104 protein-coding genes, 1 tRNA gene and 1 pseudogene (2 of these 106 cut by a window edge) are annotated in these 111,029 nt (G+C 65.7%); 40 read left to right on the top strand and 66 right to left on the bottom strand.

From position 1 onward, the window contains the following. The 6 genes from VAR608DRAFT_RS37270 to VAR608DRAFT_RS28135 all read right to left on the bottom strand — a co-directional run. Positions 1-392 carry the 5' portion of a hypothetical protein gene (locus VAR608DRAFT_RS37270; RefSeq protein ID WP_157731136.1) on the bottom strand. The gene continues 325 nt to the left of window position 1, outside the view, so the window shows 392 of its 717 coding nt (coding positions 1-392); it begins with the start codon at positions 390-392; its stop codon lies beyond the left edge, outside the window. 164 nt (positions 393-556) lie between these two features. Further along, positions 557-769, bottom strand: coding sequence for a hypothetical protein (locus tag VAR608DRAFT_RS28155; protein WP_088957070.1), 213 nt, complete (start codon positions 767-769; stop codon positions 557-559). A gap of 183 nt (positions 770-952) precedes the next feature. Then, on the bottom strand, positions 953-3,751 hold the full coding sequence (locus VAR608DRAFT_RS28150; protein WP_088957069.1) for an ATP-binding protein: 2,799 nt from the start codon (positions 3,749-3,751) through the stop codon (positions 953-955). A 40-nt stretch (positions 3,752-3,791) separates the two neighbouring features. Then, positions 3,792-4,508, bottom strand: coding sequence for an MgtC/SapB family protein (locus VAR608DRAFT_RS28145; protein WP_231972990.1), 717 nt, complete (start codon positions 4,506-4,508; stop codon positions 3,792-3,794). A gap of 140 nt (positions 4,509-4,648) precedes the next feature. Then, entirely contained in the window at positions 4,649-5,230 is a 582-nt protein-coding gene (locus VAR608DRAFT_RS28140; RefSeq protein WP_157731135.1) for a TetR/AcrR family transcriptional regulator, read from the bottom strand. 125 nt (positions 5,231-5,355) lie between these two features. Beyond that, positions 5,356-7,278 (bottom strand): acyl-CoA synthetase, encoded by a 1,923-nt coding sequence (locus VAR608DRAFT_RS28135; protein ID WP_157731134.1) that lies wholly within the window; start codon positions 7,276-7,278, stop codon positions 5,356-5,358. Positions 7,279-7,416: 138 nt separating this feature from the next. Between VAR608DRAFT_RS28135 and VAR608DRAFT_RS28130 the strand changes: the two genes are divergently transcribed. From VAR608DRAFT_RS28130 to mhpA (VAR608DRAFT_RS28120), 3 genes are read left to right on the top strand one after another with little or no spacing between them, the layout of a single operon-like run. After that, positions 7,417-8,556 (top strand): VOC family protein, encoded by a 1,140-nt coding sequence (locus VAR608DRAFT_RS28130; protein ID WP_088957065.1) that lies wholly within the window; start codon positions 7,417-7,419, stop codon positions 8,554-8,556. 20 nt (positions 8,557-8,576) lie between these two features. Next, complete coding sequence (locus VAR608DRAFT_RS28125) at positions 8,577-9,533, top strand: fumarylacetoacetate hydrolase family protein (RefSeq protein WP_088957064.1); 957 nt, start codon at positions 8,577-8,579, stop codon at positions 9,531-9,533. A 14-nt stretch (positions 9,534-9,547) separates the two neighbouring features. Then, positions 9,548-11,215, top strand: coding sequence for a bifunctional 3-(3-hydroxy-phenyl)propionate/3-hydroxycinnamic acid hydroxylase MhpA (gene mhpA, locus VAR608DRAFT_RS28120; RefSeq protein ID WP_231972989.1), 1,668 nt, complete (start codon positions 9,548-9,550; stop codon positions 11,213-11,215). Positions 11,216-11,253: 38 nt separating this feature from the next. Here the strand turns inward: mhpA (VAR608DRAFT_RS28120) and VAR608DRAFT_RS28115 are convergent, their stop codons facing one another. The 7 genes from VAR608DRAFT_RS28115 to VAR608DRAFT_RS28085 all read right to left on the bottom strand — a co-directional run bounded on the left by VAR608DRAFT_RS28115 (position 11,254) and on the right by VAR608DRAFT_RS28085 (position 19,604). After that, positions 11,254-12,990, bottom strand: coding sequence for an IS1634 family transposase (locus VAR608DRAFT_RS28115; RefSeq protein ID WP_088958838.1), 1,737 nt, complete (start codon positions 12,988-12,990; stop codon positions 11,254-11,256). A gap of 150 nt (positions 12,991-13,140) precedes the next feature. Continuing rightward, positions 13,141-14,163: a 4-hydroxy-2-oxovalerate aldolase gene (gene dmpG, locus VAR608DRAFT_RS28110; RefSeq protein WP_088957063.1), complete on the bottom strand. Its 1,023-nt coding sequence runs from the start codon at positions 14,161-14,163 to the stop codon at positions 13,141-13,143. A gap of 12 nt (positions 14,164-14,175) precedes the next feature. Continuing rightward, the gene (locus tag VAR608DRAFT_RS28105) at positions 14,176-15,129 is read right to left on the bottom strand and encodes an acetaldehyde dehydrogenase (acetylating) (RefSeq protein ID WP_088957062.1); all 954 of its coding nucleotides are present in this window, start codon (positions 15,127-15,129) and stop codon (positions 14,176-14,178) included. Between the two features lie 24 nt (positions 15,130-15,153). Further along, positions 15,154-15,966: a 2-keto-4-pentenoate hydratase gene (locus VAR608DRAFT_RS28100; protein ID WP_088957061.1), complete on the bottom strand. Its 813-nt coding sequence runs from the start codon at positions 15,964-15,966 to the stop codon at positions 15,154-15,156. Next, complete coding sequence (gene mhpA / locus VAR608DRAFT_RS28095; RefSeq protein ID WP_088957060.1) at positions 15,963-17,723, bottom strand: bifunctional 3-(3-hydroxy-phenyl)propionate/3-hydroxycinnamic acid hydroxylase MhpA; 1,761 nt, start codon at positions 17,721-17,723, stop codon at positions 15,963-15,965. The genes VAR608DRAFT_RS28100 and mhpA (VAR608DRAFT_RS28095) overlap by 4 nt, the downstream gene beginning before the upstream one ends. After that, positions 17,720-18,730, bottom strand: coding sequence for a VOC family protein (locus tag VAR608DRAFT_RS28090; RefSeq protein ID WP_088957059.1), 1,011 nt, complete (start codon positions 18,728-18,730; stop codon positions 17,720-17,722). The genes mhpA (VAR608DRAFT_RS28095) and VAR608DRAFT_RS28090 overlap by 4 nt, the downstream gene beginning before the upstream one ends. 16 nt (positions 18,731-18,746) lie before the next feature. Then, positions 18,747-19,604, bottom strand: a complete 858-nt coding sequence (locus tag VAR608DRAFT_RS28085; RefSeq protein ID WP_231972988.1) for an alpha/beta fold hydrolase — start codon at positions 19,602-19,604, stop codon at positions 18,747-18,749. Between the two features lie 134 nt (positions 19,605-19,738). Here VAR608DRAFT_RS28085 and VAR608DRAFT_RS28080 point away from each other — a divergent pair, with 134 nt between their 5' ends. Beyond that, positions 19,739-20,401 carry a TetR/AcrR family transcriptional regulator gene (locus VAR608DRAFT_RS28080; RefSeq protein WP_088957058.1) on the top strand — a complete coding sequence of 221 codons (663 nt, stop codon included), beginning with the start codon at positions 19,739-19,741 and terminating at the stop codon, positions 20,399-20,401. Positions 20,402-20,537: 136 nt separating this feature from the next. Here VAR608DRAFT_RS28080 and VAR608DRAFT_RS28075 read toward each other — a convergent pair whose 3' ends face one another. Together VAR608DRAFT_RS28075 and VAR608DRAFT_RS28070 are read right to left on the bottom strand one after the other, a co-directional pair. Then, entirely contained in the window at positions 20,538-22,562 is a 2,025-nt protein-coding gene (locus VAR608DRAFT_RS28075) for a 4-oxalomesaconate tautomerase (RefSeq protein WP_088957057.1), read from the bottom strand. Position 22,563: 1 nt separating this feature from the next. Next, positions 22,564-23,706, bottom strand: a complete 1,143-nt coding sequence (locus VAR608DRAFT_RS28070; RefSeq protein ID WP_231972987.1) for a Bug family tripartite tricarboxylate transporter substrate binding protein — start codon at positions 23,704-23,706, stop codon at positions 22,564-22,566. Between VAR608DRAFT_RS28070 and VAR608DRAFT_RS28065 the strand changes: the two genes are divergently transcribed. After that, the gene (locus VAR608DRAFT_RS28065) at positions 23,705-24,634 is read left to right on the top strand and encodes a LysR family transcriptional regulator (RefSeq protein ID WP_088957056.1); all 930 of its coding nucleotides are present in this window, start codon (positions 23,705-23,707) and stop codon (positions 24,632-24,634) included. The genes VAR608DRAFT_RS28070 and VAR608DRAFT_RS28065 overlap by 2 nt on opposite strands. 39 nt (positions 24,635-24,673) lie before the next feature. On the opposite strand, the gene dctA is transcribed toward VAR608DRAFT_RS28065, so the two are convergent. The 12 genes from dctA to VAR608DRAFT_RS28010 all read right to left on the bottom strand — a co-directional run bounded on the left by dctA (position 24,674) and on the right by VAR608DRAFT_RS28010 (position 36,123). Next, entirely contained in the window at positions 24,674-26,008 is a 1,335-nt protein-coding gene (dctA, locus tag VAR608DRAFT_RS28060) for a C4-dicarboxylate transporter DctA (protein ID WP_088957055.1), read from the bottom strand. A 79-nt stretch (positions 26,009-26,087) separates the two neighbouring features. Beyond that, positions 26,088-27,434 carry a 3-carboxy-cis,cis-muconate cycloisomerase gene (pcaB, locus tag VAR608DRAFT_RS28055; protein WP_088957054.1) on the bottom strand — a complete coding sequence of 449 codons (1,347 nt, stop codon included), beginning with the start codon at positions 27,432-27,434 and terminating at the stop codon, positions 26,088-26,090. Between the two features lie 52 nt (positions 27,435-27,486). Continuing rightward, the gene (locus tag VAR608DRAFT_RS28050) at positions 27,487-28,317 is read right to left on the bottom strand and encodes an HpcH/HpaI aldolase/citrate lyase family protein (RefSeq protein WP_088957053.1); all 831 of its coding nucleotides are present in this window, start codon (positions 28,315-28,317) and stop codon (positions 27,487-27,489) included. Positions 28,318-28,327: 10 nt separating this feature from the next. Further along, complete coding sequence (locus VAR608DRAFT_RS28045) at positions 28,328-29,518, bottom strand: CaiB/BaiF CoA transferase family protein (RefSeq protein WP_088957052.1); 1,191 nt, start codon at positions 29,516-29,518, stop codon at positions 28,328-28,330. A 30-nt stretch (positions 29,519-29,548) separates the two neighbouring features. Further along, positions 29,549-30,409: an FAS1-like dehydratase domain-containing protein gene (locus VAR608DRAFT_RS28040; RefSeq protein ID WP_172843907.1), complete on the bottom strand. Its 861-nt coding sequence runs from the start codon at positions 30,407-30,409 to the stop codon at positions 29,549-29,551. Between the two features lie 268 nt (positions 30,410-30,677). Further along, positions 30,678-31,193, bottom strand: coding sequence for a tripartite tricarboxylate transporter substrate-binding protein (locus tag VAR608DRAFT_RS28035; protein ID WP_157731133.1), 516 nt, complete (start codon positions 31,191-31,193; stop codon positions 30,678-30,680). A gap of 13 nt (positions 31,194-31,206) precedes the next feature. Further along, positions 31,207-31,506 carry a hypothetical protein gene (locus VAR608DRAFT_RS37265; RefSeq protein WP_157731132.1) on the bottom strand — a complete coding sequence of 100 codons (300 nt, stop codon included), beginning with the start codon at positions 31,504-31,506 and terminating at the stop codon, positions 31,207-31,209. Beyond that, positions 31,472-32,602, bottom strand: a complete 1,131-nt coding sequence (locus VAR608DRAFT_RS28030; RefSeq protein WP_088957050.1) for an IS630 family transposase — start codon at positions 32,600-32,602, stop codon at positions 31,472-31,474. The genes VAR608DRAFT_RS37265 and VAR608DRAFT_RS28030 overlap by 35 nt, the downstream gene beginning before the upstream one ends. A 41-nt stretch (positions 32,603-32,643) precedes the next feature. Further along, positions 32,644-33,177 carry a Bug family tripartite tricarboxylate transporter substrate binding protein gene (locus VAR608DRAFT_RS28025; protein WP_088957049.1) on the bottom strand — a complete coding sequence of 178 codons (534 nt, stop codon included), beginning with the start codon at positions 33,175-33,177 and terminating at the stop codon, positions 32,644-32,646. Positions 33,178-33,180: 3 nt separating this feature from the next. Next, positions 33,181-34,029 carry a fumarylacetoacetate hydrolase family protein gene (locus tag VAR608DRAFT_RS28020; protein ID WP_088957048.1) on the bottom strand — a complete coding sequence of 283 codons (849 nt, stop codon included), beginning with the start codon at positions 34,027-34,029 and terminating at the stop codon, positions 33,181-33,183. A gap of 44 nt (positions 34,030-34,073) precedes the next feature. After that, on the bottom strand, positions 34,074-35,573 hold the full coding sequence (gene mhpA / locus VAR608DRAFT_RS28015; RefSeq protein WP_088957047.1) for a bifunctional 3-(3-hydroxy-phenyl)propionate/3-hydroxycinnamic acid hydroxylase MhpA: 1,500 nt from the start codon (positions 35,571-35,573) through the stop codon (positions 34,074-34,076). After that, complete coding sequence (locus VAR608DRAFT_RS28010; RefSeq protein WP_088957046.1) at positions 35,566-36,123, bottom strand: VOC family protein; 558 nt, start codon at positions 36,121-36,123, stop codon at positions 35,566-35,568. Before VAR608DRAFT_RS28010 ends, mhpA (VAR608DRAFT_RS28015) begins: the two co-directional genes overlap by 8 nt. Positions 36,124-36,270: 147 nt before the next feature. On the opposite strand from VAR608DRAFT_RS28010, the gene VAR608DRAFT_RS28005 reads away from it, so the two are divergent. Both VAR608DRAFT_RS28005 and VAR608DRAFT_RS28000 read left to right on the top strand, forming a co-directional pair. Then, on the top strand, positions 36,271-37,260 hold the full coding sequence (locus VAR608DRAFT_RS28005; RefSeq protein WP_088957045.1) for a Bug family tripartite tricarboxylate transporter substrate binding protein: 990 nt from the start codon (positions 36,271-36,273) through the stop codon (positions 37,258-37,260). Then, a complete protein-coding gene (locus VAR608DRAFT_RS28000; RefSeq protein WP_331713006.1) occupies positions 37,218-38,342 on the top strand; it encodes an NAD(P)H-quinone oxidoreductase in 1,125 nt (374 codons plus the stop codon). Before VAR608DRAFT_RS28005 ends, VAR608DRAFT_RS28000 begins: the two co-directional genes overlap by 43 nt. On the opposite strand, the gene VAR608DRAFT_RS27995 is transcribed toward VAR608DRAFT_RS28000, so the two are convergent. Continuing rightward, the gene (locus VAR608DRAFT_RS27995; RefSeq protein WP_088957043.1) at positions 38,302-39,021 is read right to left on the bottom strand and encodes an IclR family transcriptional regulator; all 720 of its coding nucleotides are present in this window, start codon (positions 39,019-39,021) and stop codon (positions 38,302-38,304) included. The two genes, VAR608DRAFT_RS28000 and VAR608DRAFT_RS27995, sit on opposite strands and share 41 nt — an antisense overlap. Positions 39,022-39,382: 361 nt before the next feature. Further along, entirely contained in the window at positions 39,383-40,855 is a 1,473-nt protein-coding gene (locus tag VAR608DRAFT_RS27990; protein WP_172843906.1) for a phospholipase D-like domain-containing protein, read from the bottom strand. Positions 40,856-40,967: 112 nt separating this feature from the next. On the opposite strand from VAR608DRAFT_RS27990, the gene VAR608DRAFT_RS38305 reads away from it, so the two are divergent. Continuing rightward, on the top strand, positions 40,968-41,090 hold the full coding sequence (locus VAR608DRAFT_RS38305) for a hypothetical protein (protein WP_269458500.1): 123 nt from the start codon (positions 40,968-40,970) through the stop codon (positions 41,088-41,090). Here VAR608DRAFT_RS38305 and VAR608DRAFT_RS27985 read toward each other — a convergent pair. Both VAR608DRAFT_RS27985 and VAR608DRAFT_RS27980 read right to left on the bottom strand, forming a co-directional pair. Further along, positions 41,087-43,906: a hypothetical protein gene (locus VAR608DRAFT_RS27985; protein WP_197700424.1), complete on the bottom strand. Its 2,820-nt coding sequence runs from the start codon at positions 43,904-43,906 to the stop codon at positions 41,087-41,089. The genes VAR608DRAFT_RS38305 and VAR608DRAFT_RS27985 overlap by 4 nt on opposite strands. A gap of 254 nt (positions 43,907-44,160) precedes the next feature. After that, positions 44,161-45,360, bottom strand: a complete 1,200-nt coding sequence (locus VAR608DRAFT_RS27980; protein WP_088957040.1) for a hypothetical protein — start codon at positions 45,358-45,360, stop codon at positions 44,161-44,163. Between the two features lie 802 nt (positions 45,361-46,162). On the opposite strand from VAR608DRAFT_RS27980, the gene VAR608DRAFT_RS27975 reads away from it, so the two are divergent. The 7 genes from VAR608DRAFT_RS27975 (at position 46,163) to VAR608DRAFT_RS27945 (ending at position 52,641) form a co-directional block, all read left to right on the top strand. Then, positions 46,163-46,690, top strand: coding sequence for a hypothetical protein (locus VAR608DRAFT_RS27975; protein ID WP_088957039.1), 528 nt, complete (start codon positions 46,163-46,165; stop codon positions 46,688-46,690). 12 nt (positions 46,691-46,702) lie between these two features. After that, positions 46,703-46,948 (top strand): hypothetical protein, encoded by a 246-nt coding sequence (locus tag VAR608DRAFT_RS27970; RefSeq protein WP_088957038.1) that lies wholly within the window; start codon positions 46,703-46,705, stop codon positions 46,946-46,948. A gap of 1 nt (position 46,949) precedes the next feature. Beyond that, the gene (locus VAR608DRAFT_RS27965; RefSeq protein WP_088957037.1) at positions 46,950-48,845 is read left to right on the top strand and encodes a phage integrase family protein; all 1,896 of its coding nucleotides are present in this window, start codon (positions 46,950-46,952) and stop codon (positions 48,843-48,845) included. A gap of 459 nt (positions 48,846-49,304) precedes the next feature. After that, positions 49,305-50,420: a hypothetical protein gene (locus VAR608DRAFT_RS27960; RefSeq protein WP_197700423.1), complete on the top strand. Its 1,116-nt coding sequence runs from the start codon at positions 49,305-49,307 to the stop codon at positions 50,418-50,420. A gap of 203 nt (positions 50,421-50,623) precedes the next feature. Then, positions 50,624-50,830 (top strand): hypothetical protein, encoded by a 207-nt coding sequence (locus VAR608DRAFT_RS37260; protein ID WP_157731130.1) that lies wholly within the window; start codon positions 50,624-50,626, stop codon positions 50,828-50,830. Between the two features lie 6 nt (positions 50,831-50,836). Then, a complete protein-coding gene (locus tag VAR608DRAFT_RS27955) occupies positions 50,837-51,199 on the top strand; it encodes an MgtC/SapB family protein (protein WP_088957036.1) in 363 nt (120 codons plus the stop codon). A 773-nt stretch (positions 51,200-51,972) separates the two neighbouring features. Further along, on the top strand, positions 51,973-52,641 hold the full coding sequence (locus VAR608DRAFT_RS27945) for a YceH family protein (RefSeq protein ID WP_088957034.1): 669 nt from the start codon (positions 51,973-51,975) through the stop codon (positions 52,639-52,641). Here VAR608DRAFT_RS27945 and VAR608DRAFT_RS27940 read toward each other — a convergent pair. Then, the gene (locus VAR608DRAFT_RS27940; RefSeq protein ID WP_088957033.1) at positions 52,638-53,585 is read right to left on the bottom strand and encodes an adenylate/guanylate cyclase domain-containing protein; all 948 of its coding nucleotides are present in this window, start codon (positions 53,583-53,585) and stop codon (positions 52,638-52,640) included. The two genes, VAR608DRAFT_RS27945 and VAR608DRAFT_RS27940, sit on opposite strands and share 4 nt — an antisense overlap. Positions 53,586-53,779: 194 nt before the next feature. Here VAR608DRAFT_RS27940 and VAR608DRAFT_RS27935 point away from each other — a divergent pair, with 194 nt between their 5' ends. Further along, positions 53,780-54,217 carry a hypothetical protein gene (locus VAR608DRAFT_RS27935; protein WP_231972985.1) on the top strand — a complete coding sequence of 146 codons (438 nt, stop codon included), beginning with the start codon at positions 53,780-53,782 and terminating at the stop codon, positions 54,215-54,217. A 57-nt stretch (positions 54,218-54,274) separates the two neighbouring features. Here the strand turns inward: VAR608DRAFT_RS27935 and VAR608DRAFT_RS27930 are convergent, their stop codons facing one another. From VAR608DRAFT_RS27930 to VAR608DRAFT_RS27915, 4 genes are read right to left on the bottom strand one after another with little or no spacing between them, the layout of a single operon-like run. Beyond that, a complete protein-coding gene (locus tag VAR608DRAFT_RS27930) occupies positions 54,275-55,204 on the bottom strand; it encodes an LD-carboxypeptidase (protein WP_088957031.1) in 930 nt (309 codons plus the stop codon). Further along, complete coding sequence (gene tadA / locus VAR608DRAFT_RS27925; RefSeq protein WP_088957030.1) at positions 55,201-56,277, bottom strand: tRNA adenosine(34) deaminase TadA; 1,077 nt, start codon at positions 56,275-56,277, stop codon at positions 55,201-55,203. The genes VAR608DRAFT_RS27930 and tadA overlap by 4 nt, the downstream gene beginning before the upstream one ends. Then, positions 56,267-56,494, bottom strand: coding sequence for a hypothetical protein (locus VAR608DRAFT_RS27920; protein ID WP_088957029.1), 228 nt, complete (start codon positions 56,492-56,494; stop codon positions 56,267-56,269). The genes tadA and VAR608DRAFT_RS27920 overlap by 11 nt, the downstream gene beginning before the upstream one ends. 1 nt (position 56,495) lies before the next feature. Then, complete coding sequence (locus VAR608DRAFT_RS27915; protein ID WP_088957028.1) at positions 56,496-57,143, bottom strand: FMN-binding negative transcriptional regulator; 648 nt, start codon at positions 57,141-57,143, stop codon at positions 56,496-56,498. A gap of 79 nt (positions 57,144-57,222) precedes the next feature. Between VAR608DRAFT_RS27915 and VAR608DRAFT_RS27910 the strand changes: the two genes are divergently transcribed. Together VAR608DRAFT_RS27910 and VAR608DRAFT_RS27905 are read left to right on the top strand one after the other, a co-directional pair. After that, complete coding sequence (locus VAR608DRAFT_RS27910) at positions 57,223-59,478, top strand: glycoside hydrolase family 3 N-terminal domain-containing protein (protein ID WP_088957027.1); 2,256 nt, start codon at positions 57,223-57,225, stop codon at positions 59,476-59,478. An 8-nt stretch (positions 59,479-59,486) separates the two neighbouring features. Next, entirely contained in the window at positions 59,487-60,572 is a 1,086-nt protein-coding gene (locus tag VAR608DRAFT_RS27905; RefSeq protein WP_231972984.1) for a DUF72 domain-containing protein, read from the top strand. On the opposite strand, the gene VAR608DRAFT_RS27900 is transcribed toward VAR608DRAFT_RS27905, so the two are convergent. The 5 genes from VAR608DRAFT_RS27900 to VAR608DRAFT_RS27880 form a co-directional block, all read right to left on the bottom strand. Then, positions 60,541-61,311 (bottom strand): class II aldolase/adducin family protein, encoded by a 771-nt coding sequence (locus tag VAR608DRAFT_RS27900; RefSeq protein ID WP_088957026.1) that lies wholly within the window; start codon positions 61,309-61,311, stop codon positions 60,541-60,543. The two genes, VAR608DRAFT_RS27905 and VAR608DRAFT_RS27900, sit on opposite strands and share 32 nt — an antisense overlap. 143 nt (positions 61,312-61,454) lie before the next feature. Then, the gene (locus tag VAR608DRAFT_RS27895; protein WP_088957025.1) at positions 61,455-63,074 is read right to left on the bottom strand and encodes an acyl-CoA carboxylase subunit beta; all 1,620 of its coding nucleotides are present in this window, start codon (positions 63,072-63,074) and stop codon (positions 61,455-61,457) included. A gap of 117 nt (positions 63,075-63,191) precedes the next feature. Then, positions 63,192-64,529, bottom strand: coding sequence for a M20 metallopeptidase family protein (locus tag VAR608DRAFT_RS27890; protein WP_088957024.1), 1,338 nt, complete (start codon positions 64,527-64,529; stop codon positions 63,192-63,194). Between the two features lie 178 nt (positions 64,530-64,707). Continuing rightward, positions 64,708-65,274, bottom strand: coding sequence for a DUF2889 domain-containing protein (locus VAR608DRAFT_RS27885; protein WP_088957023.1), 567 nt, complete (start codon positions 65,272-65,274; stop codon positions 64,708-64,710). Positions 65,275-65,344: 70 nt separating this feature from the next. Continuing rightward, positions 65,345-65,821, bottom strand: coding sequence for a GNAT family N-acetyltransferase (locus VAR608DRAFT_RS27880; protein ID WP_197700422.1), 477 nt, complete (start codon positions 65,819-65,821; stop codon positions 65,345-65,347). Positions 65,822-66,030: 209 nt separating this feature from the next. On the opposite strand from VAR608DRAFT_RS27880, the gene VAR608DRAFT_RS27875 reads away from it, so the two are divergent. Then, positions 66,031-66,633 carry a cupin domain-containing protein gene (locus VAR608DRAFT_RS27875; RefSeq protein ID WP_157731129.1) on the top strand — a complete coding sequence of 201 codons (603 nt, stop codon included), beginning with the start codon at positions 66,031-66,033 and terminating at the stop codon, positions 66,631-66,633. Positions 66,634-66,665: 32 nt separating this feature from the next. Next, on the top strand, positions 66,666-66,977 hold the full coding sequence (locus VAR608DRAFT_RS38600; protein WP_088957021.1) for a helix-turn-helix domain-containing protein: 312 nt from the start codon (positions 66,666-66,668) through the stop codon (positions 66,975-66,977). A 308-nt stretch (positions 66,978-67,285) separates the two neighbouring features. Here VAR608DRAFT_RS38600 and VAR608DRAFT_RS38130 read toward each other — a convergent pair whose 3' ends face one another. Then, positions 67,286-67,909 (bottom strand): IS630 family transposase, encoded by a 624-nt coding sequence (locus VAR608DRAFT_RS38130; protein WP_231973569.1) that lies wholly within the window; start codon positions 67,907-67,909, stop codon positions 67,286-67,288. Beyond that, entirely contained in the window at positions 67,827-68,351 is a 525-nt protein-coding gene (locus VAR608DRAFT_RS27860; RefSeq protein WP_088953016.1) for a winged helix-turn-helix domain-containing protein, read from the bottom strand. Before VAR608DRAFT_RS27860 ends, VAR608DRAFT_RS38130 begins: the two co-directional genes overlap by 83 nt. 29 nt (positions 68,352-68,380) lie before the next feature. Here VAR608DRAFT_RS27860 and VAR608DRAFT_RS27855 point away from each other — a divergent pair, with 29 nt between their 5' ends. From VAR608DRAFT_RS27855 to VAR608DRAFT_RS27840, 4 genes are read left to right on the top strand one after another with little or no spacing between them, the layout of a single operon-like run. Next, complete coding sequence (locus VAR608DRAFT_RS27855) at positions 68,381-69,316, top strand: monodechloroaminopyrrolnitrin synthase PrnB family protein (RefSeq protein ID WP_088957020.1); 936 nt, start codon at positions 68,381-68,383, stop codon at positions 69,314-69,316. 14 nt (positions 69,317-69,330) lie between these two features. After that, positions 69,331-70,587 (top strand): FAD-dependent monooxygenase, encoded by a 1,257-nt coding sequence (locus VAR608DRAFT_RS27850; protein WP_088957019.1) that lies wholly within the window; start codon positions 69,331-69,333, stop codon positions 70,585-70,587. Then, on the top strand, positions 70,584-72,041 hold the full coding sequence (locus tag VAR608DRAFT_RS27845; RefSeq protein WP_172843905.1) for a 4-hydroxyphenylacetate 3-hydroxylase N-terminal domain-containing protein: 1,458 nt from the start codon (positions 70,584-70,586) through the stop codon (positions 72,039-72,041). Before VAR608DRAFT_RS27850 ends, VAR608DRAFT_RS27845 begins: the two co-directional genes overlap by 4 nt. A gap of 3 nt (positions 72,042-72,044) precedes the next feature. After that, a complete protein-coding gene (locus VAR608DRAFT_RS27840; RefSeq protein WP_088957017.1) occupies positions 72,045-72,932 on the top strand; it encodes an MFS transporter in 888 nt (295 codons plus the stop codon). Here VAR608DRAFT_RS27840 and VAR608DRAFT_RS27835 read toward each other — a convergent pair. Then, the gene (locus VAR608DRAFT_RS27835; RefSeq protein WP_088957016.1) at positions 72,874-74,193 is read right to left on the bottom strand and encodes an IS1182 family transposase; all 1,320 of its coding nucleotides are present in this window, start codon (positions 74,191-74,193) and stop codon (positions 72,874-72,876) included. The two genes, VAR608DRAFT_RS27840 and VAR608DRAFT_RS27835, sit on opposite strands and share 59 nt — an antisense overlap. On the opposite strand from VAR608DRAFT_RS27835, the gene VAR608DRAFT_RS27830 reads away from it, so the two are divergent. Then, the gene (locus tag VAR608DRAFT_RS27830) at positions 74,116-75,030 is read left to right on the top strand and encodes an MFS transporter (RefSeq protein WP_331713005.1); all 915 of its coding nucleotides are present in this window, start codon (positions 74,116-74,118) and stop codon (positions 75,028-75,030) included. The two genes, VAR608DRAFT_RS27835 and VAR608DRAFT_RS27830, sit on opposite strands and share 78 nt — an antisense overlap. Positions 75,031-75,047: 17 nt before the next feature. On the opposite strand, the gene VAR608DRAFT_RS27825 is transcribed toward VAR608DRAFT_RS27830, so the two are convergent. Then, positions 75,048-76,004: a LysR family transcriptional regulator gene (locus VAR608DRAFT_RS27825; protein WP_088957014.1), complete on the bottom strand. Its 957-nt coding sequence runs from the start codon at positions 76,002-76,004 to the stop codon at positions 75,048-75,050. Positions 76,005-76,131: 127 nt separating this feature from the next. Here VAR608DRAFT_RS27825 and VAR608DRAFT_RS27820 point away from each other — a divergent pair, with 127 nt between their 5' ends. From VAR608DRAFT_RS27820 to VAR608DRAFT_RS27810, 3 genes are read left to right on the top strand one after another with little or no spacing between them, the layout of a single operon-like run. Further along, positions 76,132-77,466, top strand: coding sequence for a DUF3100 domain-containing protein (locus VAR608DRAFT_RS27820; RefSeq protein WP_088957013.1), 1,335 nt, complete (start codon positions 76,132-76,134; stop codon positions 77,464-77,466). 30 nt (positions 77,467-77,496) lie between these two features. Further along, positions 77,497-78,666 (top strand): M20 aminoacylase family protein, encoded by a 1,170-nt coding sequence (locus VAR608DRAFT_RS27815; protein ID WP_088957012.1) that lies wholly within the window; start codon positions 77,497-77,499, stop codon positions 78,664-78,666. Between the two features lie 7 nt (positions 78,667-78,673). Then, positions 78,674-80,068 carry an L-serine ammonia-lyase gene (locus VAR608DRAFT_RS27810; protein WP_088957011.1) on the top strand — a complete coding sequence of 465 codons (1,395 nt, stop codon included), beginning with the start codon at positions 78,674-78,676 and terminating at the stop codon, positions 80,066-80,068. Positions 80,069-80,096: 28 nt separating this feature from the next. Here the strand turns inward: VAR608DRAFT_RS27810 and VAR608DRAFT_RS27805 are convergent. The 5 genes and pseudogenes from VAR608DRAFT_RS27805 to guaB all read right to left on the bottom strand — a co-directional run. Further along, positions 80,097-80,882, bottom strand: a pseudogene (locus tag VAR608DRAFT_RS27805) (nucleotidyl transferase AbiEii/AbiGii toxin family protein); the annotation flags it as partial. Between the two features lie 120 nt (positions 80,883-81,002). Continuing rightward, the gene (guaA, locus tag VAR608DRAFT_RS27800; RefSeq protein WP_088957009.1) at positions 81,003-82,616 is read right to left on the bottom strand and encodes a glutamine-hydrolyzing GMP synthase; all 1,614 of its coding nucleotides are present in this window, start codon (positions 82,614-82,616) and stop codon (positions 81,003-81,005) included. A gap of 3 nt (positions 82,617-82,619) precedes the next feature. Beyond that, a complete protein-coding gene (locus VAR608DRAFT_RS27795) occupies positions 82,620-83,054 on the bottom strand; it encodes a type II toxin-antitoxin system VapC family toxin (RefSeq protein WP_088957008.1) in 435 nt (144 codons plus the stop codon). Further along, positions 83,051-83,299: a type II toxin-antitoxin system Phd/YefM family antitoxin gene (locus VAR608DRAFT_RS27790; RefSeq protein WP_088957007.1), complete on the bottom strand. Its 249-nt coding sequence runs from the start codon at positions 83,297-83,299 to the stop codon at positions 83,051-83,053. The genes VAR608DRAFT_RS27795 and VAR608DRAFT_RS27790 overlap by 4 nt, the downstream gene beginning before the upstream one ends. 84 nt (positions 83,300-83,383) lie before the next feature. Continuing rightward, positions 83,384-84,853 carry an IMP dehydrogenase gene (gene guaB, locus VAR608DRAFT_RS27785; RefSeq protein WP_088957006.1) on the bottom strand — a complete coding sequence of 490 codons (1,470 nt, stop codon included), beginning with the start codon at positions 84,851-84,853 and terminating at the stop codon, positions 83,384-83,386. A 172-nt stretch (positions 84,854-85,025) separates the two neighbouring features. Here guaB and VAR608DRAFT_RS27780 point away from each other — a divergent pair, with 172 nt between their 5' ends. Next, on the top strand, positions 85,026-85,541 hold the full coding sequence (locus VAR608DRAFT_RS27780; protein WP_088957005.1) for a DUF4124 domain-containing protein: 516 nt from the start codon (positions 85,026-85,028) through the stop codon (positions 85,539-85,541). 19 nt (positions 85,542-85,560) lie between these two features. On the opposite strand, the gene VAR608DRAFT_RS27775 is transcribed toward VAR608DRAFT_RS27780, so the two are convergent. After that, positions 85,561-85,893: an RnfH family protein gene (locus VAR608DRAFT_RS27775; protein WP_088957004.1), complete on the bottom strand. Its 333-nt coding sequence runs from the start codon at positions 85,891-85,893 to the stop codon at positions 85,561-85,563. Then, entirely contained in the window at positions 85,893-86,339 is a 447-nt protein-coding gene (locus tag VAR608DRAFT_RS27770; RefSeq protein WP_088957003.1) for a type II toxin-antitoxin system RatA family toxin, read from the bottom strand. Before VAR608DRAFT_RS27770 ends, VAR608DRAFT_RS27775 begins: the two co-directional genes overlap by 1 nt. A gap of 62 nt (positions 86,340-86,401) precedes the next feature. Here VAR608DRAFT_RS27770 and smpB point away from each other — a divergent pair, with 62 nt between their 5' ends. The 5 genes from smpB (at position 86,402) to VAR608DRAFT_RS27745 (ending at position 89,219) form a co-directional block, all read left to right on the top strand. Beyond that, positions 86,402-86,881 (top strand): SsrA-binding protein SmpB, encoded by a 480-nt coding sequence (smpB, locus tag VAR608DRAFT_RS27765; protein ID WP_088957002.1) that lies wholly within the window; start codon positions 86,402-86,404, stop codon positions 86,879-86,881. A 10-nt stretch (positions 86,882-86,891) separates the two neighbouring features. Then, complete coding sequence (locus VAR608DRAFT_RS27760) at positions 86,892-87,467, top strand: putative colanic acid biosynthesis acetyltransferase (RefSeq protein WP_088957001.1); 576 nt, start codon at positions 86,892-86,894, stop codon at positions 87,465-87,467. 68 nt (positions 87,468-87,535) lie between these two features. After that, positions 87,536-88,045 carry an RNA polymerase sigma factor gene (locus VAR608DRAFT_RS27755; RefSeq protein ID WP_088957000.1) on the top strand — a complete coding sequence of 170 codons (510 nt, stop codon included), beginning with the start codon at positions 87,536-87,538 and terminating at the stop codon, positions 88,043-88,045. Positions 88,046-88,057: 12 nt separating this feature from the next. Then, on the top strand, positions 88,058-88,792 hold the full coding sequence (locus VAR608DRAFT_RS27750) for an anti-sigma factor family protein (protein WP_088956999.1): 735 nt from the start codon (positions 88,058-88,060) through the stop codon (positions 88,790-88,792). Positions 88,793-88,838: 46 nt separating this feature from the next. Further along, a complete protein-coding gene (locus VAR608DRAFT_RS27745) occupies positions 88,839-89,219 on the top strand; it encodes a COG4315 family predicted lipoprotein (RefSeq protein WP_088956998.1) in 381 nt (126 codons plus the stop codon). 66 nt (positions 89,220-89,285) lie between these two features. On the opposite strand, the gene VAR608DRAFT_RS27740 is transcribed toward VAR608DRAFT_RS27745, so the two are convergent. The 12 genes from VAR608DRAFT_RS27740 to VAR608DRAFT_RS27685 form a co-directional block, all read right to left on the bottom strand. Beyond that, positions 89,286-89,678, bottom strand: a complete 393-nt coding sequence (locus VAR608DRAFT_RS27740) for a YXWGXW repeat-containing protein (RefSeq protein WP_088956997.1) — start codon at positions 89,676-89,678, stop codon at positions 89,286-89,288. A 68-nt stretch (positions 89,679-89,746) separates the two neighbouring features. Then, a complete protein-coding gene (locus VAR608DRAFT_RS27735; protein WP_088956996.1) occupies positions 89,747-90,664 on the bottom strand; it encodes a DMT family transporter in 918 nt (305 codons plus the stop codon). Continuing rightward, on the bottom strand, positions 90,664-92,496 hold the full coding sequence (typA, locus tag VAR608DRAFT_RS27730) for a translational GTPase TypA (RefSeq protein ID WP_088956995.1): 1,833 nt from the start codon (positions 92,494-92,496) through the stop codon (positions 90,664-90,666). The genes VAR608DRAFT_RS27735 and typA overlap by 1 nt, the downstream gene beginning before the upstream one ends. Then, a complete protein-coding gene (truB, locus tag VAR608DRAFT_RS27725) occupies positions 92,493-93,440 on the bottom strand; it encodes a tRNA pseudouridine(55) synthase TruB (RefSeq protein ID WP_088956994.1) in 948 nt (315 codons plus the stop codon). Before truB ends, typA begins: the two co-directional genes overlap by 4 nt. A 2-nt stretch (positions 93,441-93,442) precedes the next feature. After that, the gene (gene rbfA / locus VAR608DRAFT_RS27720; RefSeq protein ID WP_068685509.1) at positions 93,443-93,814 is read right to left on the bottom strand and encodes a 30S ribosome-binding factor RbfA; all 372 of its coding nucleotides are present in this window, start codon (positions 93,812-93,814) and stop codon (positions 93,443-93,445) included. Between the two features lie 24 nt (positions 93,815-93,838). After that, positions 93,839-96,778, bottom strand: coding sequence for a translation initiation factor IF-2 (infB, locus tag VAR608DRAFT_RS27715; protein WP_088956993.1), 2,940 nt, complete (start codon positions 96,776-96,778; stop codon positions 93,839-93,841). A 24-nt stretch (positions 96,779-96,802) separates the two neighbouring features. Further along, complete coding sequence (nusA, locus tag VAR608DRAFT_RS27710; RefSeq protein ID WP_088956992.1) at positions 96,803-98,287, bottom strand: transcription termination factor NusA; 1,485 nt, start codon at positions 98,285-98,287, stop codon at positions 96,803-96,805. Positions 98,288-98,304: 17 nt separating this feature from the next. Continuing rightward, entirely contained in the window at positions 98,305-98,928 is a 624-nt protein-coding gene (gene rimP / locus VAR608DRAFT_RS27705; RefSeq protein ID WP_088956991.1) for a ribosome maturation factor RimP, read from the bottom strand. A gap of 235 nt (positions 98,929-99,163) precedes the next feature. Next, positions 99,164-100,786 carry an ABC transporter ATP-binding protein gene (locus VAR608DRAFT_RS27700; RefSeq protein ID WP_088956990.1) on the bottom strand — a complete coding sequence of 541 codons (1,623 nt, stop codon included), beginning with the start codon at positions 100,784-100,786 and terminating at the stop codon, positions 99,164-99,166. Further along, a complete protein-coding gene (locus tag VAR608DRAFT_RS27695; RefSeq protein ID WP_088956989.1) occupies positions 100,783-101,835 on the bottom strand; it encodes an ABC transporter permease in 1,053 nt (350 codons plus the stop codon). Before VAR608DRAFT_RS27695 ends, VAR608DRAFT_RS27700 begins: the two co-directional genes overlap by 4 nt. Beyond that, positions 101,828-102,859, bottom strand: a complete 1,032-nt coding sequence (locus tag VAR608DRAFT_RS27690; protein ID WP_088956988.1) for a microcin C ABC transporter permease YejB — start codon at positions 102,857-102,859, stop codon at positions 101,828-101,830. The genes VAR608DRAFT_RS27695 and VAR608DRAFT_RS27690 overlap by 8 nt, the downstream gene beginning before the upstream one ends. Positions 102,860-102,865: 6 nt before the next feature. After that, complete coding sequence (locus VAR608DRAFT_RS27685) at positions 102,866-104,680, bottom strand: extracellular solute-binding protein (RefSeq protein ID WP_088956987.1); 1,815 nt, start codon at positions 104,678-104,680, stop codon at positions 102,866-102,868. A gap of 37 nt (positions 104,681-104,717) precedes the next feature. Between VAR608DRAFT_RS27685 and fabI the strand changes: the two genes are divergently transcribed. Next, positions 104,718-105,509 (top strand): enoyl-ACP reductase FabI, encoded by a 792-nt coding sequence (gene fabI, locus VAR608DRAFT_RS27680; protein ID WP_088956986.1) that lies wholly within the window; start codon positions 104,718-104,720, stop codon positions 105,507-105,509. Between the two features lie 148 nt (positions 105,510-105,657). Then, positions 105,658-106,533, top strand: coding sequence for a DNA ligase (locus VAR608DRAFT_RS27675; RefSeq protein WP_088956985.1), 876 nt, complete (start codon positions 105,658-105,660; stop codon positions 106,531-106,533). 15 nt (positions 106,534-106,548) lie between these two features. Here VAR608DRAFT_RS27675 and VAR608DRAFT_RS27670 read toward each other — a convergent pair whose 3' ends face one another. Continuing rightward, complete coding sequence (locus VAR608DRAFT_RS27670) at positions 106,549-108,819, bottom strand: arginine/lysine/ornithine decarboxylase (protein ID WP_088956984.1); 2,271 nt, start codon at positions 108,817-108,819, stop codon at positions 106,549-106,551. A gap of 122 nt (positions 108,820-108,941) precedes the next feature. On the opposite strand from VAR608DRAFT_RS27670, the gene VAR608DRAFT_RS27665 reads away from it, so the two are divergent. The 4 genes from VAR608DRAFT_RS27665 to VAR608DRAFT_RS27650 all read left to right on the top strand — a co-directional run bounded on the left by VAR608DRAFT_RS27665 (position 108,942) and on the right by VAR608DRAFT_RS27650 (position 110,894). Continuing rightward, the gene (locus VAR608DRAFT_RS27665; protein WP_088956983.1) at positions 108,942-109,373 is read left to right on the top strand and encodes an NfeD family protein; all 432 of its coding nucleotides are present in this window, start codon (positions 108,942-108,944) and stop codon (positions 109,371-109,373) included. A 27-nt stretch (positions 109,374-109,400) separates the two neighbouring features. Then, positions 109,401-110,333 carry an SPFH domain-containing protein gene (locus VAR608DRAFT_RS27660; RefSeq protein WP_088956982.1) on the top strand — a complete coding sequence of 311 codons (933 nt, stop codon included), beginning with the start codon at positions 109,401-109,403 and terminating at the stop codon, positions 110,331-110,333. Between the two features lie 41 nt (positions 110,334-110,374). Beyond that, positions 110,375-110,465 (top strand) — tRNA-Ser (locus tag VAR608DRAFT_RS27655). A 78-nt stretch (positions 110,466-110,543) separates the two neighbouring features. Beyond that, positions 110,544-110,894, top strand: a complete 351-nt coding sequence (locus tag VAR608DRAFT_RS27650) for a hypothetical protein (RefSeq protein ID WP_197700421.1) — start codon at positions 110,544-110,546, stop codon at positions 110,892-110,894. Positions 110,895-110,952: 58 nt separating this feature from the next. Here the strand turns inward: VAR608DRAFT_RS27650 and VAR608DRAFT_RS27645 are convergent, their stop codons facing one another. Next, positions 110,953-111,029, bottom strand: the 3' end of a protein-coding gene (locus VAR608DRAFT_RS27645) for a hypothetical protein (RefSeq protein WP_088956980.1). 148 nt of this gene lie beyond the right edge of the window; only the last 77 of its 225 coding nucleotides appear in the window; its start codon lies beyond the right edge, outside the window; the stop codon is at positions 110,953-110,955.

Genomic DNA, 111,029 nt, shown 5'->3' with positions numbered 1-111,029 from the left:
TGCTTCAAGATCGGTACGTTTGAGCGCTGACGCTGCGCAGCCACTGAGCGCACTAACGGCTCCAGCCGTCGCGACCCATGCAGGGTGACCTGCATCACTACTGGAACGGCGAAATTCTCGCTGCGAACGATGGCGGATTCGCGCGCACTGTACTCATCACTACGGGCGCATGAGCGACGCAGCGTGCGCGGGCACGACGTCGCGATCCCGGTAGGGTCGTTCAGCGTTTCAGGGGACCACCCGGTGCTGCGCGGAGCCACGCGCGAGGCGATCAAGGCCATGCCGGCCTTCGAGTACACCCGCCGACTCGCCACTAAGCCCGCGGGCACTTCGCTGGCATCTCGCTCGGGGCTGGCAGAACAGCTTGCGGTGTTGAGGTTGAAGTACGCCATCTGGGCGCCGTAGCCGGCGGCTTGGTGCTGCAACGCCACCTCGCCGCTCTGGGCTACCACTGCGAGGCATTGGGGCCCTCGTCTCCAGGAGAACCTCGCTCGCCGCGCGCAGGGTCGGGGGAGCGCATCGCACGCGTGGAATAGTCGCTGTGCGACGCGCTGGGTCATGGACCTTGCTCCTTGGAGGTGGTTTCGGCAGGTATCAGCTCGCTCGCGAGCAGGCCGACCAGTTCCCGGCCGGACTCGAATTCCGACTGGCGGCCTGTGACGAGGTTTTCGAGCCGCCCCGCGAGGAGGTCGGGTGTTGCATCGGCGCGCAGCTTCAGCACGAATGCCCGGCGGCTGGGGTAGTGGGGGTCGCTCTGGAGATGTCCCATTCACTTCCCCCGAGATGCCCTGGCGGGCCGAGACTGGCTGCGCGCCAGCCGAATTGCGTTTTGCTTCATTGCAAGCTTCCTTTCATGAAAGCCCACGATAGTTCCGCGATGGCGGGAAGTCCTCAGAGAACGGTCACCGTTCGGTCGCCGTTTCATGCGGCGCGGTCACCAGGAGAATGCGCTTCAGGTCGCTGCGCCGTCGAGTTCCCCGAAGGCGGCAAGGGCTGTGCGTTCGAGCCAAGGCGATGCCTGTGAGCGTGCCTCGTTCAGGGCACGGCGCGCGGACTCGCGCGCCTTTCCGGGCGCGTTGCGCGCTCGATCGATCGAAGCCTGCAGCAGATGCAGCTGAGTCAGATACACGCGTTCGCCCGTGCTATCCGCCATGTCGAGCGCCTGTTTCAGTTGCATCTCGGCGCGGTCCCATTCGCCCGCGAGCAACAGGGCCTCTGCGGCATAGCCCAGGACTTCGCTCGCGCCCGCCAGCATGCCGAGACGCACGTTCTCCTCATGGGCCTGGAGGATCTGCTCGCTGGCGGCAAGCGCTTGGCCGCCGTGTGCGTCCGCCCAGGCGCGAAACCAGCGGCTTGCAGCGCGGCCCTGCGCGAGAGCGAATTCCTCGACCAGTGCGCGCATTTCGTCGGCCAGCACGCCGACACGCTCGACGTTGCCCAGTCGCACCTCCAGCAGGCACTCGGTCCAGAGGACCACCTGGCGGGTCATCGGCTGGCGCAGCTCGCGAGCGCGATGGCGTGCCCGGTGCATGCGCTCGCGAGCCTCCTGCGCCCGTCCGAGGTGAAGAAGCTGCATCGCGGAAATACCCAACAGCGTGGCCTGCGGATCGGCGAGGAACGACTCTCCGTGCACATCGGACAGTGGCCCCGCGGCGGCCAGGGCGTCGTCGATCCAGGGTCGATCCGTATGCCACTGACCCTGCAACTGATGCACCTGTCCCTGCAGGATGCGGGCGACCAGCACCATCAAGGGGTCGTCGTCCGCAGCCAATGCCTCGGTGCGCGCAGCCAGCGCCAGCGTCTCCGGGTACTCTGCCCGCAGACACAGCACGTAGCCGAGTCCGTAGAAGAGCTGGACGCGCATGGCATGCCCGGTCTTGGCCGAAAACGCGGCCGCACCCCGGTAGAACGCGTCTTTCGCCGCATCGACGACACCGAGGGCTTGCGCGCACGACATGCCGTGCAGCGTGGCCAGCGTTACCTCGAGGCTGTCGCGCTCCGGATTGGCCGGCGCCTTGCCAATCAGCTCCAGCGCCCGCTCGGTCATGGCCATGCTGGCGACCGGATTCCATTGCTGCTGCTGTGCGCTCCGGGCGGCTTCGGCGTAGTGGCGCAACGCGGAAAGGACCTGCCCACCCCGGTCGAAATGCATCGCCAATTCGGCGGCCGAGACTGGCGCGCCCGTTTCGCGCTCCGCCTCCAGGGCTGCGCCGATCTTCCGGTGGAGCTGTGCCCGAAGCGTTGGCGAAATTCGCTCGTACAACACATGCCTGAACAGGTCGTGACGAAAGCGATAAGGCGCACCCCATTCGGCGTCGGCCTCGTGTGCGGCTGCGATCAGCCAGAGCTGCTGACGCGCGAGTTCGACGCAAATTTCGCCAACTGATTCTGGACTGCGATCAAGGGCACAAGCGACTGTTTCGGTGCGGAACTCGAGTCCGCAGACGGCGGCCGCGGAGAGCAGCGCAAGTCGCTCGGGCGCAAGTCGGACCACATAGCTGTCGATGACAGCGGCCAGGTTTTCCGGCACGGAGACGCTCGCGAGCCGGGTGGCGACGGTCCCGGTCTCGCCGGCGTGCTCGAGCGCGTCGTCCAGGACGGAGGAGACGAATAGCGGCACACCGTCGGTGCGCTTGTGCAGCGAGCGAATGAACGCCTTGTCGTTAACCAGCGCTGGTGAGCGCTGTGCCACGAAATCGGCGACCTCCGACTCCGAAAAAGGATCGAGCACGATCTCTTCGCACTGGCCATGGACGCGCAGTTCGTGTCGCAGGCGGTTCAGCGGATGGTCTTGGGCGACGATCTCAGCGAGCCGGAAGGTTCCCAGCCACATGAAGCGGGCGGGGCCCCGTCGTCGCGCGATGTGGTCAATGAGTTGCACGGTGGACGGATCGCTCCAGTGCAAGTCTTCGGTCACCAGCAAGAGCGGCCGTGCCTGCGCGAACCGCTCGATCGCCTCGCCCATCTCGCGCAGCATGCGCCCGGTGCCGGTACCGGCAAGCTCCCTTCGCAACGCCTCGCGCTCTTCGGGCGTGTGAAGCCAAGGCAGCTGGAGCGCCCACGTCGGCGCCATCGCCCGCAGGGTGGCCGGGAGATCGGGGTCGGCACGGCAGAGGCCGCCCAGGGCTTCGAGGAGGGGAAGGTACGGTTCGGCGGGACCGTGGTGTTCGACGCAATGGCCGCGCGCGCAGGATATGTCGCCGAGCCCATGAACGAACTCTTCGATGAGGGTGGTCTTTCCGATGCCGGGCTCGCCGGTGACCCAGACCAGCGTGCGCTCGCTGCCATTGCATGCCCTCTGCCATGCGCGCTGAAGCCGCAAGAGCGCCCCGGTTCTACCGATGAAAGATCTCGAGGGCTGCACATCGCCGATCGCGGGCGAAACCGGCGGTGCCGCGGACGTGGGAACGATGAGGCCAATGAAGCGGTACCCACGGCGCGGTACGGTTTCGATGAAACGGGGTTCGCGTGCGTCGTCGGCCAGCGCAGTGCGCACCTCGCTCACGGCAGTCTTGAGGACAGACTCGCTCAGGAACTGATGACCCCATACGCTCGCCAGCAACGCGTCCTTGACGACAAGCGATCCAGGTTGGCGTACGAGCGCACAGAGAAGCGAAAAGGGCGTCGGCGCCAGGGGGACAGGTTTACCGCCGCGCAGTAGCCTGGCATTTCCCTCGTCGAGTTCGAAGTCCGCAAAGCGTACCCGCAGCGGTGTCAATTGCTCCACAGCGCCGGTTGCTGGTGTTCGCATGAGAAAAAAGTTCTCGCTGGGTCGAGTGACATTGTGCCATTCAGAAGCGCACCGGCACGATGCTGAAGCTGCTCATCACTTGAGATGCGACGAACTCGTCGGCAAGGGCGGCGGGTGTGATGACGCGTATGCGGTCCTGGGCAACCACGGAAAATCGCCATACCAGGCTGCCTTCCGAGTAGCTGACCGTGAGCGAGTCCCGTTGGACGACGCTGTCCTGCGCTCGGGCGCGGCGCTCCACGTCCTGGAGGCATGGCGCATGCCCCGGAACGAACGTGAGCGTGACGTCGAGCGTGCTGCGCGCGGGCAGCAGAACCTTCACCCGGTTGAGCACCGAGAGAGAAAGGGTGCAGAGCAGCGCCAGCGTCAGCGCTGCGGGGTAGAAACCGACGCCCAGAAGGACGCCCACCACGGCGACAGCCCAGATCGACGCGGCGGTGGTGAGCCCGCGAATGGTGAGCCCGTCGTGAACGATCACACCCGCACCGAGAAAGCCGACGCCGGTGAGCACGCCTTGAACCACACTTCTTGGATCGGCATCGGCGATGCCGTTCGTTATGGAGCCCTGAAACCATAAGTGCGCATAGCCGACAAACATCGTGACCGCGGCCGAAGCCATGCAAACAAGGCCATAGGTCCGCATGCCGGCGGCCCTGCCTTGGTAGGAGCGTTCGTAGCCGACCACGACCCCCAGGAGCAGCGCGCCTGCGAGATGGGATGCGATGAACGCATTGGCGGCCATGAAGTCGGAGATCACGGAACGCTCCATTCATGGAGTGAGGAATTCCATGTCGGCAGATTAGCCGTTCGCTCGCGGGGAGTCGTCGCCGAACCGTCTCCTTATGGTCGGGATTGCGTGGTGCCGTGCTCAGCCGGGAGGCCTCTTGCCTCCCGCGATCACGCCGGTGCCAGGAGCCCGCCTTCGAGCGGCTCCGGCGAGGGTAGATCCAGCGTCGCGAGGCGCAGGGCTTCGCCGGGGGGCATGCCGAGTGCGCGCAGGCCGCTTGCCACCGCCTGTTCCGTGTAGGCCTTGCGCGAGCGCATGCCCAGCAGCGCATGGATGCTCCCGAGCACGGTCATGGAGACGATGTTCAACGCCAGCCGCATCGGAATGGCGAGGAAGTGGCCCTCCCGGATGGCTTGCGCGATGTCGCGCCGCACGAACTCCAGCAGCACGCCGCCCTCGCGGGCATCCGACCAGTCCAGGCGGACCAGGAAGCCTGCGACCTGCCGGTTTCTCGATGCCAGCTCGATGACCAGGCGCATACCGATGGCCACGCGTTGCGCCGGATCGGCAACGCGCTGAACGGCAGGCTCGGCCATTTGGATGATTTCATTCATGATTTCCAGGGCGAGTGCTGCGAACAAGGCTTCGGGCGCTTCGAAGTACTTGTAGAAGCTCCCGCGCGACACGTCGGCCGCCTGGATGACGTCGTCGATCGAAGTCGCCGCCGGTCCCTTTGTCGCCGCAAGCTGCATGGCGCTTTCGAAAAGGCGCCTGCGCATTCTCTCCCGCCGCTCTGCCGCAACGCGGGTCCGATGGTCTTCTTTCTTCATCGATCGATTGTGCATCGCGCTCCGGGGCGATATGGCGCGGCGCGGGCTCAGGCGGCTTCCTGGTGGAAGGTATAGAGGCCGAGTCGCTCGCGCAGTGCCTCGACCTCTCCGTCCGCGGACCAGCGCACCACGATGCCGCGTGCCGGGTCGCGCACGACCTCGCATGTGCGCAGGCTCGCTCCGGCGGCTCGCGCTTCCTCGTCCACGACCGCCGCGACTTCGCGATCGATCAGCGCGGGCTTGAACAACTTGCCGACCGCGGTCACCGGCATCGCCGGGATGATGTGGATCTTCTTCGGCCGCGCGGCGCGCTCGGCGATGTACTGCTGCGCCCAGGCCATCAGTTGTTCGGAGGAGGCCGATGCGTCGGCGTGCAGCTGCACGTAGACCACCGGCACCTCTCCCGCATGCGCGTCCGGGCGCCCCACGGCTGCCGCCAAGGCGACCGCGGGGTGTGCATGCAGGGGCTCTTCGATGACTTTCGGGTCGATGTTGTGGCCTCCACGGATGATCAGTTCCTTGCTGCGTCCCGTCAGCCAGAAATACCCCTGGCGATCCATGCGACCGAGGTCGCCCGTGTTCAACCAGCGTCGGGGCGGGGCTCCCGGCACGCCGGGCAGTTCGATCCACGGTTCCTGTTCCGGCGCGGCATTCAGGTAGCCGCGAAACAGGTTCGGGCCGGCGATGGCGATGGTCCCGGTCTCGTTGATGCGGGCATCGCGCAGGTAGCGCCCTTTCGCGTCGAGTACCAGCACCTTGATCTCCTGCCAGGGCAGGCCGATGCCGATCGAGCCCGGCTTTGCCGTCCCGCCCGGGGGATTCAGCGTGGAGACGCAGCCTCCTTCCGTGAGGCCGTAGCCCTCCAGGATCGTGATGCCGGTTTCCTGCTGGAACCGCTTGAGGAGCTCGAAAGGCATGGGCGCGGCACCGCACAGACCGAAGCGCAGCGACGCGGGGCCGCGTCCCCGGCGCGGCACCTGCAACAGGGCGGAGTAGACGGTGGGGACGCCGGAGAACGAGAACAGGCGATAGTGATCCGCGATGCGCCAGAAATTCGGGATCAGTTCCTTCGTCCGATAGCCTGCCGGCGTGCCCAGCACCACATGGCCGCCCAGGGACCACGGCATCAGCCCGGTCGCGATCTGCGCATTGACATGGAACAGGGGCAGTCCGCAGAACAAGGGGCCGGGCAGGGGGCGCGAGCCGAACATGGCAGCGATTTGCAGTGCGTTCGCCACCTCGGTACGGTGGGTGCGCACGGCAATCTTCGGCAGGCCCGTGGTCCCGCCGGTGCAGAAGAGGGACGCGACATCGTCCAGGCACGGCGGCTCGAATTCGAGGCTGTCGGCCGGCACGCCGTGCAACTGCTCGTGCAGGTCCAGCACCGGGAGATTCTCCAGAGCGGGCGCGGGGTCGACGGAGGCAGGCGACTGCGAATACAGCATGGGCGAGACGGTGAGGACCGTTTCGAGGCCCGGCACCTGCGGCGCGACCGCGGCCACCTTCTGCCACAGGCCGTGTCCCGGTGTCGGCGCCAGCGTCACGAGCATCCTGGGCCGCACCGCGTTCAAGAGATCCCGCAACAGGGCCGATTCCGCCAGCGGATTGATCGCGAAGACGGTGCCGGCGGCTTCGCCTCCCCAGACGATCCAATGGGTCTCGGGCAGGTTGGGCAGCACCACGGCGACCACGTCGTTCCGGCGCAGGCCCAGCCTGCGAAGGAGATTGGCCGTCTGCGTGATCCGGGCCAGCCATTCCTGGTGGGTCCAGGTGCAGGGCCGCGCGTAATCGTCGGCTTCGAGGAAGAACGACAGCGCCGGTGCCGCGGGCACGCGCGCGGCGCCGCGCGCCAGCAGTTCATACGTGCTGGCGATGCCGCCGAGAGGCTCGGCAACGGCGGCCTCGAGGCGCAGCACGTCGTGGCGGGAGGCGATGCCCGCGAGGGGCGTCTTGTGTGTGTGCGGATGCATGGTCGATTGGCTGGGGGTGGGTATCAGGGAAAACGACATGTTTGTCATGATGACAAGTGCGTCATTATTAAGGCCACTTCCACAGTTTGTCCATCCCCGGAACCCCCGGTTGAACCACCGACACCTCGCGAGAACGCCATGCGAACTTCCAATTCCCTGCGCCAGCCGGAAGCGCTTCCGGAGAGCCGCTTGCCCGCCTCGATCCAGCGCCTTGCACGGCCGCCGGCAAAGGGTCGTGCCATCTCCCTCGCATTTCTGCGCTGGCAGAAGAAGTCGCTTGCGCAAACGGAGCGCTTCTGGCGCGACTTCGGATTCACCGTCGTGCGGTCGGGGCCGGATGGCCTCGTCGCCCGCGGAACGGGAACCGCCCCCTGCATCGCCGTGGCAGAAGCGGGCCCGGAAGATCGTTTCCTCGGCGCTGCGTTCCAGATGTCGGCCGACACCGACCTGGGCGTGTACGAGCGCGAGTTCGGCGGCAGGTGGCTGGCCGCCGGAGAACTGCCACTACGTGCGCGCGGCATCGAGATCCAGGACCCCTCCGGGCGTCCCGTGTGGCTTTTGCAGGATTGCGCGGAAGTGCCGGCACTGGCGACACGCGAGCCAGCCAGCACGATGACCAACACCGCTGCGCGATCGCCACGCGTCAACACCACGGTGCGCACGCCCATCGAGCCCGCGCGCGTGGTTCGCCTCGGGCACCTCGTGCTGCAGACCGTGGACTTCCCGAGCATGGCGCGCTGGTACATGCGCGTCCTCGGGCTCATCCCGACCGACGTGCAGTACCTCGCGGACGGAAGCCCGTGCATCGCCTTCATGCGTCTCGACCTGGGCGCGCAGCCAGCCGACCATCACACGCTCGTATTGGTGGGCGCCATCGAGGACAAGTACGAACACAGCGCTTACGAGATCATCGACCTGGACGCACTCGGCCAGGGCCAGCAGGTGCTGCGCGCACAGGGCTGGCGCCATTTGTGGGGCATCGGCCGGCACATCCTGGGCAGCCAGCTGTTCGACTACTGGCGCGATGCCGAAGGTTACGAATACGAGCACTACACGGACGGCGACCTGTTCACCGCAGACGCCGAAACATGCTACTCGCCGCTGGAGTTCGGCAGCCTCTGGGCCTGGGGTCCGGATGCGCCGAGTTCCATGAAGCCCAAGATGAACCTGCGCAGCGCCTGGCTCGTGCTGCGCCTCCTGCGCCAAAGGCGCATCACAGTGCAGCGCCTGAAGCTGCTTTCCCAAGCCATGGACGCGCCCGCGCGCCCCTGGTCCTGACCCCACTACTGGAACCCCCCATGTCACGCACACTACTTCGCTGCGACGATGGCGCGCGCACCTTCTGGGCCGTGCAATTCGGAACCATGCTCGCCCCTCTCGACGTTCCCGCCGAATCCACCGGAGCCCTCCTGTCGGACGACTGGCACGCCATCTGGGACGTGGGGCAGAAAGACGCCACGCTACCTCTCTCCGGCGTGCGCGTGCTCGCGCCGGTCACCTCCGGCCAGCAGTTCCTCTGCCAGGGCGTGAACTACCGCAGCCACGTCGAGGAGTCGGGGCTGAAGGCGAGCGACTTTCCCTTCAACACGCTGTTCACCAAGGCGAGCTCCTGCATCACGGCCGCCGATGCGCCGGTGGTTCGCCCATCGAACGTGCACTTGCTGGACTACGAGATCGAGCTCGGGCTGGTGCTGCGCCGCGACCTGCCGGCGGGAACCAGGGTGACGCCCGACCGCCTGCACGAATGGCTCGCGGGCGTGACCATCGTGAACGACCTGTCGGCGCGCGACGTGCAACTGCCGCAGGGCCAGTTCTACAAGGGCAAGAGCTTCCGCGGCTTCGGCCCGGTCGGTCCCGGCCTGGTGCTGCTGGAAGCGCAGGAGTGGCAGCGCTGGCCGCAGTTGCGCATGCGTCTCGCGGTGAACGGACAACTGCGCCAGGACGCCTATTGCGGCGAGATGATCCACCAGCCGGCCTCGACGCTGACGGAGCTTGCGTCCCTGCACGACGTGTTCGCCGGAGACCTCGTGGCCACCGGGACGCCGGCGGGCTGCGCCGCGCGCGCGCCGGGCAAGCTTGCCATGCTCGCGATGCGCCATCTGATGAGCGATGCCACCAAGTGGCGCCTGTTCGTCAAGAAGGGCCGCGGCAATCCTCTGTATCTGCGCCCCGGAGACCAGATCAGGGCCACGATCCGCACGGACGACGGTGCGATCGACCTGGGCGAGCAGACCACGGCCATCGTGACACCCTGAGCGAAGAGGGCATCGTGCAGATCCCCACCCATCCTGAAGCCCAGCGCATCGAAGCGCCGGAGGCGTTGATCGAAACCGACGTGCTCGTCGTCGGGCTCGGTCCGGTCGGCGCCGCGCTCGCGAACGTTCTCGGAGCCCACGGCGTGCGCGTGCTGGCGATCGAGGCTTCGCCGACGATCTTCCCCAAGCCGCGCGCGATCGCGCTCGACAACGAGGCGCTGCGCATCCTGCAGGCGATCGGCATCTCCGAAGGCGAACTCGAGACGGTCGCCATCTCGCAGGTGGTGTATCAATCGCCGATCTTCGGGACCTTCGCGCGGATGAACACCGCCACGGTCCGCGACGGCCATCCTTCGCTGGTGACGTTCCATCAGCCGCAACTGGAGGCGGTGCTGCGGGCGCGCCTGGCGCGCTATCCGAATGTCGAGGTCCGCCTGGCCACCGCCCTGCGCTCCTTCGGCGACCAGGGCACGCACGTCACGGCAAGGCTGGAAGGCGAAGACGGCGCACCGCTGTGCGTACGGGCGCGATACCTCGTCGGGACCGATGGCGCGAACTCGCTGGTGCGGCGCGAACTGGGCCTGGACTTCGGCGGCGCCACGTTTGCGCAGGACTGGCTGATCGTGGACGCCCGCGACGTGCCTCGTCCCATCGACCACGTGGAGTTCCTGTGCGACCCGTCTCGACCGGCGCCGCAGATGGCCGCGCCCGGCGGTCGCCATCGCTGGGAATTCATGCTGCGGCCCGGCGAATCGCGCGAGGAGATGGAGCGGCCGGAAAACATCCGTCGCCTGCTCGCCCCCTGGTGCGACGGGAAAGAAGTCGATATCGAACGCACGGCGGTGTATCGCTTCCATGCCCGTGTTGCCACGGCTTTCGGAAAGGGGCGCTGCTTCCTCGCCGGTGATGCCGCGCACATCACGCCGCCTTTTGCCGGTCAGGGTCTTGTCGCCGGCCTGCGCGACGTCGCCAACCTGGGCTGGAAGCTGTCGTGGGTGCTCCGCGGCCTCGCGTCGGAGGCGATCCTGGCGAGCTACGACGAGGAGCGCCGCCCCCATGCGCGCAAGATCATCGCGCTCGCGCGCTTCCTCGGCGCTCTCGTCATGCCGCGCAATCGCGTCACGGCCTTCCTGATCCATGGCTCGATCCGTGCGGCGCGCATCCTTCCTGCCGGGCGCTCCCTTTTCGACGACCTGAAGATCAAGCCGCAGAACACCTTCGACAAGGGGCTGTTCCGGCCACGGCGCGAGGGCAGGCTGGGTGCTGGAACGTCGTTCCCGCAAGCCTGGGTCCGACGCGAGGGCAGGCCCGTGCTCAGTGACGAGGTCTTCGGCAGTAACTGGGCGCTGGTGGGCATCGGCGTCGATCCCGCGGCCCAGCTGTCCCCGGAACTGCAGGAGCGCTGGCAGGCGCTGGGAGGCTGCATCTGGCAGTGGTGCCAGCGTGGCCAGGCGCGGGACCTCGCGCCCGCGGCCCGGCGCGTCGAAGTGCTGGACGACACCTGGCACGGCAGGCTGCCCTGGGGCTGGGTGGCACTGTTGCGGCCCGATCGATGCGTGTTCGCCGAGGGCGCCCTCGCAACGACGCCGGAACTGGTTCGGACGGCGCTCGGAATCGTGCAGGGGGCCGGCCCGCAGACTAGGCTGAAGTTCCCCGAAGCGGCGAGCGAGATTCCTTTGTGACTCAAGCACTTGCTTGAGTTGGCCAGGAAGTTTTCTGTCTACGGCTTGATGTTTTGCACGAGCGCGAGGGCGCGCAGGTGAAGTGGCTGCGCGTTGGTGAGCAGCTCGAAGGTGGGCGCCTCGGGGGCTGCGTTGGGCGCGCGGCAGGTATTGCGCACGAGGGTGGCGAGCTCGGCCATCAGGGTGGAGAAGCTGTGCGCGGGCGTGCCGTCCTCCAGTGCGTGGTGCGACGCCTTCGCCTGAGCGGCCTTGGAGCGCGTGGCCGGTGCCACGGGGTCACGCGCGGCCTTGGCCTGCTGGTCGGTGTCGGCGAACATCAACGCGCGCCAGGCCTCGCGCATGTGCCACTCGACGTAGTAGGCGAGCATGCACAAGAAGATGTGCGCGCGCACCCGATCGGCCGTGTGGTGATGGATGGGGCGCACCTTCAGATCGATGGTCTTGAGCGAGCGGAACGCACGCTCGACGTTGGCCAGGGACTTGTAGTTGCGCACGCACTCAGCCGAGTCCATCTGCGCCGCGCTCACCGACGTGCGGATAATGTAGATGCCGTCCAGCGCCGCCTCGGCGGCGACGGCGTCTGTCCTGCGCGCGAAGGTGAAGGCGTTCTCGCCGATCACCAATTCGAAGTGCTTGGCGACCTTGTACTGGTTGACGAGCTTGCCCACACGCAGGCCGATCTCGTCCTTGCCGGCGAGCTTGCCCGCATCCACCCGGGCCTTGATCTTCGCGAGGCTGGCCTCAGTGGCTGCGAGCAGTTCCTCGCGCTTGTGCGTGCGCAGCTTGGCAAGCTCCGGATTGCGGCACGCCACCAGGCGCTCGCCGGGGAAGTCCGGCGAGCTCAGTTCGAGCAGGTTGCGCTCGTCGAACAAGCCCAGCTGCAGGTGTCCCTGCTCGACCAGCGCGCGGATCGAGGCGCTCTTCAGCGCACTGATCCAGCCCACGCCCTCGCACTCGCGCATCTCCTGGATGGCCTTGCTGGAGATCATGCCGCGGTCCCCCACCATCACCAACTGCTGGACGCCGAAGGCCTCGCGCAGCCGCTTGACCTCGGGCAGCAAGGTCTGGCTGTCGGCGACGTTGCCCTCGTGCACCGACACCGCCACCGGGCAGCCCCGCGCATCGGTGAGCAGCCCGTAGTTGACCTGCAGCATGCCCTTCCTGCCGTCTCGGCTGTAGCCGAGCCTGGCCAGAGGGCAGCAGTTGCCTTCGAAGTAACTCGACGACAGGTCGTACAGCACCAGGGCGCCAGCGCCCAGGTGGAGCGCGGCGAGCTTCTTCTGGATGCGATCCTGGCGCGCGAGCAGCCAGTCCATCGCCGCGTACAGGTCGTCCTCGTCGGCGTCGGCGACACCGAAGTCCTCGGCCAGCGTGGTGGTGTGCCACCAGCGCGTGGTCGCGAGCTTGGTGTGGGGGGCTGCGATGCGCGCGGCGATCATCGCGAGCACCAGGTCGCGCTCGCGGCAGGGCTTGGAAGAGAGCAGCGAGGCCATCTCCAGGGCCGCCATCGCGGCGCCAACGGCCTGCACATGGCCGTGGGGGCGCGAGCGCGTGATCTCGAACGCCGAGGCCACCGGCACGAAGGTCTCGCCCTGCAGCGAGCGCCGGATGATCTCGATGAGTTCATCGGGCAGGTGCGAGAGATTGCCTAACGTCTCGTTCTTGACCTTGCCGTCCTCGCGGTAGCTGCGACGCAGCAGGTGGGTGCGATAGACCTGGTCCTTGTAGATGCGAGTCGTAGTGACGACGTGAGCGGTACCGGTGCGGGCTGCCATGCTGATCACTTTAGGCGATGCATCTCCAATAGTCAACCTATTTTAGTGACTACATGTTACATCCAAAAAAATCCTCCACAGAGGAGGATTTATCAGCAGCGACAGGTACTTGCCGCCGTTGGCGTGACTACAGAGGGCGGGAACTCCGGACTAGGGCTGCTGGCGCGACGTGAGCAGATCCAGTGCCACGTCGACGATCATGTCCTCCTGCCCACCCACCATGCGACGGCGTCCGAGTTCGACCAGGATGTCCACGGTCTTCAGGCCGTACTTCGCGGCTGCCGCCTCGCTGTGGCGCAGGAAGCTCGAATAGACGCCGGCGTAGCCCAGTGCCAGGGTTTCGCGGTCGACCCGCACGGGCCTGTCCTGCAAGGGCCTCACGAGGTCGTCGGCCGCGTCCATGAGCTTGTAGAGGTCGCAGCCGTGGTTCCACCCCATTCGTTCGGCCGCGGCAACGAAGACCTCCAGAGCGGCGTTGCCCGCGCCAGCGCCCATCCCGGCGAGGCTGGCGTCGATGCGGTCGCACCCCTCTTCGACAGCCACGATGCTGTTGGCAATTCCCAGGCCCAGGTTGTGGTGCGCGTGCATGCCGGTCTGGGTCTCGGGCTTGAGGACCTCCTTGAAGGCGCGAAAACGGTCACGCACATCACTCATGTTCAGCGCGCCGCCCGAGTCCACGACGTAGCAGCAGGTGGCGCCGTAGCTTTCCATGAGCTTGGCCTGTTCGGCGAGCTTCCGGGGCGTGGTCATGTGGCTCATCATGAGGAAGCCCACGGCTTCCATCCCGAGTTCGCGTGCCGCCTCGATGTGCTGGCGGCTGATGTCGGCTTCCGTGCAGTGCGTGGCCACGCGCACGATGCGCGCCCCCGTGGCGTAGGCCTCCTTCAGGTCGTGCACGGTGCCGATGCCGGGCAGCAGCAAGGTCGCGATCCTGGCATGTCGGATCACGCTGGCTACGGCCTCGATCCATTCCAGGTCGGTGTGGGCGCCGAAGCCATAGTTGAAGCTTCCGCCTTGCAGGCCGTCGCCATGGGCCACCTCGATGGAATCGACCCCGGCCTCGTCCAGCGCCCCGGCGATGGCCTTGACCTGCTCGACGCTGTACTGATGACGAATGGCATGACTGCCGTCGCGCAGCGTCACGTCCGAAATGTAGAGCTTCTTCATGTTCATCGGTCGCCTCCTTCAGGCTTGCACGGCCGCTGGGGCGCTCGCAAGCATGCGGGCGGCCATGCGTTCGGCCGTTGCAAGTGCCGCGCTGGTCATGATGTCGAGATTGCCGGCGTAGGCCGGCAGGTAGTGAGCGGCACCCTCCACCTCCAGGAAGATCGAGCTCTTCAGGCCCGACAGGCGGCTGCCCGTACCGGGGATCGTGATGTCGGCGAGCCGGTCGAACTGGACCCGCTGCTTGAGGCGATAGCCAGGCACGTACTGCTGGACCTCCCTCGCCATCGCCTCCACGGACTCGGCCACCCGATCCTCGTCGGCCGGTGCGCTGAAGGTGTAGACCGTGTCGCGCATGATGAGCGGCGGGTCGGCCGGGTTGAGCACGATGATGGCCTTGCCCCTCTTCGCACCGCCGACAGCCTCGATCGCCTTCGACGTGGTCTCGGTGAACTCATCGATGTTGGCGCGCGTGCCGGGGCCGGCGCTCTTGCTGGAAATCGAGGCCACGATCTCGGCGTAGAGCACCGGCGTCACACGCGAGACGGCAGCCACCATGGGGATCGTGGCCTGGCCTCCACATGTGACCATGTTCACGTTGAGCGCATCCAGGTGGGCCTCACCATTGACCACCGGCACGCAATAGGGCCCGATGGCCGCCGGCGTGAGATCCACCATGCGCAAGCCGGGTCTGCGCTCGCGCAGAAAGGCGTCGTTCTTGACATGCGCGCCGGCGCTGGTGGCGTCGAAAACGACGTCGATGTCGGCGAAGACGGGCAGGCCCACCAGCCCGGCCACACCCTCGTGCGTGGTTGCCACACCCAGACGCTGGGCACGTGCCAGGCCGTCGGAGGCCGGGTCGATGCCGACCATGGCACCCATTTCCAGATGTCGGCCGTGCCGGAGGATCTTGATCATCAGGTCGGTGCCGATGTTGCCGCTGCCGATGACGGCGGCCTTGAGCTTGCGGGTCATGCGTTTTCCTGCCTGGGCGATGATTCAACTCAGAACGCAGCGCACGCTGCCTAGGGCGCCGATGCGGGCCTCGACCCGGTCACCGGCCTTTAGCGGCACCATTGGTCCCAACGCACCGGAGAGGATGACCTGCCCAGCCCTCAGCGGTTGCCCACGCGCGGCCATGGCGCCTGCCAGCCAATGCGCCGCGCGCAGCGGGTGTCCCAGACAGGCCGCCCCGCTGCCCACCGATGCCACCGTGCCGTCGACGCTCAACGCCATGCCGATCGCGCCCAGATCGAGCGTCCCGATGGCCACGGGCTGGTGGCCTAGCACGTACAGGCCCGCAGACGCGTTGTCAGCCACCGTGTCGACCAGCGTGATCTTCCAATCCTGGATGGCACTGTCGACGATCTCCAGCGCCGGAAGCGCGTACGCGATGGCGTTGAGGAATTCGCTCCAGGTCGGCGCGCTGGCGGTCAGGTCCCGGCCCACGACGAAGGCCACCTCGGCCTCGACCTTGGGCTGCGTGAGGCGGGAGGCCGGAACGGCATCGCCGTCGAGGAACTCGGTATCGTCGAACAGGACACCCAGGTCGGGCCGATCCACGCCGAGCTGCTGCTGCACGGCCTTGCTGGTGAGCCCGATCTTCAGGCCCACGATGCGCCGGCCGGGCTCCTCGAGGCGGGCTCTGGTGTTGATCTCCGCCACCTGGTAGGCCGCTTCGAGTCCGGCAATGCCGTAGGTCTCGGAAACGCGCGGGATGGTGCGGCGCTCCGCGCGTGCCTCGCGCAGCGACGATGCGGCTGCATGAAGGATCTCCGCGGGCGGGTCCTGAGGATCGTGCGAATGTCTCATGCGGCCTCCCGCCAATGGTCCGCCTCGACGGCCGGCAGCGCCCGATGCGTCACAGGCACCGCCTCGTCCACCCTCATCTGGCGGCGAAGCTCGCGCGTGGCCCCCACCAGGGCCTCCCCTTCGACGAGCGCGAAGACGAACTTGTCCGGGCGCACGATGGCCACGTGGCCGGCTCGGCCCCCGCTTCTGCGCCACCAGGACTGGAAGTCGCCCTCGGGATCCTCGCACTCGATGAGCCCGGCCGGTGCGGCATGGTCGATGCCTGCGCCATTGGGCCGCCCGCCGAACGGGTACACCGCCACGAACCGTGCGCCGAGCGATTGCCAGAACGACAACGCCTCGGCGTCCAGGGTTCGTCGTGGGTCCACGCCCGCGCTGACGAGGACGAAGCCCGTGCCGATCAACTCGTCGAGCAGATGGCGCCGGCCATCGGGTCCGCGCACGCTGGGCTGCGGCATCAGCGTGCCTTCGGCACCGCGCCAACGGCGACGCGCAAGCCCCATGTAGCACCCGGCCTCGTAGACGGGCTTGGGAATGAACTCGCCCCGGCGCACGAACGGCCCGATCCCGGGCAGCCGCACCATGAGGCGAGTGAGCAGGTTGCGCACCCGGGTGCCCACGGGGTGGGTCATCGAGACGAAGTCCTTCATGCGGATGCCCTCGCGCGTCATCGCGGCGGCATGCGGCTGGCGCTCGCTCTGGTAGCTGTCCAGGAATGCCTCGCCGGCCTGCCCGCGCAGCACGGCGTCGAGCTTCCAGGCCAGGTTGTACGCATCGCGCACGCCGGCGTTCATGCCCTGGCCGATGAACTGCGGCGTCATGTGCGCCGCGTCGCCGGCCAGCAGCACGCGCCCGTCGCGCCACTTCTCTGCCATCAGCGCGTTGAAGGTGTAGACCAGCGTGCGCAGGATCTCGAACTTGTCGACATCGATGTACCGCGACAGGTAGTGACGCACCGTCTCGGGGTGCGTCATCTGCTCGCGCGTCTGGCCGGGCATGAGCATGAATTCGAAGCGGTGGTGGCCGTTCGGCTGCACGCAGCAGACGGTCGGGCAGGCCGGGTCGCAGATGAAGTTGAAGTACGGCACGTGGCGCAAGCCGTCGCTGGCGTCCTTGGCCTTGATGTCGACCACCAGCCACGGGTTGGGAAAGTTCTTCCCGCTCATCTCGATACCGAGTTGTGCGCGCACGCCGCTGCGGCCGCCATCGGCGCCCACCATCCAGCGGGCGCGCACCCGGGCTTCCCGCGGCGCGGGAGCAGGCTTCACGCCGAGCTGCGGAGCCGCCTTGCCATAGTCGCTGCCCCCGCAAGCGACATGGAACAGGTCCACGCCGTCGGCATCCTGCTCGAAGCGCGTGACCTCACGGCCGCGCAGCACGGTCACGTTCGGATGCCTGGCCAGGCCCTCCGACAGCGCCGTCTCCAGCAAGGGCTGGTAGAAGAAGTTGTTCGCGGGCCAACCGTGCTCGCGCTTGGTCGTCTTGATCTGGAACAGCACGGAACCGTCGGGCAGCACCATCTGCACCGGCGCGTCTTCGAGCATGTCGGCCGCCAGTCGATCCGCCATGCCGATCGACTGGAAGATGCGCATGCATTCCCCGTCGGTATAGACGGCGCGTGCGTTGCCATAGAACCGGGGTTCGCGCTCCAGCACGAGAACCTGGTGGCCGCGCTGTCCCAGCGCGTGGGCCAGCGTGAGGCCGGTGGGGCCGAGTCCGACGATCGCGACGTCGCAGGCGAAGTCAGGGGCGTTCATGCTGTAACTCCAACGGTGTGTTCCTTGCGGGTGAGCGAGGCGAGGCCTCGGCCCATCTGGCCGAGCCGCGAGCCCATCGTCAGTCCCTCGGGGAAGTGACCCCAGAGGCTGATGCCCTGGTAATGGCCGGGCTTCCAGCTTGCTTCCGCCTCATGCGTGACGACGATCGGATTCCAGCCGATCTCGATCTCGAAGCCGGATGGGGTGGCGACATAGAACGAGACTTCACGGTCGTTCGGGTGCTGGCCGATCGCGTTCGCAATGCGACAGCCCATGGCGCGCAGGCGCCGGTAACCCTCGGTCACGTCGTCGAGGCTGCGTGCCTGCAGGTTGAGGTGATGGATCGACGTGCGCAGCGGATTCATGCGCTGGCCCCTCGTGGCCGCGATGGCCACCGAATGGTGCCGGCCGTTCAGGCGCAGGAAACTCAGGTCCAGCGTGACGCCGTTCAGCCGGTCCTCGATGGTGTCGGACAGGCGCGCGTCGAAAAATCGCTGGAAGAAGTTCAATGCGGCTTCCGGCTCGCGCGTGGACATGGCGAAGTGACCCAGGCCCATGTGGCCGGTGACGAAGCCGCTGCAGCGCATCTCGAGGGCTCGCGTGCTCAGCAAGGGCTTGAAGAAGAGCTCGTAGCGCACGCGCTTGGGGCCTGCGAAGGCCCACAGGCTTTCGACGCCGCGTGCCGCCGCCTCGGCGCCGCCGACGCTTTGCACCTGCAGCCCTGCCGCCTCCAGTCGCCGCAGCGCCAGCGCCAGCGCCGGCTCGTCGTGCAGTTGCCAGCCGATCGCCACCACATCCTCGGCCGGGCCTTCCCGGACGACGATGCGGCGTTCGTGTTCGTCGATGCGCAGCGCCAGGCCACTGCGTGTGGCTTCGGCATGCACGCCCAGGCCCTCGCGCGCAAAGCGCTCCCATTCGGCCAGCTTGCGCGACTCCACCACCACGTAGCCGAGGCTGATGCGGTCGAAGAGGGTGTCCCCGGCAGGGATTGCTGTGACGGTGTTCATGCGAATCACTCCCCGGTCAGGCCTCGTTGCCCAGGAAGGCAGCCACCGTCGCGTTGAATTCGGCTGCACGTTCCCACTGGACCCAGTGTCCCGTGCGGCTGAACAGAAACACGTCGGCACGGGGCAGCCTGGCCTGCAGCGCCAGGGCTGCGGCGCTCGGGTTGACCCGGTCCTCGCAGCCCCACAGGATCAGCGTCGGGTGGTCGAAGTCCGCAAGGCGCGGATCGAGCAGGAAGTCCATGCGCCTGAAGGCCTCCGGATTGGGGGGCACGCGCAGCGGCGGGTTGGCCACCACGGCAGGGTCGATGCTCGACTCGAAGCGCTCGCGCAGCATCGCCTCGCTGACGCCGCTGGCGTCGTAGACCAGGTCCTCCGTGATGAAGGAACGCAGCTTCTCGAAGGTCGGCCCCTCTCCGGCGTAGTACGTCAGGAGGCGCAGAAGGCCGGGGGTCGGCTTGCCTTGGGCGATGCCGATGCCGCCGGGCCCCATGAGCACCAGGCGGCCCACCCGATCGGGTCGATCCAGCGCCAGGCGCAGCGCCACGGCACCGCCGAGCGAATTGCCCACCACATGGGCGCGTGGGATCTCCAGCGCATCGAGCAGCCCCCGCATGGCCGACGCGATGTCGCCGAACGGGTCGGCGGCGTCGATGTCCTTGCTCGAGCGTCCATAGCCGGGCATGTCGGGCACCAGCACGCGGAACTGCCGCGCCAGCACCTCGACGTTGCGCGAGTAGTTGGAGACGCCCGAGGCGCCGGGTCCGCCGCCGTGCAGCATCAACAAGGCGGGTCCGGCGCCGAATTCGGCAAGGTGGATCTGCCGCGAGCCGAGCGAGACGGTGCGGTGTGTGGGTTGTGGTCCTGCGGTGCCCATCGCTTCTCCTTCAGAGAGTGGGGCAAAGCCCCGGGGGGGTTAAACACATACGCTCTAGATTGAACATAAGTGTTCAATATTTATCTCGATTGCGCATTCTCGTTTACCCCAGGTATGTCTAGAATTGAGCGGAGATGTTCAATTTCGACCCTGCCGCCGCTTCCGCCACGCCAGCCGACCCCGGCGTCCCACCGAGCCAGGCGCAGCGGCGCATCCATGCCGCGGCGATGAGGCTGTTTGCCGAGCGCGGCGTCACGAAGGTCAGCATCAGCGAGCTGGCCGCCGCGGCCGGCATGGCGCGCGGCACCATCTACAGCCACGTGTCCGATGTCGATGGCCTGTTCGAGGAGGTCGCGGCGCAACTCGCGCGCGAGATGACGGCGCGGGTGGTTTCAGGTTTTGCCGGCGTGGACGATCCTGCATTGCGCCTGGCCATCGGCGTACGCCAGTACATCCGCCGCGCCCATGAGGAGCCGCTGTGGGGCCGCTTCATGAGCCGCTTCGGGCTCAGCCCGGCGGTGCTGCAGACAGTGCTGGGCAGCGAGCCGCTGACCGACCTGCAGGCCGGCATCGCCTCGGGCCGCTATCGCATCGGTCGCGAGCAATTGCCTGCCATGGCGGCTCTGCTCAGCGGCGGCACCCTGGCGGCGATGCTTCCGGTGCTGGATGGCCATGGAACCTGGCGCGACGTGGGCTCGGATATGGCCGAAATCCTTCTCGTGGCGCTGGGCCTGGACCGCGCCGAAGCCCGTGCACTGGCCAGAAGCGAGCTTCCGGCACTGGGCGAGGGCGTTTGAGCCCTCGCAGGCCGGCGCGGCCGAGCGGCTACTCGTCGCGGATGCCGTTGCGCAATACGCCGATGGCGCCGACCTCGATCTCGACGCGCGGCCGGCCAGGAACAGGCGCCGGTCCCACGCTCCCGAAGCTGGCGCCTCAATAAAGCGCGAGTTGGCTTTGCTCTTTCGGCGCGATCCGGGCCCGAGCCACGACTTTGCGCCAGCGCTCCAGATCTCTCTGCAACCTTTGCGCGAGCGCCTCTGTTGTCCCTGGCTCGGCTCGAGCGCCGTGGCTCTGAAAACGCGCGACAACTTCGGGATCGCACAGTACTTGATTGAGCGCCCGATTGAGGCGATCAATGGAAGCGGGGGGCGTGCCAGCCGGCGCGAACAGCCCATACCATTGCTCGACATCCAACCCCGAGACTCCCTGTTCCGCGAGCGTCGCTACCTCGGGTAAGGCCTCAAGCCGTTTCGGTCCCGCCACGCCCAATGCGCGTAGTTGTCCAGCGCGAATGAACGGGTATGCCGTGAACAGGCTCGGAAACATGACCTGCGAGCGGCCGGCGACGGTGTCGGCAATGGCCGGCGCGGCCCCTTCGAAGGTCGAACTCGACATCGAGGTCCCGCTGCTGAGCTGGAACAGTTCAGCCGCGAAGTGCGGAGGGGTCCCATCACCGGCGGACGCGTAGCTGAAGCGGCGAGGCGAGTCCATCAGCCGCGCGATGAGCGTGTCCAGATCGGGCGCGCCCTTCTCCGGATGCGTGACCATCAAGGTTGGGGACGATCCCACGAGGCCGATCGGAGCGAAATCCTCGACCGGGTCGTACCCCAGCCTTTGAAGTGCCGGATTCATCGCGTGCGTGCCGACGTAGCCGAACATCAAGGTGTGCCCGTCCGGTGCGGAACGTGCGACGTACTCGCTGGCGATCGCGCCGTTCGCCCCAGCGCGGTTGTCGACCACCACCTCCTGGCCAAGCAGTGGGGCCAGCTTGGCGGCGATGATTCGAGCCATTGTGTCGTTGCCGCCACCGGCGCGCGTCGGCACGATGATGGTGAACGCCTTGTTCGGAAAGGTCGAGAGTTCCGCACCCGTCGGCTCGGGGCGCGAGAAGACGTATTCGGGCAGATGCAGTTCGCCTTGCATGATCTTTCGCGCCGTGCGAACAAGCGCAGCGCGTTCGACTGTTGCGCCATCTTCGCAACCATTCAGCTCCACTTCGATGTCTATCCGGCCAGCGGGATGCAGCACGACCAACCTGTGCCGCCCCGGATCGCGTGCCTGCCCGCTTGCGACCGTTCCCGGCAAGGCAAAGGCACTTGCGACGCCGATGGCTCCCGTCACCGCATGTGACGCGTGGCATTTTCGAGGTGTGAAGTAGCGCGACGTGATGTTGTCATCCGACTCGCCCGCGCTGACCAGCACGGGCTTGGGAATGACGCTGTTGGACACGTCCCCCAGGCCCATCATGCGTCCGGCCTCCAGGCGAAGCCTCTCGAGCCGCTCAAGAAGTGCGGTGTTCGCATCGAGCGCAGCCGGCTTCTCGCGCCCTGTGACGCCGAGGTCGCCGGCCCGGACGATCATCAGCGGCATGGCGGCGTCGATGCAGGTCACCTGAATGCCGTCGATGGTGTCGATGCGCTTTCCTGTCGGAAAGACTTTCCCCGTGACCGCTCCCCATGCGTCAAGGAAGTTCAGCAGGATGGGTGCAGCCGTGCCGGCAACACCATCGATGCGCGCGTCGCCCTCGTAGGTCACGCGGCCGCCGGGCGTGCGCACGGTGACGTCGATGCGCGACCCCGTGTTGACGTTGTAGACGCGAACATTGGTTGTGCCGTCGGTCGCTGACACCAGCCCCTGCTCGATCGCAAAAGGCGCAACGCCGGAGAGCATGTTCCCGCAATTCGGCCGCGTGTCGACCGACTGGTGGCCGACGCCCACCTGCGCAAAGAGGTAGTCGATGTCGCATCCAGGCCGGGACGAGCGCGACACGATGGCCACCTTGCTGTTCAGCGTACTGCCGCCGCCCACGCCATCGAGCTGCAGCGGGTCGGACGCGCCGATCGCCCCGATGAACGCCTGGTCACGCGCCTCGTCGCCTTCCGGCAACCACTCACGCAGAAAGAATGGTCCCCGCGAAGTGCCGGCGCGCATCAGCACGCAGGGGATGGACTTGTTCATATCATTCGGCAGTGATCTTGGCCGCCTGAACGACTTTCTTCCACTTGATCTGCTCTTGCGCAACATAGGCGCGCATCTGGTCGGTCGTCATGGGTGAGACCTCCGCACCATGGTCTTCGAGTCGCTTGATCACGGTCTTGTCGGCCAACACCTCGTTGAGCACCTTGTTGAGCTGCTCGATCACGGGCTTCGGTGTCTTCGCCGGCGCGAAGATGCCATACCACTGGGAGACGTCGACGTCGGCGATTCCCTGTTCCTGCAACGTCGGTACATCGGGCATCAGCGCCGAACGTTTGGACCCCGCAACACCGACGGCCTTCAGCTTGCCGCCCTTCACGTACGGCATGGCTGTGAACACGCTCGGGAACATCACCTGCGTCTGGCCAGCGATGGTGTCCGTGATCGCAGGCGCGGAACCCTTGTAGGGCACATGGAGCATGCTGGTGCCCGTTGAAAGCTTGAACAACTCGGCGGCGAAATGCGGCGCCGTGCCGTTGCCGGCCGAGGCATAGCTGGTCTTGTCCGGGGCCGCCTTGAGCATCGCTACGACTTCCTTTGCGGTGCTGGCCTTGACGGCCGGATTGAGGACCATCAGCGTTGCCGATGATCCGACCATGCCGACAGGCTCGAAGTCCTTCACCGGGTCATAGCGAAGCTTCTGCAGCGCCGGGTTCATCGCGTGCGTTGCGATGTAGCCCAGCATGATCGTGTAGCCGTCCGGCGCGGCACGCATCACGTATTCGCTGGCGATCGCGCCGTTGGCGCCTGCCTTGTTCTCGACGATGACGGGCTGCTTCAGGATGGCCGACATACCCTGTCCAACGATGCGTGCCATGGCATCGTTGGCGCCTCCTGCGGCCGTCGGGACCACGAGGGTGATCGTCTTCTCGGGAAAGGCGGCTGCCGCACTTCCGCTTGAGCAAGCCAGCGATGCCGCCAGCGCGACTGCGGCAATGAGGCGAGGTTTCTGAGTGTTCAAGTTGTCTACTCCGGTGGATGTCTGATGCCGAAAGCGTGGGCTTCTCGTTGTTTTGGGCCCTGGGTGAATGTTCCGCTCCAGGGCGAGTTCTGTGAATTGCATGTTTGAGATCGATTGATGCACACTGTGGATCAGTGAAAATTGCATCGGGAGCGCATGCGCCATGGCCATCAACTTCAATCTCAACGATCTGCAGGCCTTCCGGGCGGTTGCCGAACTGAAGAACTTTCGCAAGGCAGCCGAGGCGCTGCATGTCTCGCAGCCCGCGTTCAGCCGCCGCATCGAGAAGTTGGAGGAAGCTCTGGGGGTTCGTCTCCTCGACCGGACCACGCGTCGCGTGAGCTTGACCTCCGTGGGACGAGATTTCGATCGCAAGGTCCAGCAGCTTCTGGACGAACTCGATCACACGTTGTTGGGTATCCGCGGCGTGGCGGCCACGCGCATGGGCGAGGTGACGATTGCCTGCGTGCCTTCGACCGTCTACTACTTCCTCTCGCAGGTGATCTCGCGCTACCACGAGCGCTACCCGAAGATCCGGGTCAAGGTGTTCGACGCCAGCGCCAACGAGGTGCTCTCGGCCGTGTCGCGCGGGGAGGCTGACTTCGGCCTCAATTTCGTCGGTGCCAAGGAACCGGACATCGAATTCAAGCCCTTGCTGGAGGAGCGTTTCGTCGCCGCTTGCAGGCGCGACCATCCGCTCGCACAGAAGCGTCGCGTGAACTGGACCGAGCTCGGGCAGTACGACTACATCTCGGTCAGCAAGGCATCGGGCAATCGGCTGTTGCTGGACCAGGCTCTTTCAGGCGTTCCGGGCCGCCCGCAGAGCATCTACGAAACCCAGCACGTCACGACGATGCTCGGCCTCGTCGAGGCGGGTCTCGGCGTGGCTGCGGTGCCTTCGAGCGCCATGCCGGACTCTGACCATCCGCTTCTCGTGAGCGTGCCACTCTACGACCCGGTGATCACGCGCAAGATCGGCCTGATCCGGCGCAAGGGCCGGACCTTGTCCCCGGCTGCGCAGCAGCTCTATGCCTTCTTTTCGGAGATGAAAGCAAAGCGCGGCAAGCCCCCAGGCCGCCGCGCTGCGAGTTGAAAAGCCAGAGGAGAACGATACCCGAGCTCGCCCTGGGTTTCAGCGTGCCGTGCCGGTGTGGCCGAGCGGCAACTGCAAGTTCCCGGAGCCCTCTTCGAGGTCGTGTTCGGTGTTGGCATAGTTCGCCGCCAGTTCACGACGCAGCACGTCTCGGTCGCAGGCGTTCTCCCAGATGGAAACCACGATGCAGGCCACTGCATTGCTGATGGTGCTGGTAAGCGCGCGCGCCTCCGACATGAAGCGATCGATGCCGACGATCAGGGCCACGCCCGCAACCGGAAGATCAGGCATCACCGTGAGCGTAGCGACCAATGCGACGAAACCACTGCCTGTCACCCCCGCCGCGCCCTTGGATGTCAGCAGCATGATCCCCAGCATCGAGCCGATCTGCAGCCACGACAGATGGACGTCGCAGGCCTGGGCGATGAACATCGATGCCAAGGTCAGGTAGATGGCCGTGCCGTCGAGATTGAACGAATAGCCAGTCGGCAGCACGAGCCCGACCACGCCCTTCTTGCAACCCAGCCTTTCGAGCTTGAGCAGGAGACGGGGAAGCACGGGCTCGCTGGAGGAGGTGCCTAGAACGACCAGCAACTCCTCCTTGATGTAGCGCATCAGCTGCCACAGCTTGAAGCCGTGCAGACGCGACAGCACACCCAGCACCACCGCGACGAAGAAGATGCAGGTCACGTAGAAGGTCCCGATCAGCATTCCCAGCGATCCGATCGACTTGATGCCGTAGCGTCCGACCGTGAATGCCATGGCACCGAACGCACCGATCGGCGCCAGCCGCATGATGATTCCGAAGGCCGCGAACAGCATGTGCGAGAAGCCGTCGATACCCTCGAGCACCGGCTTGGCGTTCGCGCCGATCTTCGTCAGGCCGAATCCGCAGATCACCGCGAGCAGCAGCACCGGCAACACTTCGCCCTCGGCGAAGGCGCCGAAGAACGCGTTCGGAATGATGTGCATGACGAAGTCGGTGAAGCCGTGGATATGCACCTGATTCGCGAAGCGGGTCGCCACGGAGGCGTCGAGGTTCTTCGGGTCGATGTGCATGCCGGCACCCGGCTGGAGGAGCAGGACGGCGACCAGGCCGGTGATGAGCGCCAGAATCGTCAGGGCGTAGAAGAGTCCCATCGCCTTGAGCAGGGTCTTGCCGATCTCCTTGGAGTCGCCCAGCGAAGTGATGCCGCTCACGATGGTGCAGAACACCACCGGCGAGATCATCATCTTGACCAGCTTGACGAAGCCGTCGCCGAGTGGCTTGAGCGCGGCGCCGAACTCGGGCCAGTAGTGGCCCACGGTGATGCCGAGGATCAGGCCGATCAGGACCTGTATGTAGAGCAGCTTCAACAGCTTTCGGATGTTCACGTTGTCTCCAGGCTTCGGTGGCACAGATACACACCGGTCTTCGCCGGCTCGATCCATTTGTGAAAGGTCGATGTCGGGCTTAGCTGCGTGCTGCGAGGACGCGATCGACCATCACGCCGGCTTGGCCGATGTTGTTGGCCGGGTCGCACATGGCTTCGAGCTGGGCCCGCGTGACATGCTTGTTGACCTCCGGGTGTGCGACCAGGATCTCGATCAACGGCTGGTTGTCGGCCAGCGCCTGGCGGCACAGGTCATAGACAAGGTCGTGCGCATACTCGCGGCCGATGTATGGACCCAGACCCATCATCACGGCCTCGGACATCACGAGTCCGTTGGTGATGTCGATGTTGGCGCGCATACGGGTGGCGTCGACTTCCAGGCCCTTGAGAATGAACTTGGTCTGCTTCAACGCGCCCGACATCAGGCAGAAGATCTCCGGGAGCGACACCCACTCGATTTCCCACGGCCCGGTCGAGCGCTCGTGGTCGGCCACCATCGCATCCATCAGCGCGGCCGCATGCTGGCGTGCAACCGAGATGTTGGCGTGGATGTAGAGGCAGGAGATGGGATTGCGCTTTTGCGGCATGGTCGAGGATGAGCCGCGACCCGGCGCGAAGGGCTCGAACACCTCGGCCACCTCGGTCTGCATCATCAGCTTGACGTCCATCGCGATCTTGCCGAGCGAGCCGCCGACCAGTCCGAGGAAGGCGCCGACTTCGGCGATGGTGTCCCGTACCGTGTGCCACGAGATGAGCGGCTGGGCGAGTCCCAACTCCTTCATCAGACCTGCCTGGGTTTCCATGGCACCCTTTTCGAGCGAAGACAAGGTGCCCGACGCACCGCCGAACTCGCCCATCAGGACGCGGGGCTTGAGTTGCTGCAGGCGGTCGCGGTGACGATCGATGCCGGCCAGGATGCTCGCCATCTTGTAGCCGAAGGTGATCGGCGTGGCCTGCTGCAGGTTGGAGCGCCCGATGACGGGTGTGTCGCGGTATTTCCTTGCGAGGGAGGCGAGTGCATCGCCGATCTCGTCCAGATCCTGCTCCACCAATGCAAGACCTTCGCGCATCTGCAGCACCGCGGCCGTGTCGGTGATGTCCTGCGTCGTGGCGCCCCAGTGGCAGTACTCGCCGAGCTTGTCGCGGCAGTTCGCATTGATCTGGTTGACGACGGCGATGATGGGATAGCCGATCTGTTCGGTCTTGGCCTTCAGCTTGGCCCAGTCGATCTGCGACAGGTTGCAGTTGCGCACGACCTCGTCCGCCGCTTCCTTGGGGATGATGCCGAGTTCGCCCTGCACCTTGGCGAGGGCGCGCTCGATGTCCAGGTATTTGGCGGTGCGGTTCTCGTCGGACCAGACTTCGCGCATGCGCGCGTCGCTGAACATGTCGCCGAAGATGCGCGAGTCGATGATGGTGGAGGCCATGGTGCTTGTCTCTTACTTTGGGGGAAGGTGGTGGAGGAGGTCAAAAGTGAGGTCAGGCACGGGCCAGCGCCAGCGTGCGCTGTGCCTGCAGTACGACCGGGCGGTCGACCATGCGGCCATCGAGCCGGGCGGCGCCTGGTGATGCCGCATCGGCATCCAGGACGCGCCGGGCCCAATCCAGCGCGTCCGCGCTCGGTCGCAGCGCGGCATGAATCGGCTGTACCTGGCGTGGGTGAATGCACAGCTTGGCGCCGAAGCCCAGCCGCCGCGCACCGGCAAGATCCGCCAGCAGGCGTTCCTGGTCGTCGAGTTGCGGCGTGACGCCTGCGACCGGTGCCGGAAGGCCCGCCAGGCGCGAAGCGATCGCGATGCGGCTGCCGGCATAGGCAAGGCCCGAGCTGTCCGTCGAGATGTCCATGTCGAGGTCGAGCGCGAAATCCAGCGTGCCGAAGACCAGGCGCTGCACGCCCGCGGCTGCGATGCGGTTCACTTCCGAGACCCCGCGCGCGCTTTCGATGAGTGCGAGGATGTCTGCGGCCGGCAATGCGGCCTGGGTCTCGGCAATCTGCGCGGGCGATTCGGCCTTGGGCAAAAGCACGCTGATCCCATGCGCGTCGCCCAACGCCGCAAGGTCGGCGGCAAACCAGGACGAAGTGGCGTCGTTGATACGCACCACGACGCGGGATCGGTCTTCGGGCGCCGCACGCTTCAACCAACCCGCCACCATGCCGCGTGCCGTGGTCTTGTCATCGGCGGCAACGGCATCTTCAAGGTCGACAACGACCTTGTCCGCACCGCTGGCCAGCGCCTTGCCAAAGCGTTCCGGACGTGTTCCGGGCACGAAGAGGTAGGTCCGGGCAGGAGGCAGTAATTCGGCTGACATGACGGTGACCTCAGACAGCGTTGGCCGCGTGCAGCCCGGCGATTTCGCTGGGGCTGTAGCCGAGCTCGGCCAGGATCGCATCCGTGTGTTCGCCGAGTGCAGGCACCGGGTCCATCCGGGGGCCTGTGTCCCAGCTGCCGGGCGGCAGCAGGGCGGGCACCGGGCCCATCGACGTCCCCACCTGGGTCCAACGCCCGCGCGCTTCAAGCTGCGGATGCGCCCAGACTTCCTTCATGGTGTTGACCTGCGCATTCGCGATCTGCGCGAGCTCCAGGCGCTCGACCACTTGCTTGCCGGTCAGGGGCCTGAACGCTTCCACGATGATCTGCCGCAATGCAGACCGCTCCGCCACGCGCTTGAAGTTGGCGGTGAACCGCGGATCCTTCGCGAGATCGGGTTGCTGCAGCACCTTGTCGCAAAAGCTGACCCATTCGCGCTCGTTCTGCAGGCCCAGCATCACGGTGGTGCCGTCGCCGGCCGGGAAGGGACCGTAAGGATAGATCGTCGCGTGGCTGGCGCCGGTGCGTGGCGGCGGCTCGGCGCCTTCGAAGGCATAGTAGAGCGGATAGCTGGTCCATTCGGCCAGCGACTCCAGCATCGAGATGTCGATGCGTTGCCCCTTGCCCGTCTGCCCACGCTGCAGCAGTGCCGCCAGGATGTTGCTGTACGCGTACATGCCAGCTGCAATGTCTGCGATGGAGGGGCCTGCCTTGCAAGGCTCTTCGGGCGTACCGGTCACGGAGACAAAGCCGGCCTCGCTCTGGATCAGCAGGTCATAGGCCTTCTTGTCGCGGTAGGGCCCGGGGTTGTGTGGGTCATCCCCGTAGCCGGAAATGTCGCAGACGATCAAGCCCGGCTTCGCGCCGGAAAGTCTGGCGTAGCCCAGGCCGAGCCGCGCTGCGGCACCTGGTGCGAGGTTCTGCACGACGACATCGGCCTTCTCCAGGACCAGCCGCTCGAGCACCCGCGCGGCCTCGGGATGCTTCACATCGAGCGTGAGGCTTTCCTTGGAGCGGTTGGTCCACACGAAGTGCGATGCCAGGCCGCGAACGCGTTCGTCGTAGCCGCGCGCAAAATCACCCGAGCCGGGGCGCTCGATCTTGATGACGCGGGCCCCGAGGTCGGCCAACTGGCGAGTGGCGAAGGGCGCGGCAATCGCGTGCTCCAGTGTGACAACGGTGATGCCCTTGAGTGGCTGCATGGTCGATCTCTTCTGATGTTGTGGTGAGGGTCAGCGCAGCACTGCGGTGGCATCCATCGTCAGCCAGCCCTCGTGGTCGGAGGCCCAGAGGTGGATGGTCTTGCCGTCCGCCTGCGGGCGGCCGCTGACATGGAATGCATTCAGGTCGAACGTGGGCCGGACGGCCTTGAAGCGAAAGCTCGCCACATCTGCTTCGGGCATCTGGCGGCGCAGCAGGTCCATCAGCAGCGTCGCGATCAGCGGACCATGCACGATCAGGCCGGGATAGCCTTCGACCTGCGTCACGTACTGGCGGTCGTAGTGGATGCGGTGGCCATTGAAGGTCAGTGCCGAGTAGCGGAACAGCAGCACGTCGTCGGGCACGATCTGGCGGCGCCAGGCGGCCTCGGCCGGTGCAGCTTGCGGCGCTGGCACCACATCGTTCGGCCCTTGGGCTTCGCGGTACACGATGTCATGGAACTCGACGAGCGCCGGCTCGCTGGCCTCGTTGCACCGCACCTCATGGCGCACCTTCACGAACACGAGCTTGCCGGTGCGGCCTTCCTTGGTCGTGACGTCGTCGATGGTCGAGGTTCTGGTGACACGGTCGCCGACGCGGATGGGTCTGCGAAATTCGAACTGACCGCCGGCCCACATGCGCCGGGGCAGCGGAACCGGCGGAAGAAAGCCGCCGCGTTTGGCGTGCCCGTCGGCTCCGATTTCGCTTTGCTGGTGCATGGGCAGGAAGTAAAGCCAGTGCCACAGAGGTGGAAGTGGCTTGCCCGATTCGACCGACGTCGCCGGATGGTCCAGGGTCGCGGTCAGTGCGACTACCGGGGTGGGATTGACGGTGTCTTCGACTCTTGCGCTGCGTCCGATCCACGATTGCAGCTGATCCTGCCGTGCTTCCAATGTCGTCTCCTTTGCCGGTGCCCAAAAGCGGCAGCCGTTCTGGAGAGGAAGTTTGCGGCGCTTCCTTTGTTAGGAGAATTGCAACGTTTGATCTTATTGATGCACCAAAAGCATCAGCACAGTTGACGTGGACGCGCTGGCGCGTTTTCTTCATGTCGGTGGCTGAACGGTTCGGCTACGACGATGGGCAACGGTGGAGGGTCGGCCCGCAGGTGGTGAGCGAAGCCGAATTCGTGGTCCAGCTCCTGGGGATTCAGAACGGGCGGGGTCAGGGAGAGCCCAGACCCAGTCGCAGAATCGTGGCCGCCTTGAGCCGGCTGTCCTCGCGAACCTTGTTCTCGAAGTCTTTGCCCGATCGAAAGTCCACGATCTGGTTGGCGCCCCGTGCCCACTCCTGGTACTTCGGCGATGCCACCGCGGCGCGGCAGCTTGCCTCCAGCCTGGCGATCACGGCGTCAGGTGTGCGGGCGGGGGCGAGCACGCCACCGAAACTGGCTTGCACCACGGGCAGGCCCGCGTCCTTGAGAGTTGGAACGTCGGGAAACGACGGATGACGCTTGTCTGCGTAGACCGCGATCAACCGCAGCGCGCCCGAGTTGAGTTGGCCAGTGAGGGAGCTCACCAACACCGCGCCGAAGCTCAGCCGATCGCCCAGCAGGTCCTGCAGCATCGGTGCATCGCCCTTGTAGGGCACGTGCGTCAGAGTGACCTTGGTCGTCGCCTCGATGTCCGAAGTGCCCGGGTGCGGTATGGAGCCTGTTCCCGAGGTGCCGTAGTACAGCATCCCTGAAATAGGTTTAAGTATTTGGATCAAGGTAAGGTGCCAGCAGAGTGACGACCAGCTCTGCGGTTTCGGCGAGCGTTCCGGTGCCCGGCAGTGGCTCCCAGCGACCGGTGTGGCTGCGAAACGCGGATGAGTAGGCGTTGCGGGCAAGTTCGGTGATGCGCGCAACGGTGTCCACCACGTCGTCCTCGCGGCGCATCTGGATGAGCAGATGCTTTCCATAGGGGCGCACGCTGGCCTGGTTGTGGCCGGTCAGGGTGGCGAGTTGGCGCTGAAGCTCAGCGGCCCTTCTTTGGGCGTCGTGGGTTGGCATCGTTGTTGAACCTCAAGGGTTCGCCAATTTGAAGCTCAAAGCCGGCGAATGTCCAACTGAACGGCTTGGGCGCCCGGTTGCGTTGCGCAAGGAAGGCTTCGGTGCGCTGGCGCAGGTGCCCAATGGAGGTATGGCTGGCGTGGCGCAGGACGCGACGCGAGTAGATCCCAAACAGCAGTTCGATCTGATTGACCCAGCTCGCATGCAGGGGCGTGAAGTGAAAGACGAAGCGCTGATCGTGGCGGGCATTGAAATCATCCCACACGGCCTGCGCACGGTGGGTGTTGAGGTTGTCCCACACGATGTGGATGCGACCCTTGGGGTAGGCCATGGCGACTTGCTCCATGAAGGCCAGGAGATCGGCCTGCGTGCGTCGATCCGAGCAACTGCCGATGACGCGCCCCGTGTGCACGTCCAGCGCGGCAATGAGGGCCTGCGTGCCATGACGGATGTACTCGAACTCGCGCCGACGCGCTCGACCGGGCCGGGGCTCGCGGTCCGCGTGCTTGCGCTCGATGGCCTGGATTCCGGTCTTCTCGTCGATGGAAAGCACGACCGACCCCTTGGGGGCCCGGCGGTACAGAGCGCAGATCTCGTTGACCTTCTCCCGGAATTGCGGGTCGGGGCTGTGCAGCCACTGCCGCACGCGGTGCGGGCGCAGGTCGCCCGCTTGCAGAATGCGTTGCAGATGGCTGCGGCTGATCTGCTGGACCACGCCTCGCTGGACGGCACGATCCACCAACTCGTCCAGCGTGGGTGTCGCCCGTCCGTGCGGTTCGGCCGGCTCGCAGGCCAGGGCCAGCAGTTCCAGTCGTTGCGTCTCACCGATACGCCGGGGGCGACCAGGACGGGGCACCTCCTGCAGTCCTTGAACGCCCTTGCGGGCCAGCCGCGAGCGCCAATGCGACACGGTCTGTGCGGATACGCCAAGCGCCTGAGCAATCGAGGCGGTCGTCTCGCCTCGGTGGGCCCTCAGCGCGATCTGCGCTCGCATCACATGGCGTTGCTCGGCCGTTGCGCGCCGGGTCAGAGCCTCCAGCGACTTACGCTCTTCTCGCGATAGCTTGATAGGCTGTGCTCGACGTCCTCGACCCATGCCTTGAAGCTTATCTCAGACTCTATCTTTAAGAAAGCTATTTAAGGGATGTTGTAGTAGTTCACCTTGCCCGGAACCTTGCGAGCATCGGCCAGGATGTCCTCGACACCGTGGTAGGGCGAGTTGCCAGGCACTGCGATGGCGAAGATGTTGTCGAAGACCTGGCAGACGTAGCGAAACGAATCGAGGTCGTACGCGATCGACTTCAGCCGATGCCGCTCGCTCGACAGCGGCACGGCCGGTGTGAAGGCCAGCACGTAGCCATCCGCCCGGGCGTTGGCCACCATCGTGAGCCCGACGGTGCCTGCCGCGCCATCCCGGTTGATGACCGCGATCGATTGCCCCAGCGTCTGTGCCATGGCGTCGGCCAGATTGCGGGCGTTCAAGTCCAATCCGCCGCCGGCTGCGAACGGCACCAGCATCTGGATCGGTCGCGAGGGATAGTCCTGAGCGGTGCTGCCCAGGGCCACTATGGCCAACGGCATGCCGAGCAAGGCCCGCCTCTTGCCATGCAAGAAGTTGAACATGTTTGCGCGCCGCTCCTCCAGCACCAGGATGTCGGCGGCGTCGCTCACCGATTACTCGTCGCGGATGCCGTTGCGCAGCACGCCGATGGCATCGACCTCGATCTCGCAGATGTCGCCCGGCTTCATGAAGAGCTGCGGCGTGCGCTTGTTGCCGACGCCGCCGGGCGTCCCGGTGACGATCACGTCGCCGGCCGCGAGCGGAAGGAAGGCGGAGATGTAGGCGATCTGGCGCGGAATGCTGTGCACCATCATGTCCGTGGTGGCGCGCTGCAGTTCCTGGCCGTTCAGGCGCGTGACGAGCGTCATCTTCTGGTCGGGCGCGATCTCGTCGGAGGTCACCATCCATGGACCGAACGCGCCGGTCTTCCAGAAGTTCTTGCCCGGGGCCCACTGCGAGGTGTGAAGCTGCCAGTCGCGCACGCTCCCGTCGTTGTAGCAACTGTAGCCGGCGATGTGCGACCAGGAATCGGCCTCGGAGATGTGGCGGCCGCCCTTGCCGATGACGATGGCGATCTCGCCTTCGTAGTCCAGCCGCTCGGAGACACGTGGGCGGACGATGTCCTCGCCATGCGCTGCTTGCGAATCGGCCACGCGCAGGAAGATCACCGGCTGCTCCGTCACTTCCTTGCCCGTCTCGCGGATGTGCTCGCCGTAGTTCAGGCCGATGCAGAAGATCTTCCCGGGGTTGGGGATGACCGGAAGCAGCCTGGCTTCGGACAGTGGCAGGGTGATCTTGGTCGCTGCCACCTTGGTGGATGCGTCGGAGAAGAGGTCCGCCGCGATGAAGGCCTTGAGGTCCGGCGCGCGCGCGCCATAGACCTCGCCCAGGTCGATCACGCGGTCGCCGACGACGGCGCCATAGCTGTCCTTGCCGTTGTATTGGTAGCTGATGAGTCTCATGTCTTGATTCCTTGAATGGATGATGAAAGCCGCTTTGAGCCGATTCACGGTGCAACGGGGAGGTACTGCGAGATGCGCTCCAGGTCAGCCCCTGAACGCGCCACGCCGACGATGTATCGATCGGGGCGAAGGATGACGGCGCTCGCGTCGTGCGCGCGCAACCATTCCTGGAGGCTCGCATCCGGCTGATCGATGACGACGGCGCCGCTGTGCTGCCAGAGCGATGCGGTCGTGGCGGACACGGCAGAGAGCACCTGCCGGCTGCCGATGACGGCGCTACGGCGTCCCAGGACTTCGTCGAGCAGGCGCCCATCGTCCAGCTGCGGCTGGGGAAAGGGCCGCCCTGCCAGTTCGGGCACGGTGGGGTCGAAGGCGCCAGCGCCGAGCAGCTGTGGCGGAAGCTCGAAGATCTCGGGACGTCCCGCCTCGAACTTCGCGTCGCGCTCCGCGGCGAGCACCGGGTCCGTCGTCTGGATGATGTTGCCCAGGCGCACCGCCAACTCGATGAGCGAGCGCACGTGCGGCTTGCGCTCGGACTCGTAGGTGTCGAGCAGTGCAACCGACGCACGGCCCGACAGCGCCGCGTCCAGCTTCCACGCCAGATTCGATGCATCGCGGATTCCGGCACACATGCCTTGCCCGAGGAATGGCGGTGTCTGATGACAGGCGTCGCCCGCCAGGAACAAGCGCCGGTCGCGCCAGCCGTCGGCGACCACCGACTGGAAGGTGTAGATGGCCGCACGCTCCAGGCGCGCCTGGTCGGGGCGCACCCATGGGGCCACCATCGTCCACAGGTTCTCCGGCTGTACCAACTCCTCCCAGTCATCGCCGGGCAACACCATGATTTCCCAACGGCGACGCTCGCCGACCACATTGCAGTAGGTCATCGGCCGGCGCGGATCGCAGTATTGGACCGTGTGGGCCGGCAGGTTCACCGGCTGCTCCAGCACCACGTCGAACACCAGCCAGGGCTGGCGAAGGCCGAGGTCGATCATCTCGCTACCAATGGCCTGGCGGATGGGGGAGCGTGCGCCATCGCAGCCCACGACGTAGCGGGCCTGCGCGACGTGGCTCTGGCCGGACTCCGCTGAGCGATAGGTCACGGTGGCGAGCTCGTCGTCCTGCTCCACCCCGACCAGTTCGTGGCGCAAGCTGACATGGACCTGAGGGAAGCGCGTCAGGCCCTCGCGCAGCACGGTCTCCAGCTGCGGCTGGTGGAAGTAGTAGTTGTTGGCGCACCCGTGCGGGCCGGCGGCGGCCGTGCCGCCGCGGATCAGCATCGTCTCGCCCGCACCGTTGACGAAATGCATGCCCTGCGTGCCGGGCCGCGAGATGGCCAGCACCTGCTCGCGCAGATCCGCAGCCTGGAAGATGCGCAGCACTTCGCCATCGAAGTGGATGGCGCGCGGCAGCGGGAAGATGCCGGCTTCCTTTTCCAGCACCAGCACCGAACGACCGGCCGCGCCCAGCAGGTTGGCCAGCGTGGCCCCTGTGGGGCCCATGCCGACGATCACTACGTCGTAGACGTCGGCACGCTCAGGCATTCTGGTCTTCCTGCATGCGGCGCGCGACCTCGGCCTGCCATTGCGCGCGGCTCATGAATTTGGGGAATCGCTTGGCGATGGCCTCTGCCTGCGCCAGGATGGCTTCATCCGGCTGACCCAGATCGATCGGCTCGCGCAGCGGCTGCTCGCAGTACCACGGCGTGTCCATGAACAGCTCGAGCCGATTGCCCTCTGGATCGCGGCAGTAGACCGAAACCGCATTGCCGTGCGTCACGGGGTGCATGTCCGTTGCGCCCTCCGCCAGCAGCCGATCGTGGAATCGGCGCAGCGCCGTGAGGTCGGGCGCGCGAAACGAAATCTGGTTGACCACGTTGAAGGCCATGTCAGCCGGACGGCCGGTCGCCAGCACCAGTTGGTGATGCTCGCCCGGATCGCGGCTGAGAAAGACCAGCTGCACGGGTCCCAGGTTGCCCTCGTCCGTCTGGGTGAAGCGCAGCGCCTGCTTGTAGAAGCGCGCCATGCGGGGCAGATCCGTCACGTACAGGCCGATGTGGCTGAACCGCAGATCCGAGAGATGAGTCGCTTGCATCCGTTGTCTCCTATCGAGAATGAAGGCTCGAGCTTCGTCTAGCCACGGATGAAATCATATTCATATTCTCATAATTTGACAATATATCATGTTTTCGTATGATTCATCCTCGTGCAACGGGCACGTATTCGCAATCGGAGACATTTCATGACGTTCCTCAAGAGACTCATCTCTCATTCCGCCATGCTTGCCACAGCTGCCGGTCTCGCCTTGTCCGCTTCCGGTGCGGGGGCTCAGGCCAACTACCCGACCAAGCCGGTGCGCATCATTGCCCCGTTCCCCGCAGGCAGCGGGCCGGACGCCAACGCGCGTGAACTGGCGGCCGAGCTCACCAAGATCCTGGGCCAGTCGTTCTATGTGGATAACCGTCCCGGCGCCTCGAACATCATCGGCACGGAAGTCGCCGCGAAGGCCGCCAACGACGGCTATTCGCTCTACATCGGCACCACCAGCTCCCTCTCGGTGCTGCCGCACCTCTATAGCAAGCTGCCCTTCAATGCCGAGCGTGACTTCGCTCCGATCAGCCTGATGGGCGTGCTCAACACGGGCCTCATTGCCAACCCCGGCGTGCAGGCCAAGGACGCGAAGGAACTGATCGCTCAGCTCAAGGCCAAGCCGGATTCCGTTTCCGTGGCCACGCAAGGCATCGGCAGCTACTCCCATCTGTCGGCCGTCTGGTTCAACAACGCGGCAGGGGTGAAGTCGAACCTCGTTCCCTACAACAGCCAAAGCCCCTACGCGGACCTGATGGCCGGACAGATCCAGCTCATGTACGACGGCCTGCCGGCCGCCGCGACGAGCGTGCAGGCCGGTAAGCTCAAGCTGCTGGGCATCACGGGCAAGGAACGTCATCCCAGCTTCCCGAATGTGCCGACCTTCGCCGAGCAGGGCCTGCCCGACTACACGCCCATCGCCTGGCAGGGGTTGCTGGCACCGGCGGGCACGCCGCCGGCCATCCTCGAGAAGCTCAGCGCCGCCATGAGCAAGGTCTGCCAGTCGCAGGATCTGGCCAAGAAGTGGCGTGACTACGGGGGAGAGCTTCGCTGCAATACACCCGCCGAATTCACCGCATTCATCAACGCCGACCGCGCCATGTGGGGCAAGGTCGTCCGCGCCGCGGGCGTGAAGCTGGATTGAGCGCGACAGCCGTGAGCGAGTTTGCGGCTTCGTCCTGCGACGGCATCGTTATCTCGGCCCCTGGCGGTCCCGAGGTTCTCCGTTGGATCGAAAACATGCCGCTGGCTGCCCCGGGCCCTGACGAACTGCTGATCCACGTCTTCTTTGCCGGAGTCAACCGTCACGACTGCAACCAACGGCGGCGCGGGCCGACGCCGGCGCATAGCGATGTTCCTGGCCTGGAGGTCAGCGGCATCGTGCAAGCGGCAGGATCGCGTGTGCGCGGTTTCACGGCAGGGGACGCGGTCTGCGCACTTGTGGACGGAGGAGGCTACGCCACGCGAGCGATCGTGCCGGCCGAACTGGCGTTCCGGGTCGAAGCGCCGCTGGACCTCCAATCCGCGGCCGCGCTGCCCGAGGCGTTGTTCACGGTGTGGCACAACTTCTTCGGTGTGGCAGACCTGGGACCTGGCGAATCGGTGCTGATCCATGGCGGCACCAGCGGCGTGGGGAGCCTTGCCATCCAGATGCTCGGCGCGTTGGGCCATCCCGTCCACGTCACTTGCGGCAGCGACGAGAAGTGCGCCGCCGCGTTGGCCCTGGGTGCCCGCACGGCGATCAACTATCGCACGCACGATTTCGAACAGGAGATCCAACGGGTGACCCGGCACGCCGGTGTCGACGTGATCCTGGACATGGCCGGATCGGCTCACTGCGCCAGCAACGTCGATGCGCTGGCCCGGCGCGGCCGGCTCGTCCATCTTTCTCCTGGAGACGGCGCGGAATTCCGCGCGCCGCTGCGCGCCATCATGGCCAAGGAGGTGCGTATCACCGGATCGCTGCTGCGGCCGCTGCCGCTGGCGGAGAAGTCCCTGATCGCGCAGCAATTGCGCCGTGTGGCCATGCCGCTCGTGCGCGACAGAAGAATCCGCCCTTGGGTGCAGGAGACCTATCCCTTGCGAATGGCAGCCGAGGCGCAAGCGCGACTCGAATCGGGACAATCGATGGGAAAGATCGTCCTCGAGGCGCGCGCCGGGAGCGACGCCTCGGCCCATGATGGCGCTAGTTCAGCCGTCCAGCGATCCGCGTGGCGGCATCAGTGACCAGTTGAACCAGCTTGTCGAGATCGACGATCGCGAGGCGTGACGTGTTGAAGACGATGGACAGGGCCGCCCAAGCCCCTCCATCGGTCTTGAGAATCGGCGCCGCCGCCGCGGCGAGTTGCGGTTCGAGCTGCCCGATCGAGACGTAGTGGCCTGCCTTGCGTACCGCAGAGAAGTAGCGCCGGAACTCCGGCCAATCGGTCGGAAGGCCGTGCCTGGCCAACTCGTCCTGGCGTGCCTCGAACACCTTCTTGAGTTGAGAAGGGCTGAACGTGGAGAGCAGGACCTTGGGAGCAGCGCCGCCAAATAGCGGCCGCGGGCGGCCACGTCCATAGGCCAGCTGCTCCGGACTTCCGCCGACTTCCCGATAGGTGTCGAGGACCTGCATGCCGAACAGCTCGGTCACGACGCAGTCGAAGCCGGTGGCTTCGACCAGCTCCCGAAGGATCGGCAGGCCGACGCGCAGAACCGGGTCGGCCCTGCGTATGTAGTAGTCCAGCAAGATGACACGAGGTCCCAATGCGTACCTGGAGTCTTCGATACGCTGAAGCAACCCGGCTTGCAGCAGGAGTCGAACATACCGATAGCTTGTGGGCAGCGAGACGCCCAGTTCCGTGGCGATGTCCTCCGGTGTCCGAGCCAGATGGGTCTCGTCGAACAGATCGAGCACATTCAACATGCGCTCAAGACTGGACGTAGATGATTCCGTCAATGTTGTTCCCCGCCGAGTGGTTCAGTTGGTGGGGTCGAAGTATGACGGGGCTCGCGCCGCAGCGCCGCGCCCGTCGCGTCAGCCGCGATAGGGCGAAGTTATGGACCCCAGAACCCGGCGCCTTCGTAGGGGGAGGTCGGGCAGGGCAGAGCCTGGGGGAGGCGACGACGGCTGCGATGTCCGAGTCAGCGCTCTGGATGGACAAGCGCCAATCGCCCCCGCAATCTTCCGATTGCCAACGAGCTTCGTCGGCTGCTCCAACGGCCATGTCGCCGGCCTCGCAGGCTATAGAAATGGAGCCTTGACTCAGAGGGAGGTCCTTGGGGATCTAGCGAGCGTCCGGATCGATGACCTTGCTCCACAGCTTGTCGACGTTCGCGGCGGCGTCGGGCGCGGGGAATGGAGCGGGCGGATCGAGATCCGGATCGGGTTCCAAGCCGCTCGAGTCGACGACCATGGCGGTCGTGGGGAGCTGCCTCCAGAACTTGAGCCCTTTCTCGAAGTCGCGAAGCTGCGCATGCGGGACGCCGAGATGCTTGAACCAGAGGCGCGTGCGCAAGTCGGTCGCGAAGCTCTCGCCGAGCGCAATGCTGATCTCATCCTTCTCGGCGATCCCTGCGACGATCTCGGTATCGAACGTGTATCCTCGGTTGTCACAGTTTGCCGAGCCGAGGACCACGTAGCCGTCATCGAAGATCCACGTCTTGCTGTGCAAGTAGGTGCCGCACCACTTCTGGCGCTCGCTGTTGTTCGAATCCTTTAGCGTGTACAGGCCCCAGCGTCTGCGATCGATCTTCTGTAGATCGCGGCGGAACTCGTTACGCGCCGTGACCAGATAGCGAAAGTCCTTCCCCGCCGCACCTGAGCCGTTCATGACCATGAGGAGGAACTCGAAGCTCGGATCGGCGAACTTGTCGAGCAGCGCCTTCCGCGCCATGCGGCTCACTAGGTATTGATCCTCGAGGTAAATCCAGCGCACGGCCTGCTTGATACCCGTCTCGATCAGAGACCACGCCGAGTAGTCGCCGGAAGGCGCGAAGGAATATTCGCTCGATGCGCCGGCCTTCTTCATGTTCGCGAAGGTTCGCCCCACGGCTACCGTCACGCGCCGGTCTGCGCGCCTCGAACGGTTCTCCATCGTGGAGGACTGCAGCCCCTCTAGGTCCAGCGCGGCGGGCTGGGGAAAGGCGACGGCGCGGCGAGCGTCACGCGTCGAGGTGGCCGAGACACCGAGCTTCTGATCGAGGACCAGCGTCGCCGGATGATCGAGCCATCGATCCTCGAAGGCTTTCCGGCAATCGAGCGCGGCGGGCCCGGCGATCCGGATCTGCGTGTCGTGCCAGGGTTCACCCGGCGGACTGATCGCGGCGCGAGACGGCGCGATGTCCATTCCGCCGATGAACGCGACGAGGCCGAACTGGCCCTGGACCACGAGCAGTTTCTGATGGTGAATGCCCAGCGGTGGTAGCTTGGCATCGATCACCGACGCGCCGTTCGGAAGATTGTTGATCGCGTCGTTGACCCACTTGTTTTCGACGTCCGTCTTCACCTTGATGAGCGGCGTGAGCGTGATGTTTCCGTCGTAGAACATCGCCCGGATCTGCGCGCGCGATCGCGTGAGATAGTCCTCGAGCGTGCCGCCCGTGCCGGGCTTGAGCTGCGTGCCCTTGTCGGTCGACCAGCCGATGATGTAGATGCGGTGGTCAGATGACAGCGCGGTGCTCAGCGCGTCGGCCATGTCGGCGAACGTGCAGAGGCCGTACGTGTACGCGATGACCTGGTTGCCGTCGGTGGGCTTCACACCCGTCGGATACCAGGCGCTCGGGGGCCGAAACCCGCGTTTCTTGTACGCTGGATCGTCGGTTCTCCGGCCCGGAACTCGCTTCAGCGCCGCGTCGTCGGAGGTGCACGACGTGAACGCCATCGTCGGCGCTGGCGGCGGGGTGGTCGTCGGGATGGCGGGCGCGCGCGGAGGAATGATCGTCGGCGGCGGTGGATCGTCGGCCATGGCGGTGCGACTCGCTTCGAGTGCCTAGAGCTGCCGCCCTGTCTTCGGATCGTACGTGACTTCGACCGGAACGACTTGGTCGGTTGGGAGGATCTCGATCCACTGATCGAACACTTGGAAATTCTTGTCGGTGTTATTCGGATCGGGAGATGGATCGTTGGGGCTCACGCGGAACCCGCCTTGCAGCGGATAGAAGCCGTGCTCGTAGACCTTCTCCACCGGTGTCGACGACACCTTTGAGTCGACGTTAATCTCCGTCGCCGGGTAGGTCTTCACCTGATTCGACTCCGCGTTCTTCGCGGCAACCTCCTTGCACAAGAAGTGAATTGCGTCGCCGATCGTGATGCCGGCGCCCGGCGCGAGGCCAAGCCCGGCGCGAATCTGATCCAGTTCGTCGGCGGGCGCCTCATAGAGCGCGTCGAGCCCGTCGCTGCCCTCCACGTTAACGCTCTGCAGCCAGTGAATCGCCGCCTCTTCCTTGCCTGGCCGAATCGGGATGACGGCGCGTACCCAGGGGGCGTTCAAGAACGCGTTGCGCAAGTCGTCGCCGTCAAGTTGCAGCAGCCACCCGAGCGAGCTTCCCATCGGGGCCGGCGTCGACTTGTCCGTGACGAGGTAGTTGTCTGGCCGCGGCCGGCTGTCGGACCACGCGACGAGCGAGTCGCTGATCTGGCTCTGGAGCTGCTGCAAGCTCACGAACTCCCGAGCTCGTTCGCGCGGCTTCCACCATTCCGGGGCGACGAAGTAGAGCATTTTGTCGACGTCGAAGATCGAATTGATGAGCTGCGACAGGATGTGCCGCGACGGGTTGTCGGCGTTCTTGTACTGCGCTGCCGTCATCAGCGAAGTGATGAGGCGCCGGTAAACGATGATCCTCTCCTCGTCGCGCAGGTCCTCGAACTTCCGCTTCGTGAGGCTTCCGGCCATCTCGATGCGTTCCTTCGCCGCGTTGACGAACGCCTCGCGCGTCTTGCGGTCGTTCTCGAGCGTCGCCGCTTGTCCGGCGGCCTTCTTCGCGTTGTTCGCCGCGTCGATCTCGGCCTTCTTCGCGGCACTCGCAATGTAGCGGAGCGAGCCGCCGACGACGAAGTCGACGCGCTTGTTCCAAGAGAGGCCACTGTTGTCCGTGAGCACGCCGATCTCGAGCTGACCGCCGGCGGTCCAGCGCCCGCCGAAGGCCCATGTGCCGGTGAAATCCTCGCCAGATCCGGAGACCTGGATCACCTGCACCATGTTGGGATCGCGGACCACCTCAAGGCCCTCCGGCGCGGGCGGCGGGTCCATGAGGCCGACGTGGACGAAGCCGTACTTCTCGCTGTCGCCGTAGTCCCACGCGACGCTGGTTTGAAACGCGATCGGGCGATCGGCGGGATAAGGGACCTCGGACTGGTCGGGGATCGGCAGCAAGTCGGCCGGCTTCGCAATGTGGATGAGACTGGCAAGCCCCAGGTCTTCGCCGGGCTCGTCGATGAACGTCTCCCAGCAGAGGTACGAGCCGATGTCCTGCACCTGCACACCGACCTGCCGCATTTTCCGGCGGAGTTCGTAGTTGATGAGTTTGTCGGTGGTGTTCGACAGGACGTAGCGCTTGCTCGACGTGTCGGTGACCTCGGTGACGGTCTTGAAGGTTGACTTGTAGTTTTGGCGGATCTCGGTAGAGAGCTTCTCGGTCTGTTGGCGCATGCGCTTGTGCGTCGTCTCGCGCCCGACCTCCTGAGTCTTGTCCATGTTGAGGCTCGGCGTCGCCGAGATGTTCCCTGTTCCCCACGACTGATTGATCGTCGAGGTGAAGCCGAGCTTGAGGTCTTCCTTGTTGTCCTGCTTGACGGCTTCGCTGAGCTCGTCCTGATCCGTGGTGCTCGTCTCAACCTTCTGAATTTGCTCGGTCGAGATCTCCACCGCTCGCTCGGTGGTCGTCTTGCGCGTGCTGACCTCGATGAGCTCGACTGTGGCACCCGGGCTGAGCCAGACGTGCCCGGTTGGCGTGCCGAGGAAGGTGTCAAGCTCGAAGAAGTACTGCCGGAAGAGGTGGACGATCCCCACGGGCGAAAGCGTGACGTTCTTGACGTCCCCCTTGGGGTCGAACGCGAGGTACGGATCGCCGAGTCGCTGCTGCGCCTGCTCGATGGCGCGGAAGAAATCAGCCTTCGCGTCGCGATCGAGATCGGCGAAGAAGATCTGGTTCAACTGCGCGTAACGATGGTCGGAGACGAGTTGCGAGATGACGCCGGCGATCGCCGCCTCGCGCTCGATTTGCCGCGTGATCTGCGCCTGGCTGTCGGCGACCAGAGCTGCTCGGCGTATCTGCAGTTCCTCCTGCGACTCGTGCAGCGGAGGGAGCGCGGCGATGCGGCGGCAATTCGATATCGAGAGCTGCGTGTAGTACGGCACGACGGTGTCGCGCAGGATGCGAGTGAGCGCGTCGCGAGTGATCAGCTCGCGCCACGTGATCTCGGCTGGCGGGTACTCGCCCCGTTCGGCGAGGCTCAGAGCGACTTCGCGCAGGACCATCGAGTCTTGATTGACGAGGCGCGGTCCGGCGAGCTCGGCGGGGACGAGCCCTTCCGCGGAGATGTTGCAATCCTGGTTGAACTGGATCGGCGCGCGGTTCTGAAAGTCCCCCGCGAGCGTCGACAGCAGGCCATTCATCGCGGCCACGGCTTCCAGCCTGATCCAGTCGAGTCGTCGGCGGGACTTCCACCCGATCAATGGCTGATAGACGCCGAACATCTCGCTGGCGTACGGGAGGACCGCCGTGTAGCCGGCGAGACTGGATGCGCGCTTGATGGTAGTCATGGACGCCTCTTGGAATGGGGAGGGGACGTGATCGACGATGCACGGCACGCGTAGCGGCTAGCGCCACTATGCGGATTTCCGGCGACGGTCGACAGCGCAGGTGCTCGGGCCGACCTGGGGTTTCGCGCGCAGCGATCAACGCCGCGCTCCCGCGGCTTCTAGTCGAAGAGACGAGCGTTCCCGCTCCTCGCGGGTCCCATCCGTAGAGGCCGCAGACCGTCAGCTGTCGACGCGATCCACCTAAATGGACCTTTGCATTCACACCCAATCCTTTGTCCGCCTCAGAGAACGGGCCATCATGTCTAGCTTTTGTGCCCATTTTGCGAAGGCTCGGTCAATGGCACCGTCGGTGAACCGATTAGCCGGGTGAATCGGTCCAGCAAGGAGAAGAGCACGTCTATTCCGTAGCCAGTGAGAAATGCCAGGGCGAAGGGCAGCGACAAGGAGCCGGAAACCTGCATGGAGGTATTGCCGGCAGACCAGAACCAGCCGACCGCGACACCCGCAACTCCTCCAAGAGTCACGCGCATGATCATCGGCACCCACTCAATGGCTGGCGTTCGTACGCTGGCAACGTGCCGCATCATGAACACCGAAGACCCGAGCAAACCGAACAAGAACGGCAGTATCCATTGACCACGCTCGGCGATCTTTTGCTTGATCCTGGGCGCGAAGCCTTGTTGCTCAACGACCTGACGGGTGAAGTCCGCAACTTCCTGGTCAGACCCAATAACGTTTAGAAGGAAGCAGAAATCGGTGATTTCTTCTCTAGAAACGGCCTGTAGCCATAGGGGGCCGTCCTTCGAATTTGGGGGCAATTTCAGTTCGCCATCGCTTTCGACTTTGCAGATCTCATCGTCGGCGACCAAGGAAGGACCGACCTTGCTCATGGCATCAGCCCTTGATGTCAGCCAATCGAGCAGCTTGTCGGGCATGAGAAGAGAGGACTCCGCCGCCGCGCGGTCCAGAGAATAGGTATTCGAAATGCGTTCGTTGATCTGCGTCAGTTCAACTACCTTTTGGCGAAACTGAGCCTGAAGGATCGCGTCTTCCGACAGTGGCTTGTGCATTTGCGCCATCCGACGCAGCTCTGTCAGCTTCTGGCGCGCATTCATGCTCTGCACCTGCTCAATGGTCGCCAAGGCGTCCTGCTCGTTCTGAAGGTCGATCATGAACATCGCGAGAACAACCAGAACTAGCACTGCGAAACAAGCCAGTGAGAATTGAGCCGTCCGTGCTCGACCCTGGTTTTGGGGTGTGAATGGATCACGACCAAAGCGCAGATCTGCAACCGTAATCGGAGCGATCTTTTGTGCTCCGGCGCTCAACGCGGCCAATGCGGGCCGTGCATCCCTGATGCTTGGATCAGCGAGAGCTTGGTCGGCCCTGTCGAAAAGTTCCAGCAAATCCGGTGTCATGAGACCCGCTTTGCCGGCATAGCCAAAGACCAACCGCAAGTCCGCCACGAGCGCTTCCAGATCAACAATGGGCGGGGTGTCCATGGTGGCCTCGGAACGCCCAGTTGGATCAATTCAGTGTTCCAGCGACTCTCCCGTAGGGAGAGGGGCACTGGCAAGGGGAGCCGGGTGTGCCCGGAGCGTTTGCCCAGCACCAGAACCGAGCTGTGAAGCAGATGGTTCCTGGCCTGTGGTTTGGCACCTGAGGCGCGGCGTGGCTCGCAAAGGTCAACAGGACCGCCGCGCAGAGCACGCGTGGCAACGAGACCAACCGGACCATGGCCACTCCTTCGATCGAATCAGGGGGCGACTTATCGCTAACGGAGATTTGGCCCGTAGCGGAAATGAATTATCGAGCTCGAACTCGCCAAAAAGCATCATTCATTTTGAGTAGTTGGAATGTCACATGCGTGCACCATCCACCCTGCCGCGGTGTGGTCCAGCGCGCGATAGAAGTCACGGCGCCTTCGTACGACCGGCGCGCCGCCCCCGTTGCTGTCGCGCATCGAGGCAATCCGCAAGGAACTCAAACTCGAGACCGCTGGGCTCGTCGTTCGCACCTGGCGCGCCCAACTGTGCACATCGACATCTGCGCGGAGCCGATCCCCCAAGCAATCCAGGCTTGGTCACAACGTTTCAGGAACTCGCCATAAGGCTTCGAAAACGCGGCCTTCTGGATTTAGCACAACGAAAACGCACTGATGATATGAGCCATTATCAACAGTGCTTGACGCCTTCGAAGCGCGCCCGGCATACTCGCGGCAACCGGCATTGCAGCTTGGATTTATTTGGATGGTGATGTCGGGAGACACACACCATCCGCTCTCCACCCAGGGAGGTAAATCCAATGAGCGACGATTCCTTTGACCTCGACGGTCACGATGCCGAGCATGCCGACACGTCCCACGACAACATCGCAGGCGGGTTCCTTCCGCTCGATGGTCACGTCGGCCCACTGATCTCCACCATCCTCGCCGGCGGGAACAGGTCCTTCGAGGTCTGCCTGCGCGAGCGCCGGACCCGTCAACGCCTCACCGTCATGGTTCGCGCTCCCAACCGCGTGCTGGCTCGCGACAGGGCGATCCGTGCTGCCTCCTGGCGCTTCATCGGCACACCGTATCTCGAGGTCATAGGCGAGCGCCAATTGGCGGAGCGCTTCCTCTGGGATGTCTTCCTGACGGGGAGGCCTCATGCGTTGCCGCGCAGCCCAGTGGCGGGGCGCGCGCACCTGATCGGCCGGGTCGTCGCGACCAACGCAGACGCGGCCGCCGAGGCTGCACTGGAGGCCTTCGGGGTGGACGATGGACAGTGGCGGACATGTAACCCCCAGCGATTCATCGGTCCCGAAGACGAGATCGAAGTCCGTGCGGTATGAGGGGAGGCGACCATGGCCGGCAACACACGCACGGTGACGATTCCCGCCTGCGAGATGCATGAAGGCTTCAGCGCGCTGACGCTCACCTTGAACTGGCGCTGCCTGCATTGCGGCGGCCGGCGCGGCGAGCCCTTCGACACAGTGAGCTTTGACGGCAGCCTGCGCCTTGCGTGCCACGGTTGGGCAAATCCTTGCGGTCATGTCGAGAAGTACAGCGAGGTGCGTGCTTCGGTCGGGCATTTGACGAAGGAGGCCTGACATGACGGCATTGCCCGATTGCGCTCGAAGGCTGCATCGAGGTCACTTCGCATTCATGCGTGCCTTGGTTCAGGGGATCGACGCAGGGGAGGCCTGGGATCGATATCTGAATGTCGAAGGCGACAGAGGCGATGCGCGGCGGGTGCGAAGCGCGATCGCCTGGATGCGGAGTGCGTTTGCCGCTGCTGCTCGCCGCGAGCAGCGTCCCGGCACCGCTCGCCTGGTACTTCTCGACGCGCAGCGCTGGCCGGATACCGGATCGGCCCCGGCGCCGCCGTCGCTGGAGGAATTCGCACTTGCATCCGGCATGGACGGCTTCTCGGAGGCCGAGCAGCTCGAACGCTACGCGGAGATCCACGGCGATGGCGGAACGCGCCTCTCACGGCGGGCCCGCATGATCGAGCGGCAACTGCAGGCGCTTCAATGGCTCGAGAACCTGGCTGCCCAGGAGCCGTTGGCTGGCGATTCGGTCCATGCCTGGTTCGATCCGAGGCTGGCCGCGCGCCTGCAGCGTGCGGATCTGCCGACGCTGCACGCCCTGATCCAGCGAATCAATGGTGTCGGCGCAAGGTGGTGGACCTGCGTGGTGGGCGTCGGACCCGTGAAGGCGATGCGTATCGTCCAGTGGCTGCAGACGCACGAAGGCAGCATCGGTCATGCGGTCGGGGACCATGCGTTGGTCCTGCGGTCGCACCTGAGCCGCAGTGACCTGGATGCTGTGACGCCACCCGCGACGGCGTTGCTCCCGCTGGAGAAGCTCCAGGTTCCTCAGGCTCTCGACGGCAGCAACGGTCGCTATCGTTCTCCCAGGGATCGCAACCTCTTGAGAGCGGACAACGACCACCGGGCGATTGAAGCATTCCTCTCGACCAAGGCCGACACGCAGGCAACGCAGAGGGCGTACCGCCGCGAAGCCGAGCGACTGTTGCTGTGGTGCGTTCTGGAGCGCGGGATGGCCCTGTCGTCGCTCAGCGTAGAGGATGCCGACGCGTACATGCGCTTCCTTGCCGATCCTCCCAGCAGTTGGTGCGGGCCGCGACACCGGCAACGGTGGTCGCCGCTCTGGCGGCCCCTTGAAGGCCCTTTGTCGGCCGTCGGGCGAGCTCAGGCCCTGACGATACTGCGATCGCTCTTCGGCTTCCTCATGAAGCAGGGCTACCTGGTGGGCAATCCGTTCGCGGCAGTGGTGCCACCACGCGCCCCGCTGCGGCCATTGGGTTCTGGCAGAACATTGACCAAGGCGCAGTGGAAGCATGTGCTTGCGGTGATCAACCGGGCGAGCACGCCAGCGCAGCAACTGCGCGGCAGGGCCGTGCGCTGGCTGTATGCAACGGGCTTGCGCCGGGCCGAGCTGATCGCAGCCCGATGCGGACACCTCAAGCGTGTGGAGTTCATGGACGGCGATGGCCGCCCGACCGTCGGCTGGATGCTCGAAGTGGTAGGGAAGGGTGGCCGTTTCCGCGAAGTTCCAGTACCCGTCGACCTGGTGCGGGAGCTGGCCGACGCGCTCGGCACCGCGGGCCGCACGCCGAGTGTCGACGGCGCAAGCAACGCTGATGTGCCCGTGTTGGCTCGTCCTGGGGGACCCGGCAGGGAGCCGATCGGCTATTCGTCGAACTGGCTCTATCAGGCCGCGAAGACAGTGTTCGAGGATGCCGCGCGCACGCTCGAAGGAGAGGCGTCGTCGAGGCTATTGCAGGCCAGCACGCACTGGCTCCGTCACTCGCACGGCAGCCACGCGCTCAACCCCGACCACCACGGCGCGGAAGTGCCCATCGAGATCGTTCGTCGGAACCTGGGGCACAGCTCGATCGGAACGACGTCGGGGTACATCACCTCCGAGCGGGAGGCGCAGCTTCGCGCCATGTCGAAGCTCTGGCAGCACAACGCCGTGTAGAGAGACGAAGGGGTCCGATCGGCTTGGGGATCGAGCGGAAGCGGGCGTCGTTTTGGTGCGCTCCAACGGAAAACCGAACCGTTGCGACGGGACCTGCAGTCGTCACCAAAGCCGGTCGACATCTCACCAGAGGCGCTTCGGAACATCATGCGGTCGTCGAAAACTCCATCGCCGAGTCGCGGTCTATGTTCACCCGAAGAGGCTGCACTCGCCAAGGATCAGCGCAAGCACCATCCAAGTCAAAGAAGAGGGTGACGGTCTGCGCGCCTTGGGACATCCCAGGCGACGCACCACCCCATCAAGAGCGCACGGCGAGAGGGCACGCGCGGCACCCACAACTCGATGGAACCCACACATGCCGGCGCCGTCATCGTTTCAACATCAAGGCGTCACAGGCGCCATCTAGATTTCGAGCCGCTCGCGGACTGGCCCGCGGCGTAGCTCAAAGGAAGTCTGTTCATGAGATTCAGCAGGAATTCGCTCTGGATGGTGGTCTGCGGGCTACTGATGTCGTTGCTCGCGACGCTCGCATGGGCTGACAGGGACTCTGGCGACGACCAGGATGAACACGGAAGATCGCCCTACGCCATCGGGCTGTGGGGAGACCTGCCGTACTCCGACGTGCAAGCACTAATCGGCGTGCCAAACCTGATCGCCGACATGAACCGGCAGGAACTCGCATTCACCGTGCATGACGGGGACCTGAAGGCAGGCAACGGCACGCCGGGATCGGTCACGCCCACCACCTGCAGCGATGCGCTGTATGAGCAGGGGCTGCGCTTCTTCAATTCGCTCAGGGCGCCCGCCATGATCACGCCAGGGGACAACGACTGGACGGATTGCGACCGCCCGTCGAATGGCGGATTCTCCTCGCGCGAACGGCTCGACCACGAACGCAAGGTGTTCTTCAACACGCCGTTTTCGTTGGGTCAGCGCCGCCTGCGCCAGGAAGTGCAGGCCACGCCGCTGTGCCTCGGCGCGAACGGCCCGACGCCGTGTGTCGAGAATCGACGCTGGACACTGGGAGGCGTGACCTACGTGACGCTCAACGTCCAGGGCTCCTGCAACAACCTCTGCGATACCGCGCCCGATGCTCCGGAGTGGTCTGCGCGCAACCAGGCCAACATCGCATGGCTTAGAGAGTCCTTCCGTTTCGCATCGGCGCGACAGTCCGCAGCCGTCATGATCATTGCGCAGGCCGACCCCGGCTGGGATGCGAGCGATGGAACCCGCGCACCGCTGCGCGATGCGAAGACGCTCGCCGAGACCGACGGTCAGCCCGACGGGTTCCAGGAATACCTGCTCGCCCTGCGCGAGGAGGTGATCGCCTTTCGCAAGCCGGTGGCCTACGTGCACGGCGATTCGCACTATTTCCGTGTCGACAAGCCGCTGCAGGACGCCCAAGGCCGGCGCGTCGAGAACTTCACGCGCGTCGAGACCTTCGGGGACAACCAGGCGAACGGCACGAACGACGTGAACTGGCTCAAGGTCCATGTGGATGTGCGCTCGCGCGAGGTTTTCGCCTACCAGCCCCAGATCGTCCCGGCCAATCGCGTTGCAGTCCCGGCACCCTGACGAGCCGACGGGGACTTACTGAAGCGGGGATTCCAACATCCAGGTCCCGGCGCGAGCGCCATCACGCTCGCCGCGAACTCCACGGTCGTGCGAACGATGTTGCCCTGCTGCGCGAGCCCGTAGCCGAAAGCCAAGCCCGCGATCAGGGGGGCTTTTCGCATACGCACGCTAGACTCGGCGAAGTCGCAAACCGCCTTGCCTCCATGTTTGTACCGGCTCATTGGGTCAACGCCTTGCCTCCGGGGCTCTGGATGGTCATCAACATGATCGTGGCGCTGCTGCTCGGCTGGGTGGTCGGCTACGAGCGCTTCTTCAGCGGGCGCGCCGCGGGCAGCCAGGTCTACTGCCTGGTGAGCACCACGTCCTGCGCCGTCGCCTTGCTCGCCGGCTTTCCTACGCTCTGGTACTAGGGCACGGTGCATGACGCGAGTGGGGCGGATCCGACGCGCGTCATCGGCGCCGTGCTCACGGGCATCGGCTTCCTGGGCGCGGGCATCATTGTCAAGAGCGGGTTCAATGTACGAGGGCTGACCACCGCCGCCTCGATCTGGGGCTCGTCGGCCATCGGCATCCTGGTCGGCATCGGCTTCTATGTGCCCGCGCTCGGCCTCACGGCCCTGTTCGTGGCGACCACCGCGCTCATTCCGGTGATCGAGCATCGCCTGCCCGCACACTCCGCCATCGCGACCACGCTGCGCTTCCGGCGGGGCCACAGGCCGGAGCCCGAGTCGGATCCATCGCTTCCTGGTGGAGCGGGGCTTCAGCATTCCGTCCGATAGCCTGTCCATCGTGTACGACGGGGAGTCCTTCGAACTACATTGCCTGGTCTTCGCCAGCTCCGTGGCACACACCCGCGTGATGAGCCAGATCGTCAGCGACTTGACGGAACTGCCGGAGGTGGAGCGCTTCAACGTCGCGCCTTCCAGTCGCGCCTGAAAGCACAGTCAAGACTGTGCCTCGCGCAGTACCGGCGCCGTGTGGAATGCGCCCACGAGCGGCGACAGCTCCCGCGCGCGCGACACAAGTAAGAGATGCCCGTCGTCGACCACGGGCACGATCGGATCGTCCCGAACCCATCATCACCAGCGTGTCCTGGCGCAGCGTGTGTAGCCAGGAGATGCCGGTCCAGCCCGCAGTCGCCAGGAGTTGATAGAGGTATCCGCGTCCGCGGCGGGCGGATGTGCCGCGAATGGCGTGCCAGCAGGTGCGCGTCGCGGCGGTAGTCGCCGCCGTAGATCTCGCCGCCCTCGGTGCGCACCGCGCCAACCCTGAAGGCCCGGGGAGGTCAAACGATTCAAGAATCGACCAGGAGTTCGCGAGGCACCTTCGTTTTCTCAAACTCGAATGTGACAAAGGGTAGCCCGCAGCACGTCTCCAGCGTGGGTCGCGTCACGCTGAAGTCACACAGTCTGGCGTAATCTTCCCTCGACGCAAGGGGGCCCCATGGATGTCGACATCTATCGAAGCATCACCGACGCGCGAAAGTTAGTGGCCGTGCCGGCCGGTCATACAATGTATATTATGTCAAATGAAACAAACGGAGACTGATCCGATGTCCAGCCTTCGTGCCCTTTCGCTCCTGGAGACCCGTGTCCTCGGCGTGCTTGCCGAGAAACAGCGCACCGTGCCGGACAGCTATCCGCTGACGCTCAACTCGCTGGTGGCCGGCTGCAACCAGAAGACCAGCCGCAGTCCGATTCTCGAGATCACCGACGCCGAGGCGCAGGCGGCCATCGACAGCCTCAAGGCTTTGAGCCTGGTCAGTGAAACCAGCGGCGGGCGCGTCTACCGGTACGCGCACAACATCGATGGCGTGCTGAGGATTCCCTCGCAGTCGATCGTCCTGCTCACCGTGCTGATGCTGCGCGGACCGCAGACGGCGGGCGAACTCCGGATCGCATCCGACCGCATGCACAACTTCGCCGACATCTCGTCCGTCGAGGCGTTCCTCGATGAACTGGCCGAGCGGACGGCAGGCAGCCTCGTGGTGAAACTGCCGCGCCTGCCCGGAGCGCGCGAGAACCGGTGGACGCATCTGCTCGGCGGACCGCCGGCGGAGGATGCGCCCGCCTCCGCTGCGACCGCGGGCAGCGACGAAGTGTCGTTGGGTGAAGTCGCCGCGCTGAAGGCCAACGTCGCCCGGCTGGAGGCTGAGCTCGCAGGCCTGAAGACCCTTGTCGGCCGGATCTGCTCGGAACTGGGGATCGGCGAGGCTTCTTAACGAAGGTCGCGACGAGCCAGCAGCACATTGCCGCCCGTCGTGTTGAAAGAGATGGTCGGTGCGCTGAAGTCGCTGAGCGGCGCCCCGAGCCCGATCTCGCCGCTGCCATGGAGCACGCATTCATCACGCCGCAGCGCAATCTCGCCGCTCGCGCCCGCGGTGCCGTGGAAACGGACCCAGGTGCCATACGTGCTGACATCCACCAGGATGCAGCTGCCATGCCGCGATTCGATGCGCGCGTGCAGGCGCGAAACGCGCGGATCGTTGACGACGAATTGCGCTTCGTCGACCCGCCCCAGATGAATCGGCAGATCTTCCACACGGAACAGCGTGCGCACATCGAGCCAGGCCAGCTCGATCTGCCCGAACGACGAATCCGGCCCGCGCGCGGACGGCACCAGCGAAGCCGGCATCGTCAGGAACTCCGACACCTCGTCCTGCCAGTCGATGCGATGGACGACCGGCATTTCGTTCTTGCCGCGAATGTTGATCGGCCCGAGGCTGCGGTGACGCACTTCGCCTTCGTGCAACTGCTCGATCACCGACTCCGTGGCCCAGATCTGGCCTGGGCCCGCGAGGTCGCTGAGCCGGGATGCGAGGTTGACGGCATCGCCGTAGCAGTCACCGTCGACTTCGACGACCTCCCCGCTCGCAACGCCGATCTGCAACTCCATGCGCAGCGGTGTTGGCCAGGTTTGCAGCCGTTTCTGGTGGTTCCGCTGCAGTTCGAGCACCGCGCGCGTGGCGGTGATGCCATTGGCAAAAATCGCGAAAACGCCATCACCCAGCGACTTCACGACACGGCCGCCATGGGACTCGCAGACGCCACCGATCCATTGCGTCAGCCGCGTCACCGTCTCGGTGGCGCGCGCATTCCCCATGGCCTCGAAGACCCTGGTGCTTCCTGTCAGATCAGCGAAAACGACAGTCGAATTGACGCCCATGTTGTGCAGTTTTTGGTAGCCCTCGCCTGTGGATTATGGCAAAGCAGCATGGAAACACGGCTTCGATGGATGAAATCGCTCGACTTGCGCCTGGACCCTGTTGCTTTTTCAATTAGTCACAGCCGCAATGAACACTTTCGTGTTTGCAAGTAACACTTAGGTTTAAGTTCTTAGGCCAGCACTTGAACTGAAGCGTGAAGTATGTTGTTTTTAAACATGAAATGATGTTTCGATACTTGTGCGGCTTCGAGGCCGGGCTTAACGTAGCACCCAACAAGGCTTCCGGCGCCCCGCCTCCACCCATGTCGCTCAGCAGGTTCTTCCGCTTTCTGTCTCTTCCCGGCCTCGGCGCCCGCCGTTCCGTGGATCGCCAGATGGGCCAGATCCGCACGGCCATGCTGTCGCTGTTGCAGGTTCATGGCGGCCATTCGGTCCAGCGGGTTGCGCAGCGCGTTCGTTTCGCCGGTGACCTGGAGGCGCTCTGGTATCTCCGCCAGGACGTGCTGACCGCGCTCAGCGCGGTCGATGGCGAAGTCGCTGCACGGCGCCAGATGACCCAGATCAACCGCCTCTTCAAGGGCGGCCTGCCGAACACGATGGGGCCGCGGACCCATCAACGCATCACGAGCTGATCCACATCCCGCAGAAACGCGAGAGGCCAGCGGCCTCTTTTTTTTGCCCGCACGCGTTCAGCGCGCGTGCCGATGTCCCCAGACCATGAAGATGTCGCGACCATCGGCCGCAAGCTCCACCTTGGCGCCGACGGGCAGCAGCACTTTCGTGGGCACGTGGCCGAACGGCAGGCCGGTCAGCACGGGCGGCTTGATCAGTTCGCGCAGCCGCGCGGTCACGGTCTTCATGCCGAAGCCGCGGTCGTGCGGCGCCTTGCGGATGCCGGTGAACGACCCGAGGATGACCGCCTTCTGCTTGGCCAGCACGCCCGCGTGACGCAGCTGGTCGAGCATGCGCTCGACGCGGTAGGGATGTTCGTTGACGTCCTCGAGGAACAGCACGCCCTTCTCGATCGGCGGGAAGTAGGGCGTTCCGAGCAGGCTGGTCAGCACGCACAGATTACCGCCCCACAGCACCGCCCCATGGATGCCGCGAAGCGGGGCCAGCCCGTGGGCGTCGCGCGCGGGCATGCGCCAGCCGGTGCCCTCCCCTTGTCCGCTCAGCAGATCGTCGAAGCAGGCTTCCATGATGTCGTCCGCGCCGTCTTCGGCGCCGAAGTCCTCGCCCACGGCGGGGCCGGCCCACGTGACGCTGCCGGTCTTGGCAAGCAGCGCGTTCTGGAAGGCGGTGAAGTCACTCAGGCCGACGAACTCGGTGCCGTCATGGATCGCCTTGGCAACCGCCTTGTACGGGATGGCGTCGAGGATGCGCGTGAGCCCGTAGCCGCCGCGCGAAATGAGCGCCACGTCGGCCCCGCTGGCCGCGGCGCGCGAGATGGCGGCGACGCGCGCGGCATCGTCGCCTGCGAATCGCTGATGGGTGGAGAGTGCAGCTTCATCGATCTCGACCTCGTGGCCGAGTGCCCGGAGCCGTTTGATGCCACGCTTGAAGGCCGCCTTGTCGCGCACTGCGCTCGACGGCGAATAGATGTAGATGTGCTTTTTCACGGCGCGAAGTATCCCATTGCATCCGCGAGGAGCCGCTCCGCCTGCGCCGCGTCGGGGCCGGACACGCGCTTGGGCGCGCGGCCCAGCGCGCGCAGCGCCGCTTCGTGGCCCCGATCGGGGAAAGGCGCCCGCCAGGCGTCGCCGATGTTCTCGCCGGCGTCCGGTGCAAGCATCATGTGCAGGAAGCGCGTCGGCGCGGCCGACGCGAGCAGTGACGCCAGCCCAGCGCCGCCCGCGCTGTGGACCAGCACCATGGGCCCGGGATCGACCCGCTCGATCCATTCGAGCAGCACGTCGCGATGCCATTCCAGCCGATGCACCGCCTCGCGCTTGGGCTTGTCGCTCATGCCGAAGCCGATGAGGTCCGGCGCCAGGACGCGCGCAATGTGGAGGCGCGCGACATGGCGGAAGAAGTAGCTCCACTCGCCGGGCCCGTGGATGCAGAGCAGTACCGCCCCGCCATCCCTCGGCCCTTCGTCGAGGTAGTGCATCCGCCATCCCCGAAGGGCCGGCAGATCGCTCACGTAATGCCCATCGAAGGCGTAGTCGGCAAGCGGGGCGAAGCGCTCCGGCGGCGTACGCAGCGCGTCGTCGCGTAGCGGTTCGGCGGCCTCGCGTGCCTCGTTGCGGCGATCCTGGAAGAAGGCCTGCAAGAGCGCCTGGCACTCCGGCGCGAGCACGCCGCCCTGCACCGACGTGTGGTGGTTGAGTTGCGGCGCACCGAAGAGATCGACCACCGACCCGGCCGCCCCGGTCTTGGGATCGGCCGCGCCGAAGACGACGCGCTTCAGCCGCGCGTGAAGCATCGCGCCGGCGCACATCGGACAAGGCTCCAGCGTGACGAAGAGTTCGCAACCGTCGAGACGGTAGTTGCGAAGCGCCGCGCCCGCGGCACGCAGCGCATTGACTTCCGCATGCGCACTCGGATCATGCCCAGCCACCGGCGAATTGCATCCCACCGCGACCAGCGCCCCGTCCTTCACGACCACGGCGCCGATCGGCACCTCGCCGGCATCGCCCGCACGGCGGGCTTCGGCCAGCGCAAGCTGCATCCAGTGCGCGTCAGTTGTCATCCGGCATCGGACGCCGCTGCTGTGCGGCGTCGAGCGATTGCTTGATCTGCTCCTGAAGCTGCCGGCTCTGCATGCCGACATCGCCGGCCGGCGCTCCCGCAGGCGCCGATGCGCCGGTCGGCAACGCCGGTGTCGCTGCCACGCCCAGTTGCTTCCTGGCCAGCACGCCGACGACGAGCAGCGCCAGCGCGAGTCCGATCAGTCCGACGATGCGCATCTCAGTCTTCTCCGATCCTTGCCGGGTCGGCGACCTGCAGGCCGAGACGTTCCATCCACACGGCCAGTGCGCGTTCGTCGGGTGAACCCTCGCTGTAGCGCGCATGCATCGCGGCGTGCGATTCCTTGCGGTGCTGGTTCAGCTTGAGCTTGCACTGGAGCGCGGTCACGCGCAGCTCGAAGCCCACGATGCCAGCCAGCATCTTGTGCTGGAACTCCTCGCCGAGGTCCCGCCACTGCTGCGCATAGGCGGGTTCGTGCTGGCCGATGAGGCGCTTCAGGAGCGCATCCTTCTCGTTTGGCGTTTCGATCAACCGGGCCTCCACGGTGCAATGCACCGCGAGGTAGTTCCAGGTCGGCACGCGGGCGAGATCGGGATAGACCGACGGCGACATGTAGGCATGCGGTCCGAGAAAGGCCGCCACCGCCTTCGGTCGCGCCTGCAGGTAGCGCCAATGCGGATTGGGCCTGGCGCAATGGCCCCACAGCGACCAGCCGCCCTCCCCTCGATCCTCCAGCATCAGCGGCAGGTGGGTGATGAAAGGCAGGCCCTCGTCATCGGTGGAGACGAGGCTGGCAAAGGGATGCGTGCGCATCAGCTCCATCGCGACCTCGCGGTCGGTGGCGTTGAACTGGGGAGGCATGTACATGGGGCGGGCCCTGGCTCAGGAATCCCGATTGTCCCCGACCGCGCCGGGGTCCCCGGCGCCTTCCGCGAAAATGCGCCTGATGACGGTTTGGAGATCTCCCCTCGCGGCGCTGGCCGTGGTCCTCGCCGCCGGTTGTTCCACCGGCGCAAGGCAGCAGACGATGGCGGACGCGCGCATCGAATCACTCATCGGCCGCATGACGGTGGAAGAAAAGGTCGGCCAGCTCAGCCTCTACGCGCCGGCCGGCGTGGACATCGTCGCGAATCCGCAGGCCGCGAAGCAGAGCCTGGAGCAGCAGCTCGCCGACATCCGCGCCGGGCGCGTGACCGGGCTCTTCAACAACGAGGGCCTCGAAGGCAAGCGCCGCGCGCAGCAGGTGGCGGTGAACGAATCGCGCCTCCACATCCCGCTGATCTTCGGCGCGGACATCATCCACGGCTTCCGCACCGTGTTCCCGGTGCCGCTGGCCGAAGCGGCGAGCTGGGAGCCCGATCTTGCGCAGCGCACCGCGCGCGCGGCCGCGGAGGAAGCCACCGCCGACGGCTTCCGCTGGACCTTCGCCCCGATGGTCGACGTCGCGCGCGATGCCCGCTGGGGCCGCGGCGTCGAGGGCGCAGGCGAGGACGTCTATCTCAGCCGCCAATTCGCCGCCAAGCGCGTGAGCGGCTTCCAGGGCAGCGATCTCTCGCGCCCCGACACGATGCTGGCGACCCCCAAGCACTTCGCGGGCTATGGCGCGGCCGAAGGCGGGCTCGACTACAACACGGTCGATCTGTCGGAGCGGACCCTGCGCGAGGTCTACCTGCCGCCCTTCCACGCGGCGATCGATGCCGGTGCGCTGTCGATCATGAGCGCCTTCAACGAGATCGGCGGCATCCCGTCGAATGCAAACCCGGCGCTGCTCACCGGCGTGCTGCGCAAGGAATGGGGCTTCGACGGTTTCGTCGTCTCGGACTACACCGCCGACGAAGAGCTGGTCGCCCACGGATTCGCCGCCGACGGGCGCGAAGCGGCACGCCGCGCCTTCCTGGCCGGCACCGATGTCAGCATGCAAAGCGGGCTCTACATGAAGTACTTGCCGCAGCTGGTCGCGTCCGGCGAGGTGCCGATGTCGCGGCTCGACGACGCGGTGCGGCGCGTCTTGCGGGTGAAGACGCGGCTCGGCTTGTTCGACCATCCGTTCCAGGGCCTCGAAGCCGCGCCTGAGCGCGCACGCTTCGACGTGGCTGCGCACGAGGCGCTGGCGCGCGACGCGGCGGTGCGGTCGATCGTGCTGCTCAAGAACGACAAGGACCTGCTGCCCCTGCCCCGCTCGGGCAAGAAGATCGCGCTGATCGGTCCGTTCGCGGGTACCTCCGACCTTTTCGGGCCGTGGCGCATCTTTCCGGATCAGGCGCCGCCGGTCGGCATCGAGGAAGCGCTGCGCACGCGGCTCGAATCGCCCGATCTGCTGACCGTGGTGCGCGGCGCCGACGTCGATGCGGCGATCCCCGGTGGCATTGCCGCGGCAGTCGAGGCGGCGCAGGCCGCCGACGTGGTGGTGCTGTCGATCGGCGAGAACGAGCAGATGTCCGGTGAATCGCGTTCGCGCTCCGACATCGAGATCCCGAAGGCGCAGCAGGACCTGGCCGACGCGGTGGTCGCGACCGGCAAGCCGGTGGTCGTGCTGCTGCGCAACGGACGCGCGCTGGCGCTGCGCGGCGGGGTGCGACGCGCCGACGCGATCCTGGTGACCTGGTTTCTCGGATCGCAGACCGGCCAGGCGATCGCCGACGTGCTGTATGGCGATGTGAACCCCTCCGGCCGCCTGCCGGTGAGCTTTCCGCAGATGCCGGGGCAGGTGCCCTACTACTACAGCCACAAGCGCACCGGCCGGCCGCAGCTCGCCGAAGCACCCACGCAGATGTACAAGGCGCGCTACCTCGATGCGACCAACGACGCGCTCTATCCCTTCGGCTATGGCCTCGGCTATGCGCGCATCCGCTATGACGCGCTCGATCTTCCGTCGAGCCGCATGCCGTGGGACGGCCCGCTCCACGTGCGCGCGCGCATCACCAACAGCGGCGCGCGCGACGCGGAGGAAGTGGTGCAGCTCTACATCGGGGCGCGTTCGGCGAGCGTGACGCGGCCGGTGCGCGAGCTCAAGGGCTTTCGCAAGGTGCGCGTGCAGCCGGGACGATCGGCCGACGTGGACTTCACCCTCACGCGCGCCGACCTGATGTTCATCGGCCAGGAACTGAAGCCCACGGTCGAGCCCGGCGCGTTCGATCTGTGGATCGGCCCTTCGGCGACGCAGGGCCTGAAGACGAGCTTCGTGCTCGCGGCCCCGGACTGAGCATCGGCGTGCAGAACTCGCTGTTCGACGACGACTTCGAGGACGTGGACGAACCCGCGCCGGCGCCCGCTGCCGCGCCGGCGCCCCGGAAGCACACTGCTGCACGCGCACCCAAGGTGCGGCCCATGCCGCCCGATCCGGCGCTTGCGGCACTCGCGAGCGAGCTGCCGCCGAACCTCCGGCTCGGCACCTCGTCGTGGTACTTCCCGGGTTGGTCCGGCATGGTCTGGGACGGCGACTACGAGCAGTCGGTGCTGTCGAAGCACGGCCTGGCAGCCTACGCGCAGCATCCGCTGCTGCGCGCGGTAAGCATCGACCGCAGCTTCTACAAGCCGCTGACCGCGATCCAGTTCGCGGCCTATGCGGCGCAGGTGCCCGAGGACTTCCGCTTCACCGTGAAGGCGCCCAGCCTCGTCGCGGACGCCATGGTGCGCGGCGAGGACGGGCGCGGCATGCAGGCCAATCCGGCTTTCCTCGATCCCGCACTCGCCGCTACGGAATTCGTGCAGCCGGCGCTGGACGGGCTCGGCCACAAGCTGGGTGCGCTGGTGTTCCAGCTCAGTCCCCTTCCCGGCACGATGCTGGCGCGCATGCCCGAGGTGATGGAACGGCTCGGCACGATGCTGCGATCGCTGCCCGCGCTGCAGCCGGTCGCGCCCGACGGCGTGATCGCGGTGGAGGTGCGCAACCCCGAATTCCTCACGCCCGCCTTCTGCGACGTGCTGCGCGGCGCAGGCGCGACCTATTGCATGGGCCTGCATCCGAAGCTGCCGCCGATCGAGGCGCAACTTCCGCTCCTGCGTGCGCTCTGGCCCGGGCCGCTGGTGTGCCGGTGGAATCTCAACCGGCTCCACGGCGCCTATGGCTACGAGGACGCCAAGGAACTCTATGAGCCCTTCGACAAGCTGGTCGATATCGACGCCGACACCCGCGCCACCCTCGCGCGCGTGATCGCCGGCGCCACCGGCGCGGGCCAGCGCGCCTACGTGACCATCAGCAACAAGGCCGAGGGCTCGGCGCCACGGACGGTGCTGGGGCTGGCCGAGGAGATTGCAGCACGAATCAATCCACCAGATCCGGATCGCTCGCGATGATCTCGTCCCACAGGGTCTGGAACGACAGCCAGCCGAAGGTCGGCGAACCGAGCACCGACGCGAGCCAGCGTGCGTCTTCCTCGTTCCATCGCGTCGGCTTGCCGGCCGCTTCGGCCAGGAGCTGCGCCTCGCAGCATCGGTTCATCAGCACGAACCACCATGCGGCCTCGTCGATGCTCTGGCCCGTCGTGAAGATGCCGTGGCCGCCATGGATCGCTACCTTGCGGTCACCGAAACCGGCCGCGAAGCGCTTTGCCGCCTCGGCATCGCGCACCACGCGCGGCTCGAGGATCAGCGCCTGGTTCTCGAAGAAGATGCAGGCATCCTGCGTGATCGGGTCCAGCAGCCTTTCGAAGGACGACCAGGTCGAGGCATGCAGCGCATGCGCATGGCAGACCGCGTTCACCTCCGGGCGCGCGCGGTGGACCGCGGTGTGCAGCAGCAGCCCGACCGGGTTGACCATGCCGCTGCCGCGAACCACCTTGCCCTCGGGATTGACCTGTACCAGGTGCGACACCTTCACCTGATGCATGGCGACCCCGACCGGATTGACCCAGAAGTGGTCGGGCAACTCGGGGTCGCGCACCGTCACATGGCCCAGCAGGCCCTCGGAGAAACCCCGCCGCCCGAAGATCCTGCAGGCGGCGGCGAGGCGCTGCAGCGAATGGGTCCGCTCGGCTTCCTTGGTTTCGAAGCGCGGCGGGGTCCGTGTCACGAAGTTCTGAACGCCGATCTGCACGCGTGCTCTCCTGGAGTTCGTGGACGGCGTAGTGAATCACGACGGCGCGGCTTCGGCAACAGCCTCGATCTCGGCGGCCACTCGGCCGGCAGCCACCTGTTCGCCGGCGCCACGTGCCTCGTGCACATGGCATCGGCTTTCGCTCAGGGACGGGCGACCGAGAACTGCATGCGCTGCGGCTCACGCAGTTCCGCGTCGCGGCAGATCGAAAGCACCGTAGACAGCACGGCGCGCGTGTCGCGCGGATCGATCACGCCGTCGTCCAGCACGCGCGCGCTGGTGGTGAACACGCTCATCTGGCTGTCGAAGCGATCGATGATGCGGCGCTTCAGTTCGTCGAGCTTGGCCCGATCGACCTCCCCTTTGCGCTTCATCGCGGCTTCGGTGACCATGACCATGGTCTGCGCCGCCTGCTCGCCGCCCATCACCGCTGTCTTCGCGTTCGGCCACGAGAAGCAGAAGCGCGGATGGAAGCCGCGACCGCACATGCCGTAGTTGCCGGCGCCGAAGGATGCGCCGCAGTAGATCGTGATCTGCGGCACCGTGGCGTTGGTCACGGCCTGGATCATCTTGGCGCCGTGCTTGATCATCCCGCCCTCCTCGTGCTCCTTGCCGACCATGTAGCCGGTCGTGTTGTTGAGGTAGAGGATCGGCGTCTTCGCCTGGCAGCAGGCCTGGATGAAGTGCGTGGCCTTGTTCGCGCCGGGCGAGTCGATCGGGCCGTTGTTGGTGATCACGCCCAGCGGCAGGCCCTCGATCCTGATGTGGCCGACGACGGTGGCGCTGCCGTAGTTCTCGCCGAACTCCAGGAAGTCCGAGTCGTCGGCGATGCGCGCGATCACCTGCTTCATGTCGACCGGGCGCTTGGGGTCCATCGGCATGATGCCGAGAAGCTCTTCGGCGTCGTAGCGCGGCGGCTTGAAGCGGCGTGGCGGCTCCTGCGGGATGTCGCGGTTCCAGTCGATCGCCCGAAGAATGTCGCGCGCGATGCGTATCGCATCCCGGTCGTCCTCCGCCAGGTAGTCGCCAAGGCCCGAGATCGAGGTGTGCATCACCGCGCCGCCGAGCTCTTCCTCGGTCGCGATCTCGCCGGTCGCGGCCTTGAGCAGCGGCGGCCCGGCGAGGAAGGCCCGCGAACGGCCCCGCACCATCACGATGTAGTCCGATAGGCCCGTCTGGTAGGCCCCGCCCGCGGTCGAGGAACCGTGCGTGACGGTGATCACCGGCAACCCGGCCGCCGACATGCGCGCGAGATTGCGGAACAGCGTGCCGCCGGTGATGAACTCCTCGACCTTGTAGGTCATGAGATTGGCGCCCGCGCTTTCAACGAGTTGCACGTAGGGCAGCTTGTTCTCCAGTGCCAGTTCCTGGATGCGCAGCTGCTTCGGAATGCCCATGGGCTGCAGCGCGCCTGCATCGATGCCCGAATCCGAGGCATTGACCATCACGCGCACGCCGCAGACCCAACCGATGCCCGCGATCACGCCGCCGCCGGGCACGCTTTGCTCGAGATCGGGGTTGTCGAGGCCGAGACCCGCGAGCGCGGAGATCTCGAGGAACGGCGTGCCCGGATCGAGCAGCAGCGACAGGCGCTCGCGCGGCAGCAGCTGGCCCCGCTTCTCGAAGCGCTCGCGCGACCGGGCCGATGTCGCGACGCTGCGCTGCTCGTAGCCGCGCACGCGCTCGATCAGCGCCAGCATGCCTTCGCGATTGGCCTTGAAGGCCTCGCTGGCCGGGGAAACGGTCGATTCGATGGTTGCCATGCGCTCTGGACGTGTGTGTCCAACGAGCTTAGGCAGCGGATTGCGCGCGGTCTTGCGCGTAGTGGCTGCGGACGGCGGCGCGCAGCGTATGGAAACGAACGCGCCGCCGCTTTCGCGTCAGAGCTTCGACTCGCCGTTCGGACGCTCGTTCATGTAGGCCAGCGTGCTGGCGACCAGCGCACGCACGCCGAGGCGCAAGGCCTTCTCGTCGATCACGAACTCGGGCGAATGATTGGGCGCGCCCGGCTTGTCGGCGAAGGGCGATGCGCTCAGGTTCCAGTACACCACCGGCCGCTCCTTGCCGAAGGAGCCGAAGTCCTCCGAAGCCATGCGCGGTCCGACCTCGCGCGCCTTGGCATCGGCGGCGGCTTCCAGCGCCTTCACCACCACCTGGGTCGCGCCGGGATCGCTCACCAGCACCTCGTAGCCGGTGTCGATCTCGACCTTGGCCGTGAGACCGTACTGCTCGGCGATCTTCTCTGCCTTGAGCCGGATGTTCTCGTGCGCCACCTTCTGGTTCCTGGCCGACAGCGAACGCACGGTGCCGGCGATCTGGGCGGTGTCGGGCAGGATGTTCACGCGATTGCCGCTCTGCAGCACGCCAACGGTGACGACGGTCGGACCGTCCAGCGGGTCGATGCGGTGGCTCACGATGTTCTGCAGCGCCAGCACGATCTCGGCCGCGGCCACCGTGGGCTCTTTCGCGGTCCACGGGGAGGCGCCATGCCCGCCCTGGCCCGTGAGCGAGATCTTGAAGACATCGCCACTGGCATACATGCTGCCGCGCCGCCAGCCGATGCCCAGCGGTCCACCGGCATTGATGTGCTGCCCCATCACGACATCCACCTTCGGGTTGTCGAGCACCCCCGCCTTCACCATCGCCGGAGCGCCGCTCGGGACCGGGCCGGGCCCCTGCTCCTCGGCCGGCTGGAACAGAAAAACCACCGTGCCGGGCAAGTCGGCACGCATGTTCGACAGCACCTGCGCCGCGCCGAGCAGCATGGCGACGTGGGTGTCATGGCCGCAGACGTGCGCAACCGGCACCTCCTTGCCGAGCCATTCGCCCTTGGCGGTGGACTTGAAAGGCAGCTCGTTGCGCTCTTCCACCGGCAACGCGTCCATGTCGGCGCGCAGCGCCACGACGGGGCCAGGCCTGCCACCCCGCAGGACTGCCTTGATCCCGGTCTTGGCGATGCCGGTCTGAATCTCGATGCCTTGCATCCTGGACAGCGCGTCGGCGACATAGGCGGCGGTGCGTGTCTCCTGGAACGAAAGCTCGGGATTCTGGTGGATGTGGCGCCGCCAGACGATGACCTGGGACTCGGTCGCATCGGCCATCGACAGCGCGCGCGCCTGCAGCGCATCGGACGGGGTGCCGGCGCTGCCTTGCGCCAGGGCGTTGAGGCTCAGGATGGCGGCTGCGATCAGGGCCGGGAGGGAATGCTGTGGTTTCATGAAGTCCTCGGTTGAAGTCGGGTGGCAATGTGCCTTGCCGCCGCCAAGATAGACCGAGGGGTCCGAAATACAAACGACGAAGAACTGTCGCGTGCGATCGAAACTTCTGGAGAAAGCCGCGCAATGAACCCGCGACACCGGGGAATCTTCAGGCGGGTGGCCGACGACTGGTTGCAGGCTATTCGCCGGGCGCTTGCGCCTCTTCGCTCTTGGGCCGATACCAGCGCGGATAGAACTCGGCCACGCGCGGGCCATCGGTCGCGAGCGCGTGGCAGCCGTCGAGCTGGAAGGGCTTGTGCGTGTCCGACACCGCGAGCTTCGTTCCGGCGAGCGTCTGGAGCACGCCGGTGCCCATGGTCCGAAGCAGTTCCGACATGTGCGTACAGCCGCGGATACCGCCGAAGAGCCGCGCGGTCTGGCGGCTGAAGCCGGGGCCGACGCGCAGGCCGATCAGCTGCGCATAGTCGGGTGCGATGCCGCCGCAGGCATCGGGAAACGGCGCGGCATCGGTTGCGGCAACCGCGTCGACGATCAGCGCGGTCGAGTCGACGGTGACGCGCAGCCACATCGAATGGATCGCCTCGCCGCCGGGCCGCTCGCCGCCCGGGAAGACGAAATGCTGGTCGCGCACGTCGCGCAGCTGGCCTTCGATGTCCCAGAGGCCGTCGCGGCGCCGGTAGCCGCGGATCGTGATGGTGCGCCCGTGGACCGGGTCGCGCTCTGCAGTAGGTGGTGGCAATGACATGGCAGGCGTTCGATCATGCCCGAGGGCGCGTTGGCCCGCCCTGCCCGCGCCGCTTGCCCCTTCGCAGCGATCAGACGGAACCGATGCGGGCCCCGCGCGCCGGGCTCCACGCGAAGCGCTCCATCAGCGCGTCGCACCCCTCGTGGTCCCAGCCGAGCGCGGTGAAGAAGCCGAATGCAGCGCGGTTCTCCGGGTCGACGAAGGCGATCCACCGCTCGGCCGGCGGGTGCTCCGGCCACGCGAGAGCCGCCTCGACCGCCAGGCGCCCGAGGCCCTGGCCGCGGCGCGCCGGATCAACGGCGATGTCGGTGATGCCGTGCTCGACACCCGCGGAATCCCACACGCAGCCGAGCAGCGCCGCCGGGCGGCCGTCCGCGCCCCGGAGCACGAGTTCGACCCCTTCCGTCCGGGCCAGGACGTACTCGAGCCACTCCCCGTCGAGCGGTCCCAGCTCGCGGTCGAGCACCGGGTCCCGGAACCACTCCGAGATCCAGGCCCAGTCCTCGCGGATCATGCGCCGGACGGAGAGCGATGCACGAAGGGGCATGGCTACGATTCTGGCATGGCGGCCCTCCGTCCCGCCCGCATCCGCCACTCGGGGCGGGAGGCGTGCGTCCCACCCCGAACTCGAGCGCTTCCGGCCGAAACACGAACCTTCCGAAAGAATCGAGATCGATCGAACCTGGAGCACCAGTTGGCCGGCTGACCTCCGTGCCGCCGGCGGCCCGTTTCAAAAAAGGGGGAGGAGCCATGCAATTGAGTGAAGACCTGATCTCGGCGATCATCCGCCCCGTTCGCCTGGAAAGCGCTTTCGTCAGCTTGTGGCAAATCAACGGCAATTGGTCACTCGCCGGGCCACGCGAATCCTGCCCGCTGTTCCACTACGTCTCCGACGGAAAACTAACAATAAGCAATGGGCGCGAACAGCCAATCTTCCTGAACCAAGGCGATCTCGCCCTATTCCCTCACGGCAGCGCGCATCACATAAGTACTTCCGAAACGGAGATTTCGGTACCACTTGAAAGATTCATCCCCGCCCGGGAAAAGGGTCAGTTCATCAAAGTAGATGTGCCGGGCACCCGTCGTCCATCCGGCCTCTTGTGCGCGGGACTCTATTGCGAGAGCCATTCCGCAGCACCCATCTACAAGCTGCTCCCGGAATCGATCGTCATCAGGAAGCACCAGATAGAAGCCGAGCCGCTTCTGCAGGGCGCGCTCGAGGGCTTGCTGCGGGAGGTGGAGCACTTTCAGGAGGACAAGCGCTTCGTTCTGCATCGGGGGCTGGAGCTGATCTACGTTCTGGGCTTGCGCCTTGCGCTTGATGCCGTTCAGATCGGGGATCGGGGCACTTCGACCTGAACGACCACCGAATCGCAAACGCCCTGCTTTACATGCACATGAAGTTCCGGGAGCGTCCGAACGTCGCGAAGATGGCCGCCGCTGCGAGCATGTCAAGGTCCGCATTCAGCCTGGCGTTCCGCCAAGCCATGGGATGCCCCCCTGCCCAATATCTCGCGAAACTGAGGATCGCCGAAGCTGAAAAGCTTTTGAAAACAACTCGATTGACGAGAGACGAAATCGCTCATCGGGTCGGGTTTGAAAGTGCAGTGGGACTGTATCTTGCGCTTCGCTCTCACTCCCGATCCTCCCATCAATCAAAAGATCCTCTTAAGCAGTGCGCCCCGCGTCTCGCGCGCCGGTGACAAGGGCACCCTCCATTTGATTCTTAGACAACTTCTAGTGAATCCAAGACGCTAGTTAGTTGAGCACGATGGGGCGCGCCTATAGCCTCGGCACCAGAATTCTCTGGAGCAGGAGATGTCTGGCATCCGACAGTTCAATCCAAGTTCGTTCTACGGAACTACAGCCGTCCAAGCGCTTGACCCACTGGACTTCGACGAGTCGATCGCTTCCGTTCAAGAGGCCAATGCGCGAGGAGATCAGCGATACCTGTCGGGGTTGCTCACGAAGCTTTGCGGCGCGCTCGCCGATCTTGAGATTGACTCTGATACTAAGTTGCGTTCAAAGATATAGAAGTTATCCAATCGAAACCGGTCATCGATCGGGTTCTCTCGTGATCTGATTCGAGCGCCACCAGCCCTGTCGTGAGGGCGCGTTCGACGGCGTCGAGGTTGGCGAAGACATGGTTGGCAAAGCAGTCCTCGCGAATCGCCTCCCACAGATGCTCGGCCGGGTTGAGTTCGGGGCTGTACGGAGGCAGGTAGATCAGTCGCATGTGATCCGGGACCGCGAGTTGACCTGCCAGATGCCAGCCCGCCTGGTCCATGACCATCACGATGAATTCCTCGACATGGCGCTGGGCGACCTCGGCCAGGAATAGCGACATGGTCTCGGCGTTCACCCAGGGCAGCACGAGGCTGTCCATCACGCCGTCGTGTGGGCTGACGGCACTGAAGGCATAGATGTACTTGCGCTCCAGGCGAGCGCCGACGACAGGTCGAATGCGGTGTGGCGCCCAGCAGCGACGCGGCGTGCCCAGCAATCCGAATCGCCCCTCGTCCTGGAACATCAGCCGCACCGCGCGACCTTGTTCAGCCTGGCGCACGACCTCTTGGCGTACCTGGCGGCGGAGTTTTTTTAAAGGCGGCCTGTGCCGCGACGTCCGCCTTGGGATGCCGGGGCCGGGGCACGACCTTGCGCCAGCCGTGACGGTCGAGCAGCCGATAGATCGTCGAGGGCGCCACCGCCTTGCCGAGTTGCTTCTGGTAGGCCTGCTGGATCTCAGCTACCGTCAACATCCCGCCTGCCTGTGCGCGTTCGACGAAGGGTGCCAGCAACTCCTGCTCCTGTTCGGCGCTCAAATGCTGGTGGTGTCTGCCACCGCGGCCTCGAAGATCGAAGATGGCATCACCTTCCTTGGCCCATCGAGAGTGCATCACATGCACGGTGGTGGTTGACCAACCCAGCAACTGTGCAATCTGCGCGGCCGAGCTGCCCAGCGTGGCCCTGATCAGCACGCACTGGATGCGCTGGTACTGCGCATGGCTGTCGGCTTGCTTGAGCCGTTCTGCCAAGCGCATCACGGTCGCCTTATCCCCAACGATCAGACTCTTCATCCACGACTCCTTGAAGTACGTGGACAGACATGATATCTAATCTATTGAACGCAAATTGGTATGAGGCTGTGGCGCTGGCTGCAATGAGAGACGTCGGCTTGGTGCTCGGATCGCTGAAGAGGCACGGCGTCGAACCTTTAACAGTCGTGCCGCAGATCGAGCCCCTGCTGCTGCAACTCGGCGGACTCTGCGAAATGGTACCCCGGGACACCGTGCTCCATTACACGTCATGGAATCCGGACGGGCCTCGCCGCCGCGCGTACACCTGCGATCCTCAGGAAAGATTGCTGCAGGCCTCCATCGTGAAGGTGTTCCCCAGCCTGAGCGCATCGCTCTGCGTCAGCGCCAGCCTGCGCGAAATGAGTCCAAGGGATGCGCGCTGTGCCCCGCTTGTCGACAGTCTGCACAGCATGGCCACGAGCATGGTGGAGTCCATTGACGGCGTGGTGCAGAACGTTTCCCCAGCCTTCTTCGCCCAAACACTGCGGCCCTATTTCGAGGACGTCAAGATCGGCGGGCGGGCCTACCTCGGCCCGGCGGCCGCACAGGTCCCGCTTTGGTTGATGGACCTCTGCGTCTGGGCGTCAGACCGGTCCAGCGAAAACTACCGGCGATTCTTGGATGAATCCGTTCCTTACTGCCTGCCACCATGGCGCATCTACTACGAGCAGTTCGGGGCAGCCCAGTCACTTGTTTCGCGGCTTGGACAGTACATGGCCGACCCGGAGATGGCTCAAGACTGCAACCTTCTTGGCACCGCCAGCAGCATTGCCAGACTCTTGAAGACCCTCAAGGCTTTTCGGGGTCGCCATCTGGGGATCGCCCGCAAGGCCTATGCGCCCGAGATCCGGCGGTATGAACAAGGAAGCGGCGGAGCCCCAGTCAGTTTGCTCAAGGAAATCATCGACCTGACGATTCAGAGCGAGCACAGCGTCCTGGGCGAGCACCGGGCGTCGATCCACTGACGTAGGACGCAGCCATGAAATGCCGCATTCTCATCGTCGGCGGAGGTATTGCAGGGCTGACCCTCGCCCTGGCACTGCAAGTCCGCGGCATCAAGTCGTTCACGATCCTCGAACGATCCAAGTCGCTTCGCCAGGCTGGATCGGGGATCAACGTGCTCCCGCTGGCCAGCAAGGAATTGGCCGAACTCGGACTGCTCGATGCACTTGAGCCGCTCAGCGTACAACTTGCTCGACTGAACTACGCGACTTGGGACGGACTCCTGATCTGGAGCGAGCCGAAGGGTCGAAGCGCGGGATTCGCCTCGCCTCAGTTGTCGATCTCTCGCTCTCATCTTCACCGCACGCTCTTTCAGGCCGTCGTCGAACGTTGCGGCGAGGCGGTGTGGGTAGAAGACACGACCGTGACCGGAATCCGGCGCCGGTCGGGCGAACTGCTGGCCCTGTGCGCGGACGGCAAGGCGTTCAGCGCTGATCTGATCGTTGGTGCAGATGGAATCCGCTCCGCCGTGCGACAGGCGCTGTTTCCGGATCTGGCCCCTCTACGCGTGGTACCGACGACCGTCTACCGGGGATCGCTCTGGAGCGACGCGTTGCTCGACAACAGGACGATGTATATCGCGGGGGACGGCACGTGCAAGTTCGTGATCTATCCGATGTTTGTCAATGAACGTGAGGGACGGACCCACGTCAACTGGGCCGCATCGATCCCTGACCTCGCGCAATCCCATCATCCGCTCGGCAATTGGAATATCCCCGCTTCGCCCCGCGAGATCAGTAGGAAGTTCAAGGATTGGTCGCTCAAGGGAATACATCCCGAGCGGGCCATTTGCGCCAGCGAGGATGCCTACGCGTACCCCTTGGTGGATATCGATCCTCTTCCGACATGGTCCAACGGTGCCGACATTGCCCTCATCGGCGACGCCGCTCATGGCATGTACCCCATAGGGTCCAACGGGGCCACGCAGTCAATTGTGGACGCAGTCGCCTTGGCGCAGTACTTGGCTATCTCCGACCGCTGGTCTACCGCGCTTGCTGCGTTCGAGAAGGATCGAATGCCGACTGTTCAGGCGATCCAACGGGCCAATCGTAGAAGTGGACCGGAAGTCGTGGTCGACATCGCGGCGGATCGACGCCAGCGGAACGAGACGCCACTGGACATTGCGTTTCCCTGCGAAGAGCGCCTGGAGATCGTGCTGGAGTACGCCAACCTCACAAGCGTCACGCAAGCGATCGTTAACAAGACGTCCCCATACAAATGGATCAAGGAATGATCAGAACTGGAAGGCAGTATCTCGACGAGATCTCCGATGACCGGGTTGTTTGGCTGGGTGCGGAAAAGGTTGGATCCGTGACGCGCACAAAAGCCTTTCGGCGTGCCCTGGCGTTTGCCTCGCTCTACGATCAAGCAGCTGATGCGCAGCACAGAGACATCTTCTATGCCACGCCTGCCGATGCAGGAGTTCCACCCGAGCCCGAGTTCAAGGCATTCCGTCCATGCAGGAATAGCGAGGAACTGGCAGACAAGCATTTGCTGCATGCAGCATGGTGCGAAACAAGCTTCGGTTTCCTGGGCCGTACTCCCGACTATATTGCTGCAGGCATGTCAGGGTTCGCCGCTGCGCCCGATGCCTTTCGCTCTGAGCATTTCGACGCGCGATCAAATCTTCAATCAATGCATCGGAGGATGAGGGAGAGAAACCTCTTCATTTCCTTCACGCTGACGAACATCAAGAGAGATCGCTCGAAACCGCTATCCGAACAACCCGGGGCCGAAACGAACATCGGCGTCCGCGCTGTTCGGGAGACCGATGCCGGGATCTTCGTATCGGGAGTCAAAGGCGTCGGCACAGCGGCCATCTATTCCGACGAGATCATCGTCGGCAGCATAGAACCCCTTCATCCGAGCGACAAAGCCTACGCGTTGACGTTCTGCGTTCGGCCTGCAACGCCGGGCGTGCGCCTGATTTCGCGCACATCGTATTCGACTGCCAACGTCGAAGACGCACCACTGTCCGCAGCATTCGACGAGAACGATGCCATCCTCGTCATGAAGGATGCATTCGTTCCGTGGGAGCGCGTTTTGACCTACCGAGACACAAGAAGCACATCGGGAATCTGGTGGAGCACGCCGGCCTATGCCTGCATGGCGCATCAGGCGTCGATCCGCTTCTACAAGAAGCTCGAATTCCTTGCCGGCTTGGCCTACCTCGTTGTTCGCTCCAATGACTCGCTGTCCGTTCCTGAAGTGCGAGGGTCATTGGGAAGGCTGGTCGGATACGCTCAACTCGCGAAATCGATCGCTCTGGGAGCCGAGCGGGACCACGAAAGGCACCCTGGAGAAACCAGCTGCGTGACTCCGAATCGTCATGCGACTTATGCGCAACGGATATTCGCCGCAGAGGTCTATCCGAAATTCATCCACGAACTCCGCATGTTCTGCGGTGGCAGCCTGATCAATCTGCCTGTCTCCCTATCGGATTTCGAACTACCCGAAATCGGCGACGCATTGAAGTCCTACTGGGTCACGAGGGAGACCGATCCCATCGAGCGTGCGCGTCTGTTGAAGCTTGTCTGGGATGTCACGTCCACCGAGTTTGGAGCTCGCCACGCGCACTACGAGCAGTTCTACCAAGGGGCACCGCATGTCTATCTTGGGCAGATGACGGAAGCGGGTCGGCTTGAGGAACTCGCGCGATTCGCGAACAAGGCATTGAAGAAGGAATGACCCATGGTTGCCGACGGTACACCGATGTTCAAAAAACTGATGCTTCTCCTGGCAACCACGCAACTGCTGTTGATCGTGGACGCTTCCATCATCAACGTCATCGTCCCGACCATCGCGGGAGAGCTTCATTTTTCCGAAACCGGCCAATCGTGGATTGCCAATGCATATCTGACAGTCTTCGGAGGCGCCCTTCTCACCGCGGGACGAATCGCCGATCTTCTGGGGCGCACGCGGATCTTTCAGGCCGGCCTGCTGGTGCTCGCGATCGGGTCCTCGGTGTCAGCGCTGGCGCGGACACCAGAACTGTTGATTGCAGGACGTGCCGTCCAGGGACTCGGATCGGCCCTCTCTGCGGCGGCCGGACTGGCGCTGATTCTGGCCACGTTCGAGGGCGAGCAGCGCAACAGGGCCCTGGGATTGTTGGCGGCCATGGGCGGACTCGGCGGTGCCCTGGGTACCTTTCTGGGGGGCGGATTCACCGACTGGTTCGGCTGGCGCTCGAACTTCTGGATCAGCGTGTTGATCCCCGCGGCCCTCTGGTTGTACTCGTTCGCGGTGTTCTCGAAGTTCGACCGCAGCGCAAGTCGCGGACAGGTCGACGGGCTGGGCGGCTTGGTGCTGATCGGAGGCCAGACGCTGCTCGCATTGGGCATCGTTCGCCTAGGAGTGTGGGCGGCAGAAGTCCGCCGCCCTGATGATCGCGACCGAGAGCGACCTTGGCGAGTCCGATTTTTTGACGAAGCGCGCCGACGCCGCGTCGATGGACCTCATGTGTGCAGTGCGCGCCCGCTGGCGCAACCTGTTCGGATCAGTTCTGCGCATCTCGCTACCCTTATGCCGTGCTCAGGGTGGCCATGCGCCGCAGATTCAGCGCCAGGCACACGAGTTTGAACTCGGCTTGCACTCGCTGCAGGCCGCGCAGGCTGAACTGGCGCAACCCCAGCACGCTCTTGATCCAGCCGTTGGGTGGCTCAGCGATCCACTTGCGCTTGCGGTACGCCGCCTGGCCTTCCTCGGTCTGTAGCTTGGCGGCCATCGCTGCCGTGCGCGGCATCGCCGCTGCATCGATTTCGGCGCAGCGCTTGCCTTCCCGCCCCATGGCCACGACCAGATCGGTTGGCGAGTCGGCGAGGGCTTCGAAGTTGCTCTCGCTGCGATAGCCCGCGTCCGCCAGCGCCTGCTCGGGCACCATGCCGGTGTTGTCCTTCACCGCCTTGAGCATCGGCACGAGTTGGCCCACGTCGGCGGCGTTGTTGCCCAACTCGGCCGCCACGATGATGTGCGCTGCGCCGTCCACCGCCGTCTGGGCGTTGTAGCTGGCGTCGAAGCCGCCGCCGGCGCGCTTCATGATGCGGCTGTCGGGGTCAGTGAAGTTGTCTTGTGCCTTGGGCTCGGGCACGCCGAACTCGCGCTTGTAGCGCCCGCCCTTGGGGTTGCCGCCATCGTCGCGCGGGCGTCGGTCGTCGTCGTCGCTGCGCCCGCGCGCGATGTCGGCTTCACGCTGTCGCTGCTCCAGTCGCTGGCGCGCCTCGGTGATGGCCTTCAGACGGTCCTCGCGCCGCTCTATCTCTGCCGGGATGTCAACTTCAGGCTCGTCGGCTTCGGCCGCATCGGCCGTCTTTGCCCGCTCCAGCAGCGCATTGATCTGCGCCTTGAGTTCGATTTCGGCCTGCTGCATGCGCTCGTAGCTCATCGCCTTGTGGCGGCTGGCATTGGCCTTGATCTTGGTGCCGTCGATGGCCACCGTGCCCAGCTTGACCAGCCCCATCTCCTGGGCCAGCTTGACCACCTGCACGAACAGATCGCTCAGCTCCTTGAGGTGCAGCGCGCGGAAGTCGCGGATCGTGCGGTGCTTGGGGAAATTGCCTGCGCCCAGCATCCGAAAGGCCAGATCCTCATGCAGGCGCCGCTCCATCTTGCGCGAGCTGAACACGCCAGTGGCGTAGCCGTAGATCAGAACCTTGACCATCATCGCCGGGTGAAACGGCTGGTTGCGCGAGCCGCCACCGTCGTAGCGCGCGTAAAACGCCTTCAGGTCCAAGGCATCGACCGTGTCGCCGATGAAGTACGCCAGATGCCCCTTGGGCAGCCAGTCCTGCAGCGATGCCGGCAGCAACATCTCTTGCTCGGGTTCGTAGGGGCGGTAGCTCATCTTCGCTCAACGTCCCTCGCGCCTCGATGGTTCTCAGGGACTACCCTTCTGCCGCCCACACTCCTAGGCGAAGCCGGCATCAGTGACCGGACGGTCTGGCTCTCCATGACGGTCGGGCTCGTGCTCCTGGGTGGATTCCTGCTGAGGCAATTCAGGATCGCCCATGCCTTGATCCCGCCATCAAGCTGGAAGAACCGTCGCTTGACGGAGGCGCTTCTCTATTCCGGCGCCGGGCAGTTCGTGATCTTTCCGATGTTCTTCGTCGCGAATCTCTATCTTCAGTCCGTCCTGGAATTCAGCCCGCTCGCATCCGGCTCGGCCTTCCTTCCCCTCTGCGGCATCGTGATCCTGGTCGCAACGAACGCGGGGCGCTGGCTGCGATACGGGCCCCACGAGGCCCTGATGGCAGGATTCGTGCTGGTTGCCCTGGGCATGGCCTGGCTTTCGCTCGCGGACATGCAAAGCGTCTTCTGGCGCGACATTCTCGGACCGACCTTGCTCGTTGGCGCAGGCCTGCCGATGATCGCGATCACGACCAACCTGCTTGGTGCTCAAAGTGCCGAGCCCGGCGACGAGGGACTGACTTCGGGCTTGCTCAACACCGTCCAGCAGTTCGGCGCCGTCATCGGACTGTCGGCAATGATCTCCACCGCGAGCTTCTATGCCTCTCATCTCGCGGGCCCTGGAAGGATGCCGGCCGCCGCGGAGCTGCTCGGCGGCTACAGCATGTCGTTCCTGCTTGGCGCTGCGGTTGCGGCGATCGCGACCATCTGCCTGCTGATCAGGTTGATGCTGATACGGGGTGGAAAGGATCGCGAGCCGATGCCGGATGGCTGAGCAACAGGCACCCCCTTTCAGCGCCGTCCCGCCTCGGGCTGCTTCGGCCCGCGCGTAAAGGAATCCCCTCCAGCCCCCGTATCGCTGACGATCTGCCGCAACAGTTCCATCGCCGCCGGCGACAGCACCCGCCCGTGCCGTGAAATCACGTGCGTGCGTCCCTGGTGCAGCAGCGGGTTCTTCATCGGCAGCGCGCTGATGTCGGACGTGTCCAGATGCGCCGGCAACGACAGGCGCGTCGACAGCGCGTAGCCCAGCCCCGCCGCCACGAAGTGCCCCAGCGCGCTGAACGAACTGGTGGTGAGCAGCGCGTTCAGGCGCACGCCCTCGCTGATCTCGGCCGCCTCGATGTGCTGGCGCACGCCGAAACTGCGATGCAGCGTCGCGCCGGGGTAGGCCTGCAGGTCCGCCAGCTTGAGCGGCCGGCCGAGCCGCGTGAGCGGATGCGTGGCCAGCACCAGCGTCTGGATCGGCTGTGGATGCGAATGGTGCGAGCGCAGCCGCTCGTCCTTGGGCGGCTGGAACAGCATGCCGATGTGTGCGCGCTCATCGACGATGCGCTTGACGATCTCGTCGCTGCTGCCCACATCCAGCGCGATCGTGATCCTGGGATGAGACTGCATGAAGGTGCGCAGGCTGTTGCGCATCAGCCAGTCGACGAAGCCTTCGCCGGCCACGATGTCGATGTGGCCGCGCTCGATCTTGCGGATGCTGTCGAACTGGGCCAGCAGATGCTGCTTCTGGCTCTGCTGGCGGCGCAGGTAGCTGGCGAGCAGATCGCCCGCATCGGTGGGCGCCACGCCCCGGCCGCGCCGCTCGAAAAGGCGCGTGCCGCATTCCGTCTCCAGCAGCGCGACCGCCCGGCTGACCGCCGACGGGTCCATGCCGAGCACCTCCGCCGCGCCGCGCACGGAGGCGCTTTCCAGCACCTGCATGAAGTAGCGAAGGCGGCGGGTTTCCAGCTTGTCGTCCATGGCGCGTGTCTCCAAGCGTTGCATTTATTGCAACAAAGATCCTGAGATTCTGTCATTGATGCACGAAGGCCTTTCTTTCAGACTTGGCCCGCCCGCACCGGGTGTCTCACAGAAGGTCCGCTCCCCCATGACTTCCGCCGTTTCCGCCACGCTCGCGCCCGAATCGCTGGATGAGTCCAGCACGGGCAAATTCAAGCTCGTTGTCGTTTCGCTGATCGTCGTGGCGATCGCCGAGCTGATCGGGTCCACGCAGTTCAAGCTCGGGCCCGGCAAGGTGGTGCTGTTGCCGATGCTGTGGGCACTGCTCATCGCCGCCGCCTGGGGCATCGCCGCTCGGCGCGTGCCTTCGGTGGCGCGGGTGCCGACAGGCCTGCAGGCCTACGCGGGTGGGCTGCTCAATGCCGGTCTTCTTCTGTTCATGGTCAAGCTCGGCCTCACGGTGGGCGCCGCGCTGCCGCAGGTCCGCCAGGCCGGCTGGGCGCTGGTGTTCCAGGAATTCGGCCATGCGTTCGGCACGCTGGCGCTGGGCTTGCCGCTCGCCCTGCTGCTCGGCATCAAGCGCGAGGCCGTGGGCGCAACCTTCTCGGTGGGCCGCGAAGGCAACCTCGTGATCATCGGCGAGAAGTACGGCATGGCCTCGCCCGAAGGCCGCGGCGTGCTGGCCGAGTACATCACGGGCACGGTGCTGGGCGCGCTGTTCATCGCGGTGCTCGCCGGCTTCATCACCAGCATGCACATCTTCGACCCGCGCTCGCTCGCGATGGGCGCCGGCGTCGGCTCCGGCAGCCTGATGGCCGCGGCCATCGGCGCCATCGGCGCGCAGCAGCCGGCGCAGATGCTGCCGCAGCTCACGGCGATCGCTGCCGCGTCCAACCTGCCGACCACGGTGGTCGGCTTCTACTTCACGCTGTTCCTGTCGCTGCCGCTCTGCTCGTGGCTCTACGGCAAGCTGGAGCCGGTGCTCGGCCGCTTCTCGAAGCGCCAGCCGGCCGAGACCGCGGCACTGGCCGGTGCCGGTGTGAGCGCGCCGGAGCTCTCGTTCTTCGACAAGCTGGTTGCCTGGAGCGTCATCACCGGCGGCGTGATGATCGGCAACCTGCTCTCGTACAAGGTGCCGCTGTGGCAATCGCTCGTCGGCATGCTCGCGATCATCGCCATCGTGCTGCTGGTCGACACCGCCAAGCGCTTGATCCCGAAGATGCCGATGGTGCTGGTGCTGTCGCTGGTGGCGACTGTCGTCGGCATTCCCGGCTTGCTGCCCTTCTCGGACGCGCTGATCGCGACGACGGCCAAGCTGAATTTCCTCGCATTCACGACCCCGGTGCTGGCGCTGGCAGGCTTCTCGGTCGCCAAGGACCTGCCGATCTTCCGCCAACTGGGCTGGCGCATCGTGGTGGTGTCGCTGACCGCCACAGCCGGCACCTTCCTCGGCGCCACGCTGATCGCCGAGTTCTTCCACTGACCCCTCCCCCACCGACCGAACGGACTGCCCATGTACCGCGAACCCGAAATCGCCGAAGACACCCGCGCCCGGATGCTGGCGTGGCGCCGCGACATCCACGCCAACCCCGAGACCGCCTTCGAGGAACACCGCACCGCCAACCTCGTCGCCAACGCGCTGATGCTGATGGACATCCCGGTCAATCGCGGACTGGCCGGCACCGGCGTGGTCGGCACCCTGCGCAACGGCGACGGTCCGAGCATCGCGCTGCGCGCCGATCTCGATGCGCTCAACATGACCGAGCTGGGCGACCGCGCGCACAAGTCCATCTGCGTCGGCAAGATGCACGGCTGCGGGCACGACGGCCACACCGCGATGCTGCTCGGCGCGGCGCACCATCTCGCGCGGCACAAGCCGTTCCGCGGCACGGTGCACTTCGTCTTCCAGCCGGCGGAAGAAAACGAAGGCGGCGGCCGCAGGATGGTCGAGGACGGCCTGTTCGACCAGTTTCCGGCCGACGCGGTGTACGGCATGCACAACTTCCCCGGCATGCCGCGCGGCCGCTTCGGCATCCGCACCGGCACCATGACGGCGTACCTCGACACCTTCGAGATCGTGATCACCGGCAAGGGCTGCCATGGCGCGATGCCCGAAACCGGCATCGACCCCGTGATGATCTCGGCGCAGCTCATCAACGCGCTGCAGACGATCGTGAGCCGCCGCATCGGCGCGACCGACTCGGCGGTGGTCAGCGTGACGCAGATCCACGGCGGTGACACCTGGAACGTGGTGCCCGAATCCGTGCTGCTGCGCGGCACCGCGCGCACGCTCGATGCCAGGATCCAGGACAAGCTCGAAGCCGCGATGAACCAGATCTGCGCCGGCATGGCGCAGACGCACGGCGCGAGCGTGGCGCTCAACTACATGCGCGGCTATCCGGGCGTGGTCAACACGCCGGCAGAAACCTCCGCCGCCGCGCGCGCTGCCGCGAGCCTCGTGGGCGAAGCGCAGGTCGACACCGACATCAAGCCCGCGATGGGCTCGGAGGACTTCGCCTTCATGCTGCAGAAGCGGCCCGGCGCCTACATCGGCATCGGCGCCGGCGAAGGGCCGAACGATCCGCCGGTGCACAACCCGTACTACGACTTCAACGACAACATCCTTCCGCTCGGCGCGGCCTACTGGGTGGCACTGGTCAAGCAGCAGCTTCCCGTTGCATAGTGCGTCGATGCTGTCCGTCTTCGACATCTTCAAGATCGGCATCGGGCCGTCGAGCTCGCACACGGTCGGTCCGATGCGCGGCGCACGCATGTTCGCGGATGCGCTGGAGCACGATGGACTGCTTTCGCGCACGGCCCATGTGCATGTGACGCTTTATGGCTCGCTCGGGGCGACGGGGCACGGTCATGCGACCGATGTGGGTGTCATCCTCGGCCTGCTCGGCGAGGCCCCGGACACGGTCGATCCGGGAACGGTGCAGCCGCGCATCCAGGACCTCCGGCGCTGCGGCGAACTGCGGCTGCTGGGTCGGCACCCGATCGCCTTCCAGCCGCTGCGCGACATCGAATTCGCCGGGCAGGAATCACTGAGCGAGCACCCCAATGGCATGCGCCTGACCGCCCACGCGGCGGACGGCACGCTGCTGGCCGATCGCTGCTACTTCTCGGTCGGCGGCGGCTTCGTCATTGAACGCGGCGCTTCGAGCCATGCGGCGGGCGACGTCCGGACCACGGCTTGGCCCTATCCATTCCGGACCGGCGACGAACTGATGGCGCAGGCGCGCGCTCACGGGCTTTCAGTCGCGCAGTTGATGCTTGCCAACGAAAGCACCTGGCGTGCACCGGCCGAGGTACGCGCCGGCGTGCTGCGCATCTGGCAGGTGATGCAGCAATGCGTGCAGCGAGGTCTCGGCATCGACAATCCATCTGCGAGTGAGCATCTCCCCGGCAGCTTGCACATTCGCCGCCGTGCGCCGCAGCTCCATCGCGAACTGCTTGCGCGCGACGGCGGCGCGCAAGGCTCCGACCCGTTGGCCGCGATGGACTGGGTCAACGCCTTCGCGATGGCCGCCAACGAGGAGAACGCCGCAGGCGGCCGCGTCGTCACGGCGCCAACCAACGGCGCCGCGGGCGTCGTGCCTGCGGTGCTGCACTACTACGCAAAGTTCTGCCGCGGCGCATCCGATGAGGGCATCGTCGACTTCCTGCTCACTGCGGCGGCGATCGGGATGCTCTACAAGGCCAATGCCTCGATCTCGGGCGCCGAGGTCGGCTGCCAGGGCGAAGTCGGCGTCGCCTGCTCGATGGCCGCGGGTGCCTTGGCCGCAGCGCTCGGCGGCACGCCCGCGCAGGTCGAGAACGCGGCCGAGATCGGCATGGAACACAACCTCGGCCTGACCTGCGATCCGGTCGGCGGACTGGTGCAGATCCCCTGCATCGAGCGCAACGCCATGGGCGCCGTCAAGGCCATCAATGCCGCCCGCATGGCGCTGCGCGGGGACGGCAGCCACTACGTCTCGCTCGACGCGGTGATCCGCACGATGATGCAGACCGGCGAGGACATGAAGTCGAAGTACAAGGAGACTTCGCTCGGCGGGCTGGCGGTCAATGTGGTGGAGTGCTGAGCGCCCACTCGATCACCGTCCTCCATCATCACGAACCAACGATCCGCGCCAGTGCCTCCTCCAACTGGCTGCGATCCGCGATGCGCTTGGCAGCAGCGCGCTGCGCCAGGTTGTGCAGCTTGCGCCGTACGGCCGGCAACTCGGCCGCATGAGGAAGCCCGATCAAACCGAAGTCCGGCTGCTCGCCCTCCACGGACCGGAGAAAGGCACACGACGGCCCGTCCAGCCAGGTCGCCACGCGCGCCAGCAGGCGTTCACGGCTTTCCAGCAGGGCTTCCGTGCTGATGGGTTCGGTCGTCATGCCTTTGAAGTGTGCATCGAAGGTCGCGGCAAAGTCCGCGGGCACGCGAGGCGCCAGCATCTCCCAGGCGGGCTTTGGGCTGCAGGTCAGGTACACCAGAAAAGTCCGCCAGAGCAACTGATCCGCTCGCTCGTCCTCCAGCAAGAGGCCGATATCGAAGAGGTCGCGCGGATGCTGCCGCGATAGCGCCGCGGCCAGCTTGCCGGCATAGAGGTCGGCGAAGTCCAGCACCTGCATCGAGGCAAAACCGAACGCCTCCTCCACCCTCGAACGGACAACCATGCTGCGCACCGGATGCACCGTGCCGCGCATGACCGGGGTCGTCTCGATCTGCACGCGGGCGCGGCCACGGCTGGTCACCAGCCGCGTGGCCGCCCTCGCCCCCTCGCCTGCCGACAACTGCACCTGCAGTTGCAGAGGGCGGGCGCGCAGCGCATCGCCCAGTCGCGCGAGCGCCTCCGCGATCAGCGCCGCATCCTCGGCAAAGTCATGCACTGGCAGCCAGGCCAGATCGGGGTTTAATCAAGCGAAGAAACGATCACCCAGAGTGATCTTTTTGCAACAGGGATAAACCACTCGCCGCTCACCGGCCGGCGGTCTGTCCGAAGCAGGATTGAACCAGCTTTCCCGATCTCACTCCCACTCGATCGTCGCCGGCGGCTTGCTGCTCACGTCGTAGGTCACGCGGTTGATGCCGCGCACCTCGTTGATGATGCGGCCCGAGACCTTCTTCAGCAGCGCGTACGGCAGCTCGGCCCAGTCCGCCGTCATGAAGTCGCTGGTCTGCACCGCGCGCAGCGCAACGACGTAGTCGTAGGTGCGGCCGTCGCCCATCACGCCTACGCTCTTGACCGGCAGGAAGACGGTGAAGGCCTGGCTCGTGAGGTCGTACCAGCTCTTGCCGCTCTCCTTGTCGACGCAGTTGCGCAGTTCCTCGATGAAGATCGCGTCGGCGCGGCGCAGCAGATCGGCGTATTCCTTCTTGACCTCGCCGAGGATCCGCACGCCCAGGCCCGGGCCGGGGAACGGATGGCGATAGACCATCTCGGGCGGCAAGCCGAGCGCAACGCCGAGTTCGCGCACCTCGTCCTTGAACAGGTCGCGCAACGGCTCCAGCAGCTTGAGGCCCAGCTGCTCGGGCAGGCCGCCGACGTTGTGGTGGCTCTTGATCGTGACCGCCTTCTTGCTCTTGGCGCCACCGGACTCGATCACGTCCGGATAGATCGTGCCCTGCGCCAGCCACTTCGCACCCTTCGCGCCCTGGCTCGTGAGCTTGGCCGCTTCCTGCTTGAAGACGGTGACGAACTCGCTGCCGATGATCTTGCGCTTGGCTTCGGGATCGCTCACGCCGGCCAGCTTGCCGAGGAACAGCTCGCTCGCGTCGACGCGGATCGCCTTCGCATGCAACTGGCCGACGAACATGTCCATCACCATGTCGCCCTCGTTGAGCCTGAGCAGCCCGTGGTCGACGAACACGCAGGTGAGCTGGTCGCCGATCGCGCGGTGGATCAGCGCCGCAGCGACCGACGAATCGACGCCGCCCGACAGGCCCAGGATGACTTCCTCGTCGCCCACCTGCTGGCGGATCGCCTCGACGGCCTCGGCGATGTGGTCGCGCATGATCCAGTCGGGCTTCGCACTGCAGATGCCGAGCACGAAGCGCTCGAGGATCGCCTTGCCCTGCTGCGTGTGCGTGACTTCCGGATGGAACTGCACCGCGTAGAAGCGCCGGGCCTCATCGGCCATGCCGGCGATCGGGCAGCTCTCGGTCGACGCCATCAGCTTGAAGCCCGGCGGCAGTTCGGTGACCTTGTCGCCGTGGCTCATCCAGACGTTGAGCATGCCGTGGCCTTCGTCGGTCGTGAAGTCGGCGATGTCGCGCAACAGCTCGGTGTGGCCGCGCGCACGCACGGCTGCAAAGCCGAATTCGCGCTTGTGGCCGCTCTCGACCTTGCCGCCGAGCTGGTGCGCCATGGTCTGCATGCCATAGCAGATGCCCAGCACCGGCACGCCGAGATCGAACACCGCCTGCGGCGCCTTGTCGGTGCTTTCCTCGTAGACGCTGGCGTGGCTGCCCGACAGGATGACGCCCTTGAGATGGCCGTCCTTCGCATAGTCGCGAATCCAGTCGTCGGTGACGTCGCAGGGATGGACTTCGCTGAGTACGTGCGCCTCGCGCACGCGGCGCGCGATCAGTTGCGTGACCTGCGAGCCGAAGTCGAGGATGAGGATCTTGTCGTGTTGCATGGGTCAGAGCGTGGAGAGATCGAGAAGGCGGATGCCGGACTGGGTCGCGGCGTCGGCCAGCTTCCTGTCGAAAGTGGCCAGGGGAAGATTGAGCGACCGAGCGAGCCAAAGGTAGCCCGCGTCATAGGAGGAAAGCCCGCTGTCCATCGCGATGGCGAGCGATGCCTTGTGCTGCGGCGGCGCCATTTCGTGGAGCTCGACACGATGCCGCACCGCCTCCAGCACCGACCACAGGCCCTCGACGGCGGCTTGCGGAATCCGGCCGCGCCGCACGCCGTTGGCGATGATGTTGGCGCATTCCCACTGCCAGAGGTTCGGCGCCTGCGGCTCGACCTCGTCGCGCCGCATCAGGGCGTAGAGGCGGCGGGTATGTTCGTTCGCTTCGTCGGGCAGCAGCCAGGCGGCCGTCACCGAAGCGTCGAGGACGAAGGCGGTCATCCCTGGCGGCCTTCGTCGCGGAGTTCACGCACCGACGGGCCGGGCCGGATCATCGCGTGCAAGGCGTCGATCTGGCTCAGCTCGCGCTGGATCTGCTCGTCGGTGATCACAGGCTTGCGACGCACCGGGAGGATGCGCGCCACTTCCTTGCCGTGACGGGTGATGCGGACTTCCTCGCCCTTTTCGACCGTCTCGATCAGGGCCGAGAAGTTGTTCTTCGCCTCGTAGATGCCGGTGTACTGCATGAGTCTGACCAGATTTGGAAAGTCTGGCCATTATACGAATTCCGGCCAGAATTCAAAGTCTGGCCAGAACGCGCCCTCAAGCGATCACTCGGCGCGGTAGTTCGGCGCTTCCTTCGTGATCTGCACGTCGTGCACGTGGCTCTCGCGGATGCCGGCGGCGGTGATCTCGACGAACTCGGCCTTGTTCTTCATGTCCTCGATCGTCGGGCAGCCGCAGTAGCCCATGCTGGCGCGCAAGCCGCCGGCCATCTGGTAGACGATCGACACCATCGAACCCTTGTAGGGCACGCGGCCTTCGATGCCTTCGGGCACCAGCTTGTCGGCGTTCGGGTTGCCGGTGCTGGATTCCTGGAAGTAGCGGTCGGCGCTGCCCTGCTGCATCGCGCCGATGGAGCCCATGCCCCGGTAGCTCTTGTAGCTGCGGCCCTGGAACAGCACGATCTCGCCGGGCGCCTCTTCGGTGCCGGCGAACATGCCGCCCATCATGACCGTGCTCGCGCCGGCCGCGATGGCCTTGGCGATGTCGCCCGAATAGCGGATGCCGCCATCGGCGATCAGCGGCACGTCGGTGCCCTGCAGCGCGGTCGCGACGTTGTCGATCGCCATGATCTGCGGCACGCCCACGCCGGCCACGATGCGCGTGGTGCAGATGGAGCCGGGGCCGATCCCGACCTTCACCGCGTCGGCGCCGGCGTCGGCCAGCGCACGCGCCGCATCGCCGGTGGCGATGTTGCCGCCGATCACGTCGACCTTCGGATAGTTCTTCTTGACCCAGCGCACGCGCTCGATCACGCCGGCACTGTGGCCGTGCGCCGTGTCGACCACGAGCGCATCGACACCGGCCTTGACCAGCGCCTCGACGCGCTCCTCGGTGCCCTCGCCGACGCCGACCGCGGCGCCCACGCGCAGGCGGCCGCTGGCGTCGCGCGCCGCGTTCGGGAAGCTGGTCTGCTTGGTGATGTCCTTGACGGTGATCAGGCCCTTGAGCTCCCAGGCGTCGTTGATGACCAGGAGCCGCTCGAGCTTGTGCTTGTTGAGCAATGCCTTCGCGTCGGCCAGCGTGGTGCCGTCCGGCACGGTGATGAGCCGGTCGCGCGGCGTCATGATCTCGCTCACCGGCGCGTCGTAGCGGCTTTCGAACCGGAGGTCGCGGCCGGTCACGATGCCGACCACCTTGCCGGCGTCGCACACCGGGAAGCCCGAGATGCCGAGTTGTTCCGACAGCGCGATCACCTGCCGCACGCTGTGGGCCGGCGTGATGACGACCGGGTCGCGCAGCACGCCGGACTCGTAGCGCTTGACCTTGGCCACCTGTGCAGCCTGCTCGGCCGGCGTGAAGTTCTTGTGGATGATGCCGATGCCACCTTCCTGCGCCATCGCGATCGCGAGGCGGGCCTCGGTCACGGTGTCCATGGCGGCCGAGACCAGGGGCAGGTTCAGGGTGATGTTTCGGGAGAGGCGGGTGGCGAGGGAGGTGTCCTTCGGGAGGACCTGGGAATACGCTGGCACCAGCAACACGTCGTCGAAGGTGAGCGCTTTGCCGAGAAGGCGCATGGGTGAAGCTCCAAAAGACGGATTGTAACGATGGCCCGCGGCCACCCGGCAGCGTGGGGGATTGCGGCTTCTCCCATGCAAGGGCCGAAAAGTGAGCCTCTTTGCGCGTCCTGCGTTGCGAAAATGCCAGAACTCCGGTTGCAAAACGTAAGGCAAGGCTAAACTGCCGACCATGAAACTCGCGCATCTCCTCGTCATTGGGTCGGTGTTCCTGCTGCCGCTGGGCGCGCAGGCGCAGTGGCAATGGATCGACAAGGACAACAAGAAGGTCTTCAGCGATCAGCCGCCTCCGATCGATATCCCCGAGAAGAACATCCTGCGCCGGCCCAGCACGGCCAAGCGCCTGAACTTCAGCACGCCGGCGCCCGAGGGCGCCGCAAAGGACGCGCCGGCTTCGCCCGCCCCCACGACAGCCGCGGCCAAGCCGTCCGGCGTCGACAAGGAACTCGAGGAAAAGGCCCGCAAGGCCGAGGAAGCCGAAAAGGCCAAGCAGGCCGCCGAAGCGCAGAAGGCCGCCCAGGCCAAGGCGGACAACTGCAAGCGCGCCCGCGAAGGCAAGGCCACGATGGACAGCGGGATCCGCCTGGCGCGCGTCAACGCCCAGGGCGAGCGCGAGATCATGGACGACGACACACGTGCCGCCGAGCAGAAGCGCCTTCAGACCCTGATCGATTCGGACTGCAAGTAAGCCGCCCTGCGGCGACCACTCAATACCCCGCCTTGCCGCCTTTGCGGCGACGTGCGAACAGCCCGGTCCCACGGGCTCCCTGCTGCTTGAAGCGCTCGCGCCGCGCCACCTTGGGGTCGACGGCGAGCGGGCGGCAGAGTTCGACGCGATCGAGATCGGCGAGCGCCTGGGTCCATTCGACCGCCCGCCCCCAGATGCCCGGCGCGGCCGCCTGCCAATCGAAGGCCGGATGGGCCGCGGCAAGCCCGCTCGCCAGGACCGCATCGCGCACGGTTGCGCCTTCGGGCAGGCTCAGGATCTCTTCGAACACTTCCCGCGGCGCGGGCGAGCACACCAGTGTCACTCGCAACATCAGGCAGTGTCGTAGATGTGCTCGGCGCGTTTCACGAAGGCTTCGACCAGGTTGGAGGCGATCTTGTCGAACACCGGGCCGACCAGCGTCTGCAGCGCGATGCTGTTGAAGCCGTAGCTCAGGTTGAGTTCGACGCGGCAGGCGCGCTCGCCGTTCTCTCCGACCGGCGTGAACTTCCAGACCCCTTCGAGGTTCGAGAACGGCCCGTCGACGAGCTTCAGATGCACCTCGCGACCCGGCACATGGGTGTTGCGCGTGGTGAAGCTCTGGTGGAAGCCGCTGAAGGCCAGGCCGACTTCGGCCGTCATGCCGAAGTCGTCCTGCTCGATCACCTTGGAGCGGTCGCACCACGGGAGAAACTCGGGATACTTGGCCACGTCGGTGACCAGGGCGTACATCTCATCGGCGCTGTACCAGATGAGGATGGACTTGTGGACTGTTTTCATAGAATGGGCACAGCGTGCGCGACGGATTGTATTGAAGCCATGCCGACCTCACTTGATTCCTCATGGCCACAAAGAAAAAGCAGGACCCCTCTTCCCGGATCGCGGACAACAAGAAAGCCGCGTACAACTATTTCTTCGAGGAGCGCTTCGAGGCCGGCATGGTGCTCGAAGGCTGGGAGGTCAAGTCGCTGCGTGAAGGCAAGGTGCAGCTGACCGACGGCTACGTCGTGATCCGCGAGGGCGAACTCTTCGTCATCGGCTGCCAGATCAATCCGCTGCGCTCGGCATCGACCCACATCCATCCCGATTCGGTGCGCACCAAGAAATTGCTTTTGCACAAGGACCAGATCCGCCGGCTCATCGGCAAGGTCGAGCAGAAGGGCTACACGCTCATTCCGATCAACCTTCACTGGAAGGCCGGCAAGGTCAAATGCGAGATCGCGCTGGCGAAGGGCAAGGCCGAGCACGACAAGCGCGACACCATCAAGGATCGCGAAGGCAAGCGTGAAGTCGAACGGGCCATGAAGAACCGAACCCGCTGAGGAACCCCGGATGGCGCTGCAACCCCTGGACGCCTCGCGCGTCAATCCGCTCGAAGGCGGCCCGAGCTTCTCGCTGGGCAACCGGATCCTGCGCGCCGTCTGGAACGTGACCTGGGCCGTCCTCGCGTCCTGGACGCCGCCGCAGATGAGCTTCTGGCGCCGCTTCCTGCTGAAGCTCTTCGGCGCCAGGCTGGGCGAGGCGAGCGACGTGCGCGGCAGTGCGAGGGTCTGGTATCCCCCTCATCTGCATCTCGCGGATCGCGCGCTGCTGGCCGAGCGGGTGACCTGCTACAACATGGCGCCGATCTCGCTGGGCCGCGGCGCACTGGTCTCGCAAGGGGCGCACCTCTGCGCCGGCACCCACGACATCTCGTCGAGCGCTTTCCAGCTGATCGCACGGCCGATCACGATCGGTCCGCGGGCCTGGATCGCGGCCGAGGCCTTCGTCGGCCCCGGCGTGGAAGTCGGCGAAGGCGCGGTGCTGGGCGCACGCAGCGTCGCCTTCCGGTCGCTCGAACCATGGACCGTCTACGGCGGCAACCCCGCGAAGCCGCTGAAGCGGCGCGTCCTGAAGGACGCCAGCTGATTTTTTTTGAGGCCATGGAATAAACGCCGGGTCGCCGGCGTTCATGCAGCATCAGCCCAACTGCATCCATGGATTCCAGCGCCATCGTCCAGCACATCCCGAGCCTGCGCCGCTATGCCCGCGCGCTGACCGGCGACGCCTGGACCGCCGATGACCTCGTGCAGGACACGCTCGAGCGCGCCTGCAGCAAATGGCGCCTGTGGCGTGTCGGCACCGATCTGCGCGCCTGGCTCTTCACGATCATGCACAACGTCTTCGCGAGCCAGGTCCGCCGCGCGCCGGCACGCAGCGCGGTCGACCTCGACGACGTGGTCCACGAACTGCGGGTCGTCGACTCGCATCGCGACCAGGCCATCGATCTGCAGCGCTGCCTGCTGCTGCTGCCGGAAGACCAGCGCGCGGTGCTGCTGCTGGTCGCGCTGGAAGACCTTTCCTATGCAGAGGTGGCCAAGGTGCTCGGCATTCCGGTGGGCACGGTGATGTCTCGACTTTCGCGGGCACGCGATCGTCTGAGAGAACTGATGGAAGCAGCGCCGCCGCCGGTCACGGGCCGTCCCGGTCTGCGGCGCCTCAAGTAGCCGGCCCACATCATGAAGACCACCGAAGCTCCCTTCGATGACGCCTCGCCCGAATGGCAGGCTGAGCGCGACGCCTTGCGAGAGTTGCATCGCGAGGTGCTCGACGAGCCGATTCCGCCGACCTTGCTGGCCGCGGCGCGGCGGGCCGCACGCTCGCAGGCGCACAAGGCGCGATGGGCGCGCTGGGGCGGCATGGCCGCAGGTATTGCGCTTGCCTTTGGCGCCGGCTGGCTGGCCAATGCGCAATGGACGGGTTCCGGCACCGGGTCGATGTTGGCGCGTTCGCCGGCGGCCCGCGAGTTCGTTCATGCCGCCGCCGTCGCGCACGTCGTCTATGCGCCGGAGAAGCGTCACCCGGTCGAGGTGGCCGCGGCCGAACAGCAGCATCTCGTCCAATGGCTGTCCAGGCGGCTCGACAGGCCCTTGCGCGTGCCCGATCTCACGGCGCAGGGCTACACGCTGGTCGGCGGACGCCTGCTGCCGGGCAATGAAGGCGCACGCGCGCAGTTCATGTTCGAGCGGGCCGGTGGCGAGCGGCTCACCCTCTACATCGGCAGCCTGGGTGCCGGGGCCGATGCTTCACGCGGCGACGAAACAGCCTTCCGCTTCTCGGCCGACGGCCCGGTCCCCAGCTTCTACTGGGTCGACCGCGGCTTCGGCTATGCACTGACCGGCCCGCTCTCGCGGGACGCCTTGCTCGGTCTCGCCACCGTGGTCCACCGCCAGCTTGAAAAGGCCGATGGATAGACTGCGGCTTCGCGCCCCATTTTTTTCAACCGAAGGAGAAAACTTCATGAAACTGTTCAGCGCCTCGATCCTTGCCGCCGCCCTGCTTGCCGGTTGCGGAAGCATGTCACCCGCAGCCGACACGCCCACCCGCACCGCCGACGGCGTGCTGATCGGCCCGACGGGCATGACGCTCTACACCTTCGACCGTGACGCGCCCAACAGCGGCAAATCGGCCTGCAACGGTCCGTGCGCCGCCAACTGGCCGCCGCTCCCGGTGGCCGACACGGCCAAGCCCATGGGCGCCTATACGATCATCACGCGCGATGACGGCAAGAAGCAGTGGGCCTACAAGGGCTCGCCGCTGTACTACTGGTCGAAGGACGCCAAGCCCGGCGACAAGACCGGCGACGGGATGCTGGGCGTCTGGAAGGTCGCGCGCCCCTGAGCCGAGGCGATGCAAAAGAAAAGGGCCGGTCGCAACCGGCCTTTTTTTTCGTTCGCAGGGGACGGATCAGCACCGGCCCTTTTTCGCCTGTCCCGGAGGGCAGTGATAGCCATCACCGTCGAAGTCCTGATGATGCCCCTTCGCCTTGCCCGGCTTCCATTCGGGCTCGACCCAGCGCCATCCGCCCTGGGCCTGCACCCAGCGGCCGGGCGCATAGACGTAGTCCGGCCTGGCGGGCTGCCAGTAGCCCTGCTGCCAGGCGTAGGCGTCGTGGCGGTACTGCCAGGCCCCCGGCACCCAGACATAGCCCACGCGCGGCGGCGGCAGCGGCTCGTAGCGCGGCGCAGGCGGCGCCACCGTTATCAGGCCGGGCACGTTGATGTTGACCGACACCTGCGCCGAAGCGCAAAACGGCGCGGCGGCCAGGGCACAAGCCAGAAGAGTGGATGAAAGTCGCATCAATACCTTCCTTCGAAAAATGAATCAACGTGGCAGTCCAGGTCCGGGGATCAGTGATTGCCCTTAGTTCAGGAACTTCCGCTCAGCGCCGCACCGGGAACGCGGCGCTCGCGCAGGCCGAGCAGTTCATTGAACACCAATGCGCCGATCACGAGGGCGCCGCCGGTCAGCACGCTGGACGGCGGTTCCTCGCCGGCGCCGACCCAGGCGAGCGCAATGCCGAAGATCACTTCCAGGAGCGCGAGCAGCGACACCTCGGGCGCCTTCAGCACGCGGGCGCAGATAACCGAAAGTACGCATGGGATCGCAAGCTGCACCAGGCCGAGAAAGGCCAGCAGGCTCAGATCGTGCGCATTCGCCTGGAACGGCCAGGCCAGCGGCAAGGTGACCAGCGCCGAGATGGCCGCGCCGATCAGCACTGCCGGCACGAGGTCGATGTCATGGCCTTTCGCATGCGCATGCTGGACCACCGTCCAGTTGCACGCCGCCGCGAGCGGCACGCACAAGGCCACGAGCGTGCCGACGAGCAGGCCCTCCCCCAGTTGCGTGCCGTACATCCAGCCGATGCCCAGGCCCGCCAGCACGATCGCGGCCCAGGTGCGGGCAGGCAGCTTGTGGCCGATGAAGATCCGCGCGGCCAGCGCGGTCAGAAGCGGCCCGACGGCCATCGTCACGAGGACGTTGGCGACGCTGGTCAGCGTGAGCGCCACCATGAAGGCGGTGAACATCACGCTCCAGCAGAGGCCCGAGATCCACAGCTCGCGCCCGCCGCGGCGGATCTTGGCGAACACCGCCGGCCCCTGCCACAGCGGCAGGATGACGAGCAGCGCCACCAGCGTGAAGAAGCTGCGCCAGAACGTCACTTCGAAGCTGCGCGCGTGCTCCAGATGCCGAGTGACCAGTCCGGCCGTGGCCCACATCAGGGTCACGGCGACCATCAGCCAGGCGGCACGGCCATGGGTCAAACCACGACCTCCGGCATGCATCAGGCGGTCTCGCGCGAGGCGCGCTTGCGCTCGTGTTCCTTGAGGTAGCGCTTGCGCAGGCGCACGCTCTTGGGCGTGATCTCGACCAGCTCGTCGTCCTCGATGAACTCCACGCCGTACTCCAGCGTGAGATCGATCGGCGGCGTGATCTTGATCGCGTCTTCCTTGCCCGAGACGCGGAAGTTGGTGAGCTGCTTGGTGCGCGTGGCGTTGACCACCAGGTCGTTGTCGCGGCTGTGGATGCCGACGATCATGCCCTCGTACACCGGGTCGTTGGCGCGCACGAACATGCGGCCGCGATCGTCCAGCTTGCCCAGCGCGTAGGTGAAGATCTCGCCGTCGTCCATCGAGATCAGCACGCCGTTCTTGCGGCCGCCGATCTCGCCCTTGTGCGGCTCGTAGCCGTCGAAGATGTTGGAGATCAGGCCCGAACCGCGCGTCAGGTTGAGGAATTCGTTGCTGAACCCGATCAGGCCGCGCGCCGGAATGCGGTATTCGAGGCGCACGCGGCCCTTGCCGTCCGGCTCCATGTTGACGAGGTCGCCCTTGCGCTCGCCGAGCGCCTGCATCACGCCGCCCTGGTGCTGTTCCTCGATGTCGGCGGTCACCAGCTCGATCGGCTCGCAGCGCACGCCTTCGATGTCGCGGAACACCACGCGCGGCTTGGAGACCGCCATCTCGTAGCCTTCGCGGCGCATGTTCTCCAGCAGGATGGTGAGGTGCAGTTCACCGCGGCCCATCACTTCGAAGACGCCTTCTTCGTTGGTTTCCTTCACGCGCAGCGCCACGTTGTGCTGCAGTTCCTTCTGCAGGCGGTCCCAGATCTGGCGGCTGGTGACGTACTTGCCTTCGCGGCCGGCGAGCGGGCTGGTGTTGACGCAGAAGTTCATCGTCAGGGTCGGCTCGTCGATCCTGAGCATCGGCAGCGGCGCCGGCTTCGCCGGATCGGTGATCGTGACGCCGATGCCGATGTCCTCGATGCCGTTGATCAGCACGATTTCACCGGGGCCCGCCTCCTTGGTCTGGACGCGATCCAGGCCCTGGAAGGTCAGCACCTGGTTGACTCTTCCCTTGATCGCCTTGCCGTCCGGCCCTTCCATCACGACGACGTCCATCATCGGCTTGATGGTCCCCGCGTTGACGCGGCCCACGCCGATGCGGCCCACGAAGGTCGAGAAGTCGAGCGCGGAGATCTGCAGCTGCAGCGGTGCGTCGGGATCGCCGGCGTGCGCGGGCACGTGCTTGAGGACGGTGTCGAACAGCGCCGACATGTCCGGCCCCCACTGCTCGCCCGGCGCGCCTTCTTCCAGCGACGACCAGCCGTTGATGCCCGAGGCGTAGACCACGGGGAAGTCGAGTTGCTCGTCGGTGGCGCCCAGCTTGTCGAACAGGTCGAAGGCGGCGTTGACCACGTGATCCGGACGTGCGCCGGGCTTGTCGACCTTGTTCACGACCAGGATCGGCTTCAGGCCCAGGGCCAGCGCCTTCTTGGTCACGAAGCGCGTTTGCGGCATCGGGCCTTCCTGCGCATCGATCAGCAGCACGACGCCGTCGACCATGCTCAGCGCACGCTCCACCTCGCCGCCGAAGTCCGCGTGCCCGGGGGTGTCCACGATGTTGATGTGCGTGCCCTTCCAGGTCACGGCGCAGTTCTTGGCCAGGATCGTGATGCCGCGCTCTTTTTCGATGGCGTTGTTGTCCATCACGGTGTCGACCACTTTCTCGTGCTCGGCAAAGGTGCCCGACTGGCGCAGCAGCTGGTCGACCATCGTGGTCTTGCCATGGTCGACGTGGGCAATGATGGCGATGTTGCGAATCTGATTGGTGCTCATGGTGTCGCTTCGGTCAATAGTGTTTGCTGTATTTCGATGGGGCTCAGCAAGCGCCCCGGAATGAGTTCGCCCGCCTTCACGTGGGCGGTGCCGAGGAAGGTGCGAGGCCGGTCGCCGAACACGGCCACGGCCGGGGAATCGGACCAGCCACCGCGCCGGCGAAGGCCGGAGAGGAAGCGACCGGCATCTTCCGCACCGAGCGTGACACGGGTGTGATCGGCCACCAGCGACTCGGCGGGCAGGAGGCGGGCAAGGCGTTCGCTTTCGTCCATGGCTTCGAAGGCCTCCAGCGTCACGCATTGGCTGGCATGGAAGCCGCCGGTGGCGATGCGCCGCAAGGCAACGAGGTGGGCACCGCAACCGAGGGCTTCGCCGATGTCCTCGCCGAGCGTGCGGATGTAGGTGCCCTTGCTGACGGTGGCCCGGATGTGGATGTCGTCGCTGCCCGGCTGGGTGGTGATCGAAAGGCTGTGGATCACGACGTCGCGCGCGGCGCGTTCGACTTCGAGGCCTTCGCGGGCATATTCGTACAGCGCCCTGCCGTCCTTCTTGAGGGCGCTGTGCATCGGCGGCACCTGGCGGATCGGGCCGGTGAAGCGGGCCTGCACCCGCGCCAGATCGCCCTCGTCGACGGCGACCGGGCGCCGCTCGATCACTTCGCCTTCGGCATCGCCGGTCGATGTCCTGACGCCCAGGCGGGCCACGGCCTCGTAGGTCTTGTCCGCATCCAGATGGAGCTGGCTGAACTTGGTGGCGGCGCCGAAGCACAGCGGCAGCACACCGGTCGCGAGGGGGTCCAGCGTGCCGGTATGCCCGGCCTTCTCGGCGCGCAGCAGCCACTTGGCCTTCTGCAGGGCCTGGTTGCTGGACAGACCCAGCGGTTTGTCGAGCAGCAACACCCCGTGCACAGGGCGCCGCTGCACCCGTGTGCGTGGCGCGTTCATCTTCAGTCGTCTTTGGAACGGGAAGCGACGGCCTGCGCGATCAGCGCATTCATGTCGGCGGCGCGCTCGGTCGTGCGATCGAACTGGAAGTGAAGCGTCGGCACCGTGTGGATGTGCAGACGCTTGAACAGGCCGTTGCGCAGGAAGCCCGCCGCCTGGTTCAGCGCCTCGGTCGTCTCCACCGGATCGCCCACGAGCAGGCTGAAGAAGACCTTCGCGTGCGCGTAGTCGGGCGTGACCTCGACGGCCTGGATCGTCACCATGCCGACCCGCGGGTCCTTCAACTCGCGCGCGATCAGCTCCGTCAGATCGCGCTGGATCTGATCGGCGACCTTGAAGGCGCGGTTGGGGGTTGCGGCTTTTCTCTTCGGCATTTGAACAATCGCAAGCGTCGCACCTTACAACGTACGCGCGATCTCCTTGATCTCGAAGAACTCCAGCTGATCACCTTCCTTGATGTCGTTGTAGTTCTTGAGCTTGATACCGCACTCGAAGCCTTCGCGCACTTCGCGCACATCGTCCTTCATGCGCTTGAGCGATTCCAGCTCGCCGGTGTAGATCACCACGTTGTCGCGCAACAGGCGGAAATGCGCGTTGCGGTTGACCGAACCCGAGGTGACCATACAGCCCGCAACCGTACCGATCTTGGACGCCACGAACACGGTGCGGATCTCGGCCGAACCGATGACCTCTTCGCGCCGCTCCGGAGCCAGCATGCCGGCCATCGCCGTCTTCAGGTCGTCCACCGCGTCGTAGATGATGCTGTAGTAGTGGATCTCGATGTTGTTGCCTTCGGCGTGCTTGCGCGCGCCGGCATCGGCACGCACGTTGAAGCCGATGACCATCGCCTTGGAAGCGATCGCGAGGTTGATGTCCGATTCGCTGATGCCACCCACGGCGGCATACACGACCTGCACCTTGACCTCTTCGTTCGAGAGCTTGAGCAGGGATTGCGCGAGCGCTTCCTGCGAGCCCTGGACGTCGGCCTTGATGATGATCGGCACCGTCTTGACTTCGCCGGCGGTCATGTCCGCGAACATGTTCTCCAGCTTGGCCGCCTGCTGCTTCGCGAGCTTGGTGTTGCGGAACTTGCCCGCGCGATAGGTCGCGATCTCGCGCGCGCGGCGCTCGTCGCCCATCACCATGAACTCGTCGCCGGCTTGCGGCACTTCCGTCAGGCCCTGGATTTCGACGGGGATCGACGGGCCGGCGGTCTTCACGGGCTTGCCGTCCTCGTCGATCATGGCGCGAACGCGCCCGTAGGTCGAACCCGCGAGCACCACGTCGCCGGTCTTCAACGTACCGGACTGCACCAGCACCGTCGCCACCGGACCGCGGCCCTTGTCGAGCTGCGCTTCGATGACCAGACCCTTGGCGGCGGCATCCACCGGCGCCTTGAGTTCCAGGATTTCAGCCTGGAGCAGGACCTGCTCGAGCAGGTCGTCCACGCCCTGCCCCGTCTTGGCGGACACGGGCACGAACGGCGTGTCGCCGCCGTACTCTTCGGGCACGACTTCCTCGGCCACCAGTTCCTGCTTGACGCGGTCGAGGTTGGCATCGGGCTTGTCGATCTTGTTGATCGCCACCACGATCGGCACCTTGGCGGCCTTCGCGTGCTTGATGGCTTCCTTGGTCTGCGGCATGACGCCGTCGTCCGCGGCGACCACCAGGATCACGATGTCGGTCGCCTGGGCGCCGCGCGCACGCATGGCGGTGAACGCCTCGTGGCCCGGGGTATCCAGGAACGAGACCATGCCGCGATCCGTCTGCACGTGATAGGCACCGATGTGCTGCGTGATGCCACCGGCTTCGCCCGCGGCGACCTTGGTGCGGCGGATGTAGTCCAGCAGCGAGGTCTTGCCGTGGTCGACGTGGCCCATCACGGTCACGACCGGTGCGCGCGGCAGCGCCTCGGCCTGTTGTGCCGACACGTCCTCGTCGGTGAAGGCTTCGGGATCGTCCAGCGCCGCAACCACGGCGTTGTGGCCCATTTCCTCCACGATGATCATCGCGGTGTCCTGGTCCAGCGACTGGTTGATGGTCGCCATCTGGCCGAGCTTCATCAACTGCTTGATGACTTCCGACGCCTTGATGGACATCTTGTGCGCGAGCTCGGCGACCGTGATGGTCTCGGGCACGTGCACTTCGAGCACCCGTGCCTCGACCGGCGGCGCCGGCGCACGTTCCTCGATGCCGTTGCGGTCGTTGCCGCGCCGGCCGCGCGGGCCACCGCGCCAGTTGCCGCGTCCGACGCCACCGCTGGCGTCGCCACGGGTCTTGATTTCCTTCTTCTTGGCTGTGTCACCGGCCCAGCTCGACGAGAGCTTGGCGGACTTCACTTCCTTGCCGGCTCCGGCAGCACCCGCGGGGGCGGCAGGCGCCGGTGCGCCCGCCGCCGCGGCCGGCGCACCCGTACGGGCGGCAGGCGCGGTCGGCTTGTGCAGCGTGCCCTTGACCCCTGCCTTGGCTTGCGCGGCGGCGGGCTTTTCGGGCGCCTTCGGCACCAGCACGCGCGCCGGCGCGTTCAGCATCGCGCGGATGGCCTCGGCTTCAGCCAGCGCCTTGCGGCGACGCTCGTCGAGATCCCGGGCGCGTGCAGCCTCTTCCTCGGCGCGCGCCTTCGACTCGGCGGCAGCCTTGGCCTTGGCATCTTCCTTGACTTGCACCGGGGCGGGTTCCGCAGCCTTGCGATCCGACTCTGCCGGCGCTTCCTCGACCGCTTCGGGGCCACCCGCGGTGACGGCCGCCGCAGCAGCGGCTTCCGCGGCCTTCTTCTGGGCGGCAGCCGCCTTGGCTTCCTGTTCCGCGCGTTCGGCTTCCTCGGCGCGGGCGCGCTCGCGCGCCTCGGCTTCTTCGCGCAGGCGGCGCTTCTCTGCGAGCTCTTCTTCCTGGCGGCGGATCAATTCGGCCTGGCGACGCGCCTCTTCCTCGCGGCGAGCGAGTTCGGCTTCGTCGATACCGGGGGCGGCGGGCGCTGCAGCAGCCGCCCGGGTCTCGACCTGCGGGGCAGCGGCTTCGGCGGCCGCCGGGTGACCGTCGTCGCGCTGGATGAAGGTGCGCTTCTTGCGCACTTCGACCTGGATGGTCCGGGCGCGACCCGTCGCGTCCGCCTGCTTGATCTCGCTGGTCGATTTCTTCGTGAGCGTGATCTTCTTGCGCTCCGGCTCGACCGTGCCGTGGCTGGCCTTCAGGAAGCCGAGCAAGCGTTGCTTGTCCGCCTCGGTGAGCGCATCCGTTGCGGCGACCTTGGGCACGCCCGCGCTCTTGAGCTGGTCAAGCAGGATTTCGGGAGTCTTCTTGAGCTCGTTGGCGAACTCGGCGACAGTGGTACTGGACATATTCGTTTCGTGCCTCCATGACCATCACTCTTGGCCGGCGAACCAGTGTTCGCGGGCCTTCAAGATGAGGTTCTTGGCGTCATCGGCGCTCTGGCCGGTGATCTCGGTGAGTTCATCGACCGCGAGGTCGGCCAGGTCGTCACGGGTGTGCACACCCGCCTCGGCCAGCTTCGGAATGAGCGCCGGGTCGAGCCCGGCGAGGTCCCGCAGGTCCTGGGAAACGCTCTCGACGTTTTCTTCACGGGCGATTTCCAGGGTCAGCAGCGCATCCTTGGCGCGCGAACGCAGTTCGTTGACCGTATCCTCGTCGAAAGCCTCGATCTCGAGCATTTCCGAGATCGGCACGTAAGCCACTTCCTCCAGGCTGGTGAAGCCTTCGGAGATCAGGATGTCCGCGATTTCCTCGTCCACATCGAGCTTTTCCATGAAAAGCTTGCGGCTCGCGTCGGTCTCGGTCGCCTGCTTCTGGGCCGATTCGTTGGCGTCCATGATGTTGATCTTCCAGCCGGTCAGGTCGGAGGCGAGCCTCACGTTCTGGCCGCCGCGGCCGATCGCGATCGCGAGGTTCTCCTCGTCGACCACCACGTCCATCGCATGCTTTTCCTCGTCGACGACGATCGAGGTCACGTTGGCCGGCGCCAGCGCGCCGATCACGAACTGGGCCGGGTCCTCGCTCCAGAGCACGATATCGACGCGCTCGCCGGCGAGTTCATTGGTGACCGCATTCACGCGCGTGCCACGCACGCCGACGCAGGTGCCGATCGGGTCGACACGCTTGTCGTGCGACAGCACGGCGATCTTGGCGCGCGAGCCGGGATCGCGGGCGCAGCTCTTGATCTCGAGCAGGCCCTGTTCGATCTCCGGCACTTCCTGGCGGAACAACTCGATCATGAACTCGGGCGCCGCACGCGACAGGATGATCGGCGCGCCGCGCAGGGTGAGGTCGACCTCCATGATCATGGCGCGCACGCGGTCGCCGTTGCGCAGGTTTTCCTTGGCGATCATTTCGCTGCGGCGCAGACGGCCTTCGACACGGCCGGCCTCGACGATGATGTCGCCCTTGTCCAGGCGCTTGACGGTGCCGGTGAAGATCTTCTCGCCGCGCGACATGAAGTCGTTGAGCAGCATCTCGCGCTCCGCGTCGCGGATCTTCTGCAGGATCACCTGCTTGGCAGCCATCGCGCCGATGCGGCCGATCGGCATGGACTCGACGGACTCTTCGATGTACTCGTCGATCTCGATGTCCGGCATCTCTTCCTTGGCTTCGAAGAGCAGGATTTCCTGGTCGGGCATTTGCAGGCCGGCCTCGTCGGGCACCACGTGCCAGCGGCGGAAGGTCTCGTAGTCGCCGCTTTCGCGGTCGATCGCCACACGAATGTCCACCTCACCCGGATAGAGCTTCTTGGTCGCTTGCGCAAGGGCGGATTCGACGGCGCCGAAGACGACGTCGCGCTCGACGTTCTTCTCGCGCGAGATCGCATCCACCAACATCAACATTTCGCGATTCATGCCACCAATCTCCTCGTTCAGTCCGACACCAACGTGCCGGGTTTGGGCCTGCGCCCCTTGAAATCCACAATTGGCGCGAGCCGCGCCTCGCGCAACTCGTCCAAGGCAAAACCGAGCGCCTGCAACGGGGCGGGCGCGCGCTTCTTGCTGACTTTCTGGCCAGGCTTGGGCGCCGGCCTGCCTTCTGGCTCCTGGCTCCAGACGATCTGCCAAGCATGCGAACCGTCCGCGCCTGCGACACGCTCCAGCGTGCCGCGAAACTTCTTGCGGTTGGCTGCCACCTGCCCACCCGCAGCGGCGCCCATCGGCGCCTTGAGCGTGATGTCGATCACCTCGCCGACAAAACGCTCGAAATCCTGCTCATTGCGCAACGGACGGTCAATACCCGGGGAGGACACCTCGAGCCGCTTGTAGTCGACCCCATCCACCTCGAGCGCGAACTGCAACTGCCGAGTGACTTTTTCGCAATCCTCGACCGTCACGAAAGGCTCGGGCGCCGCGCTTGACGCACCCACTGAGTTGGGGCCATTCCACGGCAAATCAATCGTGACGCGCAGCAATCCACCGGCCGAGCGCTCGATCTCGACCAGGTCGTAGCCGAGTCCGGCCACGGTTGTTTCCACTGTCTGCTGCAATGCCACGTGTCTGTATGCGCCCTTGAAATGTTTTTTTGCCCTGCCGGTGCTGCCCGCCCCGCATGAGCCGCACCGAAATGCATCGACCAATAAAAAACGGGCGGTTGGTACCCGCCCGTTTGGTCGTGAGCTTTGGATTATATGCCAAATGCGTTACGAAATAGCGGTTTCCACTCGTTAATGGGCGCGCCCGGCGCATGGGATCACTGGCTGATCGGCGACATTCGCGCTTCGGATCCTCCTAATCGCCCAGCGCTGCGGCAACCAGCTTCTGCGTGTAGGGATGCTCGGGCGCATCGAGCACCCGCTCGACAGCGCCGGATTCGAGGATCGCGCCGTCCTTCATCACGATGACCTGGTGCGCCATGGCCCGGATGACTTCCACATCGTGCGTGATCAGCAGATAGCTCAGGCCCCGTTCGCGCTGCAGGCGCTGCAGCAGCCCTAGCACCTGCTTCTGGATGGTCACGTCCAGCGCGCTGGTCGGCTCGTCGAGCACCAGCAGCTTCGGATCGACGATCAGTGCCCGTGCGACCGCGAGGCGCTGGCGCTGGCCGCCCGAGAACTCGTGCGGATAGCGGTCCAAGAGCGCCGGGAACTGCGCTTCCGTCAGTCCGACCTGGGCCAGCACCTCGAGCGAACGAGCGCGGCGCGCCGCGGCGTCGAGTTCCGGCGCGTGCACGGTCAGGCCTTCGCCGACGATCTGGTCGACGGTCATCCGGGGCGACAACGACGAAAACGGATCCTGGAAGACGACCTGCATCACCCGGCGCAGCGCGCGGTCGCTGGCGCCGCCCGAATTCCAGCGCCGCCCGGCGACGTCGAGTTCGCCCTGGTGCCTGAGCAGGCCCAGGGCTGCCAGCGCCAGCGTGGACTTGCCGGAGCCGGACTCGCCGACGACGCCGAGTGTTTCGCCGGGCGCGATGCGGAAGTCGGCGCCCTGCACCGCAACGAATTCCCCCTTGCGGAACCAGCCCTTGAAGCCGGGGCGTGGAACCGGATAGATCACGCGCAGCGACTTCGCCGCCAGCACCGGTTCGGCCTGGCGTGGCGCCACGGGGGCCACATCCCTCACCGGGCGGCTGTCGATCAGCTTGCGGGTGTACGGATGTCGCGGCGCGTCGAACACGGTCGACACGCCACCGTACTCGACGATGTGCCCGTCCTCCATCACCGCGACGCGATCCGCGAACCGGCGCACCAGATTGAGGTCGTGCGTGATCAGCAGCACGGCCATGCCGTACTTGTGCTGCAGATCGGTCAGGAGATCGAGGATCTGCGCCCGCACCGTGACGTCGAGCGCGGTGGTCGGCTCGTCGGCGAGCAGCAACCGGGGCCGGCAGGCCAGTGCCATGGCGATCATGGCGCGCTGGCGCTGTCCGCCCGACAACTGGTGCGGGAACGCCCTCGCCCGCCGCGCCGGCTCGGGAATGCCGGTATCCGCGAGCAACTGCACCGCCGCCTCGTGCGCGGCCCGCGCCGACATGGCCTGGTGCAGTTCGAGCACCTCGGCGATCTGGTCGCCCACCGGATAGAGCGCGTTGAGCGCGGTCATCGGCTCCTGGAAGATCATCGCGATCTCCTTGCCTCGGATGCCGCGCAGCTTCGATTCCGGCAAGGCCAGGAGATCGCGCGCGCCGCCGCCCTCTTTGCCTCCCTCGTCCGCGAAAGTGGCAACGCCCGTCACGTCGGCGTTCTGCGCCAGCCGAAGCAGGCCCAGCGCGGTGACCGTCTTTCCCGAGCCGGATTCGCCCACCAGCGCGAGCTTCTCGCCCTGGGCGATCTGGAAGTCGATGCCATGCACCACCTCCTTGTCGCCGAACGCGACGCGAAGGCCCTGGACCTCGAGCAGCGGCTGCGTCATCGGTCGGCCTTCCGCGGATCGAGGGCGTCGCGCAAGGCATCGCCCATGAAGGTGAGCAGCATCAGCGTCAGCACCAGCACGCCGAAGGTCGAAATCGAGATCCACCACGCATCGATGTTCGCCTTGCCCTGGTTCAGGAGTTCCCCGAGCGACGGCGTTCCCGGCGGCACGCCGAGCCCGAGGAAATCGAGCGAGGTCAGCGCCAGGATGGCCGCGCTCATGCGGAACGGCAGGAAGGTGACGACCGGCGTCATGCTGTTGGGCAGGATGTGCCGCCACATGATCTGCAGATTGCCGACACCCAGCGCGCGGGCGGCGCGCACGTAGTCCATCTGCCGGTTGCGCAGGAACTCGGCGCGCACGTAGTCCGAGAGGCCCATCCATCCGAACAGGCTCAGCAGGATCAGCAGCAGCGCCACGCTGGGTGCGAACACCGCGCTGAAGATGATCAGCAGATAGAGCTCGGGCATCGAGCCCCAGATCTCGATGAAGCGCTGGAAGGCCAGATCGACCTTGCCGGCGAAATAGCCCTGCACCGCGCCGGCGGCCACGCCGAGCACCGTGCCGATGGCGGTCAGCGCCAGGCCGAACAGCACGCTCACCCGGAAGCCGTAGATCAGTTGCGCCAGCAGGTCGCGCCCGCGATCGTCGGTGCCGAGCCAGTTGTCGCGGGTCGGCGCTGCCGGGCTGGGCGACTTCGCGAAGTAGTTGAGCGTCTTCGGCCCATAGGTGTTGGGCGCGTAGATCGCCCAGTTGCCGCCCTTCGTGATGCGCTCGCGGATGAACGGGTCGAGATAGTCGGTCGGCGTCTCGAAGTCGCCGCCGAAGGTCTTCTCGGAATAGTCGCGAAGCACGGGGAAATAGAGCTGGCCCTCGTAGCGCATCACCAGCGGGCGGTCGGTCGACAGCACTTCCGCGAAGAGGCTGAGGACCACCATGGCGGCGAAGATCACCAGGCTCCAGAAGCCCAGGCGGTTGCGCTTGAAGCGCATCCACGCGCGGCGTCCCGGGCTCAGCGACACGGACGGGCGGGACGGCGCGCTAGTCAAACTTCACCCTCGGGTCGACCCATACGTAGCAAAGATCGGAGATGAGCTTGGTCAGGAGGCCGATCAGCGTGAAGAGGTAGAGCGTGCCGAGCACCACCGGATAGTCGCGCCGGATCACGCTCTCGTAACCCAAGAGGCCAAGGCCGTCGAGCGAGAACAGCGTCTCGATCAGCAGCGATCCGGCGAAGAAGGCGCCGATGAACGCGGCCGGCAGCCCGGTCACGATCGGGATCAGCGCATTGCGGAAGACGTGCTTCCAGAGCACCTGCCGCTCGCCCAGGCCCTTGGCCCGCGCGGTCAGGACGTACTGCTTGCGGATCTCCTCCAGGAAAGCGTTCTTGGTCAGCATCGAGGTCACGGCGAAGCTGCCGAGCACCATCGCGGTCACCGGCAGCGTGATGTGCCAGAGGTAGTCGACGATGCGCGCGCCCCAGTTCATCTCGTCCCAGTTGGCCGAGGTCAGGCCGCGCAGCGGGAACCACTGGAACTGCCCGCCGAAGACCACCAGCAGCGCCACGCCGAGCACGAAGCCGGGGATCGCATAGCCCACGAGGATCAGCAGCGTCGTCACCAGGTCGAACCGGGTGCCGGCGCGGACCGCTTTCGCCACGCCCAGCGGCACCGCGACGCCATAGCTGATCAGGAAGGTCCAGAGGCCGAGGCTGATGGACACCGGGAGCTTTTCGAGGATCAGTGTCCATACATCCTTGTTCTGGAAGAAGCTGCGGCCGAGATCGAAGCGCGCGAACTGCCCGAGCATCTGGAACAGCCGCTCGTGCGCCGGCTTGTCGAAGCCGTACAGCGCCTTGATCTCCGCCAGCCGCTTGGGGTCGACGCCCTGGTTGCCGCGGTAGTTCGAGCCGCCCGATTCGACGCCGCCGCCGCGTACGTTCGCCCTCGCCTCGGCCAGGTACTGCTCGACCGGACCACCGGGCACGAACTGGATGACGACGAAAGTCACCAGCAGCACGCCGAGCAGGGTCGGGATGAACAACAGCAGCCGCTTCAGAACGTAGGCCAGCATGTGCGTCTACCTCCGGTCGCCCGCGCGGGCCCACCAGGTCGTCATGATCCACTCCTCGGCCGATGCATACGGCGGCATCGGCGGCTTGTAGTCGAGCCGCCATGCGTTGTAGGCGACGCGGTGCGCCGTCAGTGTCCATTGCGGGATCAGGTAGTGGCTGTGCATGATCACGCGGTCCAGCGCGCGGCAGGCCGGAAGCAGCTCCTGCTTCGTCTCGGCGCGCACGATGTCGGTCACCAGCGCATCGATCGCCGGACTGCTCACGCCCATGTAGTTGCCCGAGCTTTCGGTCTTGGCGGCCTTGCTGCCGAAGATGTCGGCCAACTGCTGGCCGGGATTGTGGGTGCCGGGGAAGTTGATCGTCGTGACGTCGAACTCGAACTTGTCCAGCCGCTGCTGGTAGAGCGCGAAGTCGACCGAGGCGAACTTCAGCGTGATGCCGAGTTTTTCGAGATTGCGCATCCACGGCGAGACGGTGCGCACGCCGCCTTCCTTGCTGTCGAGGTATTCGAGCTCCATGGGCTCGCCCTCGGCGTTGCGCAATGCGCCGTCGCGGTATTCCCAGCCGGCTTGCTTGAGCAGTTCGCGCGCGCGCCGCAGGTTGTTGCGCAGCGACTGGCCAGGTCCATCGGTCGTGGGCGGCGTGTACATCGGGCCGAACACCGCATCGGGCACCTTGCCGCGCCAACGCTCGAGCAGCTTGAGCTCCTCCGGCGAAGGCATGCCCTCGGCCGCGCAATCGGTGTTGCCGAAGAGATCCCGCACGCGCGGATAACCGTTGTAGAACATCTGGCGGTTCATCCACTCGTAGTCCAGCGCGAGGCCGAGCGCCTCTCGCACGCGCGGGTCCTGCAGCTGCGGCTGGCGGCTGTTCAGCACATAGCTCTGGAATCCGGAAGGCAGCCGGTGCTCGAATTCGCGCTTGACCAGCTCGCCCGAATCGAAGCGCTTGCCCGTGACCCGGCGTGCCCAGTCGCCGGCCGAGTAGAAGCTCATCATGTCGAACTCGCCCGCCTTCAGGGCCTCGAGGCGCGCGGTGTTGTCCTTGTAGATCTTGATCGTGATGCGGTCGAAGTTGTTCATGCCGCGCCGCACGCCGAGATCGCGCGCCCAGTAGTTCGGGTCGCGCACATAGGTGATGTCCTTGCCGAAGCGCACCGGGCCGATCTTGTAGGGGCCGCTCCCGATCGGGATGTCCATCACGACCTGGTCAAAAGGCTTGGCCTTGCCGTTCTCCATGCCCCATCGCCGGCCGAAGACCGGCAGGCCACCGACGATCAAGGGCAGCTCGCGGTTGGCCTTCCTGAACTTGTAGCGGATGGTGCGGGCATCGATCACCTCGGCGCTTTCGACGTCCTCGAGCAGCGTCTTGAAGCCCGGGGACACGTACGGGCCGATCAGCGTGTCGTAGCTGTGCTTGACGTCTGCGGCCTCGACCGGCGTTCCGTCGTGGAAGCGCGCCTCCGCCCGGAGCCTGAAGGTGGCGCTGAGACGGTCGGGCGACACGACGACGTCCTCCGCCAGCAGCCCGTAGCCGGATGCGGTCTCGTCCATCGACCCGGCCAGCAGCGAATCGAACATCAGGCTGCCCAGGTAGGCCGGCGGCGCGCCCTTGATCGTGAACGGGTTGTACTTGTCGAAGGTGGAGTAGCGCAGGTTGCTCACGAGCCGCAGCTCGCCGCGCTTCGGCGCATCCGGGTCGACGTAGTCGAAATGCGCAAAGCCCGGCGGGTACTTGAGGTCGTCCCACATCGCGTAGCCGTGCGCCGCCCACGCGGGGAACGCACATGCCATCAGCCACCAGCACCAAAGAAGCCGCATGCGAGAATTCTGCCCAAGATTTTCACGAGGTCGTCCCATGGGTTTTCTTTCCGGCAAAAAACTTCTGATCACCGGCGTCTTGAGCAACCGCTCGATTGCCTACGGCATCGCCAAGGCCTGCCACGAGCAAGGCGCCGAACTGGCGTTCAGCTACGTGGGCGAGCGGTTCAAGGACCGCATCACCGAATTCGCGGCCGAATTCGGCTCGAAGCTGGTCTTCGACTGCGACGTTGCGGACGATGCGCAGATCGACAAGCTCTTCGCCGACCTGGCCCGGACCTGGCCCAAGTTCGACGGCTTCGTCCACAGCATCGGCTTCGCGCCGCGCGAGGCGATTGCCGGCGACTTCCTCGACGGCCTGTCGCGCGAATCCTTCAAGATCGCGCACGACATCAGCGCCTACAGCTTCCCGGCGATGGCCAAGGCGGCCCTGCCCTATCTCAACGACAAGTCGGCGCTGCTGACACTGACCTACCTCGGCGCGATCCGCGCGCTGCCCAACTACAACACCATGGGTCTCGCGAAGGCTTCGCTCGAGGCCTCGGTGCGCTACCTCGCCGAATCGCTCGGCCCCAGGGGCATGCGCGTCAACGGCATCAGCGCCGGTCCGATCAAGACACTGGCCGCCAGCGGCATCAAGGATTTCGGCAAGCTCCTGGCGGCGATCTCGAAGATGGCGCCTATTCGGCGCAACGTCACCATCGAGGAAGTCGGCAATGTCGCTGCCTTCCTGCTGAGCGACCTTGCCAGCGGCGTCAGCGCCGAGATCACCTATGTCGACGGCGGCTTCAGCCATGTCGTCGGCGGTGTCGCCGAACCGGCCGCCTGAAGCGGCGCATCGCGCACCATAATCCCGGCATACCAAGGGCCTGTTCACACTATTTTCGGGGTCCCCGAAAATAGCGTGAACAGGCCCTTCTAGAAATGCCAGGGAGATGACAGTGAGTTTTTCGTTTCGCGTGGGCGGTCCCGCGCCCATGTCCGTTGCACGTCGATCGTTCCTGCTGGCGGCCGCCTGCGCCGCCTTCGGGCTTGCGCACGCGCCGCAGGCAGCCGCGCAATCCGCATCGAAGCCTGCGCCTGCGCTCATGCTCGCCGAGGTCTACCGCCCCGGCATGCCGCTGGCCGACTACTGGGTCAGCGAGAAGTACGACGGCATCCGCGGCTACTGGGACGGCAGGCAACTGTGGACGCGCAGCGGCGAGCGGATCGCAGTGCCGCGCTGGTTCACCGAAGCGCTGCCCGTCGAGCCGCTCGACGGCGAGCTCTGGGCCGGACGCGGCCGCTTTTCCCAGACCGTTTCGACCGTCCGCAGCCAGCCGCCGTCGGACGCCGCCTGGCGCGAGATCCGCTTCATGGTCTTCGACGTGCCGGCCCAGCCCGGCGATTTCACGACGCGGCTGGCGTATCTGCGCAAGCTGCTGCCGATCACCAGCGTGCCCTGGATCGTGGCCGTCCCGCAGCAGCGCGCAACGACGGCCGAGGATCTCGACGCGCTGCTCGAGAAGACGATGAAGATGGGCGGCGAGGGCCTGATGCTGCACCGCGGCGCTTCGCTCTACCGCGCGGGGCGCAGCGGCGATCTCCTCAAGGTCAAGGCCTACGACGAGGCCGAGGCGCGCGTGGTCGGGCACGTCGGCGGACGCGGCAAGCACGGCGGGCGCCTCGGCGCCCTGCTCGTCGAGATGCCGGGCGGCAAGCGGTTCAAGCTCGGCACCGGACTCACCGATGCCGAGCGCGAGAATCCTCCCGCGACCGGCACCTGGGTGACCTACCGCTACGACGGCCTGACGCCTTCCGGCCTGCCGCGCTTCGCCCGCTTCCTTCGCATGCGCGAGGACGCGGACTTCTGAGCAACGCGCGCCCGGTCAGGCCGCGCGCACGCAGTCGGCGTAGTAGCGCTTCTTGCCCGAGTCGTCGATCCGCGCCACGAGCCCGTGAATGTCGGTCTCGAAGCCGGGACACTGCGTGTTGAACTCGCGCGCGAACTTCAGGTAGTCGACGATCTTCTTGTTGAACACCTCGCCCGGGATCAGGAGCGGAATGCCGGGCGGATAGGGCGTGATCAGGCTGGTGGTGATGCGGCCTTCCAGCTCGTCGATCTCCACGCGCTCGGTCTTGCGGTGCGCGATGTGGGCGAAGGCGTCGCTGGGCTTCATGGCGGGCGTGAGGTCGCTCAGGTACATCTCGGTGGTGAGCCGCGCGACGTCGTAGCGCGAATACAGCTCATGCACGTGCTGGCACAGGTCGCGCAGGCCGAGCCGCTCGTAGCCCGGATGCTGCTGGCAGAACTCCGGCATGATGCGCCACATCGGCTGGTTGCGGCCATAGTCGTCCTTGAACTGCTGCAGCGCCGTCAGCAGCGTGTTCCAGCGGCCCTTGGTGATCCCGATCGTGAACATGATGAAGAAGCTGTAGAGCCCCGTCTTCTCCACGATCACGCCGTGCTCGGCCAGGAACTTGGTGACGATGGCGGCCGGAATCCCGCTCTTGGCGAATTTGCCGTTGAGGTCCAGGCCGGGCGTCACGATGGTCGACTTGATCGGGTCGAGCATGTTGAAGCCGTCGGCCAGCGCGCCGAAGCCGTGCCACTTCGCGGTGCGCGATTCGCCCTTGATGATCCAGTCGTCGGCGCGGCCGATGCCCTCCTCCACGAGCCGCTCGGGGCCCCAGACCTTGAACCACCACTCGTCCTTGCCGAACTCCATCTCGACCTTGCGCATGGCGCGGCGGAAATCGAGCGCTTCCAGAATGCTTTCCTCCACCAGCGCGGTGCCGCCGGGCGGCTCCATCATCGCGGCGGCGACGTCGCAGCTCGCGATGATCGCGTACTGCGGGCTGGTCGACGAATGCATCAGGTAGGCCTCGTTGAACAGGTCGCGATCGAGCGCGCGGTTCTGCGAGTCCTGCACCAGCACATGGCTGGCCTGGCTGATGCCGGCGAGCAGCTTGTGGGTGGACTGGGTCGCGAACACCAGCGATTCCTTCGGCCGCATGCGGCGCTTGCCCATCGCGTGATAGGCGCCGTAGAACGGATGGAAGGCCGCATGCGGCAGCCAGGCCTCGTCGAAGTGCAGCGTGTCGACGTAGCCGTCGAGCATGCCCTTGATGGTCTCGGTGTTGTAGATCACGCCGTCGTAGGTCGATTGCGTGAGCGTCATCACGCGGGGCTTGACCTTGTCGGCATCGACGTGCGAGAGCAGCGGATTGGCCCGGATCTTGGCCTTGATCGCTTCGGGCTCGAATTCGCTCTTGGGGATCGGGCCGATGATGCCGAAGTGGTTGCGCGTCGGCTTCATGAAGACGGGAATGGCGCCGGTCATGATGATCGCGTGCAGCACCGACTTGTGGCAGTTGCGGTCCACCACCACCACGTCGTCCGGCGCCACCGTGTGGTGCCACACCATCTTGTTGCTGGTGCTGGTGCCGTTGGTGACGAAGAAGCAGTGGTCGGCGTTGAAGATGCGCGCGGCGTTGCGCTCGCTGGCCGCCACCGGGCCGGTGTGGTCGAGCAACTGGCCGAGTTCCTCCACTGCGTTGCACACGTCCGCGCGCAGCATGTTCTCGCCGAAGAACTGGTGGAACATCTGGCCGACCGGGCTCTTGAGGAAAGCCACGCCGCCCGAATGGCCCGGGCAGTGCCATGAATACGAGCCGTCTTCCGCGTAGTCGATCAGCGCCTTGAAGAACGGCGGCTGCACGCCCTCCAGGTAGCTCTTGGCCTCGCGGATGATGTGGCGCGCCACGAACTCCGGCGTGTCCTCGAACATGTGGATGAAGCCATGCAGCTCGCGCAGGATGTCGTTCGGGATGTGCCGCGAGGTCTTCGTTTCGCCATAGATGTAGATCGGCACGTCGGCGTTCTTGCGCCGCACCTCGCCGATGAAGTTGCGAAGGTTGAGCACCGCCGGGTCGAGGTCCGGACCGACCGAGAACTCCTCGTCGTCGATCGACAGGATGAAGGCGCTGGCGCGGCTCTGCTGCTGGGCGAACTGGCTCAGGTCGCCGTAGCTGGTGGCGCCCAGCACCTCGAAGCCTTCACTCTCGAACGCCTGCGCCAGGGCGCGAATGCTGAGCCCCGAGGTGTTCTCGGAGCGGAAGTCCTCGTCAATGATGACGATCGGAAAACGAAATTTCATGAGCGGGGCTCCGGAAGGGCTGGCAAACAGGCGCGAAGTGTACGGAATTCAGATGAAGGCGCATTGCGGCTTTCGCCTTTGCCACAATCGCCGTGTCTAAACCGCACAGAGAGGATTTGGCTATGGCAAGTTCCACCGTCTGGTGGCTCATGACGGGGGTGGCCATCGTGCTGGAGCTGATTTCAGGGACCGGCACCGTCTATCTGCTGCTCATCGGCGGCGGCTTCGCTGCGGCGGCGGTGTCGACGCACCTGGGCGCCTCGCTCGGCACGCAGTTCATTGTCGCGGCCGTGGTCAGCGTGTCGGCGGTGATCGTCTGGAACGCCATCCGCCGGCGGCGGCCGCCGGGGCCGCCCACCTCCGCCAATCCCGACGTGAACCTCGACATCGGCGAGCGCGTGCAGGTCGATGCCTGGAATGCGGACGGCACCGCCACCGTGCGCTATCGCGGCGCGCAATGGACCGCGGTCGCCCGCGCCGGCGAGGTCCCGGCCGCCGGGCAGCACAAGGTCGTCGAGGTGGTCGGCAGCCGGCTCGTCGTCGAAAAGATCTGAGTCAAGAAAAAGGAAGGAAACCGTTCAATGGAATATGCCCTCGTTCCCCTCGTCGTCCTGGGGATCGCCATCATCTTCATCGCCCAATCGGTCAAGTTCGTGCCGCAGCAGAACGCCTGGGTGCGCGAGCGCCTCGGCCGCTATCACGGCACCATGTCGCCGGGGCCCAATTTCCTGATCCCCTTCATCGACCGGGTCGCCTACCGGCACAGCCTGAAGGAAATCCCGCTCGACGTGCCGAGCCAGGTCTGCATCACGCGCGACAACACCCAGTTGCAGGTGGACGGCATCCTGTACTTCCAGGTCACCGACCCGATGCGCGCGAGCTACGGCTCGTCGAACTACGTCATGGCCATCACCCAGCTCGCCCAGACCACGCTGCGCAGCGTCATCGGCAAGCTCGAACTGGACAAGACCTTCGAGGAGCGCGACATCATCAATGCGCAGGTGGTCGCTGCCATCGACGAGGCGGCACTGAACTGGGGCGTGAAGGTGCTGCGTTATGAAATCAAGGATCTCACGCCGCCCAACGAGATCCTGCATGCGATGCAGCGCCAGATCACCGCGGAGCGCGAAAAGCGCGCGCTGATCGCGGCGTCCGAAGGCCGTCGCCAGGAACAGATCAACATCGCCACGGGCGAGCGCGAAGCCTTCATCGCGCGCTCCGAAGGCCAGAAGCAGGCGCAAATCAACAACGCACAAGGCGAGGCCGCCGCCATCAGCGCCGTGGCCGAAGCGACCGCCGGCGCCATCGAGCGCATTGCCGCCGCGATCCGCCAGCCGGGCGGCGAACAGGCGGTGCAGCTCAAGGTGGCCGAACGGGCGGTCGATGCCTACGGCAAGGTCGCCGCCGACGCGACGACCACACTGATCGTCCCGAGCACCATGAACGAGACCGCCGCCCTCATCGCATCGGCGATGCGGATGGTGCAAGCCGGCAAGACATCGGGCACGGCCTGACCCCGGATTTGACCCCGCGCACTGCTACAATCGTGGGCTTCGGAGCGGTGGATGAGCGGTTTAAGTCGCACGCCTGGAAAGCGTGTGAGGGTTAATAGCCCTCCGCGGGTTCGAATCCCGCCTGCTCCGCCAGATAGCTAGATTTGATGCGGGTCATCTAAAGCGAAAAGCGACCTCCGGGGTCGCTTTTTCGTTTCTAAGGAGTTCATCTTGGGCATTGTTCGATCAGCGTTTCTCCAATTGGGTACCGCCGGCGCGGCAGTGGCCGCCGTGCTCGCCATCGCACCGGCGCATGCCACCAGTGTGAACGTGGGTGTCGGCATCAACCTGCCCGGTCCTGTGGTCGGAGTGCCCGTTCCGGTTGCGCCGGCAGTGGTCGTGCCGCCGCCGGTCGTCGTGCCCGCGCCGGTCTATGCCGTCCCCCCTCCCGTGGTCTACGGCCCAGGGCCCGGCTATTACAGGCACGACCACCGCAAGGAATGGCACGGCGATCGCCATGATCACCGGGACTGGGACCGCGACCGCCGACACGGCGAGCACGGACACCACGACAGAGACTGACAAAGGCGCCGCCCACGAGGGCGGCGCTCATCTTGCGCTGCCTCGTGTCCAGGCGGCGCTACCGGGGCGCGTCGTCCTCAGGCGCCCCTTCGTCCGGCATCTCGACCGGCGGATCCGCCGCGTCGAGCGCAGCCA

The organism is Variovorax sp. HW608 (assembly GCF_900090195.1).
In the GTDB taxonomy this organism is placed as follows: Bacteria; Pseudomonadota; Gammaproteobacteria; order Burkholderiales; family Burkholderiaceae_C; genus Variovorax.
Note: the sequence above shows the minus strand (reverse complement) of the source record. Positions and strands in the feature narration are given on the sequence as shown.

Coding starts and splice junctions, on each gene's coding strand:
- truB (WP_088956994.1), bottom strand. CDS start 93,440: ATGAACGCGCCACGCACACGGGTGCAGCGGCGCCCTGTGCACGGGGTG.
- VAR608DRAFT_RS27745 (WP_088956998.1), top strand. CDS start 88,839: ATGAAACTGTTCAGCGCCTCGATCCTTGCCGCCGCCCTGCTTGCCGGT.
- tadA (WP_088957030.1), bottom strand. CDS start 56,277: ATGACAACTGACGCGCACTGGATGCAGCTTGCGCTGGCCGAAGCCCGC.
- rbfA (WP_068685509.1), bottom strand. CDS start 93,814: ATGCCGAAGAGAAAAGCCGCAACCCCCAACCGCGCCTTCAAGGTCGCC.
- VAR608DRAFT_RS27690 (WP_088956988.1), bottom strand. CDS start 102,859: ATGCTGGCCTACGTTCTGAAGCGGCTGCTGTTGTTCATCCCGACCCTG.
- VAR608DRAFT_RS28090 (WP_088957059.1), bottom strand. CDS start 18,730: ATGAACACCGTCACAGCAATCCCTGCCGGGGACACCCTCTTCGACCGC.
- VAR608DRAFT_RS27910 (WP_088957027.1), top strand. CDS start 57,223: ATGACGGTTTGGAGATCTCCCCTCGCGGCGCTGGCCGTGGTCCTCGCC.
- VAR608DRAFT_RS27960 (WP_197700423.1), top strand. CDS start 49,305: ATGAGATTCAGCAGGAATTCGCTCTGGATGGTGGTCTGCGGGCTACTG.
- VAR608DRAFT_RS27815 (WP_088957012.1), top strand. CDS start 77,497: ATGTACCGCGAACCCGAAATCGCCGAAGACACCCGCGCCCGGATGCTG.
- VAR608DRAFT_RS28065 (WP_088957056.1), top strand. CDS start 23,705: ATGGCCATCAACTTCAATCTCAACGATCTGCAGGCCTTCCGGGCGGTT.
- VAR608DRAFT_RS27665 (WP_088956983.1), top strand. CDS start 108,942: ATGGCAAGTTCCACCGTCTGGTGGCTCATGACGGGGGTGGCCATCGTG.
- dmpG (WP_088957063.1), bottom strand. CDS start 14,163: ATGAACATGAAGAAGCTCTACATTTCGGACGTGACGCTGCGCGACGGC.
- VAR608DRAFT_RS28020 (WP_088957048.1), bottom strand. CDS start 34,029: ATGAGACTCATCAGCTACCAATACAACGGCAAGGACAGCTATGGCGCC.
- VAR608DRAFT_RS27825 (WP_088957014.1), bottom strand. CDS start 76,004: ATGGACGACAAGCTGGAAACCCGCCGCCTTCGCTACTTCATGCAGGTG.
- VAR608DRAFT_RS27700 (WP_088956990.1), bottom strand. CDS start 100,786: ATGACGCAGCCGCTGCTCGAGGTCCAGGGCCTTCGCGTCGCGTTCGGC.
- VAR608DRAFT_RS28125 (WP_088957064.1), top strand. CDS start 8,577: ATGTCACGCACACTACTTCGCTGCGACGATGGCGCGCGCACCTTCTGG.
- VAR608DRAFT_RS27995 (WP_088957043.1), bottom strand. CDS start 39,021: ATGTTGAATGTGCTCGATCTGTTCGACGAGACCCATCTGGCTCGGACA.
- infB (WP_088956993.1), bottom strand. CDS start 96,778: ATGTCCAGTACCACTGTCGCCGAGTTCGCCAACGAGCTCAAGAAGACT.
- VAR608DRAFT_RS28115 (WP_088958838.1), bottom strand. CDS start 12,990: ATGGCAGCCCGCACCGGTACCGCTCACGTCGTCACTACGACTCGCATC.
- VAR608DRAFT_RS28075 (WP_088957057.1), bottom strand. CDS start 22,562: ATGAACAAGTCCATCCCCTGCGTGCTGATGCGCGCCGGCACTTCGCGG.
- VAR608DRAFT_RS27920 (WP_088957029.1), bottom strand. CDS start 56,494: ATGCGCATCGTCGGACTGATCGGACTCGCGCTGGCGCTGCTCGTCGTC.
- VAR608DRAFT_RS27660 (WP_088956982.1), top strand. CDS start 109,401: ATGGAATATGCCCTCGTTCCCCTCGTCGTCCTGGGGATCGCCATCATC.
- VAR608DRAFT_RS27965 (WP_088957037.1), top strand. CDS start 46,950: ATGACGGCATTGCCCGATTGCGCTCGAAGGCTGCATCGAGGTCACTTC.
- fabI (WP_088956986.1), top strand. CDS start 104,718: ATGGGTTTTCTTTCCGGCAAAAAACTTCTGATCACCGGCGTCTTGAGC.
- nusA (WP_088956992.1), bottom strand. CDS start 98,287: ATGAATCGCGAAATGTTGATGTTGGTGGATGCGATCTCGCGCGAGAAG.
- VAR608DRAFT_RS27940 (WP_088957033.1), bottom strand. CDS start 53,585: ATGGGCGTCAATTCGACTGTCGTTTTCGCTGATCTGACAGGAAGCACC.
- VAR608DRAFT_RS27790 (WP_088957007.1), bottom strand. CDS start 83,299: ATGCAGTACACCGGCATCTACGAGGCGAAGAACAACTTCTCGGCCCTG.
- mhpA (WP_088957047.1), bottom strand. CDS start 35,573: ATGCCTGAGCGTGCCGACGTCTACGACGTAGTGATCGTCGGCATGGGC.
- VAR608DRAFT_RS27750 (WP_088956999.1), top strand. CDS start 88,058: ATGAAGACCACCGAAGCTCCCTTCGATGACGCCTCGCCCGAATGGCAG.
- VAR608DRAFT_RS27850 (WP_088957019.1), top strand. CDS start 69,331: ATGAAATGCCGCATTCTCATCGTCGGCGGAGGTATTGCAGGGCTGACC.
- VAR608DRAFT_RS28150 (WP_088957069.1), bottom strand. CDS start 3,751: ATGCGAACACCAGCAACCGGCGCTGTGGAGCAATTGACACCGCTGCGG.
- VAR608DRAFT_RS27840 (WP_088957017.1), top strand. CDS start 72,045: ATGGTTGCCGACGGTACACCGATGTTCAAAAAACTGATGCTTCTCCTG.
- VAR608DRAFT_RS27895 (WP_088957025.1), bottom strand. CDS start 63,074: ATGGCAACCATCGAATCGACCGTTTCCCCGGCCAGCGAGGCCTTCAAG.
- VAR608DRAFT_RS27685 (WP_088956987.1), bottom strand. CDS start 104,680: ATGCGGCTTCTTTGGTGCTGGTGGCTGATGGCATGTGCGTTCCCCGCG.
- typA (WP_088956995.1), bottom strand. CDS start 92,496: ATGAGCACCAATCAGATTCGCAACATCGCCATCATTGCCCACGTCGAC.
- VAR608DRAFT_RS27670 (WP_088956984.1), bottom strand. CDS start 108,819: ATGAAATTTCGTTTTCCGATCGTCATCATTGACGAGGACTTCCGCTCC.
- VAR608DRAFT_RS28005 (WP_088957045.1), top strand. CDS start 36,271: ATGACGTTCCTCAAGAGACTCATCTCTCATTCCGCCATGCTTGCCACA.
- VAR608DRAFT_RS27760 (WP_088957001.1), top strand. CDS start 86,892: ATGGCGCTGCAACCCCTGGACGCCTCGCGCGTCAATCCGCTCGAAGGC.
- guaA (WP_088957009.1), bottom strand. CDS start 82,616: ATGCAACACGACAAGATCCTCATCCTCGACTTCGGCTCGCAGGTCACG.
- VAR608DRAFT_RS27855 (WP_088957020.1), top strand. CDS start 68,381: ATGATATCTAATCTATTGAACGCAAATTGGTATGAGGCTGTGGCGCTG.
- VAR608DRAFT_RS27890 (WP_088957024.1), bottom strand. CDS start 64,529: ATGAAACCACAGCATTCCCTCCCGGCCCTGATCGCAGCCGCCATCCTG.
- VAR608DRAFT_RS28070 (WP_231972987.1), bottom strand. CDS start 23,706: ATGGCGCATGCGCTCCCGATGCAATTTTCACTGATCCACAGTGTGCAT.
- VAR608DRAFT_RS28035 (WP_157731133.1), bottom strand. CDS start 31,193: ATGCTGTACTACGGCACCTCGGGAACAGGCTCCATACCGCACCCGGGC.
- VAR608DRAFT_RS27795 (WP_088957008.1), bottom strand. CDS start 83,054: ATGACCGCCTTCGTCCTCGACGCTTCGGTGACGGCCGCCTGGCTGCTG.
- pcaB (WP_088957054.1), bottom strand. CDS start 27,434: ATGGCCTCCACCATCATCGACTCGCGCATCTTCGGCGACATGTTCAGC.
- VAR608DRAFT_RS28050 (WP_088957053.1), bottom strand. CDS start 28,317: ATGTCAGCCGAATTACTGCCTCCTGCCCGGACCTACCTCTTCGTGCCC.
- VAR608DRAFT_RS28155 (WP_088957070.1), bottom strand. CDS start 769: ATGGGACATCTCCAGAGCGACCCCCACTACCCCAGCCGCCGGGCATTC.
- VAR608DRAFT_RS27970 (WP_088957038.1), top strand. CDS start 46,703: ATGGCCGGCAACACACGCACGGTGACGATTCCCGCCTGCGAGATGCAT.
- VAR608DRAFT_RS28105 (WP_088957062.1), bottom strand. CDS start 15,129: ATGACCCGCAAGCTCAAGGCCGCCGTCATCGGCAGCGGCAACATCGGC.
- VAR608DRAFT_RS28140 (WP_157731135.1), bottom strand. CDS start 5,230: ATGCAGCTTGCGGCGACAAAGGGACCGGCGGCGACTTCGATCGACGAC.
- VAR608DRAFT_RS37260 (WP_157731130.1), top strand. CDS start 50,624: ATGTTTGTACCGGCTCATTGGGTCAACGCCTTGCCTCCGGGGCTCTGG.
- VAR608DRAFT_RS28030 (WP_088957050.1), bottom strand. CDS start 32,602: ATGGGTCGAGGACGTCGAGCACAGCCTATCAAGCTATCGCGAGAAGAG.
- VAR608DRAFT_RS27915 (WP_088957028.1), bottom strand. CDS start 57,143: ATGTACATGCCTCCCCAGTTCAACGCCACCGACCGCGAGGTCGCGATG.
- VAR608DRAFT_RS27675 (WP_088956985.1), top strand. CDS start 105,658: ATGTCCGTTGCACGTCGATCGTTCCTGCTGGCGGCCGCCTGCGCCGCC.
- VAR608DRAFT_RS27810 (WP_088957011.1), top strand. CDS start 78,674: ATGCTGTCCGTCTTCGACATCTTCAAGATCGGCATCGGGCCGTCGAGC.
- smpB (WP_088957002.1), top strand. CDS start 86,402: ATGGCCACAAAGAAAAAGCAGGACCCCTCTTCCCGGATCGCGGACAAC.
- VAR608DRAFT_RS27860 (WP_088953016.1), bottom strand. CDS start 68,351: ATGAAGAGTCTGATCGTTGGGGATAAGGCGACCGTGATGCGCTTGGCA.
- VAR608DRAFT_RS27830 (WP_331713005.1), top strand. CDS start 74,116: ATGCCCCTTGGGCAGCCAGTCCTGCAGCGATGCCGGCAGCAACATCTC.
- VAR608DRAFT_RS28100 (WP_088957061.1), bottom strand. CDS start 15,966: ATGAGACATTCGCACGATCCTCAGGACCCGCCCGCGGAGATCCTTCAT.
- VAR608DRAFT_RS28130 (WP_088957065.1), top strand. CDS start 7,417: ATGCGAACTTCCAATTCCCTGCGCCAGCCGGAAGCGCTTCCGGAGAGC.
- VAR608DRAFT_RS27735 (WP_088956996.1), bottom strand. CDS start 90,664: ATGCATGCCGGAGGTCGTGGTTTGACCCATGGCCGTGCCGCCTGGCTG.
- VAR608DRAFT_RS27740 (WP_088956997.1), bottom strand. CDS start 89,678: ATGCGACTTTCATCCACTCTTCTGGCTTGTGCCCTGGCCGCCGCGCCG.
- VAR608DRAFT_RS28085 (WP_231972988.1), bottom strand. CDS start 19,604: ATGGGCACCGCAGGACCACAACCCACACACCGCACCGTCTCGCTCGGC.
- VAR608DRAFT_RS27975 (WP_088957039.1), top strand. CDS start 46,163: ATGAGCGACGATTCCTTTGACCTCGACGGTCACGATGCCGAGCATGCC.
- mhpA (WP_088957060.1), bottom strand. CDS start 17,723: ATGAACGCCCCTGACTTCGCCTGCGACGTCGCGATCGTCGGACTCGGC.
- VAR608DRAFT_RS27770 (WP_088957003.1), bottom strand. CDS start 86,339: ATGAAAACAGTCCACAAGTCCATCCTCATCTGGTACAGCGCCGATGAG.
- VAR608DRAFT_RS28080 (WP_088957058.1), top strand. CDS start 19,739: ATGTTCAATTTCGACCCTGCCGCCGCTTCCGCCACGCCAGCCGACCCC.
- VAR608DRAFT_RS27980 (WP_088957040.1), bottom strand. CDS start 45,360: ATGGACACCCCGCCCATTGTTGATCTGGAAGCGCTCGTGGCGGACTTG.
- VAR608DRAFT_RS27755 (WP_088957000.1), top strand. CDS start 87,536: ATGGATTCCAGCGCCATCGTCCAGCACATCCCGAGCCTGCGCCGCTAT.
- VAR608DRAFT_RS28010 (WP_088957046.1), bottom strand. CDS start 36,123: ATGCAAGCGACTCATCTCTCGGATCTGCGGTTCAGCCACATCGGCCTG.
- VAR608DRAFT_RS27820 (WP_088957013.1), top strand. CDS start 76,132: ATGACTTCCGCCGTTTCCGCCACGCTCGCGCCCGAATCGCTGGATGAG.
- VAR608DRAFT_RS38600 (WP_088957021.1), top strand. CDS start 66,666: ATGCACATGAAGTTCCGGGAGCGTCCGAACGTCGCGAAGATGGCCGCC.
- guaB (WP_088957006.1), bottom strand. CDS start 84,853: ATGCGCCTTCTCGGCAAAGCGCTCACCTTCGACGACGTGTTGCTGGTG.
- VAR608DRAFT_RS37265 (WP_157731132.1), bottom strand. CDS start 31,506: ATGCCAACCCACGACGCCCAAAGAAGGGCCGCTGAGCTTCAGCGCCAA.
- VAR608DRAFT_RS27845 (WP_172843905.1), top strand. CDS start 70,584: ATGATCAGAACTGGAAGGCAGTATCTCGACGAGATCTCCGATGACCGG.
- VAR608DRAFT_RS27780 (WP_088957005.1), top strand. CDS start 85,026: ATGAAACTCGCGCATCTCCTCGTCATTGGGTCGGTGTTCCTGCTGCCG.
- VAR608DRAFT_RS27945 (WP_088957034.1), top strand. CDS start 51,973: ATGTCCAGCCTTCGTGCCCTTTCGCTCCTGGAGACCCGTGTCCTCGGC.
- VAR608DRAFT_RS28045 (WP_088957052.1), bottom strand. CDS start 29,518: ATGCAGCCACTCAAGGGCATCACCGTTGTCACACTGGAGCACGCGATT.
- VAR608DRAFT_RS28135 (WP_157731134.1), bottom strand. CDS start 7,278: ATGCATCCGCACACACACAAGACGCCCCTCGCGGGCATCGCCTCCCGC.
- VAR608DRAFT_RS27880 (WP_197700422.1), bottom strand. CDS start 65,821: ATGCCCCTTCGTGCATCGCTCTCCGTCCGGCGCATGATCCGCGAGGAC.
- VAR608DRAFT_RS27885 (WP_088957023.1), bottom strand. CDS start 65,274: ATGTCATTGCCACCACCTACTGCAGAGCGCGACCCGGTCCACGGGCGC.
- VAR608DRAFT_RS27775 (WP_088957004.1), bottom strand. CDS start 85,893: ATGTTGCGAGTGACACTGGTGTGCTCGCCCGCGCCGCGGGAAGTGTTC.
- VAR608DRAFT_RS27835 (WP_088957016.1), bottom strand. CDS start 74,193: ATGAGCTACCGCCCCTACGAACCCGAGCAAGAGATGTTGCTGCCGGCA.